Source organism: Nonomuraea sp. NPDC049607, assembly GCF_040675375.1.
Taxonomy (GTDB): Bacteria; Actinomycetota; Actinomycetes; order Streptosporangiales; family Streptosporangiaceae; genus Nonomuraea.
Genome location: NZ_JBFAOV010000035.1, coordinates 1 through 100,347, shown reverse-complemented (window position 1 = coordinate 100,347; position 100,347 = coordinate 1). Strand labels below are relative to the sequence as shown.

The window sequence follows — 100,347 nt, the reverse complement described above, 5'->3', positions numbered from 1 at the left end:
CCTTGTTGCCGCCAGACGCTAAGCGCTTGTTGACGGCGCGAAAATACGTATGTTCATCGGTAGGCATACCGACATTTCCGTTACCGCTGGTCACATCAGTCCACGTGCGGGTAGTACGCGCGATGCTGGACAATCGAGCACGTGCAGTTCGGCATCCTGGGCCCCTTGGAGGTGCGATCGTCCGGCGGCGACGCGATCGCCGTGGGCGGTCCGCGACCGCGTGCCCTGCTCGCCCTGCTGCTGCTGGAGGCCGGCCGCACGGTCGGCGTCGACCGGCTCATCGACGCCCAGTACGGCGAGAGCCCACCGGCGGGCGCGGCCAACGCCGTACAGGCGCAGATCTCCCGGCTGCGGCGCAACCTGCCGGCCGACCTGATCGAGTTCCACGGCGCCGGCTACCGGCTGGCGGTCCCGCCCGAGGACGTCGACGCCCACCGCTTCGAGCGCCTGGCCCGCGAGGGCCGGCGGCTGCTCGCGGCGGGCCGGCACGCGGCGGCGGCGGACGCGCTCAAGGAGTGCCTGGACCTGTGGCGCGGCCCGGCGCTCGCGGACGTGCGCGAGGCCGCGTACGCGCCGGGGCAGGCCGACCGGCTGGAGGAGCTGCGCCTGGCGGCCCAGGAGGACCTGTACGAGGCCGACCTCCACCTGCCCGAGGCCGAGCCCGCGGCGGGCCTGCGCGAGCTGGTCGCCGCCCACCCCCTGCGGGAGCGCCCGCGCGCGCTGCTGATGCGCGCCCTGCACGCGGCCGGACGGCAGGCCGAGGCGCTGGCCGTCTACGACGAGGCGCGGCGGCTGCTCGCCGACGAGCTGGGGGCCGACCCGTCGCCCGAGCTGGCGGCGCTGCACCTGGCGATCCTGCGGGGCGAGCAGCGGCGGGCCCGTCCCACGCGGTCGGCGCCGCCGCCCCAGCTCACCACGTTCGTGGGCCGGGAGGAGGAGCTGGCGCGCCTGGCCGCGCTGCGCGGGGAGCGCCTGGTCACGATCACGGGCCCCGGCGGCACCGGCAAGACCCGCCTCGCCGTCGAGGCCGCCACCCGCGACCAGGGGACGCAGACGTGCTTCGCGGACCTGTCGCCCGCCGGCGGCGAAGGGCAGGTGCCGCTGCTGGTGCTGAACGCGCTCGGGTTGCGCGAGTCGGCGCTCGGCCCGAGCGTCCCCGGCCTGGCCGACCCCGCCGAACGCCTGGTCGCCGCCCTGGCCGAGCAGGACCTGCTGCTCATCCTGGACAACTGCGAGCACGTCGTCGCCGAGGCCGCCACGCTGGCCCGCCGCCTCCTGGGCGGCTGCCCCGGCGTGCGCGTCCTGGCGACCAGCAGGGAGCCGCTGGGCATCACCGGCGAGCACCTGGTCCCGCTCCCGCCGCTCGGCACCCCGCCGCCGGGCGTCCCGGCCGGGGACGCGCTCGCCTACCCGGCGGTCAGGCTGTTCGCCGACCGCGCCGCCGCCGTACGACCGGGGCTGGAGCTCGACCTCGGCGCGACGCTGCGCATCTGCGCCGCGCTGGACGGCCTGCCGCTGGCCATCGAGCTGGCCGCGGCGCGAGTGCGCACGTTCCCCGTGGAGGAGATCGCCGCGCGGCTGGCCGAGCACGGCCGGTTCCGGCTGCTCTCGCGCGGCGACCGCACGGCCGCCGCCCGGCACCGGACGCTGCACGCCGTCGTCGAGTGGAGCTGGGACCTGCTGGACGCCGAGGAGCAGGTGCTGGCCCGGCGGTTCTCGGTGTTCTCCGGCGGCGCCCGGTTGGAGGCGGTCGAGCGGGTGTGCGGCGAGGACAGCGCCGTGCTCCTGGCCGACCTGGTGGACAAGTCGCTCGTCGAGACCGCCGGCGACCGCTACCGCATGCTGGACACCATCCGGCTGTTCTGCGCCGAACGGCTGGCCGAGGCCGGCGAGGAGGAAGGGCTGCGCGCCGCGCACGCCGCCTGGCACCTGGAGCACGCCCAGCGCGCCGAACCCCACCTCTACCGGGCCGAGCAGCTCGAATGGCTGGCCGTGCTCAGGGCCGACGACGCCGACCTGCGGGCCGCGCTGCGCTGGGGCGTCGAGCACGACCCGCCGCTCGCGCTGCGGCTCATCGCCGCCCTGGCCATGTACTGGTGGCTGAGCGGGCGCCGCGGCCAGGCCGTCCAGCCGGCCAGGAGGCTGCTCGACGCGATCGGCCACGAGCCGCCCGCGGACCTGGCCGACGAGTACGTGCTCGCCGTCCTGCACGCCGCCCTCGACGCCGGGTCACCGCACTGGACGCGGGCCCGCGCGATCATGTCGGAGACCGGCCGGCCGATGCGGCACCGGTTCGCCGCCGCGCTGTGGGGCATGACCGCGGGCCCGCCCGAGGCCGGCGCGGACGGTCCGCGGCGGCGCGGGCTCGGCGAGGACCCGTGGAGCGTGGCGCTCGGCCGGCTCAGCGAGGCGCTGCTCACGCTGCTGAACGGCGGGGTCGTGGCGGCCGAACGGGAGCTGGAGGCCGTGCTGGAGGCGTTCGGCGGGCTGGGCGAGCGCTGGGGCAAGGCGCAGGGGCTCGACTGGCTGGCACTGGTCGCGGGCTGGCGCGGCGAATGGGCGCGGGCCATGGAGCTGTGGGAGGAGGCGGTCCGGCTGCTCGACGAGCTCGGGGCGCTGGACGAGCTGGCCGACGTGCTGTGCCGGCGGGCCGGCGCCCGGCTGCGCGCGGACGGCCCGGCGGCGGCCAGGGCCGACTACCTGCGGGCCCGCGACATCGCCCGCGAGGTGGGCCGTCCGGAGCTGACGGTGACCGTGCACGTGGGGCTGGCCGACCTGGCCAGGATCGAGGGGAACCTCGGCGAGGCCGCCGAACGGCTGCGGGACGCGCTGGCCGCCGCCGGTCAGGGCGGCCCGACGGCCGGCGGCACCGGGTCGCAGGTGTCCACGGCGCTGGGCCGGCTGGCCCAGGCCAGAGGCGAGACGGTCGAGGCCGTGGCCCGGCACCGTGAGGCGGTGGCCGCCGCCCGGCGCTCACCGATCGGCAGCGACCTCGCCGACGCCGCCGAGGGCCTGGCCGGGGCCGTCCTGCCCGACGCGCCCGAGCGGGCCGCGCTGCTGCTCGGCGTCGGCGTGGCGCTGCGCGGCATGGCGGTGACCGGCGACCCCGACGTGGCCGCCACGGCCGCCGCCGCCACGGCCGCGCTCGGCCCGGAGCACTTCGCCGCCCTCTACGCCCGCGGCGCCGCGATGACCAGGGAAGAGGCCCTGTCCACGGCCCTGCTCTGAGGCGGCACTTCCCCTGACAGTCCGCGCGGCCCGGGACGGCGGTTGTCAGCCGGTCGTCGCCGGGCTGTCAGCGCTCCCGGCGAGGCTTGCCGACATGAGAGACCAGCTGAAGAACACCAACGTCCTCGTCTCCGGCGCCAGCATCGGCGGCCCCGCGCTCGCCCACCTGCTCGCCCGCCGCGGCTGCAACGTCACCGTCGTGGAGAGGGCGCCGGCCCTGCGCGAGGGCGGCCAGGCCGTGGACTTCAAGGGCGAGACCCACCACACCGTAATGACCCGCATGGGCATCCTGGACGACGTGCGCCGCCTCCAGACCGGCGGCACCGACCAGCACCTCGTGGACGCCTCCGGCCGCACACTCGCGGTCATGCCCGGCGAGTTCACCGGCGGCGACATCGAGATCCGTCGCGGCGACCTGGCCCGCCTGCTGTACGAGCGCACCGCCTCCTCCTGCGAGTACGTCTTCGGCGACTCCATCACCTCGCTCACCGAGACCCCGGGCGGCGTGCACGTCACCTTCGAGCGTTCGGCCCCCCGCACGTTCGACCTGGTCGTGGGCGCGGACGGCATCCACTCCAACGTCCGCAGGCTCGCCTTCGGCCCGGAGTCCGGCTACGTGGACTTCCTCGGCCACTACTACGCCCTGGTGGAGCTGGACGCCGACTTCGGCCCCCACGGCCAGATGTACAACGAGCCCGGCAGGATGGTCGCGGTCGGCGGGCCGAAGGCGCCGGCGTTCTTCGTCTTCGCCTCCGAGCGGCTCGACTACGACCGCTACGACGTCGAGCAGCAGAAGGCGATCCTGGAGCGGGCCTACGCCGGCATGGGCTGGCGCACCCCGCAGGTCCTCGACGCGGTCCGCGGCGCCAAGGAGGTCTACCTCGACTCGATCAGCAGGGTGAACATCGACCGGTACGTCAACGGCCGGGTGGCGCTGCTGGGCGACGCGGCGTACGGCAACACGCTGGGCGGGTTCGGCAGCGGGCTGGCGCTGGTGGGGGCGTACGTGCTGGCCGAGGAGCTGGCCGCGGCGGGCGGCGACCACCGCGCGGCCTTCGCCGAGTACGAGCGCCAGATGCGCCGCTACTCCAAGGTCACGAGGAGCGGGAACAACGCGGGCACGTTCCTGGCGCCCGGCACCCCCGCCGGGATCCGCATGCGGAACTGGACCTTCAAGTTCGGCTTCCTGCTCGGCCTGATGATGAAGGTGACCGACAAGTTCGCCACCAACATCGCGCTGAAGGACTACTGAACGGGCACCCGGCCCACGCCGGCGTCGAGCCGGAGCCGGGGCGTGCCGTCCACCAGCGGGAGGTGGCCGTCGTCGGCGAGCCGCCAATCCTGGACGGGCACCAGGCCGGGCCCGATCAGCTCGAACCCGTCGAACAGCCGCAGCACTTCGCCGTGGCTGCGGAACACGCCCTGGGCGGGCGAGCCGGACGTGGCCAGGTGGAGCTGGGCGATGGCCTCGGGAGAGCTCTCGGCCATCGCGTGGGAGAGCACCAGATGGCTGCCGGGAGCCATGGGCTTCCTGAAGGCGGCCACGATGCCGGACGGGTCCTCGGCGTCCATGACGTAGTGCAGCACGCCGACCATCAGCACGCATACCGGCTGGTCGAAGTCGATCAGGCCGGTCACGTGCGGGTCGGCCAGGACGTCGGCCGGTCTGCGCAGGTCGGCCTGGATGCCGGCGACGCCCGGCTGGTCGGCGAGCAGCACCTGGGCGTGCAGGCGCACCATCGGATCGTGGTCCACGTAGATCACCCGGCAGGCCGGGCTCACCTCGCGGACGGCCTCGTGGATGCTGGGCGAGGTGGGGATGCCGGTGCCGAGGTCGATGAACTGGCGCACGCCCTGCCGGGCCACGTGGCGCACGGCCTCGATCTGGAAGCGGCGGTTGGCCCTGGCGACGGCGCGGGCGTCGGGCGCGACGGCCAGCAGCCTCTCGGCCACCGCGCGGTCAATGGCGACGTTGTCCTTGCCGCCGAGCAAATAGTCGTACACCCGGGCGGAGCTCGGTACGGTCGGGTCGACTCCGGGGGGAACGCGTTCCAGCTCAGACACGGCGGCTCATTTCCTCGCCTACCAATGTTCGACGGCCATACTACTCGGTAACTTCCGCCCCGGGCGGGAAGTTCCCGACATACCGGAACACGTTCTACTTCGCCGCGTAGCCGCAGGAGCGGGGGTCGTCGAGCTCGGGGTCCAGCTCGATCCGGCTCAGCACCGTCGCGTCGATCGGGCGGCGGATCGTGCCGGCCGTGGCGCAGTCGTAGAACACGTACGCGCCGGAGTCCTGGCCGAGCACCAGCCAGCGTTCCCCCTTCGACAGGAGCCTGCCGCCGTCGTCGCGGACCTCGGCCCACTGGTTGGAGAAGCCGGTGAGCTGGAGCACGAGGTTGGCCTCGCCGCGGTCGTGCACCGCCTCGGCCCCCTGCGTCATCCAGCCCACGAGCACGAAGCCCAGGCCCACCCCCACCAGCGCGCCCGTCAGCACCCGCATCGCGGCCCGTCCCGTGGGCCTGGCCCGCAGCAGCCGGTACGGCACCAGCAGGCAGAACAGCCCGACCACCACGACCGTGATCAGCACCGGCGTGCCGGTGACATCCAGGATGCCGAGCATCCCCCAGTACGCCACCCCCGACAGCGCCGCGCCGACCCCGGCGGCCAGCCACGGCTGCTCCCGTGCCCGGTCGAGGGCGCGTCCGGCCGCGCCGCGGGTGATCCGGTCGAGCAGCCACCAGACGCCCACGACCAGGCCGAGCAGCGGCAGCAGGGTCAGGAAGAGCAGCACCAGCGTCGCCACCAGATGGCCGAAGATGCTCGCCTGGGTGAGCCCGGCCTGCTCCGGGGTGATGCCGAAGGTGTCATAGACGCTCTCGAAGCCCAGGTAGAGCAGGGCGTACACGGCGACGGCGATCGGCACGACGACCGTACCGATCTTCTCCATCACCTCCAGCACGCTGCCCCTGGCGGGCGCGGTCTCCGGAGGCACGGTCCCGGAACGCGTCGCGGGCAACGTCTGATTCGTCATGGCACAAGAGGATGCATCAGGCCGGGACCGGCGTCATCCGTCAGGCGTGGCGAAGCGGCGCAGCAGCGTGGCCGCCTCGGCGAACCCGGCCACCACATCGGCGGCCGTACGCTGCTCGCGCACCATCCCGACGGCCTGGCCCGCGTAGACGCAGGCGGTGTCGAAGTCGCCGTCGCGGCGGGCGGCGGCGATCCGCGCCGCGGCCTCCTCGTCGGCCGCCAGCTCCTCCTCGTGGCCGGCCCAGCGGTCGAAGAAGGCGTTGCGCAGGGCCCGGCCGCCGTACTCCACCGGCCAGTCCAGACGCTGGGCCACGTCGAAGACGCGGCCGTAGACGGTGTCGGTCTCGGCCGCGGCCAGCACGCGGGCCGCCGCCGTCCCGGACAGGGTGGTCTCCGCGCAGCCCATGAACGCCGTGCCGGCCCACGCCCCCTCGGCCCCCGCCGCCAGCACGGCGGCCAGCCCGCGCGCGGTGGCGATGCCGCCGGCCGCCAGCACCGGGATGCGGACGGCGTCCAGCACGCTCTGGAGCAGCGGCAGCGTGCCCACGTCGGCGCGGCCGTGCCCGCCCGCCTCGGCCCCGCGCGCGACGACCGCGTCCACGCCGGCCTGCTCGGCGGCGCGGGCCTCGTCGGTGGTGCCCGCCTGGGTGACGACCGTGATGCCGGCCTGCCGCAGCTCCTCCACGTACCGCTCGTACGGCCCGAAGCTCACGGAGACGAGCCGGGGCCGGGCCGCGAGCACGGCCTCGAACTGGGCCGGGTTGCCGGGCAGCGCCCAGGCCATGAGCCCGATCCCGTACGGCCGCCCGCTCCCGGCGGCGACGGCGGCCTCGGCCTCGATCCAGGAGGCGGGCGCGGAGGAGGCGACCCCGATCACGCCGAGCGCGCCGGCCGCGGACACGGCGGCGGCCAGCCGGCCCGCCCCCACTCCGGCCATGGGCGCGCCCACCAGGGGCACCGTCAGCCCGAACCGCTCGGTCAACCACGTACGCACGCCGGTCCCCCTCCTCTGGCCCCTGCCGTTGCCAGTCTCGCAGCACGTCTTCCGGAGGCTGGCGGGAGGGGGACAACGCAGGATCCGTACGAAAGTAGAGCCGGATGACCGATGCGCCGGAGGCGGAGGCTGTGCATCCTGGTGGGGACGGGTCCGGCGCGCGTGGCCTGTTGTGAACCCGAGAGGAGTCGCCAGCACATGGAAAGCGCTGCAACCCGCCCTACCGTGGTCCTGGACAACGGTGTCGTCGGCCGGATCATGCTGGCCCACCGGTCGAGGCGCGATCTCGTGCTCGTGATGGGCATGGACGGCACCCTGCTGAGCTGCGACCTCGACGGCATCGCCTGCGTGGTCGGCGGCCGCCCCCTGTGCCGCGACGGCTGATCCCCCGCTACGGTCAGGAGCGGGCCACCAGGGCGGCCAGTTCGCCGACGGCGGTGAAGTCGTTGGTGAGGCGGTTCTTGGTGAGGGCGACGGCGGTGCCGGTCGCGGTGTCGGCCCACGCGTAGCTGCCGCCCGCCCCGCCGATGCCGAAGGCCGTCGCACCCTGCTCCGGCGAGCCGCCGGGAAGCCCGATGGTGAACCCCAGACCCCACGTCGAGGGCATGCCGAAGACCTCGTCCGGGCCGCTGTAGGCCACCGCCGTCGCCTCGCGCAGCCGCTCCGGCGAGATCAGCCGGACGCCGTCCACCTCGCCCAGCAGGGCGGCGTACATGCGCGCGACGGCCCTGGCCGAGGTCTTGCCGCCGGCCGGGATGTCGGCGGTCAGGTAGTCGGGCCTGCTGCCGAGGGCGGCGTTCGGCATCAGCTCCATCGGCCCGGCCTTGAACATCGGCATGTCGGCCGGCATGTCCCCGAACGCCGACGGGTCCATCGGCACGTCCTCCAGCCGGGCCAGGCGGTGCTGCTCCTCCGGCGGCATCCCGAAGTAGAGCTCGCGGGCCACGCCCAGCGGGCCGGAGACCTCTTCCAGCAGCACCTGCGAGATGCGCTTGCCGGTGGTCCTGCGGACGATCTCGCCGACGAGGAAGCCGAAGGTGTAGGCGTGGTAGCCCATCTTCGTGCCGGGCTCCCACCACAGCTCGGCGTTCTCCAGGGCGGCGACCATCTTGTCCCAGTCGCAGACGTCCTCGGGGGTCGTGTCGAGCGGCACGCCGGGCACGCCGGCCGTGTGGGTCAGCACGTGGCGGACGGTCACGCCCTCCTTGCCGTGCCTGGCGAACTCGGGCCACAGGTCGGCGACCGGGGTGTCGTAGTCGTACAGGCCGCGCTCGGCCAGGATGTGGGCGACGGCCGAGGTGGCGCCCTTGCCGATGGAGAAGTTGTAGAACGGGGTGCCGGAGGTGACCGGCCGGCCGGTCTCGGGATCGGCCACGCCCGCCACCACGTCGACGACCTGCGTGCCGTCCCGGTAGACGGCCACCTGCAACCCGCGCTCGACGCCCGACTCGACCAGCTTGTCGGCGGTCTCCTGCACCTGCTGCTGAAGATCGGTCATGAGGTCGTCACTCCTGTGGGTTTCGGGAACTAGACGGTACAGTACTCAGATCAGTACGGAACTGTCCAGTACTGTGGGAACACATGATCGAAAGATTGGTGGGTCAGTGCCGGAAGAGGACGGGCGGACCGCCCGCAAACGCAGGCAGATCCTGGACGCGGCGCACGCCGTGTTCCTGCGCAACGGCTACGTGGGCGCCAGCATGGACGAGGTCGCCTCGATCGCCGCGGTCTCGAAACAGACGGTCTACAAGCACTTCAGCGACAAGGAACAGCTCTTCGCCACGATCGTCCTCGACACCGCGAACCAGATCCAGGGCCTGGCCGAGCTGATCGCGCAGTCGCTGGAGGGCAACCAGGACCTGGAGAAGGGGCTGCGCGAGCTGGCCCACGAGTTCCTCGACGCGATCATGCAGCCCGACGTGCTGCGGCTGCGGCGGCTCATCATCGCCGAGGCCGACCGGTTCCCCGACCTCGGCCGCACCTGGTACCGGCAGGGCTTCGAACGGTCGCTGGAGGCGATGGCCACCGCCTTCGGACGCCTGGCCGGGCACGGACTGCGTCCCGTGGACGATCCGCGGCTCGCCGCCGAGCACTTCGTCGGCCTGCTGCTGTGGATCCCGGTGAACAGGGTGATGTTCTCCGGGGCCGGCGACCACCACACCGAGGCCGAGCTCGACCGGCTCGCCGACGCCGCGGTGGAGGTGTTCCTGCGCGCCTACGGCGCCTAACCGGCCAGGAACTGCTTGAGCCCGGCGGCCAGCGCGCCGGCCATCTCCTCCCGGAACTCGCCGTCGGACATCTTGGCGGCGTCGCCCGGGTTGGCCATGTTGCCGCACTCGATGAACACCGCCGGGCGGGTGGACAGGTTGAGCCCGCCCAGGTCGGTGCGGGTCTGCAGGCCCTGCTCGCCGACGTAGGTGGCGTACGGGATGCCGGTGCCGTCGCGGAAGGCGTTCCGGACGGCCACGCCGAGCTTCCTGGACGGCTGGATGATCGCGTCGTTGTGGCCGGGCACCAGGCCCGGCATGATCACGTGGAAGCCGCGGCCGGCCGGCGGCGCGCCGTCGGCGTGGATCGACAGAACGGCGTCCGCCCGCGCCTTGTTGCCGATGGCCGCCCGCTCGTTGATGCAGGGGCCTACGCCGGTGTCGTCCGGTCGGGTCAGCACCACCTTGGCGCCCATGTCTTCGAGGCGCGGCTTCAGGCGGCGGGCGACGTCCCAGGTGAAGGCGTGCTCGGGGTAGCCGGCGGCGGTCTGGGTGCCGGTGGTGTTGCAGGGTTTGCGCCCGGTGATGATGTCGACCGGGCGGTTGATCTCCTTGGGGTGGGAGGCGTTGCCGCCGTTGTGTCCCGGATCGAGCACGACGGTCTTCCCGGCCAGCGCGTTCCGCGTCCCCTGCGACGGCGAGGCGGAGGTCACGACCACCCCCTGGGTGGTGCGTACGGGTCCGCCGCCGCAGGCCGCCGACAGCCCGGCCAGGGCGATCAGCACCACGGGGACGGCTGGGTGAACGCGCATGCGTCCGACCGTAACTCCGGCCGGCCCGTCGACCCCGTCACCCACTCTGACCTGCGGCAACCATGACCTCGATTTGGGTTTCACCGGCATGGACGCCCAAGCTAGTCGCGATCCCAGGTCACGCCGGGGATCGGCGGCTCCTCGCGCTTGCGGATCAGGTAGGGCGGCATGACCAGGGCGTGCAGGTTCGTCGAGAGCAGGGTGTCGATCGACTGCTCGGGCGTCTCGGTCAGCGGGTCGCCGGGGCCGTTGAGCGAGGTGTTGATCAGCACCGGGGAGCCCGTGGCCTCGTGCCACCTGGTCAGCAGGGCGTGCAGGAACGGCGTGGCCGACTCCTCCACGGTCTGGAGCCTGGCCGTGCCGTCCACGTGCGTCACGCCGGGCAGGCTCGCGCGGTGCTCGGGGCGCACGTCGGCGGAGTACTGCATGAACGGGGCCGGGCGGTCGACGCCGAACAGGCGCCCGGCGTGCTCGGCCAGCACGAGCGGGGCCAGCGGGCGGAACCATTCGCGGCCCTTGATCTCGAAGTTGACGTAGTCCTGCATGTCCGGTCTGGCCGGGTCGGCGATGATGCTGCGGTTGCCGAGGGCGCGCGGGCCCGACTCGCTGCGGCCCTGGTGCAGGCCCACGACGCGGCCGCTCTCCAGCAGCGACACCATCGCGCCGACCAGGTCGTCCGGCTGCTCGGCCACCAGGCCGTCCGGCAGGCTGCGTACGGCGGCGGTGATCTCGCTCTCGTCCGGGTCGGGGCCGAGGAAGTCGTCGGTCCAGCGGAAGCGGCTCTCGACGCCGAGGCATTCGACGAGGCCGTACAGGGCGCAGCCCACGGCGGTGCCGCCGGCGTGCGGGCTCGGCGGGATGAACACCTCGCGGAACGGCGACTCGCGCACGATCCGGCCGTTGGCCGCGCAGTTGAGCGCGACGCCGCCGGCGAAGGCCAGGCTGTCCAGGCCGGTCTGCCCGTGCAACCAGGCGACCACCTGGGCGAGGGCGTTCTCGAAGACCCGCTGGCCGGCCGCGGCCAGGTCCGCCGCGCGGGAGAAGCGCTCGCCGCCGGGCTCGTAGACGTAGGCGTCGTGCTGGCCGAACGTCTCGATCCACTCCTCGGGGATGAACACCTCGTGGCCGCGTACGTCGAGGTCGGGCAGGCCGTACACGTACGCGTCGCCGAAGGGGGCCAGGCCCGTCACCTTGCCTTCGTGGCCCTCGCCCTCGGGCCACAGCAGCTTGGTCAGCAGCGCGTAGAAGCAGCCGAGGCCGGCCGGTCGCGTCCAGTCACCGTCCCAGAGCTGCTTGGCCAGGCACTCGATCTCGCCGCCGCGCTCGCAGCGGTAGAACGAGGCCACCTCCAGCATGTCGTCGCGGGTGCCCTTCGGCAGCGGGACCGCCTCGGTGAAGTCCCTGACCCGGCTGCCGTGCGCGTCGATCACCAGGCCCGCCGCCCGGTCGAACGGCGAGGGCGGGAACGCGCTGTAGAGGTGGCTGAGATGGTGGGAGACCAGGACGACCCGGGCGTCCTCCTTGAGGTTCAGCGTCTCGCGCAGCTCCTCCTCGTAGGCGTCCTTGTGCTCGATCTCGGTGTCGGAGGAGTATCCCTCGACGACGAGGTCAACGGGCTCCTTGAGCAGCGGCATCTCGGGAAGGTACAGGTCCGGCAGGTCGCCGAGACGGCCCCAGTGATGCCTGCGCCGGCTGATGCGCTCCTTCTGCAGGCTGTACATGCCCGACTCGCCCACAGCGACAGCAACAGAACCATCCTGAGCGCGATTTATGCCGACAACGATGGGAACGTCCGCCATCTCTGATGCCTCCTGGGCTGTGATCACCGGCACCAGTACCCGAGCTTCGGACAAGACCATCCCTCAACCGCGTAACGGACACGTCAGCCCGGACCCGCCCGCGAATCCGGCAGAACTTGTGGGCCGAGTGCGCAGTCAAACCCTGCATGACGACGAAGCACACAATCGCGGCCGTGACCCTCGCGGCGGGCGTCGCGCTGGCCGGGATCTCCTCGCCCGCGCTCGCCGCCCCGACCTTCGGCCCGCTCGGATACGGCGGGGTCACGCTGGGCATGACCGCAAAGGCCGCCCAGGCCACCGGGAAGATCGTCCACAAGCCCGCCCTCGACTCCGACAGCTGCTCCGGCTGGGACCTCAAGGCCCAGCGGACGGGCCGCGACGCGGTCGGCCTGTTCATCTCCAAGAAGCGGGGCGTGGCGATCATCTTCGCGCCGAAGGGCGTCAAGACGCCGCAGGGCATCGGCATCGGCTCGACGGACGCCCAGCTCAAGCGCGCGTACGCCAAGAAGCTGCGGACGGCCGAGAGCGGCTTCCCGTACGTCGCCGTGCCGGGCAACCCGAAGGCCCACTACTACTTCCTGCTCTCCAAGGGCAAGATCTACGAGATGGGCCTGGCCCTGGACAAGCAGGACTGCGCGAACTGAGCGACGACCGTCCCACAGGCGGACGAAGGGCCCGGCCGAAACCCTGGAGTGTGATCCACGTCACTCACCCTGGCCGGGCGGGGGCGGACACGGTCCGGTCGCGGCAGCCCGCCCATCAGGCGATCATCGGCTATAGGGCCCCCGAACGGACGGCACCGGCTTCTCCGTGAAGCCGGTGCTCTTTTATTTCCCGATAAATAGGGTCTAGCCCGGAGATGTGGTTCTTGGTAGAAATTGCCGCTGGCGGCTACACGCTGCTCCCTGAACCGGTCATCCACCAATTCCTATAGTGAGCGGGCCGATTTTTGCTTGCCGATGATTTCTTCTTCGTCTGCTGGGACGCGACGGGCTCGGGCAAGCCTCGGCTCCATGTCGCCGGCGTGGCGCTCGGCCTGGCCGGGGCGCTGCTCGCGGAGCTGGTGCTGGAGCAGCGGATCACCGTCGAGGGCGTCCGGCTGCGGGTGGTCGACCAGCGCCGGGTCCCGGACGAGCTGGCCGGAAAGGTGCTGACCGAAATAGGCAATTCCCCTCAGCACACCGATGTGCGAACCTGGTTGGCCTACCTCGCACAACGCTCGGTCACCGAAGTCACCGCCCGCCTGATGGGTAACGGTCTGCTCGAACGCGAATCCCCGAGGCTGCTCAAACGTAAACAATTCCGCTATTTCTCGCACGACTTCAACCGGGCCATGTGGCCCGCCGCGCGGCTGCGGCTGGCGCTGGTGAAGTGGCAGCCGCTGACCCCGCACGACATGGCGCTGGCGGCGCTGGCCGAGGCGTGCGACCTGACCGACGTCGTCGTCGAGGACCCGGCCGACCGGCGCGGCGCCCACCAGTACCTGACCACGGTGCTGGCCGCGATGCCGCAGCCGCTGAGCGACCTGGGCCGCCAGGTGAGCGCCGCCGTCGGCGACGCCGTCCTGACCTACCGGACGTGACCCCGGACCGCCCGCCCTGACCCCGCCTCACGGAACTCCCAGACCGCTGTCCTGACCGCACCGCACCTGACCCCCCCAGAAAGGAACGCGATGCCCTCCGCGAGATCCGGCGCCGCGCCCGACCCGATCGCCGGCGCCCTGGCCGCCGACCGGCTCGGCGCGCCCTCGGTCGTCTATTTCGTCCTGTCGGCCGCCGCGCCGCTCACCGTCGTCGCCGGTGTGATCACCACCGGGTACGCCGTCACCGGGATCACCGGGCTGCCGATCGCGTTCCTGGTCGTGGGCGTGGTGCTGGCGGTGTTCGCGGTCGGGTACGTGGCGATGGCCCGCCACATGGCCAACGCCGGCGCGTTCTACACCTACATCAGCCGTGGGCTGGGCCGTCCGGCGGGCATCGCGGCGGCCTGGGTGGCGCTCATCGCCTACAACGCGTTGCAGGTGGGCCTGTACGGCGCCTTCGGCGCGGCGGCCACCCCGCTGCTCGAACGGTGGTTCGGCGGCGCGCCGCCCTGGTGGGCGATCTCGCTGGTGGCCTGGGCGCTGGTGGGCGTCCTGGGCCTGATGCGGGTGGACGTCAACGGGCGGCTGCTGGCCGTCCTGCTCACCGCCGAGGTGGCGGTCATCCTGCTGTTCGACCTGGCGGACCTGGTGAACCCGGCGCCGTCCGGGTTCTCGGCCGAGACGTTGTCGCCCGCGGCGCTGTTCGTGCCGGGGGTGGGGGCGCTGCTGGTCATCGCGACGCTCGGGTTCGTCGGGTTCGAGTCCTCGGTGGTGTTCTCGGAGGAGAGCCGGGATCCGCGGCGTACCGTGCCGCTGGCCACGTACTCGTCGGTGGCGATCATCGCGGGGCTGTACGCGCTGTCGTCGTGGGCGATGACGGTCGCCACGGGACCGGCGGCCATCGTGGACGCCGCGCGCCGCGACCAGGCCGAGACGATCTTCATCATCGCGAACCAGCACCTCGGCGGCGCGGTCGTGGACGTCGCCCGGGTGCTCTTCGTCACCAGCGTGTTCGCCGCCATGATCTCCTTCCACAACACCACCGCCCGGTACTTCTTCGCGCTCGGACGCGAGCGGGTGCTGCCCGCCTTCTTCGGCCGCACCCGGCCGCGCAGCGGCGCGCCGCGGTCGGGCTCGATCGCGCAGACCGTGCTCGGGCTGGTCGTCATCGTCGTCTACGCGGTCCTCGGGCTCGACCCGCTGGTGCAGCTCTTCTTCTACGGCGGCTCGTTCGGCGGGTTCGGGGTGCTGCTGCTGGTGTTCGTCACCTCGATCGCGATCGTCGTGTTCTTCGCCCGGCAGCCGAGCGGGGAGAGCCTCGCGCGGCGCTTCGCGGCCCCCGTGCCCGCCGCGCTGGCGCTGGCCGTGATGGTGTGGCTGGCGCTGGACAACTTCTCGACGCTGCTCGGGGTGCCCGAGGGCGATCCGCTCGCCTGGATCCTGCCGGTCGTGTACGCGCTGGCGGCCCTGCTCGGCGTGGGCTGGGCGCTGGTCCTGCGTACGGGACAGCCGAGCGTGTACTCGCTGGTGGGCATGGGCGCCAAGGCCGCCGCCACGCCGGAGGCCGTCCGATGACGCGCTCCCAGGAGGTGGCGGCGCACGACGTCCGCCGGGCGACGGCCGCGGACGCCGGGACGGTCGCGGAGCTGGTGGCGACGGCGTTCGCGCGGCTGCCCGCGGTGTCGTACCTGGTGCCGGAGCCGGCCGGACGGCACGAGATCATGGTGGCGGACTTCCTGATCCTCGTCTCGCACGCCATCGAGCACGGCGAGGTCGACCTCCTCGACGAGGGCCGGGCGGTCGCGGTGTGGGTGCCACACACCGCCGACGCGCAGCCGCCCGAGCCGCCCGACTACGACCGCCGCCTGGCCGCCGCCACCGGGAAGTGGGCCGACCGGTTCCGGACCCTGGACGAGCTGTTCGAACGGCACCACCCGGAGCCGCCGTACCACCACCTGGCGTTCCTGGCCGTGCACCCCGACCACCAGGGCCGGGGCCTCGGGTCGGCGCTGCTCCGCCGCCACCACGCCCTGCTGGACGGCGCGCCCGCCTACCTGGAGGCCAGCAGCGCCCGCAGCCGCGACCTGTACGCCCGGCACGGCTACCAGGCCGAGGAGCCGTTCGCGCTGCCCGACGGCACCCTGTTCTGGCCCATGTGGCGGCCCGGCGTCACTGGGTGAGACAGGGGCCGTCGCAGACGTCGGCGACCACGCCGGTCTTGAGGAACACCGACTTCTGAAGCTGGGCGGCGGGGGTCCTGCGCGGCTTCTCGTGCGGGTCCTCGCCCTGCGTGGGCGGGGTGTTGGTGAGCGGTGGCGCGGGGGCGCCGCCGTCCCACATCACCAGGGCCGAGCCGGCGTGGGCCCGGCCGCGGATCGCGGGGATGCCCCAGAACGGCACGGCGTCCGGGCTGCGTCCCGGCGCGAGGGCCGGGGTCAGCAGCCGGGCGCCGACGGTACGGGCCTCGACCTCGGCGGTGACCGTGGCCACCTGGTGGTCGCCGAAGGCCACGTGCATGAGCACCCGGTGCCGCGGCGTCCCCGGGTAGGGGCGGTCGGTCAGGTGGGCGGCGTAGCCGTCGGCCTCGCCGCGGTCCCACAACATCTGCATGAGGGCCAGGATGAGCTGCTGGTCCAGCTTGTCGGGGTAGGCCCGGTCGAGGGCGGCCTGGAAGGGCGCGGCGTCGGCGCTGCGGTTGAACAGGGTGCTGTAGTTCATGCCGGTCACGCCGAGCACGCCGCGCTCGATGTCCTTCGACAGCGCGACCAGCGCGCCGCCCAGGATGCCGCCCTGGCTGTTGCCGTCGTACACCAGGCCCGCGCGCAGGTCGATCAGCGGGCGGCCGCGGTCGGTGCGGAAGGCGGGGTGGGCGGCGAAGCCGTCCGGGCTGGTCATGGCGCGGCCCAGGAACATGAAGTCGAGGAACCCTTGGAGGGTCCGGTCGGGGACCGTGCCGAACCTGGAGATGTCGGTGAAAACGGTGACGACGTGCGGGATGTCCTCGTCGGCCATGCCGATCCACTTGGTGGCGCAGAAGAGGAACCCGTGTTCCTGCGCCATGGTCCTCACGTTCGCCGCCCCCACCTCGGAGTGCCTGCCGAGCAGGCCGTGGCCGTACAGGGAGGGCCGGGCGGGGCGGTCGAAGGCGACGCGGGGGATCTCGCAGCGGAAGGGCGCCACCTGCTCGTTGCCGGGCAGTCGGGCCGGCAGGCCGTCGGGGCCGCGGTTGAGCGCCGAACCGGGCGGGCCGCCCGGCCGGTCGAGGTAGCTCGGCACGCGGAAGGTGCCCTCGACCCGGCGGGCGATCTGGGCGTCCTGCTCGGGGGTGAGGTCGGTGACCGAGGTGACCTCGAAGGCGGGCGCGCGGCCGCGCAGCGTGCGCAGGGCGTCGTCGCGCATGGCCAGCGCCGGGCCGGCCAGGCTGCGCGCGCTGGCGACGGTGAAGTCCCAGGCCAGATAGAGGCTGCCGGTCCTGACGCCGGCGCGGCGCAGCGCGGACAGGGCGGGCTGGAGGCGGCGCTGCCGCTCGTACAGGTCGTGGCCGGGCGGCAGGGGCGGGCCGGCGACCGCGGCGAAGGCGGGGTTCGGCGGGATCGGGCCGTCGGCGGCGTCGCGCAGGTCGCGAAGGGCGACCGCGTACCGGTGGCCCTCGCGCAGGTTGCGGGCCGGGCGGACGATCAGGGCCTGACGGTCGGCGGGCGCGTTCGCGTCGAGCTCGGCCCAGTACGGCCACCGCTCCCCCGTCACGGTGTCCAGGAGCACGACGGGCGCGTCCCGGTCCAGCGACCTGCCGATGTCGGTGATCGGCGCGATCCCCGTCCTGGCCGGGTCCAGCCCCGGCACCCTGGCCAGCAGCATCGAGCCCGGCGAGAAGCCGTCGTTCCTGTTCCACTCGGCGGGCGCGATCGGCACGCCCGCGGCCGAGACCGGCGTGGACCCGGCCGCGAAGGCCACCCTGCGGCCCGTGTCGGTGGCCCGGTCGGCGACGGTGAACCAGTCGTTCGGGAACGGCAGCAGGCAGGCCGCCGGGTCGATCGGGTCGCAGCCGGACGGGTCGGAGGCCGCCGAGGCCGGTGACGCCGGTGACGCCGGAAGCGCCACGGAGACCAGGGCGAGGGCGATGAGGAGACGGGGAAGCACGCGCACGGGCACCTCGGGAGCTGATCGAGGCCGGGGGTTCGGGCCATGGTGGATCGCGCCGGGGCCGCCGTCAATGGATTCGCGGAATGCCGTTCAGATTTGTGAGGCGTCACAGATTTGACCGTCCGGATTTACTGCCCTGTCCAGTTCACAGAAGGACGGGCAGGGCTCATCGTCATGTCTGCGAATCCAACCGACATCAGCCGACGCGAGACGACGTGGAGACAGGATGCGCCGCCGTACCTTCATCAGGACCGTCTCCGCGGCGGTCGCGTTCTCCGGGGCGATGTGGCACGACGCCGTGGCCTGCGCGGCGGGTGCGGGCGTGAGCCCGTACGGGCCGCTCGGCGCCCCGGACGCCAACGGCATGGCGCTGCCCGCCGGATTCACCAGCCGGGTGGTGGCCAGGTCGGGCCGGGTCGTCGGCGGCACGCTGTGGCACCCCGCTCCTGACGGCGGCGCGTGCTTCGCCGACGGCTCCGGCTGGATCTACGTGTCCAACTCCGAGGTGCCGCTCGTGGGCGGGACCTCGGCGATCAGGTTCAGGGCCGACGGCTCGATCGACCGGGCGTACCGCATCCTGAGCGGCACGAACCTCAACTGCGCGGGCGGCGCGACCCCGTGGGGCACCTGGCTGTCCTGCGAGGAGATCTTCCGCGGCAAGGTCTACGAGACCGACCCGTACGGCAACCGCTCCGCCCAGCAGCGCCCCGCGATGGGCAAGTTCAAGCACGAGGCCGCCGCCTGCGACCCCGACCACAAGGTCGTCTACCTGACCGAGGACGAGGGCGACGGCTGCTTCTACCGCTTCACCCCGAACACCTGGGGCGACCTGTCCAGCGGCCGGCTCGACGTGCTGTGCGGGCTCGGCGGCGACAGCGTCGAGTGGCGGCCGGTGCCCGACGCGACACCCGGCGTCTTCGACACGCAGACCAGGAACCAGGTCTCCGCGGCCCGCCGCTTCAGCGGCGGCGAGGGCTGCCACTACGCCGCCGGGATCTGCTACTTCACCGCCAAGGGCGACCGCAAGGTCTGGGCCTACGACACCGCCGGGCAGACGGTCACCGCGATCTACGAGGGCGGCGGCACCCTCGACGGCGTCGACAACATCACCGGCCGCCCGTCCGGCGACCTGTACGTGGCCGAGGACGGCGGCAACATGGAGATCAACATCATCACGCCCGACCGCGTGGTCGCCCCCGTCATGCGCCTCGACGGCCAGGCCAAGTCGGAGATCACCGGCCCCGCGTTCTCCCCCGACGGCACCCGGCTCTACTTCTCCTCCCAGCGCGGCACCAGCGGCGAGACCGCCGGCATCGGGGGGATCACGTACGAGGTGACCGGGCCCTTCCGCCGCTGACCAGCACGGCTTCCCCCGCCGGAACCACCGAACCGGCACGACTTCCACCCCCCGCCGGAGCCGCCGGACCAGTGCGGCCTCCACACCCCCACCCCGCCGAAGGAGTCCTCAATGGTCCGACGGTTGCTCGTCCTGCTCTCCGCGACCGCCCTGGCGCTCGGCGTCGCGCCGCCCGCACACGCCGCCCAGGGCGAGGTGTACGTGGCGCTCGGCGACTCCGCCGCGTCGGGTCCCCTGGTGCCCAACCAGGTCGTTCCCGACCTCGGCTGCTGGCGTTCCGACCGCAACTACGCCCACCTGACCGCCCAGGCCATCGGCGCCGCCACCTTCAGGGACGTCACCTGCTCCGGCGCCAAGACCCGTGACATGTACAACTCCCAGGGCACCGACCTGGGCAGCGTCGCACCCCAGCTCGACGCGCTCAGCGCGGACACCACCCTGGTCACGGTGCAGATCGGCGCCAACGACGTCGGCCTGACCGGCTTCATCGAGGACTGCCTGAACCTGCTGCCCCCGCCCGTCGGCGACGCCTGCAACGACGACTACATCGTCGACGGCCAGGACTCCTGGCGGGTCAAGACCGACGCGCTGCGGCCCAAGCTGACCACGCTGGTGAACGACATCCGCGCCCGCTCCCCGCGCGCCCGGATCTTCATGGTCGGCTACGCCACCTACGCGCCGCCGAACGGCTGCTACCCGACCGTCCCGATCATCAAGGCCGACGCCAACTACATCCGCGCGACGCTCCAGTACTTCAACCGGATGCTGGCCGAGCAGGCCGCCGCCGCGGGGGCGGCGTTCGTCGACCTCCAGACGCCGAGCGTGGGCCACGACCCGTGCAAGGCACCGGGCGTGCGCTGGATCGAGCCGTACGTGCCCGCCTCGCCGGCCGCCCCCTTCCACCCCAACGGTCTCGGGATGCGGAACTTCGCCACCGTGGTGACCGCCGCGGTGTCCGGGACGCTCTGAGCCGCCGATCGCGCGACGGGAGCCGTCCCTGCCGGGGGACGGCTCCCGTTCACTTGCCGTGCTGGCGCCTGGCGGCCAGCGCCGCGCCGATGCGTTGCAGGTGGGCCGGGTCCACGGGGTCGAGGCCGGTCAGGCTGACGGCCCTGCGCAGGCGGTAGTCGACCGTGTTGGGGTGCACGTGCAGCAGCTCGGCCGTATGGCGGCGGTCGAGGCCGGTGTCCAGGTAGACCGTGAGCGTCCTGAGCAGGTCGGGGTTGTCGAGCAGCGGGTCGAGCAGGCCGGCGAGCACGGCGGTGGCCCGGCTCGGCCGGGTGAGCTGGTACTCCAGCAGGACGTCGGCCAGCCGGTAGGCGCCCGGCGGCTGCTCGAAGACCCGCACCACGTCCAGGACCTCCTCGGCCAGCTTGACGGCCTCCGGCACCCCGTCGGGCGGGGCGATCTCGGCCGCCGCCCACACCGGCACGCCGGCCGCCTTGGCCATCCCGGCGGCCGTCTCGCCGACCTCGTACCAGTCGGGGTCATCGCCCGTGATCGGCACGAACACCAGGCCGCCCGTCGTGTCCAGCACCGACAGCACCGGCTCGCCCGCGGCCCGCTGGAGCGCCGTCCTGATCCGGTGCAGCTTGCGGCGGCCCGCGATCGACCCGCCCGGCTCGTCGCTCTCCTCGTCGGGATGCCGGTCCACCGCGAGCGCCAGCACCAGGTAGCGCGGGGCCAGCCGCACCCCGGCCAGCGCCGCCCGGTCGCCGCCGAGCAGCGCGGACACGGCGGCGTGCAGCGCGTGCTGCTCGTGGCTGAGCATGCCCTCGCGCTCCTCCAGGTACGCGGTGCACACGGCGGCCGTCACCGACTCGGTGTAGAGCAGGATGAGACGGTTGGCCGCCAGGACGTCCTCGAAGTCGGCGGGCGTGGCCTTGGCGAACAGGTGCTCCCACACCTTGCGCGCGCCCAGGTGGTAGGCGGCCAGCAGGGCCTCCAGCGGCACGCCCTCCTGGGCGCGGCGGGCCGCCGACGAGCGCAGCGGGGCCAGCTCGGCCCTGGTGGGCGGGCGGCGGTCGCGGAACATGCGGGCGATCAGCCGCAGGTTGTGCTCGGTGATGACGGTGATCTCGCCGTCGAGCTCCTCCTTCGGCAGCCGCCGGTAGAGGGGGATCTCCTCGGCGAAGCCGCGTACGAGCTGCCTGGCCAGCTTGGCGGTCTGGCGTTCGAGCAACTCGTGCGCGGCGCACCCGGCCAGGGTGAGGGCAGGGACCACGTTCCGAACCCTCCCAGAACATGAGCCGTCAGTGAAGGGCGGCCGACAGGCTCGGTCCGGGCCGGGGCGTGAAAGTTTCAGCGTCTTCCAGCGCCGATGGCGGGCACCCGTTGACGGGGCAGCGGTGGGCAAGGAGGATCGGGGTCGCTCCATTGGGAGCGCTCCCAATCCCCCGAAGGACCTCCATGACCCGATGCCGGGCCGCGTTACTGGCCCTCCTCACCGTGGCGGCCATCATGGTCGCCCTGTCCCCCGCCGCGCCCGCCCGCGCCGCCGACGAGGGACCCGAGCAGATCGTGAACGGCACCTTCGACGCCGGCACCGCCCCCTGGTGGAGCACCGGCAACACCACCCTGTCCGTGGACGGCGGCAGGCTGTGCGCCGACATCCCCGGCGGCACCGCCAACCCCTGGGACGTCATCATCGGCCAGGACGGCGTCCCGCTGGTCGCCGGCGACACCTACGCCTACCGGTTCACGGCGTCCGCCACCCCCGCCAAGGTCGGCAAGGCCCTGATCCAGCTCCCCGTGGACCCGTGGACGCAGTACCTGTCGGCCGCCCCGGCACTGGACGTCCCGGGCGACGGCTACTCCTACACCTTCACCGCCCCGGTCTCGCTGCCGAACGCCCAGGTGGCGTTCCAGCTGGGCGGCAGCGCCGAGCCCTGGAGGTTCTGCATGGACGACGTGTCGCTGAAGGGCGGCGCCGAACCCGAGGTCTACGAGCCGGACACCGGCCCGCGCGTCCGGGTGAACATGGTCGGCTACCTCCCGTCGGGCCCCAAGAAGGCCACCCTGGTCACCGAGGCCACCACGCCCCTGGACTGGGAGCTGCGCGACGCGGCCCGGAAGCGGGTGGCCAACGGCCGTACCAGCCCCAAGGGCGTGGACGCGAGCTCCGGGCAGAACGTGCACACCATCGACTTCGGCGCCTACGCCAAACCCGGCGAGGGCTACACGCTGACCGCCGACGGCGAGACGAGCAGGCCGTTCGACATCGGCGCGAGCGTGTACGACTCCCTGCCCACGGACGCGCTGAAGTTCTACTACACCCAGCGCAGCGGCATCGAGATCCTCGACAGCCTGCGTCCCGGCTACGGGCGTCCGGCCGGTCACGCGGGCGCGTCCCCGAACCAGGGCGACACGGACGTCCCCTGCCGGCCTGGCGTCTGCGACTACACCCTGAACGTCAAGGGCGGCTGGTACGACGCCGGCGACCACGGCAAGTACGTGGTCAACGGCGGCATCTCGGTCCACCAGCTCATGTCGGCCTATGAGCGCGACCGGGCCGCCTTCACCGACGGCCAGCTCCGCATCCCCGAGAGCGGCAACGGCGTGCCCGACGTGCTGGACGAGGCCCGCTGGGAGCAGGAGTTCATCCTGAGCATGCAGGTGCCGGACGGCAAGCCGTACGCGGGGATGGCCCACCACAAGGTGCACGACCAGAACTGGACCGGCCTGCCGCTGCTGCCGCACCTCGACCCGCAGAAGCGCGAGCTGCACCCGCCGTCCACGGCCGCGACGCTCAACCTGGCCGCGACGGCGGCGCAGGCGGCCCGGCTGTTCGCGCCCTACGACGCGGCGTTCGCGGCCAGGAACCTCAAGGCGGCGCGCAGGGCGTGGGCGGCGGCGAAGGCCAATCCGACCAGGTACGCCACCCCCGACGACGGCGTGGGCGGCGGCGCCTACGACGACGCCGACGTGAGCGACGAGTTCTACTGGGCGGCGGCCGAGCTGTACCTCACCACGGGCGAGAAGGAGTTCGCGGACTTCGTGCTGGCCTCGCCGCACCACACCGGCGACATCTGGCGCGAGCGCGGCTTCGACTGGGGCAACACCGCCCAGCTCGGCCGCCTCGACCTGGCGACCGTGCCCAACGCGCTGCCGGGCCGGGACAAGGTGCGGCAGTCGGTGGTCGCGGGGGCGGACAAGTACCTGGCGGTCCAGCGGGCACACCCGTACGGGCTGCCGTACGCGCCGGCGGACTTCGACTGGGGCTCCAACAACCTGGTGCTCAACAACCTGGTCGTCCTGGCCACCGCCTACGACCTGACCGGCCAGGAGAAGTACCGGGCCGCCGTACGGGAGGGCATGGACTACCTGCTCGGCCGCAACGCGCTCAACCGCTCGTACGTCACCGGCTACGGCGAGGTCTCCGCCCAGAACCAGCACAGCCGCTGGTACGCCTACCAGCTCGACCACTCGCTGCCCCACCCGCCGCGGGGCTCGCTGGCCGGCGGCCCCAACTCCGCGATCCAGGACCCGGTCGCCCAGCGGCTGCTGCGCGGCTGCAAGCCGCAGTTCTGCTACATCGACGACATCGAGTCCTGGTCCACCAACGAGCTGACCATCAACTGGAACTCGCCGCTGGCGTGGGTGTCGGCGTTCCTTGCGGACAAGGGCGAGCAGTCGGCCTGCCGGGTCCGCTACTCGGCGCACGGCTCGTGGCCCGGCGGCTTCACCAGCCAGATCGTGATCGAGAACACCGGCAGGGAGAGCGTGGACGGCTGGACCCTGAGCTGGTCGTTCCCCGGCGGCCAGCGGATCAGGCAGGGCTGGGAGGCGGAGTTCGCCCAGTCCGGCGCTGTGGTGACGGCCACGAGCCTCGGCCACAACGACCGGATCAGGCCCGGCAGGTCCGTGACGTTCGGCTTCGTCGGCACGCACGACTCGGGGCCGAACCCCGCCCCCGAGGTCTTCCGCCTCAACGGCGACCGCTGCCGGTGAGGCGCGGCGCGGGCGGCCCGCACGTCGCGGTGAGACGCGACGCGGGCGGTCCTTCCGGTCCGGTGGCCGTCCGCGTTGCCCACACTTCGTTGAACGGAATAATGTCTCCCCCATGCCCAGGGGAACCTCAGAAGTCAGCGAGCCGATGTACTTCGTGCTCGCCGCGCTGCGTGCCGGCCCGCTGCACGGCCACGCGATCAGCAAGTCGGTCAAGGAGCTGTCCGGCGGCCGGGTCCAGCCCTCCGTCGGCACGCTCTACGGCATCCTGGAACGCCTGAACGAGCGCGGCGTCATCACCGTCGACCGCGAGGAGACGGTCAACGGGCGCAACCGGCGCTACTTCCGCATCACCGACGAGGGTCAGGCGCTGGTGGAGGCCGAGGCCAGACGGATGCAGGCGGCCGCCTCCCTCGTCCTGCGGCCGTCGGCCGGATGACGGCCCTCGGGTCGGCGCCGGCCGCGACCCCGCTCGAACGGCGCTACCGCAAGCTCATGCTCGCCTACCCCAGGCCCTACCGCGCGGCCCACGGCGACGAGCTGCTCGACGTGCTCCTCGAATCGGCCGCCCCGGGACGCCGGATCCCGGTGCCGCGCGAGGCGTGGGGGCTGCTCACGGGCGGCGTGCGCAGCCGGATCGTCCACCTGGCGAGCGGCAGCCCCTGGCGGGACGGCGTGCACCTCGCCGTCACCGCCCTCGCGGCGGCGAACCTGGCCGCGCTGCTGCCCTACGCCGGCACGCTGCCGTTGTGGACGCTGCTGTCGGCGCTCACGCTGCTGGCGACCGTACGGGGATGGCTGCGTACGGCGGCCGTGCTGACGCTCCTCACCGGGGCCAAGGCGGTGGCGCTGGCCGGCGGGTGGCAGCCGTTCGACGCGACCCTGTTGCCGGTCTATCCGACGTTCCTGCAGGACCGGCCGCTGTTCATGGACAGCGACCCCTACCTGGTCGCGGGCGGTTACGCGGTGGCGCTGGCCGGGCTGCTCGTGCTGCGGCGGGCGCCGCGCAGGAGGTCGTGGTGGTGGTGGGCGGCGGTCGTGGCGGCGGCGTGGGCGGGGCCCGAGTGGATGGAGGGCGGCGGCACGTTCCCGATCAGCCTGAGCAGGATGGCCGTGGAGGTGCTGGCGTTTGGGCTGGCGGCGGGGAGCGCCTACCTGGCCCGCGACCATCGCTGGACGCTCGCGGCGGGGATCTACATGACGATGGCGTCCGGCGGGCTGGCGCTGCACTCCGATGTGCTGACCAGGCAACACCTGGCCTACTGGGGGGTGCTCGTGCTGTTGCTCGTGGGGGCCGCGTTCGCACCCTTCCGCCAGCGGCGGCACTGCCTGGATTGACCATGCTTCGTTAAACGGAGTATGGTCTGCCGCCATGATGAGGAAGACACTCCCCGTCGCGCTGCTCGCGCTCGCCGTCCTCTGCGGCTGCGGGGGCGCCACCGAGAGCGCCGCGCCCTCGGCCGGCTCGACCGCCGAGGGCAAGGAGGTTCAGCTCGAGGCGGCCAAGGCGGACTGCATGAAGCAGAAGGGCTTCAAGTACGTCGCGTACGTGACGCCGCACCAGCCGGGCACCGAGGACGACAAGAGCCGCATGCGCGGCAATTACTCGGCGATGAAGAAATATCGCGAAAAATACGGCTTCGGGGTCTTCGCCCAGCACGTCTATCCCAAGGAGATGGGAAGCACGACCAGCCTCGACAACGAGCCCAACCCCAATATGAAGATCCAGTCCGCGCTCTCCAAGGCGCAGCTGCAGGCGTACCGGAAGGCGCTGGACGCCTGCCAGGTCTCGGCGGCCAACAAGGTCCTCGGCCTGAAGCTGAAGTCGGCGGAAGACTTCTACGACGCGCAGTTCAAGGCCTCCGTCCGGGCCCGCAAGGGCAAGCTGAACACCGACCCCGAGCTGGTCGAGCTGGCCACGGCCATGGCCACCTGCCTGAAGGGCAAGGGCTACGCCGTCGGCGACACCGCGCCGGTCGCCATGGCCGAGCTGGGGCAGAAGACGTGGCTCGGCAACGAGGACAAGCTGGGCCGCGAGCAGATGGACGATGTGCCCGACGTGGCTCCCCCCGCCACGGACGACAAGGTGCCGATGTACTATACGCCGACGCTCACTCCCGAGCAGGCCAAGCCATATCTGGCCAAGGAGATCAGGGCGGCGCTCGACGACCTGGAGTGCGGCAAGGACTTCTACCCAGCCTTCCTGCCGAAGGAGCAGGCGGTCCAGGGGCAGGTCAGCGCCCAGTTCGGCATGTGACCACCTCATGAAGTCACCGCGCAAGCTCCTCGCCGGCATCGTCGCCGGAGTGGTGATCATCGCGGGCGCCGGCTGGGCCGTGGGCTCCCGGCTGCGCTCCCCCGCCGACGAGGCGGCGCGCCGCGCCGCGCCGCGGGCCTCGCTCGTCACCGCCGCCGTCGAGCGCCGCAAACTCGTCAGCACCGTCGTGGTCAGCGGCACGCTGGAGTACGGCTCGCCCCTGCCGGTCAGCCTGGCCGGGGCGGTCGGCGGCACGGCCGAGCAGCAGCGGGCCACCCGGGCGCCGCGCCAGGGCCGGCTCACGGAGGGCGCGGTCTTCCTGGAGGTAAACGGCCGCCCGGTGTTCGCGCTGCGCGGGTCCGTGCCGATGCACCGCACGATCGCCCCCGGCGGCAAGGGGGACGACGTCAAGCAGCTCCAGCGGGCGCTGCGCAGGCTGGGGTACGGCGGTCCCGTCTCCGGCGTGTTCGACCAGGCCACGATCGCCGCCGTCACCCGCATGTACACGAAGAAGGGGTACGAGGTGCAGCAGCCGACGCTGACCGACCGGCAGGCGTACGACACGCTGCGCAAGGCCGTACAGACTGCCCAGGAGACCCTCGCCGCCGAGAAGAAGGCGCTGGACCAGGGGCGCGACGTGCTGCCGCTCAAGATGAGGCTGGCCAACGCCAAGGCGGACCTGAAGACGGCGGAGCGCGCCCTCCAGGAGGCCGAGGCCCGGGTGGTGACGCCGGAGGACGAGACCAGGATGGCGACGGCGGAGGCGGCCGTGCGCGCGGCGCAGGAGAAGCTGGCCGAGGCCGAGCAGGCGCTGGCCGAGGCCAGGAAACAGCCCACGCCGACGGCCACCGCCACCCCGCAGCCCACGGCCTCGACCGACACGAGCCTGCTGGAGCTGCGGGTCCGGAACGCCCAGGCCGATCTGGCGGCGGCTCTGGAGGCGCGCGAGCGGGTCGCGGAGGAGGCGCGGCAGGCCAGGGAGAAGAGCCTGGTGGAGCTGCGCAAGGCCGTACGGACCGCGAAGGAGGCCAAGGCCACCGCCGAGCAGGCGCTGCGCCAGGCCAGGCAGCTCTCCCCGACCAAGCTCAAGGTGACCAACGCCGGTAAGGACGTGGCGGCGGCCAAGGGGATGCTGGCGGAGTTCGTGCGTACGTACGGGACCTCCATCCCGCCCGGCGAGGTGGTGTTCCTGCCGAAGCTGCCCGCCCGGGTGCGCAAGGTCTCGGTCAAGCAGGGGCAGCAGGTCGAGAAGGAGGTCGCCACGGTGACCAGCTCGGCGCTCACGGTGACGGGGTCGGTGGAGGCGACGGAGGCCGAGCTGCTGCGCACGGGCATGGAGGCGGCCATCGAGCTCGACACGGGCAAGACGTACGAAGCGCGCCTCACCGCGGTCGGCGACCAGGCCAAGGTGCCCGGCGCCGAGGAGGCCAAGGACGGGTCGGAGCCCGTCCTGATCACGCCCGCCTCGATGAAGGGGCTCAAGCCGGGGACCGCCGTCACGGCGCGGGTGACGGTGGGGGAGACCAAGGAGCCGGTGCTGGTCGTGCCGGTGGCGGCCGTGATCACGGGGGCCGACGGGAGGGCCCGGGTGCGGGTCGAGTACGCCACGGACCAGACCAGGGACGTCGAGGTGCGTACGGGCCTGACCGCCGACGGGAACGTCCAGGTCGCCGGGGCGCTCAAGGAGGGCGACCGGGTGGTGGTCAGCGGTGCCTGAGCCGGTGATCTCGCTGGCGGAGGTCAGCAGGGAGTTCGCCGCCGAACCGCCGGTCCGGGCGCTCGACCGCGTCACGCTCCGGGTGGACAGGGGCGACTACCTGGCCATCGTCGGCCCGTCGGGCTCGGGCAAGTCGACCCTCCTGAACGTGCTCGGCCTGCTCGACCGCCCCAGCTCGGGCAGCTACCGCCTCGACGGCACGGAGACCACCACCCTGCGCGACGGGGCCAGGACCAGGTTGCGCGGCGACCGGATCGGCTTCGTCTTCCAGTCCTTCCACCTGCTCTCCCACCGCAGCGTGGTCGAGAACGTCATGCTCGCCGAAACCTACGGCGGGCAGGCGCGTAAGGGCAGGCGGGAGCGGGCCCTGGCGGCGTTGGAACGAGTCGGCCTCGGCCACCGGACCGGGTTCGCGCCCGACCGGCTGTCCGGGGGCGAGCGCCAGCGTACGGCCATCGCCAGGGCCCTCATGGGCGCGCCGTCCCTGCTGCTGTGCGACGAGCCCACGGGCAACCTCGACAGCCGCAACACCGAATCGGTGCTCGGCCTGTTCGACGAGCTGCGGGGGCAGGGGATGACGCTCGTGGTCATCACCCACGAGCAGGAGGTCAGCAAGCGGGCCGGGCGCCGGGTGCGGATCACCGACGGCATCCTGGTGGAGGAGGAGTGATGCACGTACGCGACCTGTTCGGGGAGGCCATGGCCGGCATGCTCGCCCGGCCGGTGCGCTCGGCGCTCACCACGCTCGGGACCGTGCTCGGCATCACCACGCTGGTCATCACGCTCGGCGTGGCCGCCACCGCGGGCAACCAGATCGTCGGCCGCTTCGACGCGCTGGTGGCCACGGCCATCACGGTGGAGGTGCCGGAGTCGCCGAACACGCCGCTCGTGGAGTGGGACTCGATCGACCGGCTGACCAGGCTGCGCGGCGTCGAGTCCGCCGCCGCGCTGGGCGAGTCGGAGGACAGCGCGAACCTGTCCGTGCGCTCCAACGACATCGTGGACCCCACCAGGGTCACCGCGCAGTCGTTGACCGTGCTGGCGGCGACGACCGGGCTGCCCGAGGCGGCGCGCGGCAGGATGGTGCAGGGCAGGTTCTACGACCGAGGGCACATCGAGCGGCGCGACCGGGTGGCGGTGATCGGCGACCAGGCGGCCAAGCTGCTCGGCGTCGGCCGCCTCGACCGGGCGCCGGCCATCTTCATCGGCAAGCACGCGTACACGGTCATCGGCATCCTGGGCAACCTGCGCCGCGAGCGGAACCTGAGCACCGCCGTGTTCGTGCCGCCCACGGTGGGCAGGCAGTTCGGGCTGCGGAACGTCACCAGGGTGCTGGTCAACACGAGTCTGGGCGCGGCGGACCTGGTGGCCCGGCAGGCGCCCACCGCGCTCAGCCCGGGGAACGGCGACATGCTGCAGGTGATGGCCCCGCCCAGCCCCACCAGGGCGCGCGACCAGGCGCAGGACGACGTCAACGCGCTCTTCCTGATCCTCGGCCTGGTCTCGCTCGTGGTCGGCGCGGTCGGCATCGCGAACGTCACGCTCGTCACCGTGATGGAACGCGTGCCGGAGATCGGCCTGCGCCGCTCGCTCGGGGCGGCCAGGCGGCACATCGCCGCCCAGTTCCTGCTGGAGTCGACGCTGGTCGGGCTGGCGGGAGGCGTGATCGGCACGAGCCTCGGGGTGGTCACCGTCGTCGCCGTCTCGGCCGCCCGGGAGTGGACGCCGCTGCTCGACGTGCAGCTCGCGCTGGCCGCGCCGGTGGCCGGGGCGGTGGTGGGTCTGCTGGCCGGGCTCTACCCCGCGCTGCGGGCGGCGAAAATGCAGCCGGTGGACGCTCTGCGATAAGGGTCCCGCCACTTTATGATGTGCCCGACATATGGGGAAAAACGGCAGGCTGGTGCTGCTCAGGGCGGCCAGACCGCTGCTCGTCAAGGCCGCGGTCCTGTCCGGGCTGCGCGGACGCGAGCGGACCCTTGTCCTGCTCAACCGCGCCCTGGTCTACCTCGGGCTGACCGCCGTGGTCGGCGCCGTCTACTTCGGTGTCGGCGCGCTCGACGGCCTGCTCGGCTCCTGGTCCGACCTGATCGCCGCGCTGGCCGCGGGCGCGCTGTTCCAGCCCGTACGGCTGCGCCTGCAGAGCGCGGTGGACCGGCTGTTCAAGTGGGAGCGTGACCCGTACCGGCTGGCCGACCGGGTGAGCCGGAGCGTGCAGGAGGCCAGGGGGCCGGCCGAGGCCCTGGCGTCGGCGGCCCACGCGGTCCGGCTGGCCCTGGGGGCGCGCGGCGTCGGGGTCGAGGTCGTCCTGCCCGGCGGGCGGGTGCGCAGCGTCGTCGCGGGCGAGCTCGGCCCGTCCCCCTCGGTCGAACGCCTGGTCTGGCAGGGCAAGTCGATGGGCTGGCTGTCGGTAGCCGGCGAGCCGCGCGACCGGGCGCTGCTGGACATGCTGGCCAGGCAGCTCGCCGAGGTCGCCCACGCCGTACGGCTCAGCGCCGACCTGCAACGCTCGCGCGAGCGCATGATGGCCACCCGCGAGGAGGAACGCCGCGCACTCCGCCGCAACCTGCACGACGGCCTCGGCCCGACGCTGACGAACCTGGCGATCAGCGTCGACCAGGCCCGGCTCAGCCTGGCCAGTGACCCCGGCTCGGTCGAACCGCTGCTCAGCACGGCACGCAGGCAGATGACCGAGGCCATCGTGGACGTCCGCGACCTGGTCTACGGCCTGCGCCCGCCCGCCCTCGACGGCGCCGGCCTGGACGAGCTGGGCCTGGAGAGCGCCCTGCGGCTGCTCGCCGACGCCCCCGGCCCGAGGGTGGACGTGGTGGTCTCCGGCTCGCTGGCCCCCCTGCCCGCGGCGGTGGAGGTGGCGGCGTACAAGATCGCGCACGAGGCGGTGGCGAACGTGCGCAGGCACGCCCGCGCCACCACCGCCCTGATCAGGGTGGAGCGGCGGGACGCGCTCTGGCTGACGGTGTCCGACGACGGGATCGGGCTGCCCGAGCAGCGCCGCCAGGGTGCCGCCCTGATGCGCGGACGGGCCGAGGAGGTGGGCGGCGTCTGCGAGCTGGACGTGCGCCCGGGCGGCGGCACCGAGGTCGTCGCGAGACTGCCGATCAGGGAGCCGCGATGACCCCCACACCCCACAACGACCCGCCCCCCACCCCCACCGGTTCCGCGGCCTCCGGGCGGGAAGGCCGGGGTGGTCGGGCGAGGGGATGGCGGCGGGCCGTGATGGCGGCGGTGTGGGCGTCGGCGGCCGCCTCGTTGACGGCCGTGCTGGCGGCGGCGGTGCTGGCGGCGCAGGTCGAGGGGCTGGCCGAGACGCAGGGGCTCGACCCGATCGGGCTGCTGTTCCCGCTCGCCGGCGCGTTCCTGATCTCCCAGCGGCCCAGGCTGCTGTTCCCGTGGCTCATGTGGGCCACCGGCGTCGTCTGGTCGGCGTACTCGCTGCTGTTCTCGCTGACCGGCTGGATGTACTTCCACGCGCCCGGCCCGCTGCTGCCCTACGTCGCCTGGCCGGCCATCTGGTTGTGGCTGCTGGCGGTGCCCACGTTCACGGGGATCATGCCGCTGCTCTTCCCCGACGGGCGGCTGCCGTCCAGGCGCTGGCGGCCGGTGCTCTACGGCAACCTGACGCTCATGGTCGGGCACTCGCTGCTGCTCGGTCTGTCCCCCGACCCGTCGTTCGAGCTCGACGTGCCGGTGGGCAACCCGTTCGGGGTGGCGGCGCTGGGGAGGATCCCCGAGGTCGTGGAGTCGTGGATCGGGCCGCCGATGATCCTGTTATGCCTGCTCGGCGTGGTCTCGCTGCGCTACCGGTACAGGGCTGCGACGCCCGAGGTACGCCGCCAGATCACCTGGTACTTCTACGCCATGGCGATCTTCGTCGTCTACTGGATCGTCAGCGCGGGCACCCAGGACACCTTCATCCTCGCCGTACGGATCTTCCTGGCCGCGGGCATCCCCATCTCGATCATCGCCGCCGTCCTGCGCCACCAGCTCTACGGCATCCGGCTCATCCTCAACCGCACGCTGGTGTACGGCACGCTCGCGGTCGGCGCCGGTGTCACGTACTCGGTGCTCATCTGGGCGTCCAACAGCGTGGCGGGCGACTACGGCGCGGTGGCCGGGCTCGCCTCCGCCATGGTCACCGGCGCGGCCTTCCATCCCGTACGCCTGCGGCTCCAGCGCTCGGTGGACCGGCTGTTCAACGTGGAACGCGACCCGTACCGGGCGGCCGACCTGCTCAGCCGTACCGTGCAGCGGGCCGGCGACCCGGCGGGGGCGCTGGCCGAGGCCATCTCCGTCGTGCGCACGTCGCTGGGCGCCCGCGGGGTGGGCGTGGAGGTGCCGGGCGAGCCCGCGCTGTCGTTCGTGGACGGCGAGCTGGGCGCCCGCCCTCGGACCGTCGAGCTGACCTGGCACGGCGAGCCGGTCGGGCGGCTGCGGATCGCCGGGACGAGGCCGGGCCGCGAGCCGCTGGACGTCATGGCCAAGCACCTGGCCGAGCTGGCGCACGCCGTACGGCTGAGCACCGACCTGCGGGACTCGCACGAGCGGATCAGCGCGACCCGCGACGAGGAGCGGCGCCGGCTGGGCAGGGAGTTGCACGACGGCCTCGGCCCCACGCTGACCAGCGTGACGATGACCCTGGACGAGGCCCGGCGGCGGCTGGAGCGCGACCCCGAGGCGGTGGAGGAGCTGCTGGTCCGGGTGCGTGAGGAGATGACCAGCACGCTGATGTCGGTGCGCGAGCTGGTGGACGGCCTCCGGCCGCCGGTCCTGGACGAGCTGGGCCTCGCGGGCGCCCTCCGCGCCTTCGGTCAGGCCCCGGGCCCCAGCGTCGAGGTCACCGTGCCCCCGGCCGCCGACGGGTCCGAAGGGCTGCTCGACGGGTTGCCGGCGGCGGTGGAGACGGCCGCGTACCGGATCGTGCAGGAGGCGCTGACGAACGCGCGCCGCCATGCCCAGGCCACCTCGGTGCTGGTCACGCTGCGGCGGGAGGCCGGGGAGCTGCGGGTGTCGGTCGCCGACGACGGGACCGGGCTGCCCGACGAGCCGTCGCCGGGCGTGGGGCTGACGTCGATGCGGGAACGGGCTGCCGAGATCGGCGGCACCTGCGCCATCGCCCCCCGCCCAGGCGGCGGCACCGAGGTCACCGCCGTCCTGCCGTTCACACCACCGGCCTAGTCGGTCAGGCCGGGGCGCAGCGCGAGGAGCGCGCCGAGGGTGGCGTACCCGATGACCAGGTGGAAGCCGCCGACCCAGTTCGAGACCGAGTCGCCGAACAGGATGTACGTCGGCACCGTCACCACGGCCCAGCTCTCGGCGATGAGCGGCCACCACCGCAGGGACCCGCGCCAGCGCCCGGTGAAGGCGATCTTGATGCCGATGGCCATCATGCCCAGCATGGACACCGGCCAGAACACGTCGAGCGCCTGCATCACCGGCCCGTCCTGGGCGCTGTCGGGCAGGACGCCGTGCAGCAGCGACCAGACGGCGGCCAGCCCGAGCAGGACCAGCTCGACCTTGAGCATGACCCTGGCGAGGCGGGACGTGCCCGTCGCGCGGGTCCGGATCTGCACGGCGAGCAGGGCGAAGATGCCGAGCTGGAAGAGCAGCCCGGTCAGGTCGCCGACCCGCTCGCCGAAGCCCTGGGCCTGGCTGCCGTAGACGAAGATGCTGGCGGCCCAGGACAGCGTGCCGACGGCGAGCGCGACGCCGAGCCTGCGCACGGTGACGGGGGCGATGGCGGGGGCGCCGGAGGGCGTCGGGCCGGCGGGCACGTCGGTGCGCGCCCTGGCGGGGGTGGTGCTGATCTTGGCGTCCACGGGAGGTCCTTCTCTTCCATCAGGGAATGTCGTGCCTTCAGGTTTCCGGCGGGCCGCCCCGGGCCGGCAGAGCCGCCGGTCCCGCCGCCGACGGGACCCCTGTCCCGGGACATGAGGACACAACGTCGGGTGTAATACGTCCCGTGACAGAAACCGGACCTTCCACCCCTCTGGCGGCGGCGCGCGGGTGGTGGGCCGCCGGGGTGGCCGCGGCCGGGGTCGGGATGGCGGTGGCCACGGTGGCGCTGGACGTGGCCGCCGGGGACGTGCGGTTGCCGCCCGCCTCGGATCTGGAACCCGGGTGGCCGGCCGCGCTGACCGGGCTCGCGCAGCTCGTCCCCGGCGCGCTGCTGCTGCGCAGGCTGCCGCGGCATCCGGTGGCCTGGGTGCTGGCGGTGTTCGGGCTGTTGTGGCTGCTGGACGGGCTCCTGGGAAGCTGGGCGACCCACGCCGCCTACGTCTCGCCCGGCCTGCCGGGGGCCGCGGCGGCGTACTGGTCGTACTCGCGGTTCGGGGCGTCGTTGCTGCTCGGGCTGCCGCTGCTGATCCTGCTGTTCCCGGACGGCCGGCTGCCGCCGGGGCGGGTGTGGCGGGCGCTGTCGGTGACGAGCCTCGTCCTGACCGGGCTGCTCACGGCGCTGCTGGTGACCGCGCCGACGGCGGTCATGGAGCGCTACCACGACCAGGCGATGCCGCCGGAGATCGCGCGGCTCGGCCTCGACTTCCTGTCCCTGGACCTGCCGTACGCGTTCTGGGAGCCGGCGCTGGCGCTGGCGTACGCGTCCGTCCTGGTGAGCCTGGTGGTGCCGTTCGCATCGATGGTACGCAGGTACGTGCTCGCCGACGCCGAGCGGCGGGCCCAGATCCGCTGGCTGATGTGGGCCGCGCTGGTCGACATGATCGTGCTCCTGCTGCCGCTGTCGTTGTCCCCGCAGATCCCGGCGGCGCTGCTGACGCTGGCCATCGCGTTCACCGCCGCGGCCGTGGTGGTGGCGGTGACCAAGTACCGCCTGTACGACATCGACCGGCTGCTGTCGGCCACCGTCGCCTACGGCCTGCTCGCCGCGCTCGTGGTGCTCATGGACGTGCTGGTGTTCACGCTGGTCGGCAGCGTCCTCGGCGAACGGGACTCGGCCCTGGCCGCCATCGCGATCGTCGCCGTCCTGTACGCCCCCCTGCGCACCTGGCTCTGGCGGGCGGTCCGCAGGCTGGTCCGCGGCTCCCGGGACGACCCGTACGCGGCGGTCTCGACGCTGGCCGAACGGCTGGAGCTGGCCACGGACCCGGACGAGCAGTTGCTCGCGGTGGCCACGACGCTGGCGGAGGCGTTCCGGCTTGCCTACGTCCGGGTGGAGATCGAGCGGCCGGGCGGCGAACGTTCCGTGGTGGAGCACGGGTCGCCGCGCGGGCCGTCGGTGTCGCTGCCCGTGGCCTACCGGGGCGAGACCGTGGGGCGGCTCGTGCTGTGCCGTACCGACCTGACGGAACGGGACCAGCGGCTGCTCGGCGACCTCGTACGCCAGGCCGCCGCCGCGGCGCGGGCCGTCGAGCTGAGCACCGATCTGCAACGCATCCGCGCCCGGCTCGTGCTGGCCCGCGAGGAGGAGCGCCGCAGGCTCCGCCGCGACCTGCACGACGGGCTCGGCCCGAGCCTGGGCGCGGTGGCGCTGCGCATCGAGGCGGCCCGTAACCTGGCCGGCAGCGCGCCCGAGCAGGCCGACCGCATCCTGGAGCAGACGGCCGCCGAGGTCGGCGGGGTGCTGGCGGACGTCCGCAGGCTGGTCCACGACCTGCGCCCGCCCGCGCTGGACGAGCTGGGCCTGCTGCGCGCGATCGAGCAGCAGGCCGGACGGTTCCGCACCGCCGCCCTGGACGTGCGCGTCACCGGCGACGGCCCGCTGGACGCGCTGCCCGCGGCGGTGGAGGTGGCGGCCTACCGTATCGTGTCCGAAGCGCTGGCCAACGCGGCCAGGCACGCGGGTGCGGCACGCTGCGACATCACGCTCACCGCTCGGGAAGGGACGCTTGAGGTGGCGGTACGTGACGACGGCGCGGGCATCGGCCCCGAGGTGGCGGCGGGGGTGGGCATGCTCTCGCTGCGCGAGCGCGCGGCCGAGCTGGGCGGCGACTGCCAGGTGACCTGCCCGCCCGGCGGCGGCACCCTGGTCCTGGCCCGGCTGCCGATGCGGGTGGAGGCCGCCGATGTCTAGCCAGGAGCCGAGACGGGTGGAGGCCGCCGATGTCTGACCAGGAGCCGATCAGGGTCCTGCTGGCCGACGACCACCCGGTCTACCGGGACGGGCTCGCGCTGCTGCTCGGCTCGATCCCCGGCATCGAGGTGGCCGGCACCGCCGCCGACGGCCCCGAGGCGGTCGAGCGCGCCGCCGACCTCCAGCCGGACGTGGTGGTGATGGACGTGCGCATGCCGGGGCTCGACGGCATCGAGGCCACCCGGCGCATCGTGGCCGACAGCCCGCACGTCGCCGTCGTCGTGCTGACCATGTCGGAGGAGGACGCCACGCTGTTCGCGGCGATGCGCGCGGGGGCACGCGGCTACCTGCTCAAGGGCGCCGGCCAGGGCGAGATCGTACGGGCGATCACCGCCGTGGCGCACGGCGAGGCGATCTTCGGCCCGGCGGTGGCGCTGCGGGTCGCCGAGTTCTTCCAGGGGGCCGCCTCGACGCCCGGCGACCCGGTCTTCCCACAGCTCACGCCGCGCGAGCGGGAGATCCTCTCGCTGGTGGCGGCGGGCCGTTCGAACGCGCAGATCGCCTCGGCCCTGTTCCTGTCGCCGAAGACCGTACGCAACAACGTCTCCAACATCTTCGCCAAGCTGCACGTCGCCGACCGCGCCGAGGCCATCGTCCGCGCCCGCGACGCCGGCCTCGGAAGGTGAGCCGTTCGGGTCCTGGGTACGTCATAGAGGGTATGAAGATCTGGCGAATCGTACTGCTGCCCGCGCTCGCGCTGGCCGTCACCGCCTCCGCGCTGCCCTCCGAGGCGGTGACCACGCAGCGTAAGGTGCTGGTCGACCTGCGCGAGGAGGGCGGCTTCGCGGGGCTGCAGAACCGCGTGACGGTCTACACCGACGGCTGCGTGCGGCTCAGCCGCCGTACCGGGCCCGTGGTGGCCAAGTGCCTCACGGCCAAGGAGGAGCGCCAACTGCGCGGCTACCTCAAGGAACTGAAGATCGGCCGGTCCGAACGCCCGCCGCAGGGCGCGGACTTCCTCAGCTACACGCTGGCGTACAAGGGCCATCGCGCCACCCGCTACACGCTGCCCCGCACCTGGAAGCCGGTCGTGGCGCACCTGGACAAGGCCCTCGTCAAGTACTGGGCGCCGGACTGACCCGAAAGCCTCTCCATCAAGCGATTGACCAATAGGCGCGGGCGGAACTACGGTCGGTCGTATGAGACCTGCCGACGGCGGACAGCCGGCCGTGATCCTCAAGGCGGCCACGCAGCTGTTCGCCGCGCTCGGCTACGACGGCACCTCGACGCGCCAGATCGCCGACGCGGCGGGGATGAACATCGCCACCGTCAACTACCACGTGGGCGGCAAGCGGGAGCTGTACCTGGCCGTCATGGAACGGGCGCACCGGGCGGAGAAGGCGGCGCTGGACAAGGCGCTCGCCCGCCTGCCCGGTGGCGACCCGGTCGCCTCCATCCACGGCCTGGTGGACGACTACCTCGACTTCTGCGTGGACAACCCGGAGATCCCCGCGCTGTGGATGCACCGCTGGCTCTCCGACGCCGGCGACATCACCGAGCTGGAACGCCAGTACGTCCAGCCCCTGGTCTCCGCCGTGACCGGCGCGCTGCGCCCGGCGGTCGAGGCCGGCGTGATCGACGGCACGGTCGACCTGGAGTACGCCATGTGGACGGTCATCTGGTCGATCCACGGCTTCGCCAAGGGCGGCGTGCTCGACGCCGAGGGCTGCCGCCGGGGCGCGGGCGACCGGGCCGCGCTCCGCCGCTTCCGCGCCCACCTCCACCTCACCCTCCACCGCACCCTCGCCCTCCCCGGCGACCCGCGATGACGGCGACCGACGTCGGCCGGCTCGGGCGTGGCCGGCTGCTCGGCTACGGCGTCGGCTCGGTCGGCACCGGCGTGTTCTCCGCGGTCCCCGGCCTGTTGCTGCTCTACTACCTCACCGACATGCTCGGCGTGCCCGCCGCCGTCGCGGGCGCCGTGCTGGTCGCGCCGAAGATCTGGGACGTGCTGCTCAACCCGCTCGTCGGCGCCGCCAGCGACCGGGAAGCCGTGCGCACCGGCCGCCGGACGCGGCTGCTGGCGGTGGGCGCGGCCACGCTGCCGGTGGCGTTCGCGCTGATGTTCGCCGTGCCCGGCGGCGTCCCGGGCGCCGTGTGGTCCGGGGTGGCGTTCCTGCTGGCCGCGACCGCCTTCGCGTGCTTCCAGGTGCCGTACGTGGCGCTGCCTGCGGAGATGTCGGCGAGCCCGGCCGAGCGGACCCGGGTCATGTCGTGGCGGGTGGTCTGCCTGACCGTCGGCATCCTGGTCGCGGGCGGCCTGGCCCCCGCCGTCGTGGACCTGGCGGGCGGCGGCCGGCCGGGGTACGCGGTCATGGGCGTCGCGATCGGCGCCGTGATGGCCGCCGCCCTCGTGGCCGCCACGCTGGGCACGCGGTGGGTGTCGTCGCGTCCCGGCCCCCGGCAGCTCGGCCCGGCGGCGGCCTTCCGCCTGGCCCGGGGTAATCGCCCGTTCTTCGCGCTGCTGGCGGCGTTCGTCACGCAGGCGCTCGGGGTGGCGGTGATGCTGGCGGGCGCGCCGTACGTGGCCTCGTACCGGCTGGGCGACTACGGGCTGACCTCGGTGATGTTCGTCTGCCTGGTGGGCCCGAGCATGCTCGCCGTGCCCGGCTGGGCCCGGCTGGCCCGCGTGTACGGGACCGTGCGCTGCTACCTGGCCGCCTCGGCCGGGTTCGCCGTCGTGGCGCTGGCCCTGGTCCCCGCCATCGCGGCAGGCAGCCTGGCCGCCACGCTGGCGCTGACCGCGCTGGCCGGGGTGTGCTACGCCGCGCTGCAACTGCTGCCGCTGTCGCTGCTGCCGGACACCGTGCATGCCGACGCCGCCCGTACCGGCCACGCGCAGGCCGGGGCGTTCACCGGGCTGTGGACGGCGGGCGAGACCGCCGGGCTCGCCCTCGGCCCCGGCCTGTTCGCGCTGGTCCTGGCCCTGTCGGGGTTCGTCTCCGCGCCCGTGGAGTCACCCGTCGCCCAGCCGTCCGGCGCGCTGACCGGGCTGCTGCTCGGCTTCACCGCGTTGCCCGCCGTACTCATGCTGATCAGCCTGCCGTTCGTCGTCCGGTACGGACGGCTCGCCCTCGCCCCCGCGCTCGCCAAGGAGACCGTGTGACCCTCCCCCTGTCCGGAAGAACCACCGAGGACCTGCTGGCCGAGGTCGCCAGGATGAAACAGCATGACCTGCCGGTGCGGGGCGGGCAGGTGACCGCGTACGTGTACGACACCGGCCGGGCGGAGGTGCACGAGGCGGCGGCCCGCGCGTACTTCGAGATGCTGGAGGTCAACTGCCTGGACCCGACGGCGTTCCCCAGCATCGTCGAGATGGAGAAGCAGGTCGTGGGCGCGGTCGCCGAGCTGCTCGGCGGCGGCCATGGCATCTTCACCAGCGGCGGCACCGAGTCCATCATGCTGGCCGTCAAGGCCGCCCGGGACGCCGCCGGACGGGCCGCCCCCAACCTCGTGCTGCCGGTGACCGCACATCCGGCCTTCCACAAGGCGGCCCACTACCTGGGCCTGCGGGTCAAGGCCGTGCCGGTGGACCTGGAGACGTACAAGGTGCGGGTGGAGGACGTCGCGGCGGCGATCGACGAGGACACGGTCCTGGTGGTGGTCTCGGCGCCGTCGTACCCGCAGGGCGTGATCGACCCGGTCGCGGAGGTCGCCGCCGTGGCGGCCGAGGCGGGCGTGGCCTGCCACGTGGACGCGTGCGTGGGCGGCTGGCTGCTGCCGTGGCTGCGGGAGGCGGGGGCCGACGTGCCGCCGTTCGACCTGTCGGTGCCGGGGGTCACGTCCCTCTCCTGCGACCTGCACAAGTTCGGCTACGCGCCGAAGGGCGCCTCGGTGGTGCTGTTCGCCGACCCGGCGACGCGGCGCAGTGCGTACTTCGCCTCGGCCGCCTGGCCCGGCTACACGATCATCAACGCCACCGTGCAGAGCTCCAGGTCGGCCGGGCCGCTCGGCGGCGCGTGGGCCACCCTCCAGGCGCTCGGCCGGGAGGGGTACGTCGAGCTCGGCCGCGCCACGCTGAAGGCGGCGGCCCGGCTGCGGGAGGGCATCGCCGCGATCCCCGGACTGCGGGTCCTGGGCGCGCCCGAGTCCTCACTGGTGGCCTTCGCCGGGGACGACCTCGACGTGTTCGTCCTGGCCGACGCGGCCCGCGAGCGCGGCTGGTTCCTGCAACCACAGCTCTCCTACGCAGGGATCCCCGCGAACCTGCACGTCACGGTCACCGGCGTGACGCTGAACGGCGTGGAGGCGATGCTCAGGGTGATCGCCGACGCGGCGGAGGCGGCCCGGCTGCGCGGCCCGGCCGTGGTGCCGGACGGCCTGGTCGAGCTGATCGCCGACCTGGACCTGGACGCCCTGGACGACGCGACCTTCGCCGAACTGGCCGCCTCGGTCGGCGTGGACCTGCGTCCTGGCGCGGGCCAGCCGGGGATGGCGGTGGTCAACGCCGTCCTGGACGCCCTTCCGGCCGAGACCAGGGAAGCCCTCCTGCTCCGCTTCCTGTCGGTGATGTACGCCTCCTGACGGGCTCAGGACAGGTCGAACTCCCCCTTGGCGGCCCCGTCGAGGAAGGCGAGCCATTCGTCCCGGGTGAAGGCCAGAACCGGGCCTTCACCCTGATCCTTGGTGTCCCTGACGAGAACGCCGTTGTCCGGCCGCCGCTTGCACGGTTCTAGCGGGCGCCTCAGTGGCGCGTCATTTCGATACCTGGGTTGCGTAATGGATCTGCCTCCGGTTACGCTACTCAGGTAGCGAAAAGGAGGCAGGCATGGTGGGACGGCCGCGCAGGAGTGACGTCGACGAGAGCGTGATCAAGGCCGCCACCGAGCTGCTGCTCACCCGCGGCTACGCCGGCCTGTCGCCCGACGAGGTCGCCGAGCGGGCCGGCATCGCCAAGACCACGCTCTACCGCCGCTGGCCGACCAAGGACCACCTGGCCCTGGCCGTCGTCAACCGGCTCCAGGACCATGACGAGATCACCGACACCGGCGACATCCGGCGCGACCTGCCCGCGTACCTGGAGAAGATCGCGGCCGGGCTCAACCGGATGCGTGCGGCGGGCCGCGCGCCCGGTGACGAGGACGCGTCGGCGGGCACGGTGGCCGAGCTCGTGGCCGCCGCCGCCCGCCACCCGGACGTCGGCGAGCTGGAACGCCAGATGTACGCCCGCCGCAACACCCTGGCCCGCGCCCTGCTCGAAAAGGCCAGGGACCGCGGCCAGCTACGCGCCGACCTCGACGTCGAGGCCCTGTTCGACCAGCTCGCCGGGGCCCTGTACTACCGCGTCCTGATCACCGGCCTGCCCGTCGACCGCGCCTACGCCGAACGCCTCGTGGACACCGCCCTCCGCGGCGCCACCCCTGAGAACGGATAACACCATGTCGCTCATCGACCCCCGCAGCACCGCCGTCATCCGCTCCGTCGACGCCGAGATCATCGGCGGCCCGCCCAGCACGGGCCGCATGCTCCTCGACTCCAGCGCCACCGGCGGCGCCCTGAGCACCATGCGCATCACGCTCGGCGAGGGCGCCGACGGCGCGGTCCCGCACACGCACACCACCGCCTCCGAGATGTTCTACGTCCTGGACGGCCGGGTGCAGGTGCTGTCCGGCGACGAGGTGATCACCCTGGAGCAGGGCGACGTGGCCGTCGTGCCGCCGGACGTCGCCCACGCCTTCGGCGCGGCCCCCGGCACCGAGGCGGACCTGCTGATCGTCATCACGCCGGGCGTCGAGCGGTTCGAGTACTTCCGCCTGCTGGCCCGGCTGAAGACCGGCGAGGCCACGCTCGAAGAGCTGCTGGCCTCGCAGGACCGCTTCGACAACCACTTCCTCGACAGCCCGGCGTGGACGAAGGCCCGCTCCTGAGGGTCAGACCTTAGTGATCCGGACGGCGTCGGCGATCACGTAGCCGGTCGCCGAGGTCCACCGGCTCACCCCGACCACGTTGTACGTCCCGGCCGCCAGCGTGTACGTCCCCAGCACCCGCCACGCCCCGCCGCCGGTGCGCTGGTCCACATTCACGGTCTGGTTGCCGCCCGAGGCCGCCACGATGTGCGGCGCGGAGCCGTTGTACCCCGCGTTGGCCGGATACCAGACCTCCACCCGGTAGCTGCCCGCGCTCGGGATCGCCGCCCGGAACCAGGCCGGATCGCTGGCCGCGACCGGGTCGGCGAAGCGGTAGTCGGCGCCGTGCGCCTGCGTGGAGTAGGACGAGGTGCCCCAGGACGCGGAGGCCGTGAAGCCCGCGTCGGCGTTGTCGATCACGACGCTGAAGCCGCCCGTGCCGCCCGTCGCCCGGCCCGCGCTCGGCGCGCTCTCCTGGTGGGTCCTGCTCAGCGCGGTCACGTAGTAGGTGGACGCGCCGCCGCCGGGGTCGGTGTAGGACGTCTGCCTGGTGGTGGCGATCAGGTTGCGGGCGTCGGCGAAGAAGCACGGATCGGCCGAGGGCGGCGCGCCGGCCACGCGGTAGACCGCGTACGCCGTGCCGGAGCCGGTCCAGGCGAGCTGGACGCCGTTCGAGCCCGTGGTGGCCGAGGTGATCGTGGGCGCGGCGGGCGCGGCCCCGGAGCCCCGGGCGGGCAGCAGGGCGGGCTTGGCGTAGTGGTCGGTGACGAGCTTGGTGATCGCCCCGATCCGGTCGGCCTTGACGTCCTTGGCGCTGAAGTAGACGTCACCGGCGATCTCAGGGTGTTTCCTGTTGTCGTACAGGTGGTCGCTCAGCTCGGCCGGGTCCTGCCAGGCGGCCTCCTGCCCCGAGGCGCCGGCCCGGTACGCGGCCTGCCCCACGACGAGCTGCACGCCGGTGCCGCGCACGACGTCCGACCACCACGCGGTCAGCACCTCGTAGGCGGCCGTGGAGAAGCCGATGTGCCAGTAGATCTGCGGCGCCAGGTAGTCGATCCAGCCCTGCTTGACCCATTGGCGGCTGTCGGCGTAGATCGCGTCGTACGACTGGAGACCCGACGTACGCGAGCCGAGCGGGTCGGTCGAGGAGTTGCGCCAGATCCCGAACGGGCTGATCCCGAACGACACCCACGACTTGGCGGTGTGGATGCGCTGGCCGAGCTCGCGGACGAGCAGGTTGACGTTGTCGCGCCGCCAGTCGGCGATGTTCGGGAACGCGCCGCCGTACTGGGCGTAGGCGGCCGAGTCGGGGATGGCCTGGCCGCTGACGGGATAGGGGTAGAAGTAGTCGTCGAGGTGCACGCCGTCCACGTCGTAGCGGGTGACGGCGTCCATGATCGCGTCCTCGATGAAGTCGCGTACCGCCGGGATGCCGGGGTTGTAGTAGAGCTTGCCGCCGTAGGCGAAACGCCAGTCGGGGTGCTGCCGCGCGGGGTGCGTGGAGATCAGCTTGGACGGGTCGTCGTTGTTGGCCACCCGGTACGGGTTGAACCAGGCGTGGAACTCCAGGTTCCGCGCGTGGGCCTCGCTGACCATGAACGCCAGCGGGTCGTAGCCGGGGTTCGTCCCCTGGGTGCCGGTCAGCCATTGCGACCACGGCTCGTACGGGGAGGGCCAGAACGCGTCCGCCGTGGGCCTGATCTGCACGATCACGGCGTTCATGCGCTTGGCGACGGCCAGGTCGAGCCAGGCCCGGAACTCGGCCTGCTGGGCGGAGACGCTGAGCCCGGTACGGCTCGGCCAGTCGATGTTGGCGACCGATGAGATCCACATGGCCCGGAGCTGCCGCTTGGGCGTCGCGGGGTCGGTCGCGCAGGCGGCTGCGGAGGCGACTGCGGAGTCGGAGGTGGGGGCTGCGGAGGCGGGGGCGGGAGCCACGGCGGCGACGACGGCGACGGTGAGCGCCGCCAGGACGGTACGCAGGAGCGCGGTCACGAAAGGAAGTTTCAGTCCCCCGACCGCAGAGCGCAATAGTTTTCAGGGGCCCAACTTTCACGCCACCCCTTGGACGGCGGGCGGAAAGTTTCACCTAACACGTCTGTAATGTCAATTATCGACATTGTGTCAGAGGTGACGTACGTTGGGCCGCATTCGGCGGCCAAACGCGAGCCGCGGCTCCGCGCCCGCGTTCCACCCGTCACCCCCCAACGAGGAGCATCCCCATGATTCTCGCCCGCACGCGATTAGCTGCCCTCGCCACCTCCGCCCTGACCGTCGCCCTGATCACCGCGGGCCAGCCCGCCGCCCAGGCCGCCCGGGAACCCGCGCTGCCGGCGGCGTTCGCCAAGGCCGCCTCGGCCAGCGACGTCCCCCGCGACCTGCTGGTCGCGCTCGCCTACGCCGAGACCCACCTCGACGACCACCAGGGCAAGCCCAGCGCCAGCGGCGGCTACGGCCTGATGCACCTGGTCAGCAACCCCACGGCGCACGCGCTGGAGAAGGCCGCCGAGCTCACCAGCCTGCCGGTCGAGAAGCTGCGCTCCGACAACGAGTCCAACATCCTCGGCGGCGCCGCCGTCCTCCGCTCCTACGCCGACGAGCTCGGCCTGGACGACGCCGCCCGCAAGGACGCCGGCCGCTGGTACCAGGCCGTCGCCAAGTACGGCAACGCCTCCTCGCCGGAGACCGCCCGCCTGTACGCCGACGCGGTCTACGAGCAGCTCGGCCTGGGCATCAAGGCCAGGGGCGTGACCGTCAAGCCCCAGGAGGTCACCGCCGACCGCGGCGAGTACGCCAACGCCCGCGACCTGAACGCCCGCTCCGACGTAGGCGTGCTCAGCACCGACTACGGCCCGGCCGCCTGGGTCGCGGCCAGCTCCAGCAACTACACCGCCTCCAGCCGGCCGTCGAGCTACGCCATCGACCGCGTGGTCATCCACGTGACGCAGGGCTCGTACGCCGGGACGATCTCCTGGTTCCAGAACTCCGCCGCGCAGGTCTCGGCGCACTACGTCGTCAAGTCCTCCAACGGCGCCATCACCCAGATGGTGCGCGAGAAGGACGTCGCCTGGCACGCCGGCAACTGGACGTACAACACCAGGTCGATCGGCATCGAGCACGAGGGCTACGTCAGCGAGGCCTCGTGGTTCACCGACGCCATGTACCGCGCGTCGGCGGCCCTGACCAAGGCCATCTGCGACAAGTACGGCATCCCGAAGGACCGCGCCCACATCATCGGGCACAACGAGGTCCCCGGCGCCGACCACACCGACCCGGGGTCGTACTGGAACTGGACCACGTACATGAACTACGTGACCGGCGGCGGCACGCCCTCGTGGTCCACCACGGTGGACAACGCCACCTCCGGCAAGTTCACCGCCAGCGCCAACTGGGGCACCTCCGCCTACTCCGCCCAGCGTTACGGCGCCGACTACCGCTTCGCCGACCCGGTCGCCTCCAGCGACCCGGCCTGGTACCAGGCCGCGATCCCCAGCGCGGGCACGTACAAGGTGGAGGTCTGGTATCCGTCCGATCCCGGTTACAACAGCTCGGCGCCGTACATCGTGGCGGCCTCGGGCGGTAACCAGACCGTCTACGTCGACCAGCGTTCCGGCGGCGGAGGCTGGCGCAGCATCGGCACCTTCTCGCTGAACGCCGGCACCTACAACGTCGTCGGCATCAGCCGGTGGACCGCCGGCACGGGCCTCGTCATCGCCGACGCGGTCCGGATCAGCAAGGTCTGACCCCCGAACCCGCGAAGCCGGCTCACACCCTCTCCCCCGGGGGGTGTGAGCCATTTCACTTTGCCAATCATGTAATCGATTTCATAAGCTGCCGTGTAATCGATTACACGGAGGAACGATGGCAAGGATCAAGGATGTCGCCGCGCAGGCCGGTGTCTCCGTCGCCACGGTCTCCCGCGTGCTCAACGACAACCCCTCGGTCAACGAGGAGACCCGGCGCCGAGTTTACGACGCGATGAACGCGCTCAACTACGTGCCCAACGCCGTCGCCCGCTCCCTGCGCACGACCGCGACCAGGACGATCGGCCTGATCATCGGCGACGTCCTGAACCCGTTCTTCACCGAGCTGGCCAGAAGCGTCGAGGACGAGGCCAGGCGCGAGGGCTTCACGGTCGTCATGGGCAACGCCGACGAGCGCGCCGACCAGCAGGACCACTACGTGCGCACGCTGCTGGAGCAGCGCGTGGACGGGCTGCTGATCTGCCCGACCGCCGAGGTCACGCCGCTGGTGCAGCAGCTCGCCGAGGCCGGCCGGCCGGTGGTCTTCCTCGACCGCACGATCTCCGGGCTCGACGTGCCCTCCGTGCGCTCCGACGGCGCCGCCGCCATCGCCGAGCTGGTCCGCCACCTGCGCGAGCAGGGCCACCGCCGGATCGCCCTGGCCTCCGGCCCGGCCACCCTGTCCACCGGACGCGAGCGCACGGACGCCTTCGCCACCGCGATGGCCGCCGAGGGCCTGGAGGTGCGCCCCGAGTACGTGCGCCCCGGCGACTTCCGCGAGGGCAGCGGCCGGCGCATCACCGCCGAGCTGCTCGACCTGGCCGAGCCGCCCGAGGCCATCTTCTTCGGTGACAACCTGATGACGCTGGGCGGGCTGGAGGAGATCCAGGCCAGGGGCCTGCGCATCCCCGCCGACGTCGCCGTCGCCTCCTTCGACGACGTGACCTGGTTCAAGCACACCGCCCCGCCGATCACCGCCATCGCCCAGCCGACCGCCGAGATGGGGCGCCTGGCCGTCCGGCTCGTGATCGGCCGGATCCAGAGCGGGCAGGCGGCCGACTCGCACGTCCTGCCTGCTCACCTGGTGATTCGCCGATCTTGTGAGCGGAAAGGGATCATGGAGTGAGCGCGGAGATACTCAAGGCCGAGGGCCTGCGCAAGGTCTTCCCCGGTGTCGTGGCACTCGACGGCGTCGATCTCAGCCTGCGCGCCGGCGAGGTGCACGTCCTGCTCGGCGAGAACGGCGCGGGCAAGAGCACGCTGATCAAGATCCTGTCGGGCGCGTACCGGCCGGACGGCGGACGCGTCACCGTCGACGGGCAGCCGGTGGACATCCGGTCGGCGGGCGACGCCCAGCGGCTCGGCATCGCCACCATCTACCAGGAGTTCAACCTGGTCCCCCAGCTCACCGTCGCGGAGAACCTGGCGCTCGGCCGCCCGCCGCGCCGCTTCGGGCTGGTGGACAAGAAGCGCATGGACCGGCAGGCCAAGGCGCTGCTCGACCGCGTCGGCGTGGACGTCGACCCGGCGACCCCGATCTCCCGGCTCGGTATCGCCCGGATGCAGATGGTGGAGATCGCCAAGGCGCTCGCGCTCGACGCCCGCGTGCTCATCATGGACGAGCCCACCGCCGTGCTCACCTCGGGCGAGGTCGCCAAGCTGTTCACGATCGTCCGCCAGCTCCGCGACGAGGGCGTGTCGATCGTGTTCATCACCCACCACCTGGAGGAGATCGCCGAGATCGGCGACCGGGTGACCGTGCTGCGCGACGGCAGGTCGGTCACCGAGATCCCGGCCGACACCCCGCAGGACGAGCTGGTCAGGCTCATGGTGGGCCGCCCGATCGACCAGCAGTTCCCGCGCCAGGCCGCCGAACGCGGCGAGGCCCTGCTCAAGGTCTCCGGCCTCGGCCGCAGGGGCGTCTTCGACGACGTGTCGTTCGAGGTGCGCGCCGGTGAGGTGGTCGGGGTCGCCGGGCTGGTGGGCGCCGGCCGCACCGAGGTCGCGCGGGCCGTCTTCGGCGCCGACCGCTACGACGCCGGCGAGGTGGTCGTGCGCGGCAGGCGCCTGGCCCCCGGCGACGTGCACGCCGCCATGGAGGCCGGGCTCGGGCTGGTCCCCGAGGACCGCAAGGGCCAGGGCCTGGTGCTCGGCGCGGACGTGGCCGAGAACCTGGGCCTGGTCACCATGCGCGCCGCCACCCGCGCCGGCTTCGTCGACCGCGCCGGCCAGCGCAAGGCCGCCGGGAAGGTGGCCGAGCAGCTCGGCATCCGGATGACCGGCCTGGACCAGGAGGTCCGCACGCTGTCCGGCGGCAACCAGCAGAAGGTCGTCATCGGCAAGTGGCTGGTCGCCGACGCGGGCGTGCTCATCCTCGACGAGCCGACCCGCGGCATCGACGTCGGGGCCAAGGTCGAGATCTACCAGCTCATCAACGCGCTCACCGCCTCCGGGCACGCCGTGCTCATGATCTCCAGCGATCTGCCGGAGGTGCTCGGCATGAGCGACCGCATTCTGGTCATGGCCCGCGGCAGGCTCGTCGGCGAGCTGCCCGCGACCGGGACCACGCAAGACGACGTCATGGCCCTCGCGGTCACGGATGTGGAGGGTCCCCGTGCCAAGTAGCACCGTTCCGAACAAGCTCACCGGCCGCCGGTCGCCCGCCGCGGCCTGGTTCGCCGAGAACGGCGCGCTCGCCGCGCTCGTCGTGCTGGTCGTGGCGCTGTCGTTGTTGTCGTCCGACTTCCTCAGCGTGACGAACCTGCTCAACGTCGGCGTCCAGGCGGCCGTCACCGCGATCCTGGCCTTCGGCGCCACGTTCGTGATCGTCACCGGCGGCATCGACCTGTCCGTCGGCTCGGTCGCCGCGCTGTCGGCGATCGTGCTGGCCTGGACGGCCACCAGCGCCGGGCTGCCGTGGCCGGTCGCCGTGGTGGTCTCGCTGGCCGTCGGCGTCGTGTGCGGCCTGGTCAACGCGGCCCTGATCGCGTACGGGAAGCTGCCGCCGTTCATCGCCACGCTGGCCATGCTCGGCATCGCCCGCGGCCTGGCCCTGGTCATCTCGCAGGGCAGCCCGATCGCGATGCCCGACTCGGTCTCGCACCTGGGCGACACCCTCGGCGACTACCTGCCGATCCCGGTGCTGGTGATGCTGGTCATGGGCGTGATCGCGGCCGTCGTGCTCAACCGCACCTACCCCGGCCGGGCCATGTACGCCATCGGCGGCAACGAGGAGGCCGCCCGGCTGTCCGGCATCAAGGTCAACCGGCAGAAGCTCATCACGTACGCGCTGTCCGGCGTCTTCGCGGCGGTGGCCGGGATCGTCCTGGCCAGCCGCCTGGCCTCGGCCCAGCCGCAGGCCGCGGCGGGCTACGAACTGGACGCGATCGCGGCCGTCGTCATCGGCGGCGCGAGCCTGTCCGGCGGCAAGGGCAGGGCGCTCGGCACCTTCGTCGGCGCGCTCATCCTCGCCGTGCTGCGCAACGGGTTGAACCTGCTGTCCGTCTCGGCGTTCTGGCAGCAGGTCGTGATCGGCGTGGTGATCGCGCTCGCGGTCCTCGTCGACACCCTGCGGCGCAGGGGAACGAACTAGGAAAAGGAAGTAAAGATCATGCGGATTCCCGCGATTGTCATGGCCGGCGCCGCGCTCACGCTCGGCCTGGCCGCCTGCGGCTCCTCCGGCGACGGCGGCTCCGGAGGCACGTCCTCGGGGGGCGGGGACATCAAGATCGGCATGTCGGTGTCGACTCTGAACAACCCCTACTTCGTGCAGCTGCGCAGCGGCGCGGAGGCGGAGGCCAAGAAGGAGGGCGTCACGCTGACCGTCACCGACGCCCAGAACGACGCCTCCCAGCAGGTGAACCAGGTCCAGAACTTCACCAGCCAGAACATGAAGGCGATCATCGTCAACCCCGTCGACTCCGACGCGGCGGCCCCGGCGGTCAAGGCGGCGGACCGGGTCAAGATCCCGGTGATCGCGGCCGACCGCGGCGTCAACGGCGCCGAGGTGGCCCAGACGGTGGCCTCCGACAACGTGGCCGGCGGCAAGCTGGCCGCCCAGGAGCTGGCCAAGCAGCTCGGCGAGAAGGGCAGCGTGGTCGTGCTGCAGGGCACGGCGGGCACGTCCGCCTCGCGCGACCGGGGCCAGGGCTTCGCCGACGGCATCGCCGCGTACCCGAACATCAAGGTCGTGGCCAAGCAGCCGGCCGACTTCGACCGCACCAAGGGCCTGGACGTCATGACCAACATGCTCCAGTCGAACCCCGGCATCACCGGCGTCTTCGCCGAGAACGACGAGATGGCGCTCGGCGCGATCAAGGCCCTGGGCGCCAAGGCGGGCCAGCAGGTCAAGGTCGTCGGCTTCGACGGCACCCCCGACGGCCTGAAGGCCGTGCAGGCGGGCACGCTGGCCGCCAGCGTCGCCCAGCAGCCGTCGCTGCTCGGCCAGCAGGCGGTGCAGGCCGCGGTCAAGGCCGCCAAGGGCGAGACCATCGAGAAGACGGTGGCCGTGCCCGTCAAGGTGGCGACCAAGGAGAACGTCGCGGACTTCCAGTGAAGCGCGCGGGGATACTGAACGCCGAGCTGGCGGGGGCCATGGCCCGGCTCGGCCACACCGACCAGGTGCTGGTCTGTGACAGCGGGATGCCCGTGCCGCCCGGCGTCCGGGTCGTCGACCTGGCGTTCCTGCCGGGCATCCCGGCCTTCGCCGACGTGCTCGACGGGCTGCTGGCCGAGCTCGTCGTCGAGGGGGCCACGGCGGCCGAGGAGGTGCGCGCGGGCAACCCGGGCTGCGCCGAGCTGCTCTCGGCCCGGCTGCCGGGGCTGGCGTACGTGCCGCACGAGGAGCTGAAGCTGCTGTCGGCGGGGGTGCGGCTGGCCGTCCGTACCGGGGAGGCCACGCCGTACTCGAACGTGATCCTGCGGTGCGGGGTGGCGTTCTAGGGACGCCTGCCCCGGGGCGCTGGGAAGCGGGCGGAGGAAGATCTACTCTGGCGTCGAGGGAGGCGCCATGACCCACGAGGCAGCAGAGCCGGACCCCGCCCGACTCCGTCGCGTCGCCATGGCGAGCGCGGTCGGCACCACGATCGAGTGGTACGACTACTTCATCTACTCCACGGCCGCCGCGCTGGTCTTCGGCTCCCAGTTCTTCTCACCGCTCTCGCCCGCCTCGGGCACGCTGGCCGCGTTCGCCACGCTCGGCGTCGGGTTCCTGGCCCGGCCCGTGGGCGGCCTGGTGTGGGGCCACTTCGGCGACCGGCTCGGGCGCAAGGCGATGCTGATCGCGTCCCTGCTGCTGATGGGCGCGGCCACGGTCGGCGTCGGGCTGCTGCCCACCTACGACCAGATCGGGGTGCTGGCCCCGATCCTGCTCCTGGCCCTGCGGTTGCTCCAGGGGCTCAGCGCCGGCGGTGAGTGGGGCGGCGCGGCTCTGCTCGCCGTCGAGCACGCCCCGCCCGACCGGCGGGGCCGCTACGGGCTGTACTCCCAGGTGGGCGTGCCCGCCGGGCTGATCCTGGCGCAACTGGTGTACGTCGCGGTGACGGCCAGGCTGTCGGAGGCGCAGTTCACGAGCTGGGGCTGGCGGCTGCCGTTCCTGTTCAGCATCGTGCTGGTCGGGGTCGGGCTGTTCATCAGGCTGCGGGTGGCCGAGACGCCGGTGTTCCGGGCGCTGGCCGCCGAGCAGGCCCGCAGCAGGCGGCCCGTCCTCGACGTCTTCCGCGAGCGGCCGCGGGCGCTGCTGATCGCCTCGGCCAGCTTCATCGCCAACACCGCCATCGGCTACGTGTTCCTCGCCTACCTCCTGTCCTACGGCACCCAGGTGCTGAAGGTCGGCAGGAACGTCATGCTGGTCGTGGTGATCATCGGCAGCCTGACCTGGCTGGCCGGGATCGTGGCCTCGGCGATCTGGTCCGACCGGATCGGCCGCAAGCCGGTCTACCTGGCCGGCTCGGTGCTCCTCGTGGTCTGGGCCGTGCCGTTCTTCCTGCTGGTGGACACCAAGGCCGCCGCGCTGATGGTGGTCGCCGTGGTGGTGCTCAACGTGGGGCTCGCCGCGACGTACGGGCCCCAGTCGGCGTTGTTCGCCGAGATGTTCGAGGCCCGCTACCGCTACAGCGGCGTCTCCTTCTCGTACGCGGTCGGCGCGCTGCTCGGCGGCGGGTTCGCCCCGCTGGTCGCGACGGCGCTGCATGAGGCGACCGGCACGTCGTTGTCGGTGTCGGCGTACATGGCCGGGGTCGGGCTGATCAGCCTGGTGGCGGTGCTGGCCATGAAGGAGACCCGTACGCCGCAGGCGGCCGGCTGAGTCAGGCCGTGGCGCCGCCGTCGATCACGTGGTCCTGGCCGACGACGAAGCTGGACTCCGGCGAGGACAGCCACAGCGCGGCCGCGGCGATCTCCTCCGGGGTGGCGACGCGGCCGATCGGCAGGGCGTCGCGCATGCGCTCGTCGCGCTCGGCGCGCGTCTCGCCGGGGCGCATGGACATGGGCGAGTCGATCGGGCCGGGGCTGACGGCGTTGACGCGGACGCCGTCGGCGATGTGGTCGCGGGCGGCGGTGCGGGTCAGGTGGCTCACCGCGGCCTTCGAGGCGGCGTAGGCGGCGGCCCCGGGCAGGCGCCAGTGGGCGCCCAGGTTGCTGGCCACGTTGACGATCGTCCCGCCGCCGTGTTCGCGCATGTACGCGATCTCGTGCTTCATCGACAGGAACACGCCCTTGAGGTTCACCGCGAGCACGGTGTCCCAGGTGTCCTCGTCGTAGTCGGCCACCGGGGCCAGCAGGCCGAAGACGCCCGCGGCGTTGAGCGCCATGTCGAGCCCCCCGTAGCGGGTGACGGCGGCCTCCACCATGGCGGCGACGGAGGCCGAGTCGGTCACGTCCACGGTGAAGCCGGCGGCCCGCCCGCCCTCGGCCTCGATCTCCTTGACCACCTCGCCGAGCCGTCCGGTGTCCCGCCCGGCGGCCAGCACGGACGCGCCCTTCCTGGCGTACGCCAGCGCGGCGGCCCGTCCCACGACCCCGGTGGCCCCGGTGACCACCACGACTTTTCCTTCAAACACCAAGAACTCCTAGAACGATCGGTCTTAAATTTGGACGGCCACCATGGCCTGCTCGACCGCGTCGCGCAGGCGGCGCGGGTCAGGATCGGCACGCCCGAGCACGCGCAGCCCCTGCAGCAGCACGAGCAGGAACCTGGCCAGCGCGTAAGGGTCCTTCGACTCCGGGATCTCCCCCTGGGCGCGGGCGCGGACCAGCGCGGCGGCCAGCGCCGTCTCCAGCTCGGCCCAGCTCGCCGTCACCCGGCGCGACAGCTCGGCGTCCCGCGAGGCGAACTCCACGGCCGTGTTGACGACCATGCAGCCGCGCCGCAGCTCGTCGGCGAGGATCTCGGCCACGTACGCGTCGAGGAAGGCGCGTACGGCCGGCACCGCCGGCCCCGGCTGGGCCAGCGGCTCGACCACGTTGCGCCGGGCCAGGTAGCGCTCCAGCGCCTTGACGTAGAGCTCCCGCTTGCCGCCGAAGGTGCCGTAGATGCTGGCCCGCGCCAGCCCCAGCCGCTCCACCAGGTCGGCCATCGAGGTCGCCTCGTAACCGCGCTCCCAGAACAGGTCGAGCGCCCGGTCGAGCGCGACCTCGGGATCGAACTCCTTGCTCCGTGCCACGCGGTGAAGCTACCACATTCAAGAACGAGCGGTCTAATTTGTTCGGCGCCTACGCACCCGGCTCACGGAACTCCGGGGCCTGGCCGTCGTCCGGCCGGTCCAGGTTCGGGTTGAGGGATTCGAGCGGCGTGTCGTCCGCGACGGCCCGCTCGGCGGCGGCGCTCTCCTCCACCGGCCGCTGCCGCGGGATGCTCAGCAGGCCGAGGCTGTCCTGCTCGCCCCGCCGCCTGATGACGTCGTTGATCGCCTCGGCCATCTCCTCCCTGGAGTAGCTGCCCTCGGGCAGCTCGTTGAGATGGGCCAGCATGTCGGCGGGGATGCGCACGTGCGCGGAGACCCGCGCGTACACCTCGCGGACCGCCACCCGGTCCCGCCCCTGGAACGCCTCGTCCAGGGCCTCCTGGAGCTCGTCCAGCACAGCGTGATCAGCCATTTCCTTACCCCTTCAGTAGGTCTTCGGCCTGCTCGGTCACGTCGTCCACCGAGACGTCCGCGACCCACGTCCCGTCGTGCTCGCAGCGTTCGGCCTCCACGTCCACGCCGCTCGCGCCGCAGGACGGGCACCGGGTGGTCCAGGAGACCAGCGGCCGGTGCGCGGTCCTGGTGAGCGGCCCCGCGTTGATGAGGTTGCCGCACCAGTAGACGGCGACCGTGGGGGTGCCGACGGCCGCGGCCAGGTGGCGCGGGCCGGTGTCGTTGGAGATCAACAGGTCGCAGCGCTCGTACAGGGCGGCCAGGCCGCCGAGGGTCAGCGTGCCGACGACGGGGATCACCGGGTACCCGCGCCCCCGCATGGCCGCGATCGTCGCCTCCACCAGGTCCTTCTCGGCCGAGTTCCCGGTCACCGCGACGGGCCGGCCGAGCCGGTCGGCCACCTCGGCGAAGCGTTCGGGGGGCCAGCGCCGCCGCGGGTCCGTCGCCCCCGGATGCAGCGCGATCAGCCGGGACGGCGGCTCGCCGAACGACTCGGCCAGTTCCGCCCGGTCGCGGCCGGTGACGGGTACCTGAGCTTCGAGCCGCTCGGCGAGCCCGCCGACCAGCTCGGCCACCTGGAGGAAGCGCAGCGTCTCGTGCTGGAAGTACGTGTAGGGCACCCACCGGTCCAGTTCCTCGGCGTCCGGGGAGCGCAGCCCGGCGGTCACCCGCGCCCCGAGCGACCGCAGGAACGGGTTGGTGAAGCGCCCGCCGCCGTGGATCTGCACCGCCAGGTCGAACGACCGCTCCCGCAGCTCGGCACGGGTCTCGTCGGGCACCGGGTAACCGTGCTCCGGCGTCGAGACCCCCGAGATCGGCGGCAGCGCCACCACGTCGTCCACCGGGCCCGGCCGCCCGGACAGGAACTCGGCGTGCCACGGCGTGCCGAGCAGGGTGAGCCTGGCCTCGGGGTAGGCCCGCTTGATCGCGTCGATGGCCGGCAGTGCGACCAGGTAGTCGCCGATGGCGTTGGCCCGCAGGACGGCGACGCTTCGCACGTCCCCCACCAGGCCGGGCCGGGCCGTCATCGGGTCTCCGGCATGTAGTCGTAGCATTCCGCGCTCCTGTCCACAACGGTGGTCGGCAGCCCGCAGCTCAGCTCTCCCATGGCCGGCTGGTCCTTGGCCGGGCTACCCGGCAGGGATGGCCCATAACTTCGGTTATGGGACGAACCTATTTGAACCGATATGCGTTTGAGCTGGGCTTTCGCAGGTATTCGCCCTCTATGGGCACCCTGAGGGAAGAGACGGTCAGCGCGGTCGTCGTCGGCGACGTCATGCTCGACTCGTGGCTGCACGGCTCGGCCAAGCGGCTGGCCCAGGAGGCGCCGGTGCCCGTGCTGAACCTGGAGGCGGTCGAGGACGCGCCGGGCGGGGCCGCCAACACGGCGGCCAACCTGGTGGCGCTCGGCGCCCGCGTCCGGCTCGTCGGCGTCGTGGGCGACGACCCCTGCGGCGACCAGCTCGTCCAGGCGTTGCGGCTGCTCGGGGTGGAGACGGACCTGCTGCCGGTGCCGGGACGGCGTACCGCGCACAAGCGGCGCCTGGTGGCCGGCGGCCAGCTCGTCGCCCGCTACGACGAGGAGGACCGTGACGTCGTCCCGCCCGAGACCGAACGGGACCTGCTGGCCCGCCTCTCGGACGCCGTGACGGGCGCGGACGTCGTCGTGGCCTGCGACTACGGCGGCGGCGTGTTCACCCCGGCCGTGCGGCGGTCGCTGGCCGGGCTGCCGCTGCTCGTGGTGGACGCGCACGCGATCGCGCCCTGGGGCGAGTGCGGCCCGGCGGCGGTGCTGCCCAACTACGCCGAGGTGGTGCACCTGCTCGGCGAGGCAGCCGACACGACCGTTGCAACCGACGCCGTCGACCGGCCGGCGTACCTGATGGCGCGTTCGGAGCGCATCCTGGCCGCCACCCGGGCCCGGATCGCGGTGACCACCCTGGACGGCGAGGGCACGCTGCTGCACAGGGCCGGCCGCCCGCCGTACCGGACCTACGCCCAGCCCGCGCCGCCGCACATGGCGACCGGCGCGGGCGACACCTACACCGCGGCCTTCTCGCTCTGGCTGGCCGCCGGCGCGACGCCGGAGGAGGCCGCAGAGGCGGGCCAAGCCGCCGCCGGAGTGGTCGTCCGCCGCCCCGGCACGGCCGTCTGCACCCGCTACGAGCTGCTGCGCGCCCTGCGCCGCCAGGAGGGCACCGTGCAGGCCCCCGAGCGCCTGGCCCAGCTCCTGGACGAGCACCGGCGCAGGGGCGAGCGGATCGTGTTCACCAACGGCTGCTTCGACGTGCTGCACCGGGGGCACGTCAGCTACCTGGAACAGGCCGGGCAGCTCGGGGACGTGCTCGTGGTCGCGGTCAACAGCGACCTCAGCGTGACCCGGCTGAAGGGCCCGGGCCGCCCGGTCAACCCCTGCGAGGACCGCATGTCGGTGCTGGCCGCCCTGAACGACGTGGACTACGTGACCGAGTTCGACGAGGACACCCCGGAGCGGCTGATCAGGCTGATCAGGCCGGAGATCTACGTCAAGGGCGGCGACTACACCCCGGAGATGCTGGCCGAGGCGCCGCTGGTGCGCTCGCTCGGCGGCGAGGTGCGGGTGCTCGACTACCTGCCCGACCGCTCGACGACCGCCGTCATCGGCCGCATGCGCTCGGCGCCCGGCGAACCGGACACGGTCAGGCCCTTTCCGCCAGCACGTCCATGACCAGCGAACGCACCATCCGCAGGGCCTCCTCGACCGCCCCGCGCACCGGCTCGCTCAGCTCCACCAGCACGTCGTCGGTGACCAGCCGGGCCGGCTCGCAGCACAGCACGAGCACCCGCTCGGGCACCCGGCCGAGCTCCCGCGCCATGCGCAGCACCTTGACCGGGTCGAGGCCGTGGTTCTCGGCCCCGGCGCCGCCCGGGCAGGGCAGGTCGTGCAGGTCGGGTTCGAGCAGGGTGAGCGTGCCCGGCTGCTCGCCGCGCGGCGCGGCGTCCACGAGGATCGCGGCCTCGTAGTCGCGCTGGAGCGCGTAGGCCAGGTCGAGGCCGCGGCTGCCGAAGTCGATCACGTCGGCGGGCAGGTCGTCGTCGGCAAGGCGGCGCACGACCTCGACGCCGAAGCCGTCGTCGCCGAGGAAGACGTTCCCGATCCCGGCCACCAGGACGCGCGGACGGCAACCGCCTCCGACGGGTTCGAGCTCCTCCGCCGAGTAGAAGAACCGGTGGCACGGCAGCCTGGACTCGCCCAGGTCGCGCAGCGGGTCGCCGGCGAGGGTGACGCCGACGTGGAAGCCGCCGTCGTCGTCCCGCTCGACGCTCTCGACCACCGCCAGGCGGCCGTTGAGCGCGAGGTCGAGGATGTCGGCGCGGCTCTTGGGGCGCAGGCGCACCCGGCTGCCCGGGGCCAGCCGCACGCCGTCGACGATCGCCTCGGCCGGGCCGAGCCGTTCGGGGTGGGACCGAGTATCCATGTCACGTCTCCCGCATGGTGCCGTGCAGGCGCATGAGCTCTTCCGGGGTGAGCGCGGCGCAGTGGTCGAGGAGCTGGTCGATCTCCGTGGCGTCGAACGTGCCGCCCTCCGGCGCGACCTTGGGATGGTCGTAGAGGATGACCGGCGCGGACAACATCGTGTGCCGGTCGCCCTCCTCGCCCACCAGCACCGGCCAGGTACCGATGTTGTGGCAGCCCGCGGCGAGCGTCCGCAGCGCGTCGGGCGGCTCCATCAGCGAGACGAACCGGCCGCCCGGCGAGCTCACCACCGTGTGCGCGGAGATCAAGGTGTGCTTCATGGCCTCCGCCCGCGAGTCGCCCTGCCACGGGCTGGTGTTCGCCACCCGGACGGTGATCCGGAACAGGCCCTCGCGCAGCCGTTCGGCGAACACCTCGGCCCGGCCGCTCAGCGCCTCCCAGCCGCGCAGCAGCACGCCCTCGCCGTCGAGCCATTCGGCCCGCTGGCCCGGCGGCACGTGGATCTCCATGCCGGCCGGGCAGCCCAGCAGGTCGGCCAGGCGCAGCCCGGTCTCGGCCACCTCGCGCTCCTTGGCCTCCTCCCTGGGCCGGTGGCGGACGCCGCCGACGGTCAGCTCGGGCACGCGGACCAGCTCGCCCTCGCGCTGCACGGCCACCTCGCAGGTGACCAGGTGCAGGAAGCGCACGTGCACGTCCACGACGTCGTCGCCGCCGGCCTCCAGCAGGCACTGGGTCTGGGTCAGCCACGGGTTGCCCTCGTGCGCCCGGCCGTAGGACTCGGGGTGCACGCCGCCGAACGTCCAGCGCCGCCGGTCGGCGGCGGAGCGGCGGCTGGGCCACAGCAGGTGGTCGCCGTAGAGGACGGCCCTGGCGACGCGCCTCACATGGTCCATCTGCCGGCCCCCACGCCGGGCTCGGACCGGACGATCTCGACCTGCTCGACCTCCGGCGCCGCGTCGCGCACGGCCCGGCGCACCGCGTCCGCCGAGCCGCCCCCGCCCTCGCCGTCGTCGCCGAGGCGCAGGCGTACGAGGTCGCCCTCGACGGCGACCACCTCGGCGCCAGTGCCGCGCAGCGCGTCCTCGACCCGGGTCCGCACGTCGATCGGGTGGAGGTCGTGCAGCAGCAGGAGGTGCGCGACCACGTCGTCGGCGGCCAGCCGGGCGGCCAGTTCGTCGTCGGCCGCGGCCATGATCCGTGTGAGGCCCTCGCCGTAGAGGTCGAGCAGGGCCTGGGCCAGCTCGACGGCGGGCGGTTCGGCCCGTTCGAGCAGGCTCTCGATCCTGCCGATGCGTGCGTTCAGCGACATGAACCCTCCCGGACGGTCATGCCGTCAGGAAACCTGTCGTATTTAGCGGCATTCATCGGCCTTAAGCCCCCCAAGTGGCCATTGCAGAGGTTTAGCGATGGCGTCGTTCGGTATCCGATCAGTACCTCTACGTAGCGGGCATACCGCGTCGACGAAGGCGGCAAACCATGACCCAGACCCTGCCCACGCGCCCCGAGCTGTCCGAAGAGGCTCAGCCGGAGAAGAAGGAGGAGCGCGGCCACCCGATCCTGCGCGCCATGGCCCGCGGCGCCGTCGGCTCGATGGCCATGTCGGGCCTGCGTCAGCTCACCGTCTCGCTCGGGATGGTGGACCGCACGCCGCCGGAGTCGGTCCTGCGGAAGACCGCGCCGCAGCTCTTCCGCGACGTCCCGGCGGAACGCCGCCCGGCCCTGGTGGAGGCGGTCCACTGGCTGTACGGCGCGGCCGGCGGCGCCGGGTTCGGCCTCCTGCCCCGCGCGGTGCGCGAACGGCGCTGGAGCGGCCCGCTCTACGGCGTGCTCGCCTGGGCCGCGTTCGAGGCCGGCATCGCCCCGGCGCTCGGCCTGCCGCGCAGCCGGCACACCACCCCGGAACGCCTGGCGCTGCTGGCCGACCACCTCCTGTACGGCGCCGTCGTGGGCTCCTCGGCCCGGTCCCGCCCGCGCCGCTAGCCGGACCAGCCGCCTAGACCAGCCGCACCGGCCCGGCGTCGATCGGCACCCGGAACAGCGCGTACGGGTACCGCCGCCGGTCCAGCCCGCCCTGGAACCTGGCCTGGCGGTGCAACTGGTTGGCGGTCACGTACAGGTGGCCGTCGGCCACGGACAACGTGTCGGGCCAGAGCAGACGGGCGTCGTGGACCAGCGTGTCGATCGTGCCGTCGGGCATCCGGCACAGCACCGCGTTGTGCTCCCAGTCGGTCAGGTAGATGCGTCCGGCGTCGTCGGCCTCCAGGCCGTCGGCCGAGCCGCCCTTGTCGCCCTCGTCCCTGACGGTGGCGGCCACTTCGGCGTCGTCCAGCGTGCGGTCCACCAGGGCGTCCGTGGACACGCTGTACCAGCGGCGGGAGAGCAGGGGGCAGTACCAGAGCCGCTCGCCGCCGGCCGGGAGCGCGATGCCGTCCGAGCCCATCAGGACCGGCGACGGCGGCCCGTCCTGCGGCCGTTCCAGGAACGGCCGGCCCTCCACGACCGGCAGGAAGTCCGGCGGGCGCCCCGCCTTGGTGCTCGGGTCGTCGTGCAGCCGGCGCCACGCCTGCCCGCTGGCCAGGTCCACCACGATGATCCCGTTGGGCCCCCTGTCGGCGGAGTCGGTGAGGTAGGCGACCCCTTTGCGCAGGTCGAACCGCACGTCGTTGAGGTAGGAGGTCTCCAGGGCGACACCGCGGTCGAACAGGATGACCTTGACCACGGTGTCGGTCTCCAGGTCCACGCAGACGAGCTTCGGACCGCCCTTCTTGGTGGGCCGGAACATCGGGCTGCCGGTGTCGAGGATCCACAGCCGGTCCATGGGATCGACGACCACGCTCTGCACCGAGACCAGCCACTTCGACGGCTCGTCGGCCTCGGTGTTCCACTCCTGGTCGGGGTACGGGACGGGCTTGCCGTCCCGCAGCTCGACCACGGTCGCCGGAACGTCGTCACCCCATTTGGGGAAGTTCACGAATATCCGGCCGGCCCGCGAGACCGTGACGCCGGTCGGCATCGGTCCCGACTCGAAGGCGTGCACGAGTTCCAGCTTCCCGATGGGCTCATCGACCGGCTGAACGCCGTCGTGGCCGCTCCCCTTCGCCATGTTCCCCCCCGTTCCCCCCGTTCCCCCCGTTCGAGGACCCGCCGGGCAACTGCCCAGCTCAGGCGGGGAGAAACAGCACCTTCTCCAGCCAGGGACGCAGGATCGGCAGCACGTTCGCCGCCTGCATGGCCCCGGTGTGGTCGAGGCCGTCGAGCACCTCGACGTCCCAGCCCAGCGCCTCCATGGCGGCCCGGTTCCGCGCCACCGGGCCCCCGATGCTGACGTGGGTGCCGCCCCACCGCTCGTCGTAGACGATCTCGTCGGCCGAGCCGGCGAAGCACAGGCGGGGGCAGGACAGGCGCACCTGGCCGTCGTCGAACCCGCGCAGCGCCCGGTACAGGGTGGCGAACTGGCGGGCCTGCCCCTCGCCGAGGGTCACCTCGGTCGACGACCAGTCTCCCGGCTCGCCCGTCCCGGTGGACGGGGGCGTGGCGGTCTTCGGCGCGACGGCCATGTCGTAGGTGGCCTCGGTGACCCGCAGCATCTCGGCGTACGGGCCGCCGAGCGCCGGATACCCGCCCATGGCCAACGCCGAGAGCCGGTCGGTGCGCAGGGCGAGCTGGAGCCCGCTCAGCGCCAGCCACGAGTAGCCGTAGTAGGCGAACCGGTCGGCCCCCACCGCGTCGGCCACCGACAGGAAGTCGGCCGCCACGTTGTCGGGCGTGAGCGTGTCCGGCTTCGGGTTCGCCAGCACGTGGCCCTCGTAGTCGAAGGCCACGACGCGGAAGCCGTCGGAGAGGCCGTCGATGAGCGAGCGGCCGAGCGCGGGGTCGGCCCCCCACTTCCGCATCTCCTCGGCCTGCGGGCCCTCGATCGGGGTGGGGTTGACGGCCAGGAGCAGGACCGGGCCCGAGCCGTGGACCTCCACCTCGATGGTGCTTCCGTCGTGCAGCGTCGCTGCGGTCATGGCGGTCCTCCCTGAATTCGATACGCCGTAAACTGTTGTACTCGGCGAGGATAGCTTATGGCGTAAAGAGTCGCAAAGGGCTGGGCATCGGCACGCACCGCATGTCCGCGCCGTCCGCCTCCAGCCAGCGCAGCAGCAGGTTGGCCTTGGCCGGCACGGACGAGCCGGTGAGCAGCTCGCGCAGCTCCTCCGGCCGGCCGTGGTCCTCGGCGCAGCCGTCGAACACCCACCTCGCCTCGGCCCACAACTCGGCCCGCAGCTCCGGGTGCCGATCGGCCACGGCTCCGGCGATCTCGCAGAGGTTGTTGACGACCAGGCAGTACAGCAGCCGTTCCCAGCCGTAGGCGGCGCTCACGACGGGCGTGCGGGCGCCGGGCAGGCTGTGGCGGTCCGCGGTCAGCTTGACCCCCTCGTGGTCGCGGAAGATCGCCTGGCCGGGCAGGCCGCGCCCGTCCACGCCGATGACGACGTTCTGCAGGTGGCATTCGAGCACCACGCCGTGGCGGAAGTAGGCGTGCAGGACCGGCGGCACCACGTGGTCGAGGTAACGCCGCCACCACACGAGCGCGTCGCCGGCGTCGAGGCCGTCCAGCGGGTTGCCCGGGAAGCCCTCGCTGACCCCCGCGGTCAGCAGCGCCGTCAGTCCCGGTCGCAGGTGCCCGCCCAGCCCGTCGCGGACGATCACCGCCAGTGCCTCGCCGCCGTCCAGCCCCAGCTCCACACTGCGGTAACCGCGGTCGCTGAGGACGGCGGGCCGCGGCCGGTGCTCCGGCAGGTCGTCGAACGCCCCGCGCAGCAGGTCGTCGATCAGGCCCAGCCAGCGCAGGTCGTGCAGCCACAGGCGGCGGATGTCGTTGGTGATCCGCACGTCCAGGCTGAACTTGCAGAACAGGTCCGCCTCCGGCAGGTACACCGTGCGGATCGAGGCGGTCGGCACCGCCCGCGCGGGCGTGAGGCCGAGGTGGCGCAGCTCCTTCAGGCCGCCCAGCAGCTCCACCTGCCAGGGATGGGCGGGCAACAGCGCCAGGCCGTCGGGGGCGTCCGGGCCGAGCCGGTCGAGCGCGCTCGCGTCGCCCTGCTCGACCAGCGCCTCGACGGGCACCCCGAGCAGCGGCAGCGCGAAGCTCGCGTGCACCTCGGGCGAGTAGGCCAGCCACGAGTCCGGCCCCGATCCGCCGCGCGCCTTGGGCGCCGGGTGGTAGCGGTGACCGGCGACCAGCGCCTGCTCCGAGCGCAGATACGGGTCGGCGGGTGGGGTGGCGGTGCGCCGGGCCGACAGCAGCGTGGCCATGACGTCCCTGCTGTCCATGATCTCGTCGGCCAGGGTCGGGTTGGCGTGGCCGGTGCCCGTCCGCAGCTCGTCCTCGGTCAGGGCGACCAGGCCGGCCAGCGACAGCGGGCGCGGGCCGTCCGGGGTGCCCAGGGCGGGGGCGGCGGGGTAGCGTCCGGGGCGGACGTGCAGCACGTGCCCGGTCGCGGGCAGCACCCACGAACCGCCGGTCGTGGGCTCGGCCACCTCGCGGAGCAGGCAGTTGAGGAGCGCCGTCACCGCGAGGGTCTCGGCTTCGTCCGCCGCCTGGCGGTCATGCGCCTCGGGTGCCGGCCCGGCCGGTGGGAGGAGGCCGTCGATATATGCCATGGCGACCTGTCCTACCCTTTTGTACCGATCAGTGTCCACAGGGTTGTCACCTGGGCATGTTCCTGGATACGGGGGGGTTCATGCGGCATTCGACGGGGCGGTTCGCGACGGAGCTGGCCGCCGTGCGCCCGGAGCTCTCGCCCGGCTACGCCGCCGCCCTGCCCGGCGCGCGGGCCGCCGTCATGGGCCGGCTGTGGCGGGGCCTGCTCTGCGAGCCGCTGCCCGGCCTCGCCGAGCCGGTCGCCGCGGGGGGCGGCCTGCGCGTACGGCTCTCCGACGGGCGCGACCTGACCGGGCCGGCCCGGCTGCCGTACGACCTGGCCGACGTGCCGGTGCTGCTGCTGGACGGCGTCCCGTACACGGATCCGGCCGAGCTACTGGCCGCCCTCGGCCTGCCGGGCGCGGACGGGCTGGTCGGCGACCTGGACAACAGCGTCGCCTCCCTGGCGCTGTCCCGCGCGGGTGCGGCCTTCCCCGTCCGCGGGCCGGGTCCCGAACGGTACGAACAGAGCGTCGTCGACGGCCATCCCTACCATCCGGGCTGCCGCAACCGGCCGGGGGTGTCGGTGGCCGAGCAACTGGCGTACATGCCGGAGCACCGGCCCGTCGTCGCGCTCGACCTGGTGGCGGTCCCCGCCGCCGAATGCCTGGTCACCGGGCCGTGGCCGGGCTCGCTCATGGACGGCGACCGGCTGCTGCTGCCCGTCCACCCCTGGCAGACCCGGCACGTGCTGGCCGGGCTGGGGGTGCGCCCGTACGCGACGGGGGCGCTGCCGTGCCATCCGCTGATGTCCGTACGGACCCTGGCCCCCCTCGACCGCGGCCCGCACCTGAAGACGGCGTTCACCACCCGCATGACCTCCGGCGTCAGGGACATCTCGCCCGCCTCGGTACGCGACTGCGTCCCCCTGTCGGACCTGCTCACCGCCCTGTCGGCACGGCTCGGCGGACGCCCGCGCATCGCCCGCTACCTGTCGGGGGCCTCGGGGACGGTGAACGGCGAGCACACCGCCGACCTGTCCGTCATGCTGCGCGATCCGACGCCCCGCGTGCCCGGCCACACCGTGCTGCCCGTGGCCGCCCTCACCTCCGGCGCCCACTGGGACGCGCCACGCGGCGAGGAGGCCGGCGAGTGGCTGGCCGCCTTCGCCGGCGTGGCGACGGCGGCGGCGCTCGGCCTGCTGGCACTCGGGGTCGCGCTGGAGGCCCACGGCCAGAACCTGCTAGCCGTGCTCGACCGGCGGGGCTTCCCGGTCGAGCTGGTCTACCGCGACCTGGCCGACGTCAGGATCAGCCCGGCCCGGCTGGCCCGCAACGGGTTCGGGACGCCGCCGGTCGCCGCCCGGCTGCTCAGCGACGACCCCGGTGTCCTGCACGCCAAGCTTTTCGGCTCGCTCGTAGGCACCACGTTCGGCAGCCTCGTCGCCTCACTGGGAGAGGGTGACCGTGGCGCCGAGTCACGTCTGTGGGCCGTCGTGGCGGGGGCCGCGCGGCGGGCCTTCGACGCGCTCCCCGACACCGCCGACGTGCGCGCCGACCGCCGGGCCCTGTTCGGCGAGCGGATCCCGGTGAAGGCCCACCTGCTCGCCCAGCTCGCGGGCTCCCCGCCCGGCGACAGCTGGACGTCGCTGCCCAACCCCCTCACCCAAGGAGCCTCCTGGATCCCCGCTCACGCACGGTGAGCGCCTGGCTCTTTTCCCGCAGGAGGAGGAATATGGGGCATGCAGCCGGACCCTGCGGCGCGTCGATCTCCCATCACGCAGAGTTCAGGGAAGGAGCGAATCCGATGATGCAGCTCTCAGTACGGCTCGTGCCCGTGGGCGACACCACCCTGGTGGTCGCCCTGGCGGGCGAGCTCGACTCGACGACCAGCCCCATCCTGGCCGCCTTCCTCGACCCGCTGCCGCGCTCGCGGGTGAAACACGTGATCGTGGCGGCGGGAGACCTCTGGTTCTGCGACCTCAACGGCCTCGAACAACTCGCGATCACCCACCGGGCCATGCAGGAGAAGGGCGGCCACCTGGCCGTGGCCGAGGCCCAGCCCGCGTTGTGCCGCCTCGTCGCGCTCATGACCGAGCACGGCGGCACCGCGATCCCCCTGTTCAGCACGATGCCCGACGCCCTGGCCGGGACCGGCGTCGAGATCTACGAGCAGACCGGGCCGCCCCGGCCGGTCAGCCGGCACCTGGCGTGCTTCCGCCGGGCCCGCGACCCCCGCGCCGAGCAGCACCACGGCAGCCGCCGGCTCCGCCCGCAGCGGGACGCGACGCCCATCACGCCCGACCGGCAGGAGAACCTGCCGCCGCCCGGCCGCTGGTCCACGACCGTCCAGCGGCTCCGGTCGGCCAACGCGGAGCTGGAGAGCGCGAACGAGGAGCTGAGGTCGGCCAACGCCGACCTGCGCCATGCCAACGACGCGCTCATCGCCCGCGCCGCCGAGCTGCGCCGTGCCAACGACGCGCTGGTCGCCCGCACGGCCGAGCTGGAGGAGGTCGGCCGGTTCACCGCCTCGCTGGTCCACGGGCTGGGCGATGCCGTGATGGTGCTCGACGCCGACATGCGGGTGCTCATCTGGGGGGCGGGGGCCGAGGAACTGTGGGGGGTGCGGGCCAGGGAGGCGGTGGGCCGTCCGCTGGCCTCGCTGGGCACGGGGCTGCCGGTGGAGATGATCGTCCCGCTCGTACGCGACACGCTGGCGGGGGCCAGGAGGGTCGCGTTCGACGCGGTCAACGACCATGGGCGGCCGACGCCGCTCACCGTCGAACTGTCCCATCTGCGCACCGACGACTCCGGGCACGGCCTGATCATCGCCATGAAGGTGCCGCGTCCCGGTGACTCACATGATCGCTAGCTGTCCGCCGTCGATCACCAGCTCGGTTCCGTGGATGAAGGCGGCGTCGTCGGAGGCGAGGAAGGCGTACGCGGCGGCGACCTCCTCGGCGAGCCCGGCGCGCCCCAGCGGGATGTGCTCACGCTCGTAGGAGGAGACGAAGTCGTCGGCGAGCGCCGACGAGATCGAGGCGTTCAGCGGGGTCCGGATGTAGCCGGGGCACAGGGCGTTGACCCGGATGCCGTGGCCGCCGAGCTCGACGGCCATGGTCTTGGTCAGCAGCAGCACGCCGCCCTTGGAGGCGTTGTAGTGGGCGTAGTCGGCCTCGCCGCCGAGGCCGTTGGTCGAGGACATGTTGAGTATCACGCCGCCCGTCCCCTGTTCCACCAGGTGGCGGGCCACGGCCTGGGCCATCAGGAACATGCCGCGCAGGTTCACCGAGATGATCCGGTCCCAATGATCGGGGGTGATCTCCAGGAACGGCTCGCGCCAGGCGGTGCCGGCGTTGTTGACGAGCACGTCCACGCCGCCCAGCGTCTCGATCGCGCCGGTCACCAGCCGTGCGACGTCGTCCTCCGAGCTGACGTCGCCGGTCAGGCCGCTCACCTCGCCGAGCGGCGCGAGCTCGGCGACGGTGCGCCCGACCTCGTCTCCGTCGAGCCCGGTGAGCACCACCCGCGAGCCCTCCTCCAGGAACCTGCGGGCGGCGGCGGCCCCGATGCCGCTGCTGCCCCCGCTGATCAGCACCCGCTTGCCGGCCAGACCCCGCATGACCTCGTCCTTCCTCAACGCACCGCGCCGCGTGCCGCGCAGACCTGTGGTGACCTGCGCAGGATGTCGTCGATCTCGGGGTACATGCGTGGTTCGCCCCTCTCGCAGGTCATCAGAAAATAGCATGCGTTCCGTCTTGCGCACTAGCATTCCGATACACGGAACTGATTGACTGAGTGGCGATGACAGCGCCTATTGGCGTGCCGTCAATGGATCGGAACGGCATTCCGTATCAAGGAAAGTGGGAGCGTCCATGAGGCACGGCACCTTACGAGTCGGAGAAGGCGGCGTTGCGGCCGCGGCACGAACAGGGACCTCGCCGGGCGCCCCGGCGGGGCCGGTCGGGGCGGGGGGTGGGCGATGAGGGCGCTGGTGTTCACCGGGCCGTCCGCGGTCGAGGTGCAGGACGTGCCCGAGCCCGCCGTCGGGCCGGACGAGGTGCTGGTCCACGTGGCCGCCTCCGGCATCTCCGGCAGCGAGCTGCACGGCGTCAGGACGCCCGGGTTCCGGGTGCCGCCCCTGGTCATGGGGCACGAGTTCGCCGGGCTCACCTCCGACGGACGGTCCGTGGTGGTCAACCCCATCCTGTCGTGCGGCTCGTGCGACGTGTGCCGGCTCGGCCGGCGCAACGTGTGCCGGCGGCCGGGATCGTGGAGCCGGCGGCCGGGATCGTGGAGCAGGCGGCCAACGCCGTCCACGCCTGGTCGCCGGCCGGGGCGCCGGCCGGGGCGCGGGTGGGCGTGTTCGGGGCGGGCGCGATCGGCCTGTCCTGCCTGCTGGTGGCCCTGGCGGGCGAGGCCGCGTACGTGGAGGTAGCCGGCTGCGCCCCGGCGGCACGGCGGTCTGGCTGGGCCTGGCCGACGCGACGGCCGGCTTCGACGCGGCCCGCCCTGGTACGCGGCGAGCAGCGGGTGCCCGGCTCGTTCGCCTACACGGACGAGGACTTCGCCACGGCCGTGCGGACCGTCGGCGAGTGGGACGTGAGCTGGGTGCGCACGTGCCCGCTCGCCGACGGCGCGGAGCTGTTCACGGCCCTGATGAACGGCCGCGACACCCCCGTCAAGGCCCTCCTCAGCCCGTGACGGGCAGGGGGCGGCCCCGCCGCCCCCTTACTTGCACGGCTTGTACGGCGTGTCCTTCAGCGAGTAGTCCACGGCCTTCTTGATCGCGTTGATGCCGAGCTTGGCCGCCTTGGGACAGAAGGACGCCGGCGCCGTCTCGTACTCGACCTGGAACACCGGCTTGCCCGCCTTGACGAAGACGCTCAGGTCGCCGCACTCGTCGTACTGGAAGCACTCCTCGTTGACGGCGTAGTCAAAGCTGGTCACCAGCTCGGCCGCCTGGCTGAGGTCGTTCTTGAGCGCCGCGGACAGGCCCTTGCGGTGGGCCATGTCGGCCAGCGCCCGGTTGTAGAGGAGCTGGGTGGCGGGGCTGACGGTCCAGCCGGTGACCGACTTGCCCTCCTCGTGGGCGTTGACGACGTCGAACTCGACCCCGTCGAAGCCGGCCTGGGCGCACTTGTCGACCCGGGCCTCCATCATCTTCAGCAGGAAGTCCCGCTGGCCCTGGTCGTTGTTGATGTTGGCCCAGCGCTCGTTGGGGAACTCCGCGCTGAACGGCTTGCCGAGCAGGGAGTTGCCGTGGCTCTTGTGCCAGGCGACGAACTGCTGGTAGTCGGGCCGGTAGTCCTCGATCGAGCCGGCGTCGACGTAGCAGACGGCCTTCGCGCCGCGGGCGTGGATGGCCTTGACCGCCGCCGTGTTGAGCGTGGTGTTGTTCCCCACCACGTCGCCGTCGGCGTAGAGGTCGATGTCGAACACCGCCGGCTTCACGCAGGCGCCGCCCGACTGGGGGACCACGCAGATGTCGACGTTGACGCCGCCGGTGGCGGCGTACTTGGCGTTGCCCTGGAGCTGGTACTGCCAGCGGCTCTGCAGCGGCGGCTTCCACGGCCCCGCCTCCGCCGTGGCCGGCGCGGCGAGCGCCGCCAGCGGCGCGCAGCTCAGCGCCGCGACCGCGGCCAGCCGAGCTAAGAGAGTCATGGTTCGCACGTTCGCCCTCATTCCGTCTAGTGGAACTCTAGTCTGCATCGTGGATGCGTGACTATACTCGCCGCACGCAGCGGGCCGCCACGCCCGCCGTGCTCTGTGGAGGGAACCCCATGGCACGACTCATTCACCACATCCGCGAGACCGCCCGATGAGGCCCCGTACGACGACGGTCGTCGTCGCCCTGGCCCTGGCTGCGGTGAGCTGCGGCGGCGGAGGACAGGAACGGGCGAGCGGCCCGGTCGAGATCACCATCTGGCACGGCCAGGAGGACACCTCGGCGAAGTCGATCGAAAAGCTGGTCGCCCGGTTCAACCAGAGTCACCCCGACATCAAGGTCAGCACCGAGTCCGGCGGCGCGACCGCAGACGGCATGCTACCCAAGATCACCGCCGCGCTCGCCTCCGACGCCTACCCCGACATCGCCTACCTGTACGGCTCCTGGGCCCCCAACGTGGCCAGGAACCCCAAGACCGCCGACCTCACCTCCTACGTCAAGGACCCGGCCGTCGGCTGGACCGACTTCTGGGCCAACGAGCGCGAGGCGGTCACCGTCCAGGGCAAGGTCATCGGCTTCCCCGCCGTCGTGGACAACATGGTGGTCCTCTACAACAAGAAGCTGCTGGCCAGGGCGGGCGTCAAGGCCCCCGGCCCCGACTGGACCTGGGACGAGTTCCGCGACATCGCCAGGAAGACCACCGACGCGCAGAAGGGCGTCTTCGGCACCACCTGGGCGATCAGCGGCGGCGAGGAGGCCGTCTGGGGGCTCTGGCCGCTCCTGTGGCAGGCGGGCGGCGACATCCTCACCCCCGACCACAAGAAGTCCGCGTTCAACTCGGCGGCCGGGCAGCAGGCGCTCGGGCTGGTCCGAAGCATGGCCGTGGACGACAAGTCGGTCTACCTCGACTCCAGCCCGGCCGAGAAGGGCCAGAAGCTGTTCGAGTCGGGACGGCTCGCCATGTTCCTCTCCGGCCCCTGGGTGCTGCCCGACCTCCAGGCCGCGAAGGTGGACTACGGCGTCGCGCGGCTGCCCGGCACCAACGGCAACCACGAGACCGTCTCCGGCCCGGACAACTGGGTGGTGTTCGAGCACGACGAACGCCGCGTCAAGGCGGCGACCACGTTCCTGAGCTGGCTGACGGCCGCCGAGCAGGAGCTGGTGTGGATGAGCGACACGGGCTCGCTGCCCATCAGGGAGTCGATCACCAAGCTGCCCGGCTACCAGGACTATCTGACGAAATATCCGGGCATCGAGGTGGTCTCCGAGAACCTGGCCAACGCCAAGCGGGTCAGGCCGCCCACCACCAAGTACCCCCGCGTGTCGTCCTTCGTGGCCGAGGCCATCGCGCAGGCGCTGCTGGGCCGGACCGACGCCAAGACCGCCCTGGACGAGGCCGCGGCCAAGTCCGACGCGGTGCTGGCGGTGCCGGGCTCATGAGCAGCGCCGCCGTCAGCGCGCCCGCCGCCCGGCACGCCAAGCGCCCGCGCAGGCTCGGCGACCACGTCGCGGGCTGGTCGTTCGCGGGCCCGGCGACGCTGATCATCCTCGGGTTCGCGCTGGTGCCGATGGCGTGGGCGCTGGCGCTGTCGTTCACCGACTCCGACCTGATGAAGACGCCCGAGAACGTCGGCCTGGACAACTACCGGGCGCTGTTCCAGGACCCGGTCTTCTTCCAGGCGGTGCGCAACACCGGGCTGCTGCTGGTGCTCTACATCCCGGCCTCGCTGGTCTTCGGCCTGGTGGTGGCGGTGCTGCTGAACAGGAAGGTGCGCGGGATCGGGTTCTACCGGACCGCCTTCCTCGTCCCGTACGTGGCCTCGGCCACGTCGGCCGGCCTGTTGATGGGCTACATCTTCGACCGCGACTTCGGCCTGATGAACGGCGTGCTCGTGCAGCTCGGCCTGCCGATGCAGGGCTTCCTGAGCAGCCCGTCCCAGGCCATGTACGTGCTGACGCTCATCTTCTTCTGGACCAGGTTCGGCTTCGCCGTGGTCATCTACCTGGCGGCCATCCAGGAGATCGACAAGGCGGTGCTGGAGGCGGCCTCCATCGACGGCGCGGGGCGGTGGGCCACGTTCCGGCACATCATCGTCCCGTCCGTACGGCCGATCACGCTCTTCCTCGCGGTGTGGGGCGTGATCGACGCCCTGCAGTTCTTCGACCTGGTCATGACCACGACCCAGGGCGGCCCGGCCAGCGCCACCGTGACCATCGTCTACTACGTCTGGCAGCTCGCCTTCCGCTACTCGGCCGCCGGGTACGGCGCGGCCGTGGCCTACACCTTGTTCGCCGGGACGCTGCTGCTGATCGTCGTGGGCCTGGTGGTCGCGCGTCGGAGAGGAGCCGTGCGATGAGGCGACGCCTGCCGAGCAGGTGGCACCTGGTGCTCGCGCCGATGTCGATGGTGACGCTGCTGCCGTTCGTGTGGCTGGTGCTCAGCTCGGTCATGACGCAGGCCGAGCTGAACAGGTTCCCGTCGCCGATCCTGCCGGAGGGCATCGACCTCGGCGGCTACCGCACGGTCATGGAGCGCTCCGACTTCCCCCGCTGGTTCCTCAACAGCGTGCTGGTGTCGGGCGTGATCGTGGTCGCCCAGGTCGTGCTCTGCAGCATGGCCGGGTACGCCTTCGCCCGGATCCGGTTCATCGGCTCCCGGCTGACGCTGGTCCTGATCATCGCGACCGCGCTGATCCCGTTCCAGCTCACCGTGATCCCGACGTTCCTGATGTTCAGCCAGGCCGGGCTGGTGGACACGCTGGGCGCGCTGATCATCCCGCAGCTCAGCTCGTCGGTCGGGATCTACCTGATGACCTCGTTCTTCCAGTCCTTCCCGAAGGAGCTGGAGGAGGCGGCGCGGATCGACGGGTGCTCGCGGGTCGCGCTGTTCTTCCGGGTGGTGCTGCCGGTCGCCAAGCCGGCGCTGGCGGCGCTCGCCGTGATCACGTTCATCACGGCCTGGAACGATCTCTTCTGGCCGCTGGTGGTGATCAACTCCGAGGCGAACTACACCGTGCAGGCGGGGCTGACCACGTTCCAGGGCCAGCACCGGGCCGACTGGCCCGCGATCATGGCGGGCACGGTGCTGACCACGCTTCCGGTGCTGGCGGTGTTCCTGTTCGGCCAGCGCCGCTTCGTGCAGGCGCTGACCGGCGCGGTCAAGGGGTGAGGCCCCGGTAGGGGTTCGCGGGCAGGCCGGTGTGGGAGGTGCGGCAGCGCCACAGCTCCCCTCCGGCGCTGCCGTCCCAGGCGGTGGTCACGTAGAGCACGTCGAGGTCGGGGCCGCCGAAGGCGCAGCTCGTGACGTTCGCCGCGGGGACCTCCAGGGTCAGGTCGGCCCGCCCGTCCGGCCGTAGCCGCACGACCGCGCCGCCGCCCCACAGCGCTACCCACACGTGGCCGGCGGCGTCGACCGTCAGGCCGTCGGGGCCGGGGAGGGCGGCGAACTTCCGGCGGCCGTCGAGCCGGCCGGTCGCCGGGTCGTAGTCGAAGACGTCGACCCGGTCGGTCGCGGTGTCCACGTAGTACATCAGGCGCTCGTCGGGGCTCCAGCCGAGGCCGTTCGAGATCGTGACCCCGTCCAGGACCTTGTCGCACGTACGGTCCGCGCCCAGGCGGTAGAGGGAGCCCGCGCCGGGGGTGTCGTCCTCGGCCTTGGTGCCGGCGAAGAAGCGGCCCGCGCGGTCGCAGGCGCCGTCGTTCATCCGGTTGCCCTCGGGCTCGGACGGCCGGGCGACCAGCTCGGTGCGGCCGTCCGCGTGCCGGGCGAAGCCGTCCCTGAGGGCGAGCATGAGGCCGCCGGCCGCGTCGGGCACGGCGACGCCGACCGGCTGCCCCAGCTCGATCGTCTCCTGCTCGTCGCCGGACGGGTCCAGCCTGTGCACGTGGCCCGCGGGGATGTCGACCCACAGCAGCGTGCCGGTGGCGGCGTCCCATCGGGGGCCCTCGCCGAGGGTGGCGGCGGGCACGGGGACCTTATCCAGCTTCATGCTCTCTGCTCTCCTGATCCGTGATACGGAACGCAGTTCCGCTACCCCTCCGACCGTAATCGGCCGAGGTCCCTTTGGGGAGGGGTGGGCGTCGTACCGAACACGCCGCCGCGGCCCCGGCGTTCGGGGGTGGGTCAGGCCTCGGCGGAGATGGCGCGGCGGAGGCCGTGGCCGACCTCTTCGAGGCGGGCGACCGACATGCGGTCCTTGATCGCGGTCACGCTCACCGCCGCCACCGGCGCCGTCTTGCCCATGAAGACCGGCGCCGCCACGCACCGCACCCCCGGCTCGTTCTCCTCCAGGTCGAGCGCGTACCCGCGCTGCCTGACCTGGTCGAGGTGGGTGGCCAGCTTGGCGGGGTTCGTGATCGTGTTCCTGGTCCTGGTGGACAGCGGCCCGTAACGCTCGGCCCACGCCTTGACCGCCTCGTCCGTCGGGTACGTCCAGGCCAGCAGCGCCTTGCCCACCCCGGTGCAGTGGGCCGCGTTGCGCCCGCCGACCACCGAGGTCATGGTGATCGACCGCACCGCCTCGACCTTGTCCAGGTAGACGACCTCGCCACCGTCGAGCATCGCCATGTGCACGGTCTCGGAGAACTCCTCGCTCAGCCGCAGCAGCAGCGGCCGTACGAGCGTGCGCAGATCCATGCTTTCGTAGAACCGGAAGGCCGTGGCCAGCAGCTCGGTGCCGAGGAAGTACGGCCCGCTCGGCTCCGGCTGGGCCGCGAAGCCCCGGTGCTTCAGCGCCCCGAGCAGGCGGTGGAGCGAGCTCTTCGGCAACCCCAGCCTGGTGGCCAGCTCGTCGAGCGTCACCCCCCTGCTGTGCTTCCCGATCTCCTGCAGGATCAGCAGGGCACGATCGACGCTCCCCACAGGGGACTGGGTCTCAGCCACTGAAACTCTCCCTCGCCTATTCCGCTGATCGGAATGCTAGCGCGTATTACGGAACCTCGCCGCACACGCGGTCAACACAGTGGGTCTCTCAGCGTAGTCAGCACAACCCTGTGTCAGCACTTCCGTGAACAGGGAAACGTACGCGGCGCAGGGGCGCAACACGTACCAGGCGGCGGGGGACCGGCGGCTAGGCCCGGCGGGGGACGAGCTCGGCGACCGGGACACGACGGAAGGCGATGCTCTCGTACGGCCCGAAGTCGCCGGTCTCGAACAGCAGCCCCACCGTGTCGTCGTCCACCCTGACCAGGTCGGAGTAGGCGGCGGGCAGGCCGGAGACGGTGTGCACCGGATGCCAGGTGAGCCCGGCGTCGTCGCTCGCCCGTACCGTCATCAGGGCCCGCGCGTCGGGCGCGGCCGGGCCGGAGAACAGCAGCACGCCGGGCGGCTCGCACCACAGCAGGCTGCCCTCGACCACCGGCCCCGCCAGCCCGGCCTGCGGGCGGAAGGGCAGGTCGAGCCGCTGCCCGCCGTCGGAGGAGTAGGCGTCGGCCCGGGTGCCGGGCGCGGCGGAGTCCGTCCTGGTGTTGAGGTAGAGGCGGCCGTCGGGCAGCTCGGCCGCGGTGGTCTCGTTGACGTTGACGTAGCCGTCGGGGTTGTCGTCCACGTACCCGATCCGCCAGGTAAGGCCGCCGTCGTCGCTGAGCAGCGCGTGGCCGCCGTTGTACTTGCCCTCGGTGCCGACGTCCGAGCCGGACGGGGGCAGGGAGTGGTTGCCCGGCACCACGACGCGCCCGCTCCTGAGCCGGATGGCGTGCCCTGGGCCGGTGGCGTACCAGCGCCACTCCGGCCGCCCGACCTGGGCGGTGATCTCGCGCGGCGCCGGCCAGGTGACGCCGTCGTCCGCGCTGACCTGGACGAACACCCGCCGCCCCGCGGCCGCCGGCACCTGGCCGCGCCTGATCTTCTCCTCCGTCGCCGACGGCCCCTGCCGGACCGTGACGAGGAGGATCCGGCCGTCGTCCAGCACCACGGGCGCGGGGTTGCCGACCGTGCCGCGGTTCGGTTCCGTGGCGACCACCTGGAGCGGCCCCCACGTCAGGCCGCCGTCGGAGGACCGCCTGAGCACCAGGTCGATGTGGCCAGAGTCGCCGGCCGACCCCCGCCGCCCCTCGGCGAAGGCCAGGACCGTCCCCTCCCCCGTCACCACGGCGGCCGGGATGCGGAAGGTGTGGTAACCCTCGGACGCCGCCCGGTACACCACGGACGTGGGGTATGCAGTCATGCGGGCACGCTAGGCCCCGCAGGTGAACGTCTCCCGACCTCCGGCGGACGTCCCGATGCCAGCCCGGCGGCCAGGCAGGCCGTCGGGAGAGCGGGTACGACGTACCGCACGTCGTACCCGTTCAGGAAGGAAGGCGCCACGACCAGCACGGCGGCGGCCACGCCGGGCAGCAGCGCGTCCGGCCGCCGCCGTACGGCCGCCACCGCGAGCGTGCCCCCGAGCAGCGCCAGGAGCACCGGGTACGGCAGGTAGCCGAAGCGCTGGTAAGCCCGCAGCCAGCCCGCGTAGGGCTCGACGATCCGGGTGTCCGCCGGCCCGCCCTCGTACGCCTCGGCGATCGGCCGTACGGACGCGCGCAGCGGGCGCTCCTCGTAGGGGAACCAGTACGGATTGGTCTTCCTGCCCGACACCTTCCTGGCCGTGGTGCGCTCCCAGCGCAGCAGCCACCGCAGGTCGCGCCCGACGGCGGCCAGGTAGTCGCCGGGCTGGGCGAGGACGGCCTCGCGGGCGAAGCGGGCGGCCAGCGCGTTCCGGTCGCCGGGGACGGCGGCCAGGGTGGACCCCCACATCCAGTGCGCGGGAGAGGGCCGCCCGGCCACCGGCGTCCTCGGGCAGAGGGGGGCCAGCTCGGGCTCCGGCCTGATGACCGAGCAGTCGGCGAAGGTCGTCGTGCGGGCCCACAGGAACAGGCCGTCGGCCTTGGTCAGGCCGAAGGTGCCGCTGGTGGCCCGCATCCAGGAGGCGTACCCGAGCAGCGGCGCCGCGCCCGCCAGGACCAGGCAGAGCAGCGCGCGCGGCCCGGGACGGCGCAGCAGCAGGCAGGCGGCGGCCACCACGAGGACGGCCACCCCGATCGTGCGGGTGATGGCGGCCAGGCCGAGCAGCACGCCGCCGGCGGCCGCCGTGACCGGGGTGAGCCGGCACGACAGCGCCAGGATCCCGGCCGTGACCAGCACGGTGAACAGCGCGTCCGCCATGATCATGTGTTCCAGCAGGATCAGGAACTCGTCGTACAGCAGCGGCGCGACGGCGGCCGTCGCGCCCCAGCCGGGCAGGCCGCGCCGCCGCAGCAGGGCGTAGACGGCCACGGCGAGCGCCGGCCCGAGCGCGTGCTGCACGGCGGCCACCAGCGCCAGGCTCTTCGCGGGCCCGAGCGCGGCCAGGAAGAGCGAGTACCCGAGCGGCCGGAACGTCCCGGGCACGGGGTCGCCCGCGGCCTCCAGATAGGAGAACGAGTCCGCCCAGAACCACAGCGCGGGCCGGTACCCCGCCATCGCGAGCAGCCGCAGCGCGACGGCGGGCACCAGCGCGACCAGCAGCGCCCGATGCCGCCTCCAGACGTTTCCGGGCAGCACGAACACAGGAGACGGCACCGGCACAGGGAGGCTCCTTCGCGAGAGTGCCGAACGGGCTCCCCGGACGGCGCGGGCATCTACCCGGTCTTGCCGTTGCGCCGCGAAAAGGTTCACGCCCATGGCCGTCGCGGGCATCACGGGCAGGGCATGAAAGAGTGCGAATCGAGGACGAGCATGGGGAGGCAGCGTGGCTGAGGAGTTCGACGTCATTGTGATCGGGGCCGGTCCGGCGGGCGAGAACGTCGCCGCGCGGGCGGTGCGCGGCGGGCTGAGCGCCGCGATCGTCGAGGAGCGGCTGGCCGGCGGCGAGTGCTCCTACTGGGCGTGCATCCCCAGCAAGGCGCTGCTGCGCCCGGTCGACCTGGCCGGCGAGGTGTCACGGGTGCCCGGCCTCTCGCTCGGGCCGATCGACGTGGACGCGGTGCTCGCCCGGCGCGACGAGGCGGTCTCGCGCTACGACGACTCCGGGCAGGTGAGCTGGATCGAGGGCGTGCCCGCGGAGTTCGTCCGCGGCAGGGGGCGGCTCGACGGCGAGCGGCGGGTGGTCGTCACGACCCCTGACGGCGCCGAGCGGGTGCTCACGGCCAGGCAGGCCGTCGTGCTCGCCACCGGCAGCACGGCCGCGGTCCCGCCGGTGCCGGGCCTGGCCGAGGCGAAGCCGTGGACCAGCCACGAGGTCACCGCCGCGACGAAGGTGCCCGAACGCCTGGTGGTGATCGGCGGCGGCGTGGTCGCCTGCGAGATGGCGCAGGCCATGCACGGGCTCGGCGCGCGGCAGACGACCGTGCTGGTACGCGGCGGCAAGCTGCTCGGCAGGATCGAGCCGTTCGCGGGCGAGCTGGTCGCGCGGTCGTTCGCCGAGGCGGGCATCGACGTGCGCATGCACACCGACGTGGTCAGGGTCGAGCGGCCCGAACCGGGCGGCAAGGTGACCGTGCACCTGTCGGAGGGCCCGCCGCTGGAGGCCGACGAACTGCTGGTGGCCACCGGCCGCGATGTCGCCACGCGCGGGATCGGGCTGGACACGGTCGGCCTGCCCGACGACGCGCCCGTCGAGGTCGACGACAGCATGCGGGCCACCGGCGTCCCGGGCGGCTGGCTCTACGCCGTCGGCGACGTCAACGGCCGCGCGCTCCTCACCCACATCGGCAAGTACCAGGCCAGGATCTGCGGTGACGTGATCGCGGCGCGGGCGCACGGCGACGACCTGCCCGCCATGCGCGACCTGGCCGGCGGCTTCGGCGTGCCGCAGGTCGTCTTCACCGATCCGCAGGTCTGCGCGGTCGGCCGTACGGAGGCCGATGCCAGGAAGGCCGGTTTCCGGGTACGCGCGGTCGAGTACGACCTCGGCTCGGTGTCGGGCGCGTACCTGCTGGGCGACGGCTACCGGGGCCGTGCCAAGGCCGTCGTGGACGAGGACAGGAAGGTGCTGCTCGGCGTCACCTTCGCCGGTCCCGGCGTCGGCGAGCTGCTGCACGCCGCCACGATCGCGGTCACCGGCGAGGTGCCGCTCGACCGGCTCTGGCACGCCGTGCCGTCGTTCCCGACCGTGAGCGAGATCTGGCTGCGCCTGCTGGAGACCTACGGGTTGTAGGCGGCGCCCGGCGTCCCCCCGGGCCACGACCGGGGGGCGGGCGGCGTGGCGTCCACCATCAGCTCCGCCACGGTCTCCTCGACGCTGCCGCTCAGCTCGACGTGGGAGAGCAGGTCCGTCAGCCGCAGCACCGACAGCAGGTGCTCCGACGGCCGGACCACGACGATCCGGCCGCCCGGCTCCGCCTCCATCCGCTGCATCGCCGTCGCCAGCACGCCGATGACGGAGGAGTCGTAGAAGACGAGCTCGGCCAGGTCGAAGACGAGGACGGGACCGGCCGACCAGTCCCACACCGTGTGGATGTGGGCGCTGAACCGGGCCCGTCCCGCATGGTCGAGCTCGCCTGTCGCGCGCATGACCGTGCAGTGGAGATGCCGGATCGTCTCGATGCTCAAACCGTTCGCGCCCACCTTCGACAACTGCCCGCAGAGCGGCGTTATCACCGGTGATCACCATTTTCCGGAAATATCAGGTGCTCACCGGCGGTCGCGGTACGGTCGCCGGCTCTAGTCCGAGGTGCACGACTCCAGCGTCGGCAGGACGCCCGGCAGCCGCTCGATCACCACGAGGAACGGCGAGACCGTGGGGCTCGGCAGGACGAGCTCGGTGACGTTCCCGTGGATGGTCTGCCCGAAGGGCCCCGCCACGCCGTCCCTGAGGCTGTAGACCCGCTCCACCGTGGGGGACGCCGTGCCGAGGAGCTTCCTGGTGGCGTGCCGCAGCCAGCGCAGCTCGCTGTTGACCCGCCGCCAGGTCGCCGGGATCATGCTGGCCGGCTCCGCCTTCGTGCCCAGCCGCAACGTGATCCGGCCACTGGCCCCGAACGTGTCGCGCAGCACCGGGTTGACCATGAACATGCCCGACCGCAGCACGCGGACCCCCTGCCGGTTGAGGTTGGCCAGGCCGCCGCCGCTGATCAGCGAGGACAGCTCGCAGCGGGAGCCGTCCAGGGTGTCGGGGTCGTAGTCGACGGCGGGCGGCTCCTCGAACACGATCTTGTTCAGCCGCAGCCCGGCCACCCCGTCGGCCTGGACCCGGCCGGTCAGGAACGTGCGCACCTCGTCGCAGACGCCGTCGCCCTCCATGACGTCCAGGGCCTCGACGCAGATCAGCCCGTCGTCGGGGATCTCCTCGGGGGTCAGGTCGAAGGCCACGCGGGCGTGCGGGTTCCGGCCGCGCAGCAGCACGCACTGCCGCAGGCGTCCCTGGGAACGGATCTGGACGCACCGGGGCAGCGTGAGGTCGGCGCCCGTCTTGCCGGTGTGCCAGCCGCTGACCGACCGCTCGTCCATGGACAGCGACATCTGCACCCGCAGCGGCCGTCCCTGCGCGGACACCTTGAAGCCGACCAGACCGGAGGTCTCGAACCTGCCCACGATCTGGCTGCCCCGTTGCAGCCGGTCGATGACCTGGAGGGCGGCGAACCGCCCGCTGGTCACGTGGACGGGCGGGATCGCGGGCAGGATCACCGGGTCGAGCTCTGTGCTGGGTCCTGTTCCGGTCATCGGGCGCTCCTCGCGGGGGTCAGTGTGGTCTTGGCCAGGTCCTGGAAGTCGAATCGGGTGAGTACGGGGTCGCGGCGCTCCCACATGCGGCGCACCGCCTCGAAGAGGGGGTCACCGTCGCGCTCCACGTGCCGCAGGGCGACCGCGAGGGCACGGGGGTAGTCGGGGCCGAGCTCCCAGCGCGGCAGGACCTGGGTCGGCACGTCGGCGCCGCAGCGGCGCAGCCACGACCACAGGCGGGCGCGCTCGCGCTGCTCGGGGCCGAGGATCGTCTCGGCCTTCCCGTGCACGGCGACGGCCTCGCCGAGCCGCTCGCGCAGCTCCTCCGGCGTGCGCACGAGGTGCGTGGCCCCGCAGGCGGCGCCCTCCGACCATCCGGCCTGGATGACGGGCACGCCGAACGCGGGCAGGTCGCTGCCGCCGAACGTGACCGCGACGTCGGTCATGCTCCACAGGATGTTCGTCGACAGCAGGCCGGAGCGCAGGCGGTCGAGGAACAGCCAGTTGGCCGACTCGTCCGCCTCGGCGTACCGCTCGGTCTCCTCGAACAGCTCGGTGTCGCGGCCCGGCATGTGGCCGAACACCGTGATCGTGGGCCGGCCGGCGTCGAGGCGGAGCCTGGAGCAGCCGTAGAGGCGCAGCTGGCGGCGTTCGGTGTCCGTGCGGACCTGGTAGCCCTCCTTGGCCCGCCAGGCCGTACGCTCGGCGCTCGGCCGGATCACCTCCCTGTTGGGCCAGACCCAGCGCTCGAAGAACTCCGCGACCCGGCCGGGCAGCTCCTCGCCGAACGAACCGGGCGTCCGGCCGGGGAACAGCGCGTACGCCTGCAACCCTCCCGTACCGTGCACGTGCACGACGGGGATGTCGGTGCGGACGCCACGATCCATCCGGCTGGTGACCAGGGCGTCGGGCGGCCCCAGATCGGCGGCGGCGCCGAACGCCTCGGCCAGCGGCCGCCACCGCGGGTCGGTGAGCACCACCAGCCGGGCCGACAGCAGCCCGCACACGGCCTTGGCGACCATGACGGTACGCACCACCACCCGGACGTCCTCGTCGAACGCCTCGGCCACCACGCAACCGGTGTCGCCCGCGGTGTCCCCCCAGTACGCCCTGGCGGTCGAGACCAGATGATCGACATGCTCTTCGTCGTCCACGACACGACGCATGAAACCCTCCACCAAGGCCAGGAAGAATCGCCCTGGCAGACGTTGCCAGACCCTCGCGCGCGCACCCGCGCGACAACACGCTTCTTTGCCCGGCGCTGGCCGAATCTCAGACGGCCTCGACCTGGTCGATGACGAAACGGCTGTTGGGCACGGCCGGAGCGCGCCACGACGGCATGCGCAGGTCCTGGGCGGGCACCCCGTACGTCATCCAGCGGGTCAGCGCGGTCACCGCCTGTTTCATCAGGTCCACGGTGATCCACTCGCCGGCGCACCGGTGCCCTTCGTAGTGGTCGCCGCCTCCCTGGGGGACGAAGTCGTACTCGCCGCCGTCCCACTCGGCGAACCGCTCCGGGCGGAACTCGCCGGGACGGTCCCACAGGCGCGAGTCGTGGTCGGTGCCGTACAGGTCGAGCAGGGTCCGCCGGCCCTGCGGGAAGTGCTCGCCGTTCCAGGTGAAGGGCCTGGCCGCCTTGGCGGCGACGAACGGGAAGAACGGGTAGAACCGTCGCACCTCCTGGACGAAGTGCTCGACGAACTGCTCGTCGCCCTCGCGGACGCGCTCGTGGTACTCCGGGTGGGCGTGCAGGGCCATGGCCGCGAACGTCACGAACCTGGCCACCGCCACCGTGGGCCGCAGCACGTTGTGCAGCTCGACGGCCGCGGTCCTGGCCGGGAGCAAGGTGCCGTCGGGGTCCCGGTAACCGGCGATCAGACCGGTCACCGTGCCGGCGAAGCGTTCCGGGTGGTCGCGCGCGCAACGGATCAGGCCGGACAGCCACAGGTCACCCTTGATCCTGGCGTACCGGCCGCGCAGGTAGCGCACGCCGATCCCGCCCGCGCCCTCGATGGCCGCCTGGAACGTGGCGGTGGCGGCGGGCACCCGCGCGGGCGGCAGCGGCGCGCCCGTCCAGTCGCAGACCGCCTGGCACAGCAGTTCGCTGACCTCGTCGTACAGGACGACCCGCGGCATGCGCCGCCACGCGCGGATGCGCTCGCGCCAGCGCCGTCCGGCCAGCTCCGTCAGCCGGTCGCGGCCCTGCCTGCCCATCAGCGACATGAACATGGCCTTGCGCGCCCGGTGGGTCTCGCCGTCGAGCGCCTGGACGCCGTCCCTGCCGAACAGCGTCAGCTGGAGCCTGCGGGGCGCGGCGCCCTGCCGGACGAACAGCTCGGGGTCGTAGAAGACCTCGGCGGCCTCGGCCCCGGTCATGCAGGTGACCGGCTGGAGGAGGAGCCGCGTCTCGAAGACGTCGGCGCCGAGCCGCCGCGCCCGGTCCCCGATGAAGCGGTACGGGTCGAGCAGGAGGGTCAGGGTGTCGTCCAGGACCGGCCTCCGGCGGGGGGCGGTGACCGGCTCACGGACCCGCGGCTGCTCGCGTGGCAACACTCGGTGAGAAGTCATGACCTGGCCCTATCCCCGCAGACCCGCAGGAAACGAATTCACCGGGAAACACGGCGAACCAAATGCCGTGCTTCGACGTCTCACCCGGGGTAGAAGCATCCACCTCGGCCGCGCGCTTCGTCTTTTTACAGAGAGCAGGTCATGGGCGGGTTTAGGATGCACCCAAAAGCCAAGTTGAGGGGGTTTTTCCGCATGGGTTCCCGAATGTCGGGCGTCGTGCGCCTGACCGGGGCTGCTATGGCCGCGGGAGTGGTGGCCGCGGCCATCGCGTTGCCGGCGGTCGGTGGCACCGGAGCGATGTTCGTCTCGGCGTCCGAGGAACTGAACATCAAGCCGGAGGACCTCAAGGAGCCGCCGCTCGCCGAGAAGACGACGGTCCTCGACGCCAAGGGCAACCAGATCGCCCAGTTCTACGAGGAGTACCGGGAGAACGTCTCGCTCGACGAGGTGGCCGACATCATGAAGACGGCCATCATCTCCATCGAGGACTACCGCTTCTACGAGCACGGCGCGATCGACATCGAGGGCACCGTGCGCGCCCTCGCCAAGAACCTCAGCAGGGGCGGCATCGCCCAGGGTGGCTCCTCCATCACCCAGCAGTACGTCAAGCAGGTGCTGCTCAACTCGGCCACCACCGAGAAGGAGAAGAACGCGGCCCTCGAAGCCAGCTACGCCCGCAAGCTCAAGGAGCTGCGCTACGCGATGGCGGTCGAGGAGAAGTACAACAAGAACGAGATCCTCGGCAAGTACCTCAACATCGCCTATTTCGGCGCGGGCGCGTACGGGGTCGAGGCGGCGGCCAAGCGCTTCTTCGGGGTGTCGGCCTCCGAGCTGACGCTGTGGCAGGCGGCCACGCTGGCCGGCGCCGTCCAGGACCCGAACAGGACCGACCCCAACCTGGGCAAGGACTCCCGCGCGCAGCTGCTCAACCGGCGCAACGTGGTCCTCGACCGGATGCTCGAACTCAAGAAGATCACGCCTGAGCAGCACGAAGAGGCCAGGGCCAAGAAGCTCGGCTACAAGGGCACCCCGCTGCCCGGCGGCTGCGGCGCGAGCCAGTACCCGTACTTCTGCATGTACGTGCGCAACGAGATCCTGAGCAACCCGGCCTTCGGCAAGACCAAGAAGGCCCGCACCCAGTTCCTCAACCGGGGCGGCCTGGAGATCAAGACCACGATCGACCCGAAGATGCAGGAGGCCGCCGAGGAGGCCATCAAGAAGCACGTCTTCGCCTCCGACAACCCGGTGGCCTCCGAAGCGCTGGTCAAGCCGGGCACGGGCGAGATCAAGGCCATGGCCGCCAGCCGCAAGTACGGCAACTCCAAGCGCAAGCACGAGATGTCGTACAACGTGGTGGCCGACGCGGTGCACGGCGGCGGCATCGGCTTCCAGGCCGGTTCGACGTTCAAGACGTTCACGCTGCTCACCGCGCTCAAGCAGGGCATGAAGATCAACGACGGCTTCAACGTCGGCAGCGGCTACACCGCCCCCAACTACTGGGCGTTCAAGAACTGCAAGAACCAGAACGTCGGCGACCCGAGCCACACCGTCACCAACGACGAGGGCGGCGGCGGCTTCAAGTCGCTGGCCACCGGCACCTGGGGCTCGGTGAACACGTTCTTCATGACGCTGGAGCAGAAGGTCGGCCTCTGCAAGGTGGTCGAGACCGCCAAGTCGCTCGGCATCAAGCGCTCCGACGGCGGCAAGCTCCAGGAGTTCGAGACCTTCACGCTCGGCATCAACGAGATGGACCCGGTGACCGTGGCCACGGCCTACGCGGCGATCGGCGCGCGCGGCAAGTACTGCCCGCCCACGGCCATCACCCAGATCACCGACCGCAACGGCAAGGTGACCGAGTACAAGCCCAAGTGCACGCAGGCGTTCGACCCCGAGGTCGCCGACGCGGCGGCGAACATCCTGTCCGGCGTCTTCACCAAGGGCACGATGCGCGGGGTCGGCGGCATCGGCCGTCCGGCGGCGGGCAAGACCGGCACCACCGACGACCAGGCCACCGCCTGGTTCGCCGGGTTCACCCCCGACCTGGCCGGCGCGGTCAGCATCGGCGACCCGCGCGGCTCGACGACCCACAAGCTGAACAGCATCACCATCGGCGGCCGCTACTACCCCTCGGTCTTCGGCGCCTCGATCCCCGGCCCGATCTGGAACGCCACCATGAAGGCCGCGCTCAAGGGCACCCCGGCGACCGACTTCACCCCGGTCGACTCCTCCCGCTTCGGCGGCTGCGGCCAGGGCTGCGCCCCCCGTAGGCAGGAGCCCGACGACAGGGGCCAGGACCTCAACGACGTCAACCCCGACGGCGACTTCGGCCCCGGCCAGGGTTACCAGAACAACAACGGCAACGGCCACGGGCGCGGCAGGGGCCGGCGCTAGGGACGTTCGCGAAGGGGGTATCCGGCACGTCGCGGATACCCCCTATCGGCCGGAAAATATGGATTGATCCGCGCTCACCGCAAAAAGTCTGGCGGTAACCAGCGCCCCTACCTGAGCAGATTCGGAATGGGTTCGCACACCGGGACGCACCCCCTGGGAAGGCCCTATTAACAGCGGCGAAACATTGGTAACGTGGGAGCGCTCCCAGGATCTTTCCGCGAGGTGCTCCATGACCGAGCAGCCCACACTGGCACAGGTGGCGGCCGCTGCAGGGGTTTCCCCCGCGACCGCATCTCGAGTCCTCACGGGCTCGGTGCGGGTCAGTACCTCGACCCGCCGGCAAGTGTACGACGCCGTCTCCCGCATGGGCTACGTCCGCCAACGCGCGCCCAGGGGAAGCGCCGCCAAGACGCTGACCGACGGCGTCACGGCGGTGATCTGCGACCATCTCCCCCGCCTGTTCTCCGAGCCCTACTACGCCAGGCTCCTGTCCGCCGCCGGAGCGGTGATCGCCGAGCACGGCACCCACCTCATGGTCACGACCGTGACGCCCACCTCCTCGACGCTCCCGGCGCTGTCGGGCGCCGTGCTCATCGTCGGCGCGCGAGAACGCCATCCGCTGGCCATCAAGCTGTCCACCGCGGGCATCCCGGTCCGCAACATCGGCCGGCCGCCGCACGACCTCAAGCTGCCCTACGCCGACGTGGACAACCTCGACGGCGGCCGGCAGGCGGCCGAACACCTGCTGTTACAGGGCCGCAGGAACGTGGCCGCCATCGGCGGCCCGCCGTCCCTGCCCGCCGCCCGCGACCGTCTCGAAGGGCTCGTACGCACCCTTCAGGCGGCCGGCGCCCCCGACGTGCCCGTGGCGTACGGCGACTTCACCGCGGCCTCGGGCACGCACGCCATGCAATGGCTGTTACGCCACGCGCCCGGCCTCGACGCCGTCTTCGTCGCCTCCGACCTGATGGCGGCCGGCGCGATCCAGGCCCTTCGCCGGGCCGGCCGCAAGGTCCCCTCGGACGTCGCCGTGATCGGCTTCGACGACGCCCCCGTGGCCCGGCACACCGTCCCGGCACTGACCACCGTCCGCCAGCCCGTCGAGGAGCTCGCCACGGTCGCCACCCGCCTGCTCCTGACGGGGGCGACGGGGATCGACCCCGTCCTCCCCACGGAACTGGTCATCCGTGAGTCAGCTTGAGCCGGGGGACGTGCTGGCCCGGCGGTACCTGCTGCTGGACCCGCTGGCCCACGGCGGCATGTCGGTCATCTGGCGTGCCTTCGACCAGTCGTTGCAGCGGCTGGTCGCGGTCAAGGTGCTGACCGCCTCGCTGCACACCGACCACGGCGAACGCGTCCGGGTGCGCAGCGAGGCCCGTGCCGCGGCCCGGTTCATCCACCGCGACTCGATCGAGATCTACGACTACGGCGAGGCCGTCACCGCCAAGGGCGGCGTGGCCGCGTACGTGGTGATGCCCCTGCTCGACGGCACCCCGCTGGCCGAGCGCATCGCCGAGGGGCCGCTGCCGTGGACCGAGGCGGCGGCCATCGCCCAGCGGCTGGCCCGCGTGCTGATGGCCGGGCACGCCCGCGGCCTGGTCCACCGGGACGTCACCGCCGAGAACGTGCTGCTCACCGCCGACGGCCCGAAGCTGCTCGACTTCGGCATCGCCGCCTGGGCCGGCGACCCCGACGACGACCGCGGCACCCCTCCCTACGTCGCCCCCGAACGCCTCCTCGGCGCCCCCACCCACCCGGCCGTGGACGTGTACGCCCTGGGCGTGCTGCTGTTCGCCATGCTCACCGGGCGCACCCCGTACCCGGAGACCACGTGGGAGGAGATCGAGGCGGCGCGCCGGACCGATCCACCGCCCCGGGTGACCGGCGTGCCGTACGGCGTCGCCTCGCTCTGCCAGAGCTGCCTGGCGCACCTGCCCGAGGAGCGGCCCACGGCCGAGTCCATCGTCGCCTCGCTGACCTCGGCGCTCGGCACGGCCGGGATCGCCCGGCAGGTGCGGCGCGGGCTGACGGTGGCGGGGTCGGCGCTGGTGGCGCTCACCGTGCTGCTGTGGTTCCAGCGGCCCGCGCCGGAGCCGGTGCTGTCGCCGCGGATCGCGCCGACGTCCGCACCGGCCGTGACGCCGTCGGCGTCGGCGTCGGCTTCGGCGTCGGCTTCGGCGTCGGCCTCCCGGGTGGTCGAGAGCGCGCCGGCCGGGTCGGTCACCGTCGAGCAGGCGGTGGACGGCTTCCACGACTCCCTCGAAGACGGCGAGCCGTGCGACGCGACCGATGCGGACGTGGTGCTCGACCTCAAGCAGGTGCTCGACTCGGTGGTGCGCAACTCGGTGGTGCGCGGCTCGGTGGTGCGCGGGCCCGAGGTCACCGGCATGGCCGAGCTGCGGCGCAAGGTCGCCGACCGGGCCAGGGAGGGCCGCCTGGCCCCCGCCTGCCGCGCGGAGCTTGAGGCCAAGCTCAAGGTGATCGACCGTGCCATGAAGCCGGACTGAGGGACACAGCTGCTCCGCACCCCTCGCGCCCGCCCGAGGTAAAGCTCAGACCCCCGGCCGCCCGGGGTAACGCTCAGACCTCCCGTTCGCCGCGGCCGGGCGCGGGTGCGCCTTCGCCTGGGTCGGGCCAAGGCGCACCCACTCCCGCCCGCCAGGGTCAGGTGCAGGTGTAGCCCGCGGGGACCTGGGTGTCGCCGGTGGGCCTGCTGGCCTGGAAGCCGAAGGTGGTGCTCGCGTTCGGGGCCAGGGTGCCGTTGTAGGGGAGGTTCCGCACGGTCACGACACCGCCGCCGACGGAGACGTTCGCGCCCCACGACCCGGTGATCGTGTGGCCCTGCGGGAGCGCGAAGGTGACGGTCCAGCCGTTGATCGTGGCCGTGCCGCGGTTGGTGACGGTGACCGGCTGGATGACGTAGCCGTTGCTCCAGGCGTTCTGGGTGATCGCGGTCGCGGCGCAGCCGCCGCCTCCGCCGCCGTTCTGGGTGGTGACCGTGACGGCGGCGGACTCGGGCGAGAGGTTGCCCGCGCCGTCCCGGGCCCTGACGCGGTAGCGGTACGTCGTGGCGGGGGTCAGGCCGGTGTCGGTGTAGGAGGTCGTGGCGCTGGTGCCGACCTGGGTGAAGGTGTCGCCGGTGGCGCGCAGGATGTCGTACCCGGCCAGACCGCTGCCGCCGGTGTCGGTGGAGGCGCCCCAGGTGAGCGTGGTGGCGGCGGCCGTGGTGCCGGAGGCCGTCGGGGTGCCCGGCGTGGTGGGCGGCGTGCGGTCGGTCGTGCCGCCGCCGGAGCCGAAGGAGAAGGAGTCGACGGCCAGCCCGGCGCCGCCCACCCAGGGCTCGAACCCGGCCTGGACGCTGGTCAGATACCACGAGCGCTGGGCGTAGCCGCGGCTGACGGCGTCGGAGTAGAAGGTGTCGACGGCGAAGTCGAGCGAGGGGGTCGCCGAGGTGCGCACGTAGGAGACGACGTTCCAGCCGATGTTGCCGTACCAGACCTGCCAGGTGCCGCCGGCCAGGGTCACCGTGCCGACCTGGGAGCCGACCGGCTGGATCGAGCCGCGCTTGTTGAGCCAGATCATCAACTCCGCGCCGGTGTTCTGGCCGTCGGTGCGCGGGGTGGGGTCGAACCAGATGTCGTAGGCGGCGTCCCAGGTGCCGGAGCCGGGGTAGGTCATGGCGACCGCCGACCTCAGCGCGCCGAAGCCCGCCGAGCCGGCCTGCACGGGCAGGCCGCTGCCGGAGGTGCAGGCGGCGTAGTGGCAGCCGGCGTAGATGGCCGGGTAGGCGGCCGGGGCGCCGTTCGTGGCCTTGTCGTGCTCGGACCGGGTGACGGTGAAGCCGCCGTTCTGGTTGACGTCGACGCACTGCGCGGTGTCGGCGCCCCAGACGTTGTTCATGACGATGTAGCGGTCGTTCTGGACGGTGGTCGAGCCCCACTTCTCGCACAGCACCGGGGCGGCCTGCGCCGGTGCCGGGAACAGGCCGGCGCCGAGTAACGCCGCGACGGCCAGGACGATGATCTGCACGCGCCTCATGGCATGTTGCTCCCGCTTCTCTGGTCGAGGGAGGTGCTGGGAGCGCTCCCAACATTCAGGGTCCCGGCGTCGGGCCTCCTACGGCAAGCAGCCCCGCCACCGCCCGCCGCCCCGGTGCCGGGCCACCAGGGCAACCGTGACCACGATCGGCTGAAAGTTTCACACCGCGTTGTCGGGACGCCGGTCGCCGTGGTTCAATGCGCTGGCCGGGCGGGCTGATCGTGGGCAGATTCCTGTGTTCCCCTGCGCGAAGGAATCCCCATGAAACACTTCCGGACGGCGGTCCTCACCGCCGCCCTCATCCTGCTGACCACCGTACTGATCGCGCCGCAACAGGCGCAGGCCCACGGCGTGTCCATGTTCCCCGGAGCACGGACGTTCCTGTGCTGGCAGGACGGCCTGCGCGAGAACGGCCAGATCCAGTCCTACAACCCGGCCTGCGCGGCGGCCGTCGCCCAGAGCGGCCCGACCCCGCTGTACAACTGGTTCGCCGTGCTGCGTTCCGACGGCGCCGGGCGTACCAGCGGCTTCATCCCCGACGGCCAGCTCTGCAGCGGCGGCACCGGCGGCCCCTACGACTTCACCGCCTACAACGCCGTACGCTCCGACTGGCCGCAGACGCACCTGACCTCGGGCGCGAGCATCCAGATGCGGCACAGCAACTGGGCCCAGCACCCCGGCACGTTCGTCTACTACGTCACCAAGAACGGCTGGAACCCCGACGGTCCGCTCAAGTGGTCGGACCTGGAGTCGTTCGGCAGCGTCACCAACCCGCCCGCCAGCGGCGGCCCCGGCGGGCTCAACTACTACTCCTGGAACGCCCAGCTCCCCTCCGGCAAGACCGGGCGTCACATCATCTACACGCACTGGATCCGCTCCGACAGCAACGAGAACTTCTACAGCTGCTCCGACGTCGTCTTCGACGGCGGCAACGGCCAGGTCACGGGCGTCGGCCCCGGCGGCGGCACGCCTTCGGGCACCCCCACCGCCACCCCGACCGTCACCCCGACAGTGCCCCCTCCCGGCGGTTGCTCCGCCACCTGGAAGGCCACCGACACCGGCTGGGCCGGCCACTTCCAGGGCGAGGTGACGGTGAAGAACACCGGCACCGCCTCGCTGAACGGCTGGACGGTCAAGTGGACCTACGCCGGCGGCCAGGGCTTCGACGGCACCCCCTGGAACGGCGTGCTCTCCTCCCAGCCACCGAACGTGTCCATGAAGAACGCCTCCTACAACGGCCAGCTCGCGCCGAACGCGACCACCACGTTCGGCTTCAACGCCACCGGCTCGATCCCGAGCCCCGCACCCACGCTGACCTGCACGAGCCCGTGAACGCAACCCGTCGCGGGCAGATCGCGGCAGGCGTCGCCCTGGCCGGCCTGGCGCTGGCCGGGGTGACGCTGTTCGCCGTCGACCAGGGGTCGGCGCGGCTCGACCAGGAGCTCGCCGCCCAGGTGACGCTGATCCTCGAACGCGCCACGCCCGAGGAGCACCACGACCACGGGCACGGGTTCGAGTCGCGGGTGGTGTGCGCGGTGGAGCCGTTCGGCACGGACCCACCGGACGCCGCCGGCCTGGCCGAGGTGCGCTGGGTCTACGCGCGGCACCTGTGCGCGATCGTCGGCGAGAGCCGCGACTGGGCCATGTCCGTGCGGGCGTCGGGGCCCATCGCCGTACGGCTGGGTGTGCCGCCGCAGGTCAAGGTGCCGGCGGACGGGCCGGGGTACCCGGAGCGGGTCAGGGAGCTGATCCCGGGGCGCTACCACGAGGAGGCGTTCGCCGAGTTCTCGGACGAGGCGGCCATCGACGCGGCCCGCGCACGCTTCACCCAAGCCCTCACCCCCGGCTGACCCGACGCCTCTGGCGGGTGGATCGCGTAAACGGACGCGGCCGGGAGGGGGTTCGCCGGCCGCGTCCGTCCCATCCGGGCGGGATGGTGTCGCGGGCAGGGTCAGCCGATCGGCCTCACCTCCTCCTTCTCTAGCCGGCGCAGGTGTAGCCGGACGGAACGGACGTGTCGCCGCTCGGACGCCCGGCCTGGACCCCGAAACCGGTGGCGGAGCCGGGGGCGAGCGTGCCGTTGTAGCCCAGGTTCTTCGCCGTCACGGTCCGCCCGCTGACCGTCACCGCGGCGTTCCAGAAGCCGGTCACGGTGTGGCCCGCGGGCAGCGTGAACGTCACCGTCCAGCCGTTCCTGGTGGTCGTGCCGGTGTTGGTCACCGTGACGGGTTGCAGGACGTACCCGTTGCCCCACTGGCTCTGGACGGTCCCCACGGCCGTGCAGCCGCCGTCGCCGCCACCGGCCAGGGTGGTGAAGGAGGCCGTGGGCGAGGCGGCCGACTGGTTGCCGGCGGCGTCCCTGGCCTTCACGTACACCTGGTAGGCGGTCGAGGGTGACAGGCCGGTCAGGGTGATCGAGGTCGTGGCCGTCGCCCCGAGCGGGGTGCCGGTCGAGGTGTAGACGTCGTAGCCGGTCACGCCGACGTTGTCGGTGGCGGCCGTCCAGGTCAGGGTGGCGCCGGACGAGGTGACGTTCGAGGCCGACGGGGTGCCGGGTGCGCTCGGCGGGGTGGGGTCGGTGGTGCCGCCGCCGTAGACGGACGCCTGCCTGGCGGTCGCGGCGATGCCGTTGGCGCCGTTGAACAGCCGCCGGCCCCACGAGGTGAGCTGGCTGACGTCGAAGCCGGTGACCTGGTCCAGGTACTCGACGCCGCCGCCGTTGCCGCTCCACGACCAGCCGAGGTAGCCGAGGCCGCGGCTCACGGCCTGAGCCATGATCGTGTCCTCGTCGGGGTTGCCGTCGGAGTGGTCGAACCCGAACTCGCCGACGACCAGCGGCAGCCCGGCGGTCCGGAACGCGTCCATGTACGACGTGATCTCGGCGGCCGTGTCGTAGACGCCGTACATGTGCACGGAGAAGATCGTGTTCTTGTCGGGGTCGGCGTTGAAGACGGACGTGGCGTTGTCCCGCATGACGTTCTGCCAGTCCTGCCCCCAGGCGGGGGCGTCCACCATGAGCGCGTGGCGCAGGCCGTTGGCGCGCAGCTTCTGGATCGCGGCCTTGGTGGCGTCGGCCCAGCCGGGGGTGGTGGCGTTGTTGCCGATCGGCTCGTTGCCGATGTTGACGACGACGTAGTCCTCCTGGCCGACCAGGGCGCTCTTGACGCCGATCCAGTAGTCGGCGGCCTGGTCGAGGGTGTACGCGCCGCTCTGCTCGCCGTACCCGGTGGTGTCATGGTCCTCCAGCACGCAGATGAGCTTGTTCTGCTTACACAGGGAGACCACGTCGGCCACGTCGGAGACGGAGTTGGCGCTCCACCGGCCGCCGCTGAGCACGACGCGCACGGTGTTGGCCTTCAGCGACTTGATGTCGGCGAACGCCTTGGTCTGGCCGGGGTACCAGGTGTGGGCGTGGCTGGTGCCGCGCATCACGAACTCCTGGCCGTTGCCTTCCAGGATCTTCGTGCCGCTCACGTGGATGCCGGTGGCGGCCTGCGCCGCGGTGCCCGGCAGGACCAACGAAGCGGCCACGAGCGCGGCGGCGAGAACCGACGCGGTGAACAGTGATCGCATGGGCTGCCTTTCACTGAGCCGCGGAACCGCCCGCCCCGCCGTCGTCGCGGCGGGGCGGGGGTTCGGCTCAGGCGAGGGTGCAGGTGATCGGGTCGGGGGTGACGGGGGTGCCGTTGGCGATGAAGCCGAACGTGGTCGTGGCGCCGGGGGCGAGCCCGCCGTTCCACGCCTCGTTCCTGACCGACACGTTCGAGCCGGTCTGGGTGAGCCTGCCGCCCCAGAGCTGGGTGATCTGGCCGGCCGACGACCAGGCGGCCGTCCAGCCGGTGACGGCCGCGGCGCCGGTGTTCTTGACCGTCACCTCGGCCTGGTACGCGCCGTTCCAGAAGTTGGTGACCTTGAACGTGGCCGCGCAACCGCCGGTCGGCGCGTCCGCGGTGGTGAACGCCGTGCCGTCGGAGGCCGGCGAGCTGTTGCCCGCCGCGTCCCTGGCCACCACCGAGACGGTGTACGCCGTCGCGGGGCTGAGCCCGGTCAGGTCGTACGACGTGCCGGTGGCCGTGCCCGCCTTGGCGGCGCCGAGGTAGACGTCGTAACCGCTCACCCCGACGTCGTCCGTCGAGGCCGCCCAGCTCACCTTCGCACCCGAGCCGGTGATGCCCGAGACGGACGGTTTGCCGGGTTTGCTGGGCGGTGTTCTGTCCTCGCTGTTGGTGGTGGTGAACGCCGTCTCGTCCGAGGCCGCAGAGGTGTTGCCCGCCGCGTCCCTGGCCACCACGTGGGCGGCGTAGGCCGTGGCAGGGGTGAGCCCGCTCAGGTCGAAGGTGGTGCCGGTGGCCGTGCCCGCCTTGGTGGACCCCAGGTAGACGTCGTAACCGGTCACTCCCACGTTGTCCGTGGAGGCCGTCCAGGTCAGCTTCGCCGCCGTGCCCGTGATCCCGGAGACCGTGGGCTTGCCCGGCTTGCTGGGCGCTGTCGTGTCCTGCTCCTCCGGCCCCGGGGGCTCACCCCAGATCTTGGTGGCGCCGCTGTGGAGGGTGATGTTCTTCGTCAGCACCGGCGTCGCGCCCGGCGTCACCGGGATGCCCTTGTACGACCAGTCGTCGGTCGGGTCCCAGGAGCCCGTGCTGGTGATCCTGAACTGCACCTCCCTGCGGTGCTGCGACTGCCCGGCCGGGGCGATGGCCTGCCCGGAGCAGTCGATGTTCACGTAGTACACGCGCCCGCCCGCCGAGCCGAGCGTCGGGGCCTTGCACTGCGTGTACGCCGACGACACGCTGACCTGCGAGGCGGTCGTCGAGCCGTCGAGGGTGAAGTAGTAGCGGAACGAGCCGTCCGACAGGACCCGGGCGGGCCAGGCCGACTGGTTGCGGACGATGGCCTTGATCTCGGTGAAGTTCGTGCCGGAGGCGTTCACGCCGGCCTCGACGAAGATCTCCGGGCCGTCCGGGGTCTCGGCGGGCGGGAAGTTCGCCGCGGGCGCTCCCCCGTACTCCTTGTAGAGCCGGGCCACGGCGCTGGTGAAGCCCGCGTTGTAGTCGGTCGCGACCTCGTTCATGACGTAGTCGTCGCGCTTGTCGGTGTAGACGTCGTCGGGGTCGGGCGGGCCGCCGACCAGCGCGCCGTACAGGGTGTGGCGGCTGTCGACCGGGTTGGTGATCTGGTCGGTCCACGAGCCGTGCGCCGTACGGTGGTGCGGGTTCTTCGGTGGGTTCGCCCCGAATCCGATCAGGTACGAGGAGTTGCGCGGGTTGTCGCCGAGCGCGTAGTTGATCTGCCGGACCGCGAAGTCGTGGTAGCGCGCCTTGCGGTCGGGATCGGTGATCGAGTCGCTGTGCACGAGCGCGACGAACGAAGTGTTGGCCGCGTACCGCAGCGACCCCCACCGGTCCAGCACGGCCTCGCCGCCCGGCGAGTACTTGACCTTGGAGCCGTTGACGCCGACCGTCCACCAGTCGAGCCAGCGGTTGGCGTCGTCGAGGTACCTCTGCTTGCCGGTGAGCTTGTGCAGCAGCACGTACGCGCCGTACGACTTGTCGTCCCACGCGATCGTCCACTTGTACGACTTCGTCGTGGTCTGCGGCTCGTTGCCCAGGTTGTCGTAACCGGCCTCGGCCTTGGCCAGGTAGGCGGCGTCGTTCGTGGCCCGGTAGAGCCAGATCGCCCCCCAGACCAGCTCGTCGTTGAAGCCGCTCCAGGAGTTGTAGTAGCCCTGGGCGTCGCTGATGCAGTCGCTGTACTTCTTCCTGACCGTGTCGGCGAAGGAGTAGAGCTGCTTGGCGTGCGTCACCAGCTTGTCGGCGTAGGCCGGATCGGTCGGGCGGAAGACGATCGACGAGGCCGCCATCGCCGCCGCCGTCTCCCCCGCCAGGTCCGAGCCGCCGCAGGACGCGTCGATCTTGTAGGCGGGCCGGTTCATCTGCATGGCCTCGGCCGGGCCCCACCAGGCGTGGTCGGTGCCGCCGTTGCCGACCTGCCCGTACAGCACGTTGGCCGACGGGTGGGCCTTGACGAAGTAGTCGTTGACGAACCTCAGGTTGTTCAGCAGGTGGGTGAGCTGGCCGGAGCCCGCGTAGGCGTCGCGGTACTCGACACCGCCCCAGGCCAGCATCGTGGCCGAGAAGGCCATCGGGAAGCCGAACTTGACGTGGTCGCCCGCGTCGTACCAGCCTCCGGTCAGGTCCAGCCCGGCGTCCTTGCCGTCGTTCATGCCCGAGTCGCCGCGCCAGGAGACGCGGTTCCAGCCGGGCAGGTCGCCCGACTGCTGGGCCTCGTAGAACCACAGCGACTTCTGCAGCGCCTCACCGTAGGCGAAGGCGGGCGCGGCCGCGTGGGCCACCGGCCCCACCCCTGCGAGCAGGGGCAGGACCAGCGACGCCGCGGCGATCATCGCCGCCTTTCTCACGGGAAGAGCCGCCCGTACTCGGCCAGGGCCACGGCCACGTCCACCTGCGCCCAGAAGCGGTGGTAGTTGAACGTGGGCGCGGGGCCCGTGCCCTGGAGGTAGGCGTTCACCTTGGGCCAGTCGGGGTCGTTCTTGTAGAAGGACCTGATCGACATGAACGTCGAGCTGGAGTTGATCGTGTCGCCGTTCGGCATCTTGCCGGTCCAGCCCGGGGGCACGTAGACCGGGTCGTTCAGCCGCTTGTAGTCGGTCTTGGTCTCCGGCACCGACACGCCCTTGGCGTCGCGGTTCTTCCACACGCCGTCCAGCAGCGCCTTGGCCATGTTCCTGGCCGCGGTGTTGTTCGCCTTGGCCGCGTAGTACATCAGCGTCTTGGCGTACGAGCCGGCCACGCCGACGTCGTTGGTGTAGTCGGCGACCGTCACGTGCAGGCCGGGGTTGGGCGGCGGCATGACGTTCGGGTCGCTGAAGTCGGCGACGGGCTGACCGGTCCACTTCAGCGTCGACGGGATCTGGTACGTGCCGTCCGCGTTGATCGTGGTGTTGGCCATCGCCCAGGAGACCCACTTGTCCAGCAGCGCCTTGGCGTCGGCGTTGCCCGAGGCGTAGTAGAGCTCGGCCACCCGCTCCATGGTCCACGCCTGGAACCCGAACCACTGGTTCGACGGCGGGTCGTGGTAGACGGGCTGCCAGTCGTAGGTCATGCCGTGGAACTTCGGCAGGCCGGCCGGCGGGGTGGCGTAGTGGCCCTCCCAGCTGTTGGTCGCGCCGCCCGCGATGGCACCCTCGGCGGACTGGAGCCAGGTGTAGAACTGGAGCTGGCGGGTCAGGCTGGTGCTCCAGTCGGCCGCGCCGGTGCCGCTCTTGGGCTTCAGCTCGGCCACGTTGGCCAGCGCCCAGGCCGCGAGCGGGTTCTGGTAGCCGGAGTGGTTGTGGCTGGAGCCGATGCGCCAGGCCCAGCCCGCGCTGGAGTCGGTCGCGCCACCCCAGGCGTAGTACCAGGACAGCAGGTAGTTGGAGGCGTCCTTGCCGGTGCCCGCGGCGCACGAGGTGCTGGTGCAGCCGGGCTTCTTGAAGTACTTGTCGTACATCGCGTAGCGCAGGTAGTCGCCCATCTTCGCGGCCTTGGCGACCGACGCCGAGATCTGCGACTCCTTGCCCTGCTGCTGGGCCCACGTCTGCGCCCAGTACGCGGCCTGCACGGCCCTGGCGTCGGCGTCGGGCGCGTTGGTGTACTTCCACTGCTTGGCGTACGAGCTGTCCTTGATGAACAGGTCGAGATATCCGTTCGTGCCGCCGTGCTTGAAGGTGTCGCAGGACGGCTGCGGGATCGTCTCGAAGACCGACTCCTCGGGCCCGCGCTGGTAGGTGTTGATGTAGGCGGGCCTGGTGGTCCCGTCGCCGCAGCGTCCGAAGCCGTAGGTGTTGTCGACGTCGAGCAGCCAGTGCATGCCGTAGACGTCGCCGGTGCCGTACGCGCTCTTCAGCTCGTTGGCCAGCGGGTCGGAGCCCACCGAGACGCCGGAGTCGATCTGCGTCGGGTACTGCTTGATGTCGTTGTACTCGGCCGCGTACGTGGCCGGCTTCGAGGGGTTGTAGAAGGAGTTCGTCGGCTGGTCGGCGGTCGCGGGGATGATGTACTTCTCCATCGAGGCCCAGGCGTTGTTGAACTTCGCCCAGTCGCCGGTCACCTGCCCGTAGGTCGCCTCCAGCCACAGGTAGTAGCTGTAGGCCTCGGACGTGGTCTCGTGCCCCTGGTCGGGCGCCTCGACCATGAACGTCTCCACCGAGTGGTACGGCACGCCCTCGGGCGAGAAGTACCCGTTGGCCGGGTCGTGCAGCTCGTTGTACATCTCCACGAAGCGCTTGACGTACTCGTTGTCGCCGCCGAGGTCGTCGTCCGCCTCGCTGGCGGTGACCTTGACCGAGGTGTAGCCGGTCGCGCTCACCGTGAACTCGGCGGTGCCGCTGGTGGTGTCGGCGTCGTCCGCCGCCGCCAGGGTGACGTTCTGGGCGGTGTTCCAGTTGGCGGGCGTGAAGGTGAGCGTGCCGCCCGAGCCGACGGTCAGGTCGGCGTCACCGCTGGTGCGGGCGGTGGTGACGGTCACGTTCGCGGCGGGCGCCTGCGAGAGCTTCACGCCGAAGCCCGCAGTCCCCTTCTCCGGCACGGAGATCGTGAGCGGGCTGACCACGAGGGCGGGCCCGGTGTTCTGCGAGACGGTGATCCCGACGGGGGCCGAGGTCGTGGTCGCGCCGCCGTTGTCGGTGGCCTTCGCGGTGATCGAGTAGCTCCCCGCGGCCACGTTCTGCCAGGTGTAGCCGTAGGGCGCCGAGGTGTCGGTGCCGAGCAGCGTCGAGCCCTGGTAGAAGTCGACCTTGGAGACCGTGCCGTCGGTGTCGGCGGCGTTCGCGGCGATGGCCACGGTGGCCGGGGCGGTGTACGTCTGGCCGGCGGTGGGCGAGGTCAGCCCCACCGTGGGCGGGGTGTTGGCGCCGCCGCAGGTCACGCCGTTCACCGTGAACGAGGTCGGGTTCGGGTTGCTGCCCGTCCAGGTGCCGTTGAAGCCGAGCGTCGTCGAGGCGCCGGTGGCCAGGCTGCCGTTCCACGGCATGTTGGTCGCGGTGACGTGCGTGCCCGACTGGCTCCAGTTGGCGCTCCAGCCGGTGGGCGTGTACTTCTGGCCCGCGGTCGGGAAGTCGAAGCCGAGCGTCCACGAGGTGATCGGGTCGCCGGTGTTCTTCAGCGTCAGGTTGGCGGTGAACCCGCCCTGACCTGGGCCGCTCGTCCACTGGTTGGCGGTGTACGTCACGTCGCAGGCGACGGCCGCGTGCGCGGGAAGCGCGGCGAGGGTCGTGGTCGTGCCCGCCGCGAGGACGAGCGTCGTGGCCACGGCGAGCCGCCTCGATAAGCGGGAAAGGCGGGAAGGAGGTCTGTGCTTCACGGGATCTCCATGGGAGTAGGGGTGTGGGAGCGCTCCCAAAGGGGATTGTGGATGCCCGGCGGCGTATGTCAACGGATCGGCCGTCCGGCGGCCCCCGCGTTTCCTCTCACCAGGCTGCCGATGATGAAAGTTTCATCCACCTTCCGGGGCATTCGGCGAGCATGTGGCCCGGGGACGCCCGGCGCGGAACCGCGCTCATTTACAGGGCTCTGGGGGCGTCTCACTATGGGAGCGCTCCCAGCCAACTGAGTTCCTGGAGATGATCGCTAGTGAGACTCAACAGCGGCCCGCGCCGATGGGCCGTGACCATGACCGCCGCGAGCGTCGCGGCCCTCGGCCTCGTCGTCGGCCAGACCACGGCCGCCAGCGCCGCGGTGAACTGCGACGTGACCTACTCCGCCAACTCGTGGACGAGCAGCCCCGGTCAGGGCGGTTTCACCGCGAACATCACGTTGAAGAACACCGGCGACCCGATCACCTCGTGGACGCTGGGCTTCGACTTCCCCGGCACCGGCCAGAAGTACACCCCGACGGGCTGGAGCGCCAACTGGACGCAGTCGGGCACGCACGTCACCGCGACGAACATGCCCTACAACGGCAGCCTGGCCACCGGCGCCTCCACCACCATGGGCTTCAACGGCACCTGGTCGGGCAGCAACAACCCGCCCACCTCGTTCACCGTGAACGGCGTGACCTGCGGCGGCGTCACCCCCACCACCCCCTCGGTGGTGACCTCCGCCAGCTCGGTCGCGGTCAACGAGGGCGGCACCGCCACCTTCACCGCCAAGCTGTCCTCCGCCCCCACCTCGAACGTCACCGTCACCACCCAGCGGACCAGCGGTGACACCGACCTGACCGTCAGCGCGGGCGGCTCGCTCACCTTCACCCCCGCCAACTGGAACACCGCCCAGACGGTCACCCTGGCCGCCGCCCAGGACGCCGACACCACCGCGGGCACGGCGGCCTTCTCCGTCGGTGGCACCGGCGTCACCTCGGCCACCGTCAACGCGACCGAGGTGGACGACGACGCGGTCGTGGAGCAGGCGCTGCTCGTGACGCCCACGTCGGTGACCGTGCCCGAGGGCGGGACGGCGACGTACACGGTCAAGCTGGCCGCGCAGCCGTCCGCGAACGTGACCGTCACCTCGGCGGCCGGCAGCGGCGACGCCGACCTGACCGTCTCCGGCGGCGGCAGCCTCACCTTCACGCCGGCCAACTGGAACACCGCCCAGACGGTGACCCTGGCCGCCGCGCAGGACGCCGACAGCGCCAACGGCACCCGCGCCTTCACCGTCGCCTCCGCCGGCCTGACCTCCAAGACGGTCACCGCCACCGAGGCCGACGACGACGGCCAGCCGCCCACCGGCCACGTCGAGAACCCGTACGCCGGCGCCACCGGCTACGTGAACCCGCAGTGGAAGGCCAAGGCCGCGGCCGAGCCCGGCGGCGCCGCCGTCGCCAACACCTCCACCGCCGTGTGGATCGACCGCATCGCGGCCATCGCCGGCTCCTCCTCGGCCATGGGCCTCCAGGCCCACCTGGACGAGGCCGTCGCCCAGGACGCCCTCAACGGCTCGGCCCCGCTGACCGTGCAGTTCGTCATCTACGACCTGCCCAACCGCGACTGCTCGGCCCTGGCCTCCAACGGCGAACTGCTGATCGCCCAGAACGGCTTCAACCGCTACAAGGCCGAGTACATCGACGTGATCGCGAACATCCTGCGCGACCCCAAGTACGCCAACCTGCGCATCGTCACGATCGTCGAGCCCGACTCGCTGCCCAACCTGATCACCAACACCAACAACTTCCCGAAGTGCGCCGAGGCCAACCAGGCCGGCGGCTACGTGGACGGCGTCCGGTACGCGCTCGACAAGCTGCACGCGATCACCAACGTCTACACCTACGTGGACGCCGCCCACCATGCCTGGCTCGGCTGGGACTCGAACTTCGCCCCCGCCGTGAACCTCTTCTACAACATGGCCGCGGGCACCACGGCCGGCGTGGACAGCGTGGACGGCTTCATCGTCAACACCGCCAACTACTCAGCCACCAAGGAGCCGTACTTCACGATCAACACCCTGGTGAACGGCCAGACCGTCCGCCAGTCCAAGTGGATCGACTGGAACTACTACGTGGACGAGTCCACCTTCGCCGCGGCGCTGCGCACCGCGCTGGTCAACAAGGGCTTCAAGCCCGGGCTCGGCATGCTGGTCGACACCTCGCGCAACGGCTGGGGCGGCACCGCCCGTCCGGGCGGCGCGAGCACCTCGACGGACGTGAACACGTTCGTCAACCAGTCGCGCGTCGACCGCCGCATCCACGCCGGCAACTGGTGCAACCAGAGCGGCGCGGGCCTCGGCGCCCGTCCGACGACCAGCCCCGAGCCCGGCTTCGACGCCTACGTCTGGATCAAGCCTCCGGGTGAGTCCGACGGCGCCAGCACCGACATCCCGAACGACGAGGGCAAGAAGTTCGACCGGATGTGCGACCCGACCTACACCGGCAACAACCTCAACGGCAACAACATGTCGGGCGCCCTCGGCGGCGCCCCGCTGTCGGGCCAGTGGTTCTCCGCCCAGTTCCAGGAGCTGGTCAGGAACGCCTACCCGCCCGTCAACTAGCTCACCGAGCCGGCCGGGCCCCGGCACTTCCGGCGCGCTCGAAAATGAGCCTTACACCACCTCTGATGCGTCGCAACCGATTCACCCGAAATGC

The 100,347-nt window shown here is 72.3% G+C and carries 84 protein-coding genes and 1 pseudogene; 50 read left to right on the top strand and 35 right to left on the bottom strand.

Annotated features, from left to right (window positions below; genetic code table 11):
• Positions 1-141: 141 nt before the first annotated feature.
• The gene (locus AB0J97_RS42000; protein WP_364100046.1) at positions 142-3,228 is read left to right on the top strand and encodes a BTAD domain-containing putative transcriptional regulator; all 3,087 of its coding nucleotides are present in this window, start codon (positions 142-144) and stop codon (positions 3,226-3,228) included.
• Between the two features lie 94 nt (positions 3,229-3,322).
• The gene (locus AB0J97_RS41995) at positions 3,323-4,480 is read left to right on the top strand and encodes an FAD-dependent monooxygenase (protein WP_364100043.1); all 1,158 of its coding nucleotides are present in this window, start codon (positions 3,323-3,325) and stop codon (positions 4,478-4,480) included.
• Here the strand turns inward: AB0J97_RS41995 and AB0J97_RS41990 are convergent.
• The 3 genes from AB0J97_RS41990 to AB0J97_RS41980 form a co-directional block, all read right to left on the bottom strand.
• The gene (locus AB0J97_RS41990) at positions 4,474-5,292 is read right to left on the bottom strand and encodes an SAM-dependent methyltransferase (RefSeq protein ID WP_364100040.1); all 819 of its coding nucleotides are present in this window, start codon (positions 5,290-5,292) and stop codon (positions 4,474-4,476) included. The genes AB0J97_RS41995 and AB0J97_RS41990 overlap by 7 nt on opposite strands.
• A gap of 94 nt (positions 5,293-5,386) precedes the next feature.
• Positions 5,387-6,262, bottom strand: a complete 876-nt coding sequence (locus AB0J97_RS41985) for a hypothetical protein (protein ID WP_357707015.1) — start codon at positions 6,260-6,262, stop codon at positions 5,387-5,389.
• A gap of 33 nt (positions 6,263-6,295) precedes the next feature.
• Positions 6,296-7,255 (bottom strand): nitronate monooxygenase, encoded by a 960-nt coding sequence (locus AB0J97_RS41980; protein WP_357707016.1) that lies wholly within the window; start codon positions 7,253-7,255, stop codon positions 6,296-6,298.
• A gap of 198 nt (positions 7,256-7,453) precedes the next feature.
• On the opposite strand from AB0J97_RS41980, the gene AB0J97_RS41975 reads away from it, so the two are divergent.
• Positions 7,454-7,639, top strand: a complete 186-nt coding sequence (locus tag AB0J97_RS41975) for a hypothetical protein (RefSeq protein WP_357707017.1) — start codon at positions 7,454-7,456, stop codon at positions 7,637-7,639.
• A gap of 13 nt (positions 7,640-7,652) precedes the next feature.
• On the opposite strand, the gene AB0J97_RS41970 is transcribed toward AB0J97_RS41975, so the two are convergent.
• Positions 7,653-8,753 carry a serine hydrolase domain-containing protein gene (locus AB0J97_RS41970; RefSeq protein WP_364100035.1) on the bottom strand — a complete coding sequence of 367 codons (1,101 nt, stop codon included), beginning with the start codon at positions 8,751-8,753 and terminating at the stop codon, positions 7,653-7,655.
• A gap of 106 nt (positions 8,754-8,859) precedes the next feature.
• On the opposite strand from AB0J97_RS41970, the gene AB0J97_RS41965 reads away from it, so the two are divergent.
• A complete protein-coding gene (locus AB0J97_RS41965) occupies positions 8,860-9,483 on the top strand; it encodes a TetR/AcrR family transcriptional regulator (protein ID WP_364100032.1) in 624 nt (207 codons plus the stop codon).
• Here the strand turns inward: AB0J97_RS41965 and AB0J97_RS41960 are convergent.
• Positions 9,480-10,274, bottom strand: a complete 795-nt coding sequence (locus tag AB0J97_RS41960) for an N-acetylmuramoyl-L-alanine amidase (protein WP_364100029.1) — start codon at positions 10,272-10,274, stop codon at positions 9,480-9,482. The genes AB0J97_RS41965 and AB0J97_RS41960 overlap by 4 nt on opposite strands.
• A gap of 101 nt (positions 10,275-10,375) precedes the next feature.
• Entirely contained in the window at positions 10,376-11,995 is a 1,620-nt protein-coding gene (locus AB0J97_RS41955; RefSeq protein ID WP_364100026.1) for a carbamoyltransferase C-terminal domain-containing protein, read from the bottom strand.
• Between the two features lie 251 nt (positions 11,996-12,246).
• Here AB0J97_RS41955 and AB0J97_RS41950 point away from each other — a divergent pair, with 251 nt between their 5' ends.
• The 4 genes from AB0J97_RS41950 (at position 12,247) to AB0J97_RS41935 (ending at position 15,835) form a co-directional block, all read left to right on the top strand.
• A complete protein-coding gene (locus AB0J97_RS41950) occupies positions 12,247-12,717 on the top strand; it encodes a hypothetical protein (protein ID WP_364100023.1) in 471 nt (156 codons plus the stop codon).
• A 305-nt stretch (positions 12,718-13,022) separates the two neighbouring features.
• Positions 13,023-13,655 carry a GPP34 family phosphoprotein gene (locus AB0J97_RS41945; RefSeq protein ID WP_357707023.1) on the top strand — a complete coding sequence of 211 codons (633 nt, stop codon included), beginning with the start codon at positions 13,023-13,025 and terminating at the stop codon, positions 13,653-13,655.
• 90 nt (positions 13,656-13,745) lie between these two features.
• Positions 13,746-15,230 (top strand): APC family permease, encoded by a 1,485-nt coding sequence (locus AB0J97_RS41940; RefSeq protein WP_364100020.1) that lies wholly within the window; start codon positions 13,746-13,748, stop codon positions 15,228-15,230.
• The gene (locus AB0J97_RS41935; RefSeq protein WP_364100017.1) at positions 15,227-15,835 is read left to right on the top strand and encodes a GNAT family N-acetyltransferase; all 609 of its coding nucleotides are present in this window, start codon (positions 15,227-15,229) and stop codon (positions 15,833-15,835) included. The genes AB0J97_RS41940 and AB0J97_RS41935 overlap by 4 nt, the downstream gene beginning before the upstream one ends.
• On the opposite strand, the gene AB0J97_RS41930 is transcribed toward AB0J97_RS41935, so the two are convergent.
• A complete protein-coding gene (locus AB0J97_RS41930; RefSeq protein ID WP_364100014.1) occupies positions 15,825-17,795 on the bottom strand; it encodes a hypothetical protein in 1,971 nt (656 codons plus the stop codon). The two genes, AB0J97_RS41935 and AB0J97_RS41930, sit on opposite strands and share 11 nt — an antisense overlap.
• 229 nt (positions 17,796-18,024) lie before the next feature.
• On the opposite strand from AB0J97_RS41930, the gene AB0J97_RS41925 reads away from it, so the two are divergent.
• Positions 18,025-19,155: an alkaline phosphatase PhoX gene (locus AB0J97_RS41925; protein ID WP_364100012.1), complete on the top strand. Its 1,131-nt coding sequence runs from the start codon at positions 18,025-18,027 to the stop codon at positions 19,153-19,155.
• A 111-nt stretch (positions 19,156-19,266) separates the two neighbouring features.
• Positions 19,267-20,124, top strand: a complete 858-nt coding sequence (locus tag AB0J97_RS41920; RefSeq protein ID WP_364100010.1) for an SGNH/GDSL hydrolase family protein — start codon at positions 19,267-19,269, stop codon at positions 20,122-20,124.
• A 49-nt stretch (positions 20,125-20,173) separates the two neighbouring features.
• Here the strand turns inward: AB0J97_RS41920 and AB0J97_RS41915 are convergent, their stop codons facing one another.
• Entirely contained in the window at positions 20,174-21,379 is a 1,206-nt protein-coding gene (locus AB0J97_RS41915; RefSeq protein WP_364100009.1) for a helix-turn-helix domain-containing protein, read from the bottom strand.
• A gap of 185 nt (positions 21,380-21,564) precedes the next feature.
• On the opposite strand from AB0J97_RS41915, the gene AB0J97_RS41910 reads away from it, so the two are divergent.
• From AB0J97_RS41910 to AB0J97_RS41870, 9 genes are all read left to right on the top strand, one after another.
• Positions 21,565-24,105, top strand: coding sequence for a glycoside hydrolase family 9 protein (locus tag AB0J97_RS41910; protein WP_364100006.1), 2,541 nt, complete (start codon positions 21,565-21,567; stop codon positions 24,103-24,105).
• 112 nt (positions 24,106-24,217) lie between these two features.
• The gene (locus AB0J97_RS41905) at positions 24,218-24,541 is read left to right on the top strand and encodes a PadR family transcriptional regulator (RefSeq protein ID WP_189651648.1); all 324 of its coding nucleotides are present in this window, start codon (positions 24,218-24,220) and stop codon (positions 24,539-24,541) included.
• On the top strand, positions 24,538-25,440 hold the full coding sequence (locus AB0J97_RS41900) for a hypothetical protein (protein WP_364100003.1): 903 nt from the start codon (positions 24,538-24,540) through the stop codon (positions 25,438-25,440). Before AB0J97_RS41905 ends, AB0J97_RS41900 begins: the two co-directional genes overlap by 4 nt.
• A 34-nt stretch (positions 25,441-25,474) precedes the next feature.
• Positions 25,475-26,359 carry a hypothetical protein gene (locus tag AB0J97_RS41895; RefSeq protein WP_364100000.1) on the top strand — a complete coding sequence of 295 codons (885 nt, stop codon included), beginning with the start codon at positions 25,475-25,477 and terminating at the stop codon, positions 26,357-26,359.
• Between the two features lie 7 nt (positions 26,360-26,366).
• Positions 26,367-28,076: a peptidoglycan-binding protein gene (locus tag AB0J97_RS41890; protein WP_364099997.1), complete on the top strand. Its 1,710-nt coding sequence runs from the start codon at positions 26,367-26,369 to the stop codon at positions 28,074-28,076.
• Entirely contained in the window at positions 28,069-28,746 is a 678-nt protein-coding gene (locus AB0J97_RS41885; protein ID WP_125641323.1) for an ABC transporter ATP-binding protein, read from the top strand. The genes AB0J97_RS41890 and AB0J97_RS41885 overlap by 8 nt, the downstream gene beginning before the upstream one ends.
• Positions 28,746-29,924, top strand: a complete 1,179-nt coding sequence (locus AB0J97_RS41880; RefSeq protein ID WP_364099993.1) for an ABC transporter permease — start codon at positions 28,746-28,748, stop codon at positions 29,922-29,924. The genes AB0J97_RS41885 and AB0J97_RS41880 overlap by 1 nt, the downstream gene beginning before the upstream one ends.
• 31 nt (positions 29,925-29,955) lie before the next feature.
• A complete protein-coding gene (locus AB0J97_RS41875; protein ID WP_364099990.1) occupies positions 29,956-31,209 on the top strand; it encodes a histidine kinase in 1,254 nt (417 codons plus the stop codon).
• A complete protein-coding gene (locus tag AB0J97_RS41870; protein ID WP_364099987.1) occupies positions 31,206-33,269 on the top strand; it encodes a sensor histidine kinase in 2,064 nt (687 codons plus the stop codon). Before AB0J97_RS41875 ends, AB0J97_RS41870 begins: the two co-directional genes overlap by 4 nt.
• Here the strand turns inward: AB0J97_RS41870 and AB0J97_RS41865 are convergent.
• Positions 33,266-33,910 (bottom strand): hypothetical protein, encoded by a 645-nt coding sequence (locus AB0J97_RS41865; protein ID WP_364099984.1) that lies wholly within the window; start codon positions 33,908-33,910, stop codon positions 33,266-33,268. The two genes, AB0J97_RS41870 and AB0J97_RS41865, sit on opposite strands and share 4 nt — an antisense overlap.
• A 143-nt stretch (positions 33,911-34,053) precedes the next feature.
• On the opposite strand from AB0J97_RS41865, the gene AB0J97_RS41860 reads away from it, so the two are divergent.
• From AB0J97_RS41860 to AB0J97_RS41835, 6 genes are all read left to right on the top strand, one after another.
• Complete coding sequence (locus tag AB0J97_RS41860) at positions 34,054-36,120, top strand: histidine kinase (protein WP_364099981.1); 2,067 nt, start codon at positions 34,054-34,056, stop codon at positions 36,118-36,120.
• A 29-nt stretch (positions 36,121-36,149) separates the two neighbouring features.
• Positions 36,150-36,806, top strand: coding sequence for a response regulator transcription factor (locus tag AB0J97_RS41855; RefSeq protein WP_357707043.1), 657 nt, complete (start codon positions 36,150-36,152; stop codon positions 36,804-36,806).
• Between the two features lie 32 nt (positions 36,807-36,838).
• Positions 36,839-37,258 carry a hypothetical protein gene (locus tag AB0J97_RS41850; RefSeq protein ID WP_364099978.1) on the top strand — a complete coding sequence of 140 codons (420 nt, stop codon included), beginning with the start codon at positions 36,839-36,841 and terminating at the stop codon, positions 37,256-37,258.
• A 61-nt stretch (positions 37,259-37,319) separates the two neighbouring features.
• Entirely contained in the window at positions 37,320-37,949 is a 630-nt protein-coding gene (locus AB0J97_RS41845; RefSeq protein ID WP_357707045.1) for a TetR/AcrR family transcriptional regulator, read from the top strand.
• Positions 37,946-39,286 carry an MFS transporter gene (locus tag AB0J97_RS41840; RefSeq protein ID WP_364099975.1) on the top strand — a complete coding sequence of 447 codons (1,341 nt, stop codon included), beginning with the start codon at positions 37,946-37,948 and terminating at the stop codon, positions 39,284-39,286. The genes AB0J97_RS41845 and AB0J97_RS41840 overlap by 4 nt, the downstream gene beginning before the upstream one ends.
• On the top strand, positions 39,283-40,704 hold the full coding sequence (locus AB0J97_RS41835; RefSeq protein ID WP_364099972.1) for an aspartate aminotransferase family protein: 1,422 nt from the start codon (positions 39,283-39,285) through the stop codon (positions 40,702-40,704). Before AB0J97_RS41840 ends, AB0J97_RS41835 begins: the two co-directional genes overlap by 4 nt.
• Before the next feature lie 5 nt (positions 40,705-40,709).
• Here the strand turns inward: AB0J97_RS41835 and AB0J97_RS41830 are convergent, their stop codons facing one another.
• Positions 40,710-40,868: a DUF397 domain-containing protein gene (locus AB0J97_RS41830; RefSeq protein ID WP_364100052.1), complete on the bottom strand. Its 159-nt coding sequence runs from the start codon at positions 40,866-40,868 to the stop codon at positions 40,710-40,712.
• Between the two features lie 80 nt (positions 40,869-40,948).
• On the opposite strand from AB0J97_RS41830, the gene AB0J97_RS41825 reads away from it, so the two are divergent.
• Complete coding sequence (locus AB0J97_RS41825) at positions 40,949-41,554, top strand: TetR/AcrR family transcriptional regulator (protein WP_357707052.1); 606 nt, start codon at positions 40,949-40,951, stop codon at positions 41,552-41,554.
• Between the two features lie 4 nt (positions 41,555-41,558).
• Complete coding sequence (locus tag AB0J97_RS41820) at positions 41,559-42,047, top strand: cupin domain-containing protein (RefSeq protein WP_364099969.1); 489 nt, start codon at positions 41,559-41,561, stop codon at positions 42,045-42,047.
• A gap of 3 nt (positions 42,048-42,050) precedes the next feature.
• Here the strand turns inward: AB0J97_RS41820 and AB0J97_RS41815 are convergent, their stop codons facing one another.
• Complete coding sequence (locus AB0J97_RS41815; RefSeq protein WP_364099966.1) at positions 42,051-44,021, bottom strand: family 10 glycosylhydrolase; 1,971 nt, start codon at positions 44,019-44,021, stop codon at positions 42,051-42,053.
• 227 nt (positions 44,022-44,248) lie between these two features.
• Here AB0J97_RS41815 and AB0J97_RS41810 point away from each other — a divergent pair, with 227 nt between their 5' ends.
• From AB0J97_RS41810 to AB0J97_RS41780, 7 genes are all read left to right on the top strand, one after another.
• The gene (locus AB0J97_RS41810; protein WP_364099963.1) at positions 44,249-45,769 is read left to right on the top strand and encodes an N-acetylmuramoyl-L-alanine amidase; all 1,521 of its coding nucleotides are present in this window, start codon (positions 44,249-44,251) and stop codon (positions 45,767-45,769) included.
• Between the two features lie 118 nt (positions 45,770-45,887).
• Complete coding sequence (locus tag AB0J97_RS41805) at positions 45,888-46,895, top strand: LacI family DNA-binding transcriptional regulator (protein WP_364099960.1); 1,008 nt, start codon at positions 45,888-45,890, stop codon at positions 46,893-46,895.
• The gene (locus AB0J97_RS41800) at positions 46,892-48,394 is read left to right on the top strand and encodes a sugar ABC transporter ATP-binding protein (RefSeq protein ID WP_364099957.1); all 1,503 of its coding nucleotides are present in this window, start codon (positions 46,892-46,894) and stop codon (positions 48,392-48,394) included. The genes AB0J97_RS41805 and AB0J97_RS41800 overlap by 4 nt, the downstream gene beginning before the upstream one ends.
• The gene (locus tag AB0J97_RS41795) at positions 48,384-49,361 is read left to right on the top strand and encodes an ABC transporter permease (protein ID WP_352358766.1); all 978 of its coding nucleotides are present in this window, start codon (positions 48,384-48,386) and stop codon (positions 49,359-49,361) included. Before AB0J97_RS41800 ends, AB0J97_RS41795 begins: the two co-directional genes overlap by 11 nt.
• 18 nt (positions 49,362-49,379) lie before the next feature.
• On the top strand, positions 49,380-50,324 hold the full coding sequence (locus tag AB0J97_RS41790; protein WP_364099954.1) for a substrate-binding domain-containing protein: 945 nt from the start codon (positions 49,380-49,382) through the stop codon (positions 50,322-50,324).
• Positions 50,321-50,710: a D-ribose pyranase gene (rbsD, locus tag AB0J97_RS41785; RefSeq protein ID WP_357707062.1), complete on the top strand. Its 390-nt coding sequence runs from the start codon at positions 50,321-50,323 to the stop codon at positions 50,708-50,710. The genes AB0J97_RS41790 and rbsD overlap by 4 nt, the downstream gene beginning before the upstream one ends.
• Positions 50,711-50,777: 67 nt before the next feature.
• Positions 50,778-52,073: an MFS transporter gene (locus AB0J97_RS41780; RefSeq protein ID WP_364099951.1), complete on the top strand. Its 1,296-nt coding sequence runs from the start codon at positions 50,778-50,780 to the stop codon at positions 52,071-52,073.
• 1 nt (position 52,074) lies between these two features.
• Here AB0J97_RS41780 and AB0J97_RS41775 read toward each other — a convergent pair whose 3' ends face one another.
• From AB0J97_RS41775 to AB0J97_RS41760, 4 genes are read right to left on the bottom strand one after another with little or no spacing between them, the layout of a single operon-like run.
• Positions 52,075-52,827, bottom strand: a complete 753-nt coding sequence (locus tag AB0J97_RS41775) for an SDR family oxidoreductase (protein ID WP_364099948.1) — start codon at positions 52,825-52,827, stop codon at positions 52,075-52,077.
• Between the two features lie 24 nt (positions 52,828-52,851).
• On the bottom strand, positions 52,852-53,430 hold the full coding sequence (locus AB0J97_RS41770; protein WP_357707065.1) for a helix-turn-helix domain-containing protein: 579 nt from the start codon (positions 53,428-53,430) through the stop codon (positions 52,852-52,854).
• Positions 53,431-53,479: 49 nt separating this feature from the next.
• Entirely contained in the window at positions 53,480-53,863 is a 384-nt protein-coding gene (locus AB0J97_RS41765) for a hypothetical protein (RefSeq protein ID WP_357707066.1), read from the bottom strand.
• Positions 53,864-53,867: 4 nt separating this feature from the next.
• Positions 53,868-54,959 carry a glycosyltransferase family 9 protein gene (locus AB0J97_RS41760; RefSeq protein WP_364099944.1) on the bottom strand — a complete coding sequence of 364 codons (1,092 nt, stop codon included), beginning with the start codon at positions 54,957-54,959 and terminating at the stop codon, positions 53,868-53,870.
• Positions 54,960-55,129: 170 nt separating this feature from the next.
• On the opposite strand from AB0J97_RS41760, the gene rfaE2 reads away from it, so the two are divergent.
• Positions 55,130-56,611, top strand: coding sequence for a D-glycero-beta-D-manno-heptose 1-phosphate adenylyltransferase (gene rfaE2 / locus AB0J97_RS41755; RefSeq protein WP_364099941.1), 1,482 nt, complete (start codon positions 55,130-55,132; stop codon positions 56,609-56,611).
• On the opposite strand, the gene AB0J97_RS41750 is transcribed toward rfaE2, so the two are convergent.
• The 3 genes from AB0J97_RS41750 to AB0J97_RS41740 are packed head-to-tail and all read right to left on the bottom strand — an operon-like array spanning position 56,583 to position 58,670.
• Positions 56,583-57,362 (bottom strand): hydrogenase maturation protease, encoded by a 780-nt coding sequence (locus AB0J97_RS41750; RefSeq protein ID WP_357707069.1) that lies wholly within the window; start codon positions 57,360-57,362, stop codon positions 56,583-56,585. The two genes, rfaE2 and AB0J97_RS41750, sit on opposite strands and share 29 nt — an antisense overlap.
• A gap of 1 nt (position 57,363) precedes the next feature.
• Positions 57,364-58,254, bottom strand: coding sequence for a hypothetical protein (locus AB0J97_RS41745; protein WP_364099938.1), 891 nt, complete (start codon positions 58,252-58,254; stop codon positions 57,364-57,366).
• Positions 58,242-58,670 (bottom strand): hypothetical protein, encoded by a 429-nt coding sequence (locus AB0J97_RS41740; protein ID WP_357707071.1) that lies wholly within the window; start codon positions 58,668-58,670, stop codon positions 58,242-58,244. The genes AB0J97_RS41745 and AB0J97_RS41740 overlap by 13 nt, the downstream gene beginning before the upstream one ends.
• Before the next feature lie 167 nt (positions 58,671-58,837).
• On the opposite strand from AB0J97_RS41740, the gene AB0J97_RS41735 reads away from it, so the two are divergent.
• Entirely contained in the window at positions 58,838-59,341 is a 504-nt protein-coding gene (locus AB0J97_RS41735) for a hypothetical protein (protein WP_364099935.1), read from the top strand.
• A gap of 13 nt (positions 59,342-59,354) precedes the next feature.
• On the opposite strand, the gene AB0J97_RS41730 is transcribed toward AB0J97_RS41735, so the two are convergent.
• From AB0J97_RS41730 to AB0J97_RS41720, 3 genes are read right to left on the bottom strand one after another with little or no spacing between them, the layout of a single operon-like run.
• Complete coding sequence (locus AB0J97_RS41730) at positions 59,355-60,464, bottom strand: L-dopachrome tautomerase-related protein (protein ID WP_364099932.1); 1,110 nt, start codon at positions 60,462-60,464, stop codon at positions 59,355-59,357.
• 58 nt (positions 60,465-60,522) lie between these two features.
• Positions 60,523-61,371, bottom strand: a complete 849-nt coding sequence (locus AB0J97_RS41725; protein WP_364099929.1) for an alpha/beta hydrolase — start codon at positions 61,369-61,371, stop codon at positions 60,523-60,525.
• A gap of 55 nt (positions 61,372-61,426) precedes the next feature.
• Complete coding sequence (locus tag AB0J97_RS41720) at positions 61,427-63,010, bottom strand: IucA/IucC family C-terminal-domain containing protein (protein ID WP_364099926.1); 1,584 nt, start codon at positions 63,008-63,010, stop codon at positions 61,427-61,429.
• Between the two features lie 80 nt (positions 63,011-63,090).
• On the opposite strand from AB0J97_RS41720, the gene AB0J97_RS41715 reads away from it, so the two are divergent.
• Together AB0J97_RS41715 and AB0J97_RS41710 are read left to right on the top strand one after the other, a co-directional pair.
• The gene (locus tag AB0J97_RS41715; protein ID WP_364099923.1) at positions 63,091-64,692 is read left to right on the top strand and encodes an IucA/IucC family siderophore biosynthesis protein; all 1,602 of its coding nucleotides are present in this window, start codon (positions 63,091-63,093) and stop codon (positions 64,690-64,692) included.
• A 104-nt stretch (positions 64,693-64,796) separates the two neighbouring features.
• The gene (locus AB0J97_RS41710) at positions 64,797-65,861 is read left to right on the top strand and encodes an STAS domain-containing protein (RefSeq protein ID WP_357707078.1); all 1,065 of its coding nucleotides are present in this window, start codon (positions 64,797-64,799) and stop codon (positions 65,859-65,861) included.
• On the opposite strand, the gene AB0J97_RS41705 is transcribed toward AB0J97_RS41710, so the two are convergent.
• The gene (locus AB0J97_RS41705; RefSeq protein WP_364099919.1) at positions 65,847-66,611 is read right to left on the bottom strand and encodes an SDR family oxidoreductase; all 765 of its coding nucleotides are present in this window, start codon (positions 66,609-66,611) and stop codon (positions 65,847-65,849) included. The genes AB0J97_RS41710 and AB0J97_RS41705 overlap by 15 nt on opposite strands.
• Positions 66,612-66,971: 360 nt before the next feature.
• On the opposite strand from AB0J97_RS41705, the pseudogene AB0J97_RS41700 reads away from it, so the two are divergent.
• Positions 66,972-67,205: pseudogene (locus tag AB0J97_RS41700) on the top strand (alcohol dehydrogenase catalytic domain-containing protein); the annotation flags it as partial.
• Positions 67,206-67,210: 5 nt separating this feature from the next.
• Positions 67,211-67,693 (top strand): hypothetical protein, encoded by a 483-nt coding sequence (locus AB0J97_RS41695; protein WP_364100055.1) that lies wholly within the window; start codon positions 67,211-67,213, stop codon positions 67,691-67,693.
• A 27-nt stretch (positions 67,694-67,720) separates the two neighbouring features.
• Here AB0J97_RS41695 and AB0J97_RS41690 read toward each other — a convergent pair whose 3' ends face one another.
• Positions 67,721-68,653, bottom strand: coding sequence for an endo alpha-1,4 polygalactosaminidase (locus tag AB0J97_RS41690; protein ID WP_364099916.1), 933 nt, complete (start codon positions 68,651-68,653; stop codon positions 67,721-67,723).
• A gap of 157 nt (positions 68,654-68,810) precedes the next feature.
• On the opposite strand from AB0J97_RS41690, the gene AB0J97_RS41685 reads away from it, so the two are divergent.
• Genes AB0J97_RS41685 through AB0J97_RS41675 form a run of 3 tightly spaced genes read left to right on the top strand, consistent with a single transcriptional unit; the run spans position 68,811 to position 71,826 of the window.
• Positions 68,811-70,097: an ABC transporter substrate-binding protein gene (locus AB0J97_RS41685; RefSeq protein ID WP_364099913.1), complete on the top strand. Its 1,287-nt coding sequence runs from the start codon at positions 68,811-68,813 to the stop codon at positions 70,095-70,097.
• Positions 70,094-71,014 carry a sugar ABC transporter permease gene (locus AB0J97_RS41680; protein ID WP_357707085.1) on the top strand — a complete coding sequence of 307 codons (921 nt, stop codon included), beginning with the start codon at positions 70,094-70,096 and terminating at the stop codon, positions 71,012-71,014. Before AB0J97_RS41685 ends, AB0J97_RS41680 begins: the two co-directional genes overlap by 4 nt.
• Complete coding sequence (locus AB0J97_RS41675; protein ID WP_364099909.1) at positions 71,011-71,826, top strand: carbohydrate ABC transporter permease; 816 nt, start codon at positions 71,011-71,013, stop codon at positions 71,824-71,826. The genes AB0J97_RS41680 and AB0J97_RS41675 overlap by 4 nt, the downstream gene beginning before the upstream one ends.
• Here AB0J97_RS41675 and AB0J97_RS41670 read toward each other — a convergent pair.
• From AB0J97_RS41670 to AB0J97_RS41655, 4 genes are all read right to left on the bottom strand, one after another.
• Positions 71,816-72,646: an SMP-30/gluconolactonase/LRE family protein gene (locus tag AB0J97_RS41670; RefSeq protein WP_364099906.1), complete on the bottom strand. Its 831-nt coding sequence runs from the start codon at positions 72,644-72,646 to the stop codon at positions 71,816-71,818. The two genes, AB0J97_RS41675 and AB0J97_RS41670, sit on opposite strands and share 11 nt — an antisense overlap.
• Before the next feature lie 134 nt (positions 72,647-72,780).
• Positions 72,781-73,539 carry an IclR family transcriptional regulator gene (locus tag AB0J97_RS41665; protein ID WP_357707091.1) on the bottom strand — a complete coding sequence of 253 codons (759 nt, stop codon included), beginning with the start codon at positions 73,537-73,539 and terminating at the stop codon, positions 72,781-72,783.
• 187 nt (positions 73,540-73,726) lie between these two features.
• A complete protein-coding gene (locus AB0J97_RS41660; RefSeq protein ID WP_364099902.1) occupies positions 73,727-74,821 on the bottom strand; it encodes a sialidase family protein in 1,095 nt (364 codons plus the stop codon).
• Positions 74,818-76,194 (bottom strand): hypothetical protein, encoded by a 1,377-nt coding sequence (locus AB0J97_RS41655; protein WP_364099899.1) that lies wholly within the window; start codon positions 76,192-76,194, stop codon positions 74,818-74,820. The genes AB0J97_RS41660 and AB0J97_RS41655 overlap by 4 nt, the downstream gene beginning before the upstream one ends.
• 169 nt (positions 76,195-76,363) lie before the next feature.
• On the opposite strand from AB0J97_RS41655, the gene AB0J97_RS41650 reads away from it, so the two are divergent.
• Positions 76,364-77,770: an NAD(P)/FAD-dependent oxidoreductase gene (locus AB0J97_RS41650; RefSeq protein WP_364099896.1), complete on the top strand. Its 1,407-nt coding sequence runs from the start codon at positions 76,364-76,366 to the stop codon at positions 77,768-77,770.
• Here the strand turns inward: AB0J97_RS41650 and AB0J97_RS41645 are convergent.
• The 4 genes from AB0J97_RS41645 to AB0J97_RS41630 all read right to left on the bottom strand — a co-directional run bounded on the left by AB0J97_RS41645 (position 77,758) and on the right by AB0J97_RS41630 (position 81,843).
• Positions 77,758-78,165, bottom strand: coding sequence for an STAS domain-containing protein (locus tag AB0J97_RS41645; RefSeq protein ID WP_364099893.1), 408 nt, complete (start codon positions 78,163-78,165; stop codon positions 77,758-77,760). The two genes, AB0J97_RS41650 and AB0J97_RS41645, sit on opposite strands and share 13 nt — an antisense overlap.
• Positions 78,166-78,276: 111 nt before the next feature.
• Positions 78,277-79,275: a hypothetical protein gene (locus AB0J97_RS41640; protein ID WP_364099890.1), complete on the bottom strand. Its 999-nt coding sequence runs from the start codon at positions 79,273-79,275 to the stop codon at positions 78,277-78,279.
• A complete protein-coding gene (locus AB0J97_RS41635; protein ID WP_357707102.1) occupies positions 79,272-80,441 on the bottom strand; it encodes a hypothetical protein in 1,170 nt (389 codons plus the stop codon). Before AB0J97_RS41635 ends, AB0J97_RS41640 begins: the two co-directional genes overlap by 4 nt.
• A 106-nt stretch (positions 80,442-80,547) precedes the next feature.
• Positions 80,548-81,843, bottom strand: a complete 1,296-nt coding sequence (locus AB0J97_RS41630; protein ID WP_364099886.1) for a cytochrome P450 — start codon at positions 81,841-81,843, stop codon at positions 80,548-80,550.
• A 192-nt stretch (positions 81,844-82,035) separates the two neighbouring features.
• On the opposite strand from AB0J97_RS41630, the gene AB0J97_RS41625 reads away from it, so the two are divergent.
• The 3 genes from AB0J97_RS41625 to AB0J97_RS41615 all read left to right on the top strand — a co-directional run bounded on the left by AB0J97_RS41625 (position 82,036) and on the right by AB0J97_RS41615 (position 86,741).
• Positions 82,036-84,234: a transglycosylase domain-containing protein gene (locus AB0J97_RS41625; RefSeq protein WP_364099883.1), complete on the top strand. Its 2,199-nt coding sequence runs from the start codon at positions 82,036-82,038 to the stop codon at positions 84,232-84,234.
• A 229-nt stretch (positions 84,235-84,463) separates the two neighbouring features.
• Positions 84,464-85,435 carry a LacI family DNA-binding transcriptional regulator gene (locus AB0J97_RS41620; protein ID WP_357707108.1) on the top strand — a complete coding sequence of 324 codons (972 nt, stop codon included), beginning with the start codon at positions 84,464-84,466 and terminating at the stop codon, positions 85,433-85,435.
• Positions 85,422-86,741, top strand: a complete 1,320-nt coding sequence (locus AB0J97_RS41615) for a serine/threonine-protein kinase (protein ID WP_364099879.1) — start codon at positions 85,422-85,424, stop codon at positions 86,739-86,741. Before AB0J97_RS41620 ends, AB0J97_RS41615 begins: the two co-directional genes overlap by 14 nt.
• A gap of 157 nt (positions 86,742-86,898) precedes the next feature.
• Here the strand turns inward: AB0J97_RS41615 and AB0J97_RS41610 are convergent, their stop codons facing one another.
• The gene (locus AB0J97_RS41610; RefSeq protein WP_364099876.1) at positions 86,899-88,263 is read right to left on the bottom strand and encodes a cellulose binding domain-containing protein; all 1,365 of its coding nucleotides are present in this window, start codon (positions 88,261-88,263) and stop codon (positions 86,899-86,901) included.
• Between the two features lie 270 nt (positions 88,264-88,533).
• On the opposite strand from AB0J97_RS41610, the gene AB0J97_RS41605 reads away from it, so the two are divergent.
• Together AB0J97_RS41605 and AB0J97_RS41600 are read left to right on the top strand one after the other, a co-directional pair.
• Positions 88,534-89,604, top strand: coding sequence for a lytic polysaccharide monooxygenase (locus AB0J97_RS41605; RefSeq protein ID WP_364099874.1), 1,071 nt, complete (start codon positions 88,534-88,536; stop codon positions 89,602-89,604).
• Positions 89,601-90,122, top strand: coding sequence for a hypothetical protein (locus AB0J97_RS41600; RefSeq protein ID WP_364099871.1), 522 nt, complete (start codon positions 89,601-89,603; stop codon positions 90,120-90,122). Before AB0J97_RS41605 ends, AB0J97_RS41600 begins: the two co-directional genes overlap by 4 nt.
• 130 nt (positions 90,123-90,252) lie before the next feature.
• Here the strand turns inward: AB0J97_RS41600 and AB0J97_RS41595 are convergent, their stop codons facing one another.
• From AB0J97_RS41595 to AB0J97_RS41585, 3 genes are all read right to left on the bottom strand, one after another.
• On the bottom strand, positions 90,253-91,845 hold the full coding sequence (locus tag AB0J97_RS41595) for a cellulase family glycosylhydrolase (RefSeq protein WP_364099868.1): 1,593 nt from the start codon (positions 91,843-91,845) through the stop codon (positions 90,253-90,255).
• Positions 91,846-91,912: 67 nt separating this feature from the next.
• On the bottom strand, positions 91,913-94,675 hold the full coding sequence (locus AB0J97_RS41590) for a glycoside hydrolase family 9 protein (protein ID WP_364099865.1): 2,763 nt from the start codon (positions 94,673-94,675) through the stop codon (positions 91,913-91,915).
• An 11-nt stretch (positions 94,676-94,686) separates the two neighbouring features.
• Positions 94,687-97,581 carry a glycoside hydrolase family 48 protein gene (locus AB0J97_RS41585; protein ID WP_364099862.1) on the bottom strand — a complete coding sequence of 965 codons (2,895 nt, stop codon included), beginning with the start codon at positions 97,579-97,581 and terminating at the stop codon, positions 94,687-94,689.
• A gap of 359 nt (positions 97,582-97,940) precedes the next feature.
• Here AB0J97_RS41585 and AB0J97_RS41580 point away from each other — a divergent pair, with 359 nt between their 5' ends.
• Positions 97,941-100,253: a glycoside hydrolase family 6 protein gene (locus AB0J97_RS41580; RefSeq protein ID WP_364100049.1), complete on the top strand. Its 2,313-nt coding sequence runs from the start codon at positions 97,941-97,943 to the stop codon at positions 100,251-100,253.
• Positions 100,254-100,347: the final 94 nt, after the last annotated feature.

Bases quoted from the DNA above. Each gene is read 5' to 3' on its own strand.
- AB0J97_RS41850 (WP_364099978.1), top strand. From the start codon at position 36,839: ATGAAGATCTGGCGAATCGTACTGCTGCCCGCGCTCGCGCTGGCCGTC.
- AB0J97_RS41760 (WP_364099944.1), bottom strand. From the start codon at position 54,959: ATGCTACGACTACATGCCGGAGACCCGATGACGGCCCGGCCCGGCCTG.
- AB0J97_RS41635 (WP_357707102.1), bottom strand. From the start codon at position 80,441: ATGCGTCGTGTCGTGGACGACGAAGAGCATGTCGATCATCTGGTCTCG.
- AB0J97_RS41880 (WP_364099993.1), top strand. From the start codon at position 28,746: ATGCACGTACGCGACCTGTTCGGGGAGGCCATGGCCGGCATGCTCGCC.
- AB0J97_RS41690 (WP_364099916.1), bottom strand. From the start codon at position 68,653: ATGACTCTCTTAGCTCGGCTGGCCGCGGTCGCGGCGCTGAGCTGCGCG.
- AB0J97_RS41970 (WP_364100035.1), bottom strand. From the start codon at position 8,753: ATGACCGATCTTCAGCAGCAGGTGCAGGAGACCGCCGACAAGCTGGTC.
- AB0J97_RS41910 (WP_364100006.1), top strand. From the start codon at position 21,565: ATGACCCGATGCCGGGCCGCGTTACTGGCCCTCCTCACCGTGGCGGCC.
- AB0J97_RS41810 (WP_364099963.1), top strand. From the start codon at position 44,249: ATGATTCTCGCCCGCACGCGATTAGCTGCCCTCGCCACCTCCGCCCTG.
- AB0J97_RS41895 (WP_364100000.1), top strand. From the start codon at position 25,475: ATGATGAGGAAGACACTCCCCGTCGCGCTGCTCGCGCTCGCCGTCCTC.
- AB0J97_RS41630 (WP_364099886.1), bottom strand. From the start codon at position 81,843: ATGACTTCTCACCGAGTGTTGCCACGCGAGCAGCCGCGGGTCCGTGAG.
- AB0J97_RS41780 (WP_364099951.1), top strand. From the start codon at position 50,778: ATGACCCACGAGGCAGCAGAGCCGGACCCCGCCCGACTCCGTCGCGTC.
- AB0J97_RS41875 (WP_364099990.1), top strand. From the start codon at position 29,956: ATGGGGAAAAACGGCAGGCTGGTGCTGCTCAGGGCGGCCAGACCGCTG.
- AB0J97_RS41940 (WP_364100020.1), top strand. From the start codon at position 13,746: ATGCCCTCCGCGAGATCCGGCGCCGCGCCCGACCCGATCGCCGGCGCC.
- AB0J97_RS41805 (WP_364099960.1), top strand. From the start codon at position 45,888: ATGGCAAGGATCAAGGATGTCGCCGCGCAGGCCGGTGTCTCCGTCGCC.
- AB0J97_RS41995 (WP_364100043.1), top strand. From the start codon at position 3,323: ATGAGAGACCAGCTGAAGAACACCAACGTCCTCGTCTCCGGCGCCAGC.
- AB0J97_RS41750 (WP_357707069.1), bottom strand. From the start codon at position 57,362: ATGGATACTCGGTCCCACCCCGAACGGCTCGGCCCGGCCGAGGCGATC.
- AB0J97_RS41925 (WP_364100012.1), top strand. From the start codon at position 18,025: ATGCGCCGCCGTACCTTCATCAGGACCGTCTCCGCGGCGGTCGCGTTC.
- AB0J97_RS41730 (WP_364099932.1), bottom strand. From the start codon at position 60,464: ATGGCGAAGGGGAGCGGCCACGACGGCGTTCAGCCGGTCGATGAGCCC.
- AB0J97_RS41905 (WP_189651648.1), top strand. From the start codon at position 24,218: ATGCCCAGGGGAACCTCAGAAGTCAGCGAGCCGATGTACTTCGTGCTC.
- AB0J97_RS41985 (WP_357707015.1), bottom strand. From the start codon at position 6,262: ATGACGAATCAGACGTTGCCCGCGACGCGTTCCGGGACCGTGCCTCCG.
- AB0J97_RS41580 (WP_364100049.1), top strand. From the start codon at position 97,941: ATGACCGCCGCGAGCGTCGCGGCCCTCGGCCTCGTCGTCGGCCAGACC.
- AB0J97_RS41790 (WP_364099954.1), top strand. From the start codon at position 49,380: ATGCGGATTCCCGCGATTGTCATGGCCGGCGCCGCGCTCACGCTCGGC.
- AB0J97_RS41935 (WP_364100017.1), top strand. From the start codon at position 15,227: ATGACGCGCTCCCAGGAGGTGGCGGCGCACGACGTCCGCCGGGCGACG.
- AB0J97_RS41735 (WP_364099935.1), top strand. From the start codon at position 58,838: ATGACCCAGACCCTGCCCACGCGCCCCGAGCTGTCCGAAGAGGCTCAG.
- rfaE2 (WP_364099941.1), top strand. From the start codon at position 55,130: ATGGGCACCCTGAGGGAAGAGACGGTCAGCGCGGTCGTCGTCGGCGAC.
- AB0J97_RS41870 (WP_364099987.1), top strand. From the start codon at position 31,206: ATGACCCCCACACCCCACAACGACCCGCCCCCCACCCCCACCGGTTCC.
- AB0J97_RS41765 (WP_357707066.1), bottom strand. From the start codon at position 53,863: ATGGCTGATCACGCTGTGCTGGACGAGCTCCAGGAGGCCCTGGACGAG.
- AB0J97_RS41825 (WP_357707052.1), top strand. From the start codon at position 40,949: ATGGTGGGACGGCCGCGCAGGAGTGACGTCGACGAGAGCGTGATCAAG.
- AB0J97_RS41590 (WP_364099865.1), bottom strand. From the start codon at position 94,675: ATGATCGCCGCGGCGTCGCTGGTCCTGCCCCTGCTCGCAGGGGTGGGG.
- AB0J97_RS41740 (WP_357707071.1), bottom strand. From the start codon at position 58,670: ATGTCGCTGAACGCACGCATCGGCAGGATCGAGAGCCTGCTCGAACGG.
- AB0J97_RS41845 (WP_357707045.1), top strand. From the start codon at position 37,320: ATGAGACCTGCCGACGGCGGACAGCCGGCCGTGATCCTCAAGGCGGCC.
- AB0J97_RS41705 (WP_364099919.1), bottom strand. From the start codon at position 66,611: ATGCGGGGTCTGGCCGGCAAGCGGGTGCTGATCAGCGGGGGCAGCAGC.
- AB0J97_RS41955 (WP_364100026.1), bottom strand. From the start codon at position 11,995: ATGTACAGCCTGCAGAAGGAGCGCATCAGCCGGCGCAGGCATCACTGG.
- AB0J97_RS41720 (WP_364099926.1), bottom strand. From the start codon at position 63,010: ATGGCATATATCGACGGCCTCCTCCCACCGGCCGGGCCGGCACCCGAG.
- AB0J97_RS41620 (WP_357707108.1), top strand. From the start codon at position 84,464: ATGACCGAGCAGCCCACACTGGCACAGGTGGCGGCCGCTGCAGGGGTT.
- AB0J97_RS41640 (WP_364099890.1), bottom strand. From the start codon at position 79,275: ATGACCGGAACAGGACCCAGCACAGAGCTCGACCCGGTGATCCTGCCC.
- AB0J97_RS41900 (WP_364100003.1), top strand. From the start codon at position 24,538: ATGACGGCCCTCGGGTCGGCGCCGGCCGCGACCCCGCTCGAACGGCGC.
- AB0J97_RS41715 (WP_364099923.1), top strand. From the start codon at position 63,091: ATGCGGCATTCGACGGGGCGGTTCGCGACGGAGCTGGCCGCCGTGCGC.
- AB0J97_RS41820 (WP_364099969.1), top strand. From the start codon at position 41,559: ATGTCGCTCATCGACCCCCGCAGCACCGCCGTCATCCGCTCCGTCGAC.
- AB0J97_RS41745 (WP_364099938.1), bottom strand. From the start codon at position 58,254: ATGGACCATGTGAGGCGCGTCGCCAGGGCCGTCCTCTACGGCGACCAC.
- AB0J97_RS41680 (WP_357707085.1), top strand. From the start codon at position 70,094: ATGAGCAGCGCCGCCGTCAGCGCGCCCGCCGCCCGGCACGCCAAGCGC.
- AB0J97_RS41595 (WP_364099868.1), bottom strand. From the start codon at position 91,845: ATGCGATCACTGTTCACCGCGTCGGTTCTCGCCGCCGCGCTCGTGGCC.
- AB0J97_RS41685 (WP_364099913.1), top strand. From the start codon at position 68,811: ATGAGGCCCCGTACGACGACGGTCGTCGTCGCCCTGGCCCTGGCTGCG.
- AB0J97_RS41675 (WP_364099909.1), top strand. From the start codon at position 71,011: ATGAGGCGACGCCTGCCGAGCAGGTGGCACCTGGTGCTCGCGCCGATG.
- AB0J97_RS41960 (WP_364100029.1), bottom strand. From the start codon at position 10,274: ATGCGCGTTCACCCAGCCGTCCCCGTGGTGCTGATCGCCCTGGCCGGG.
- AB0J97_RS41710 (WP_357707078.1), top strand. From the start codon at position 64,797: ATGATGCAGCTCTCAGTACGGCTCGTGCCCGTGGGCGACACCACCCTG.
- AB0J97_RS41840 (WP_364099975.1), top strand. From the start codon at position 37,946: ATGACGGCGACCGACGTCGGCCGGCTCGGGCGTGGCCGGCTGCTCGGC.
- AB0J97_RS41660 (WP_364099902.1), bottom strand. From the start codon at position 74,821: ATGACTGCATACCCCACGTCCGTGGTGTACCGGGCGGCGTCCGAGGGT.
- AB0J97_RS41855 (WP_357707043.1), top strand. From the start codon at position 36,150: ATGTCTGACCAGGAGCCGATCAGGGTCCTGCTGGCCGACGACCACCCG.
- AB0J97_RS41975 (WP_357707017.1), top strand. From the start codon at position 7,454: ATGGAAAGCGCTGCAACCCGCCCTACCGTGGTCCTGGACAACGGTGTC.
- AB0J97_RS41890 (WP_364099997.1), top strand. From the start codon at position 26,367: ATGAAGTCACCGCGCAAGCTCCTCGCCGGCATCGTCGCCGGAGTGGTG.
- AB0J97_RS41725 (WP_364099929.1), bottom strand. From the start codon at position 61,371: ATGACCGCAGCGACGCTGCACGACGGAAGCACCATCGAGGTGGAGGTC.
- AB0J97_RS41670 (WP_364099906.1), bottom strand. From the start codon at position 72,646: ATGAAGCTGGATAAGGTCCCCGTGCCCGCCGCCACCCTCGGCGAGGGC.
- AB0J97_RS41920 (WP_364100010.1), top strand. From the start codon at position 19,267: ATGGTCCGACGGTTGCTCGTCCTGCTCTCCGCGACCGCCCTGGCGCTC.
- AB0J97_RS41605 (WP_364099874.1), top strand. From the start codon at position 88,534: ATGAAACACTTCCGGACGGCGGTCCTCACCGCCGCCCTCATCCTGCTG.
- AB0J97_RS41625 (WP_364099883.1), top strand. From the start codon at position 82,036: ATGGGTTCCCGAATGTCGGGCGTCGTGCGCCTGACCGGGGCTGCTATG.